This is a genomic window from Micromonospora sp. NPDC005163, assembly GCF_053599835.1.
Genome location: NZ_JBSFYP010000005.1, coordinates 54,555 through 168,526, shown reverse-complemented (window position 1 = coordinate 168,526; position 113,972 = coordinate 54,555). Strand labels below are relative to the sequence as shown.

The following is a 113,972-nucleotide window of genomic DNA, read 5'->3' as shown; positions in this document are numbered from 1 at the left end:
GGTACGTGCCGAGCCGGCGGCGGTGCACCGGCTGCTCGACACGCACCTGCGCCGACTGGCGGACGGGCTCGCCGACGCCCGCCGGGAGGTCGCCCGCCTCCGGGCCCTGGTCGACCCGGCGCCGCCGGCGATCACCACGCTGCTGCTCGCCCCCGCCGAACTTGCCGCCGCCGTCGACGCGGTGCGCTTCGCCGTCGGCCGCGACCCGGAGCTGCCGGTGCTCACCGGCGTGCTGGTCGACGTGGAGCTGGACGGCGTCCGGCTCGTCGCCACCGACCGGCACCGGCTCGCGCTGGCCCGGGCCGGGGCGGCCGTCGACGGACCACCGGTGCGGGTGCTCGTCCCGGTGGACCTCGTCGACCGGTTCCGGCCGCTGCTCGACCCCGCCGACACCCGGCCGGTGCGGCTGACCGTGGCCGGCGCGGAGGTGCGGGTCGCCGTGGCCGGCCGGACGCTGACCGGCGCCGCCCTGCCCTACGACTTCCCGGACTACCGGCGGCTGCTGCGTGAGGCCGTCGGTGAGCGACCGGCCGCGCGCCGGATCCCGGTGGACGTGCCGGCGCTGCGGGCCGCCCTGACCGACCCGGCGGCCCCGACGGTGGACCGCGAACACGACGGAACGCGGCTGGCGGTCACCGTGCTCGGCCTCGACGAGCGGGGCGGTCTGCGCCTGGTGCCCACCGCCGGGTCCGACCCGGTCGGCGGGCTGCGGGTCGGGGTGAACGGCGCGTACCTGCTGGACGCGCTGGACGCGGCCGGCGGGTCGCAGCTGGTCCTGGAGCTGGACGGGCCGATCGCCCCGCTGGCCGTACGCCGCCCGGACGACGCGGACACCTTCTCCGTGCTGATGCCGATCCGGCTCTGAACCCGCCGTCTGATTCCGCGCGGTGGGCTCGCGCTCCCCGACCCGAAGCGAACGGGGCGCGACGGTAGCATCTGTTGGTCCACCTGACCCCGGACGGAGGCGTACGGAGCAGCATGCTCGACATGGAGTTGATCCGGAAGGATCGCGAGGCGGTGGCGACCGCGCTGGCGAAGCGACTGGATCCCGCCGAGGTCAACCTGGCCCTGGACGAGATCCAGCGGCTCGACCAGGAACGCCGCGCCCTCATCACGGAGATCGACGCGGAGCGGCAGCGCCGCAAGGCGGAAGCCCGGGCGTACGCGCAGGCGAAGCGTGCCGGCACCGAGCCGCAGGTCACCGCACCGGAGGCGGAGCGCAAGCAGCTCGCCGAGCTGGAGTCCCAGTTGGACGAGGTGCAGGCCCGGCTGCGGGACGCGATGAGCGAACTGCCGAACCTGCCCAGCGAGGACGTCCTCCCCGGCGGCAAGGAGGCGAACCGGGTCGTCAAGACCTTCGGTGAGCCGCCGGCCATCGAGAAGGTCCGTGACCACGTGGAGCTGTCCCGGGCGCTGGGCCTGGTCGACTACGAGCGCGGCGTCAAGCTCGGCGGCTCCGGCTTCTGGCTCTACACGGGGGTCGGCGCGCGGCTGGAGTGGGCGCTGCTGAACTACTTCATCGACCAGCACATCAGGGCCGGGTACGAGTTCCTGCTCCCGCCGCACCTGCTGCTCGACTCGGCCGGTTTCGCCGCCGGGCAGTTCCCCAAGTTCTACGACGACGTCTACCACCTGGACCGGGAGTCCGCCCCGCGCGGGCAGTTCCTGCTGCCCACCTCGGAGACGGCGATCCTCGGCGCGTACCAGGACGAGATCCTGGACACCACGAAGCTGCCGTTGAAGGCGTTCGCGTACACCCCGTGCTACCGGCGCGAGTCGGCCGGCTCGCACTCGGACGAGCGCGGCACGGTGCGCGGGCACCAGTTCAACAAGGTGGAGATCTTCCAGTTCACCCTGCCGGAGCAGGCCGACGCGGCGCTGGAGGAGATGCTCGCCCACGCGGAGAGCCTGGTGGAGGGGCTGGGCCTGCACTACCAGCGCACCCTGCTCTCCGCCGGTGACGCCAGCGCGTCGATGAAGAAGACCCTCGACATCGAGGTGTGGATGCCGAGCACCGGCAAGTACAAGGAGGTGTCGTCGGTCTCCTGGGCCGGCGACTACCAGGCCCGCCGGGCGGCCATCCGCTACCGCGAGCCGGGCGGCAAGCAGACCCGCTTCGTGCACACCCTCAACGGCTCGGCGCTGGCCACCAGCCGGCTCTTCCCGGCCATCCTGGAGCAATACCAGCAGGCCGACGGCTCGGTGCTGATCCCCGAGGTCCTCCGCGACCGCATGGGCACCGACCGTCTGACCCCGCTGCGCTAGCCGATCCGTTCGACGGGGGCCGGGTCCACCCCGGCCCCCGTCGGCGTATCCGGCGGTGCCGTCGCACGCTCGGCCACCACGTTAGGAAGGGACCCTTCCTCTACCGCAGGCGTTAAGAAAGTGCCCTTCCTAACGCGCACGCCCACGCCCACCGCGGCGAGCAGGACGAGGGCGGCGAGCAGCGCCGCCGGGCCGAGTCTGTCGAGGGTGTCGGCGAGGGCGTGCTGCACCTGGGCGGCCACCCGGATCACCGGGTCCTGCAGGGCGTCGCGACGGCCGGCGGCCAGCCGCAGCTCGTACCAGCCGTACCAGGCGACGTACCCGCCGGTCAGCAGCAGCACCAGGCCGCTGAGCCGGGGCACCAACGCGCCGGCGACGCGCAGCCGGGCCACCAGCCCGTCGCGCAGCAGCGCCACGCCGAGCGCGGCGACCGCGACCACCAACCCCATCCCGAGGGCGTACGCGCCGAACAGCGCCAGCCCGCGGCCGGTCGAGCCGGCCTGGAGGCTGGTCACCACGATGGCCAGGAACGGTGCGATGGCGCAGCCGAGCGAGGCCAACGCGTACGCCGCGCCGAACAGCGCCATCGACGGCCAGGAACGGGTCAGCCGGGGCGCCCGGGCCGACCAGCCGGGGGCGGGCAGCCGCCGGCCGGCGAGCAGCCAGCACCCGGCCGCCACCAGCAGCAGCCCCAGCGCCACGGTCAGCCACGGCAACCGGGGCCGCAGCCAGCCGGCCAGCGGCGCGAGCGCGAGGCCGAAGGCGCCGAAGACCAGGACGTACCCCAGGGTCAGCCCGGCCGCCGCGGTGAGCGCGCGGCCGACCGCGCCGCGGGCGTCCGACGCCCCGGCGACCAGCAGCGAGAGGTACGCGGGCAGCAACGCGAAGCCGCACGGGTTGACCGCGCCGAGCATGCCGGCGGTCAGCGCGAGCAGCAGCGGGGCGGTCACGCCCCGGCCAGCGCGGTGACCCGGGCGGTGAGCGCCTCACCGTCCAGGAAGCCCTGGTGGACGACCTTGCCGTCCCGATCGATGATCAGGAAGGTGCTCTGCTCGGTCACCTTGAACCGACGCCACAGCGCGCCGGCGCGGTCGTCGATCTGCGGCGTCCCGGCAAGCTCGAACTCGGTGACGAAGTCCTTCATCGCCCGCTGTTCGCCGAGGCCCGCGACGCCGACGATCGGCACGGTGTCCCGGAAACGGGGCGCGATCTCGGCCACCGTCCAGGCCTGGCTGGCGCAGGTGGCGCACCACGGAGCCCAGAACCACAGCACCACCGGGCGGCCGGCCAGCTGCGCCGCGTCGAACGCGGCGCCGGTGAGGGTGGTTCCGGTGAAGCGCAGGGTGTCCGGGACCCGCGCCGGAGTCGGGGCGGCGGTCGGCGAGCCGGTCGCGGCAGCGGTGGTGGCGGCGGGCGCGGTGCCGGCGGCCGCCGGTGGCGGGGCGGCCGTACCGCTGCAGGAGACCGCGCCGAGCAGCGCCGCGACCAGCGCGGCGGCGGTGCCGGCCCGACGTGGTCCCCTCCGTGCGTGCCAGCTGCGCATCCGCGTCTCCCTCCACAGTCGTTAGGAAGGGCCCCTTCCTATGCACCAGGCGTTAAAAAGGTGCCCTTCCTTACTCGGCCTTCGCGAGTCGGAGGGCGAGCTCCGGGCAGAGCTTGACCGCCTTCAGCGCGCCCTCCCGCAGCCAGGTCGGCACCGGGGTGGGCGGGAAGGCGGGGTAACCGTTGGCGTCGAGCCGGATGAAGTCGGGCACCACGTGCGCGCAGAGCCCGTGCCCGTCACAGCGCGACCAGTCCAGGGTGAGCTTCTGCGGGTTCCCGTCGGGGGCGCCCGGCAGCCCCATCACGCCCTTGACCCGCCGGCCACAGCCGTCGCCGGTGCTGTGCAACCGCAGGTCGTCGGCGAAGACCTCGATCGCGGACAGGGCGAACCGGGCGGTGCCGTCCGGGTGGCTGCACGCACCGCGCCCCTTCACCTCACCGGCGGCGGCCCGCACCACGTCCGCCGGTTGGCTGCCGGCGACCGCCAGGTCCACCGCGCGGGCCAGGTCGGGCAGGCCCATCTTGCACGGTCCGCACTGGCCGGCGGACTCGCCGGCCAGGTAGCGCACCACCTGGGCGGCCTCACCGAGCGGGCAGGTGTCGACGCCGAGCGGGACGATGATGCCCGCGCCGAGGGTGCCGCCGACCGCGGCCAGGCCCTTGCGGGAGACCTCGGCCTTCTCCGCCGCCTCCGGAGTGATCCACTTGCCGTGGTAGCCGCCCATCAGGATGCCCTGGACGTCCGGGACCTCGCACAGGTCGAGGACGTCGCGCAGCGGCATGCCGGCGGTGCACTCCACCACGGCCGGCCGGGCCGCCGCGCCGGTCACGGTGAGCAGCACCGTGCCCGGCTCGTCGTCGGTGCCGAGCGCCGAGTACTCGTACGGGCCGAGTCGCGCACCGACGGCGAGCTGGGCGTACGTCTCGGCGTTGGACAGCAGGGTGGGCAGACCGCTGACCCCGGAGTCGCTGGAGCGCTTCTTGGTACCGGGCGGGATGTGCGGCAGCCCGTTGATGCCGTTGACCAGTGCGCCACCCTCGCCGGAGATGAACCGGTGCGGCACGGTGACGATAGTCGTCGGCACCGGCATCCGGCGCTCCTCCAGCGCCTCCATCAGCGAGTCCCGGCCGACCCCGTCATCCGCCACACCGATCACGATCTCGTCGGCGTCCAGCGCGTACGCGGCCAGCGCCGCGCCGTCGAGGATCAGGTGCGGTGCGCGGGTCAGCAGCACCTTGTCCTTCCAGCTGGCGGGCTCCCCCTCGGTGGCGTTGACGACCACCACTGCGGCGAGGTCCTGCCGTTCGCAGGACTCCAGCACCGCGCGCAGCTTGCGGGCGAACGGGAAACCCGCCCCGCCCTTGCCCTTGAGCTGCATGCCTTCGGCGAGCCTGAGCAGCTGGGCGGGCTCCATCGGGCCGATCAGCCCGTGCACCTCGTCGTGCGCGGCCAGGTCCAGCCGACCGAACTCGGCGAACCCGGCGGTGAGCCGGGGCTCACCGACGCAGGCCACCGGAGGCACGGTCGTACGCATCACTTCGCCTCACCCCGCAGCCCGGCCCAGTACGCCCCGTCCACGGCGTCGGCGCTGGCCTTGCGGCGCTTGGACCGGCTCTCGCCGGAGGCCCGCCGCGCCCGGCGAGACGCCAGGTCGACCAGGGTGGGGGTGTCGTCGACGGGCGGCGCGACGTCCTCCGGCAGGTACCGGGCCGGCGGGCGCCAGTAGTCCGGCTCCTCCGGCAGGTCGTCCTCAACGCTGTGCCGGCCGCTGCCGCTGCGCGGCGCCGCGGAGATCGGCCCAGCGGAGATCGGCTCCGCAGAGACCGGGCCAGCCGAGATCGGCTCCGCGGCCTGCCACCGCCGCGGGCTGTCCCACGGCTCCTCGGGCTCCTCCGCCGTCCGTCGGGGCGGGGCCGAGTACCGGCTGCCGTCGTCCTCGGCGCGGGACCGGCGGGTGGACCGCTCGGCGACCGGCTCCTCGACCGGCGCGCTGCCCCGCCGCCGCCGGGTCGGGGCCGCCTCGTCCCGGTCCCGGGTGCGCTCGCCGCGGCGCCGGGCCGCCGGCTCCAGTTCCTCCTCGTCGCGCCGGCGGGGCTCGTCCACGTCCCGCCGGGTCGACCGGCGGGCCGCCGGCTCCAGCTCGTCGCGCCGGCCGCGCGCGGCCCGTTCGGTGCCCCGGCGGGCCGCTGGCTCCTCGTCCCGCTGGCGCCGGCTGGGCCGGGCGGGCTCGGTGAGCGAGCCCGGTTCGGGCACCACCGGCACGGTGAACCGGTCGGGGTCGCGGGGCCGGGCGGTGGCCGGTGCGGCCCACGTGGCGGTGGTGGTCTCCGCCCAGGCGGGACGCTTCTCCGCGCCGGTGTCGCGGCGACGGCTCAGCCCGGTCCGCAGCGACCGGCCGCGGCCCTCCTCGCTGGTCCGGCCGGCCATCGCCGCGTTCCGCACCGCGGCCTGGTGCTGCTCGCGGCTGCGCCGGCCGATGGTGACCGAGAGCCGGACCAGCAGCGCCAGCACGACAAGCAGGACGCAGCCGAGATAGCTGAACACCACCCAGGACTTCGCGGCCCGGCCGGCGTTGAGGCCGTGGAACAGGGCGAACGGCCAGGCGACGTACGCCGTGGAGTGCAGCGCGCGCCACAGCCACTTCGGACCGACGTCGGCGAAGCGGGCGCGGATGATGCCGGTCCAGATCACGCTGACCATCAGCAGGGCGGCCACCGTGCCGAGCCCGACGTAGAGCCCTCCGCCGCCGACGAACGGCACCAGCGCGTCGGTCGCCGCCGCCCGGCCGGTGGCGATCTTGGTGAGCACGTGGAAGAGCAGTCCGGAGACGCCGAGCACACCGGTGGCCCGGTGCGCCGACTGCAACAGCACCCGGTGCGCGATGCGCAGCACGAGGCGGTCGGTGGCGAGCAGGCCGAGCATGACGGTGAGGCTCAGCGACACCAGGGCGATCACACCGGCGAAGAACTCGGTGAAGAAGAACCCGTAGGCGTACGCCTTCTGACCCGCGCCGGTCAGCATGGTCGCCGCCCAGAGCGCGGCGAGGGCCGACGCGATCAGCAGGGTGGTCGCCGACCGTGACCGGGTTCGCACCCCCCGACTGCTGGCGCTGGTCCGGACGGGGGGCGCCTTCTGGTTCAGCTTTGCCCGGGCCATCTGCTCCTCGATCGTCTCGCGGCGGCGCACCACCGGCCGACCCTGCTCCCTCATCCAGTACGGACCGAAGGGGCGCGCGGATCACCCTGGGATGGAAATTTCTGGGCCGGATCGAACCAACCGGCACCGGGACGCGTGTAGCGGGGACCGCCGGGGCGCGGAGCCGCCACGCGACAGGGCGGAAAGGGCAGTGATAGATGTCCATGCGTTGACAGTGCCTGCAACACGCTTGTAACCTTTCGGAAAATTTCAGTCGTGGTTGCAAGATTCCGGCAACCGGTCTGCTCCCCCCGCCGCACCACCACCCCCATCCCCCGTCAGGAGTCCCGATGCACCGACGTCGAAGCGGCTCAGCGATCCTCGCCCTCGGCCTGCTTGCCAGCCTGCTCCTTCCCACCACCGTGACGGCTCCCCCGGCCGTCGCCGCCCCGTCCGGCGGCAAGAAGGTCATCGTCCAGCTCTTCGAGTGGAACTGGCCGTCGGTGGCCAGCGAGTGCCAGAGCACACTCGGGCCGAAGGGCTACGGCTACGTCCAGGTCTCGCCCCCGCAGGAACACGTGCGGGGCAACCAGTGGTGGATGGCGTACCAGCCGGTCAGCTACCGGATCGAGTCCCGCAAGGGCACCCGGGCCCAGTTCCAGTCGATGGTGAACACCTGCCACGCGGCCGGGGTCAAGGTGATCGTCGACGCGGTCATCAACCACATGTCCGGTCAGGACAACGGCGGCACCGGCTGGGCCGGCTCGTCCTACTCGCACTACGACTACCCGGGCATCTACCAGACCCAGGACTTCCACCACTGCGGCCGCAACGGCGGCGACGACATCGCGAACTACAACGACCGGTACGAGGTGCAGAACTGCGAGCTGGTCAACCTCTCCGACCTGAAGACCGAGTCGGACTACGTCCGTACGAAGATCGCGTCGTACCTCAACGACCTGCTCTCCCTCGGCGTGGACGGGTTCCGGTTGGACGCCAGCAAGCACATGCCGGCGGCCGACATCGCCGCGATCAGGGGCGAGCTCTCCCGCTCCGCGTACATCGTGCAGGAGGTCATTTACGGCGCCGGCGAGCCGATCCAACCGACCGAGTACACCGGCAACGGTGACGTGCACGAGTTCCGCTACGGCAAGGACCTGGCCCGGGTGTTCCGCTCCGAACGGCTGGCGTACCTGCGCAACTTCGGCGAGGGCTGGGGGCACCTGCCCACCGGACCGTCCTCGGTGTTCGTGGACAACCACGACACCCAGCGCGACGCGGGCGGGGTGCTCACGTACCGGGACCGTGGGATCTACGCCCTCGCGAACGCCTTCATGCTGGCCTGGCCGTACGGCTCGCCGACCGTCATGTCCAGCTACACCTTCAGCAACCGGGACGCCGGCCCGCCCTCGGACGGCGCCAACAAGACGCTGAACACCACCTGCTACTCCGGTTGGGAGTGCGAGCACCGCTGGCCGGTGATCGCCAACATGGTCGGCTTCCGCAACGCCACCGAGGGCGCCGGCGTGGCCAACTGGTACGACAACGGCAACAACCACATCGCGTTCAGCCGCAGCGGCAAGGGTTTCATCACGGTCAACGACGAGGACTCCGCGGTGAACGGGCGCTCGTACTACACGGGGCTGCCCGCCGGCCGGTACTGCGACGTCATCCACGGCACGTACGCGGGCGGCACGTGCAGTGGCCCGGTGATCACGGTGGACGGTAACGGTTGGTTCGCCGCCAACGTGCCCGCGCACGACGCCGTGGCCATCCATGTCGGCGCGCGCGTCTGAGCACCGCAAGGAAGGTGCCCTTGTTATCGCCTTTTGTATAGCAAGGGCACCTTCCTAACAGGTCCGATACAGTGGTTTCGTGCCGTTTGACCGAATGACCCCGTCCCGTCGCCGGGGCGGCTGGGTGGCCGCCGCCGTCGCCGTGGCCGCGCTGCTGATCGCCGCGCTGCTGGTCGGCCAGGCCCTCACGCCGCGCTCGACGACCACCGACCGACCTGTCGCGGCGGCGCCCGATCCGACGCCGAGCAGCATCGAGCAGAGCCCCGAGGAACCGGTGCCGTCGGCGGCGCCCGCCCCGGACGGGCTACCGGTCGTCGACTACGACCCCGCCCCCAAGGGGTTTCCCGCCGATCCGGCCACCATGGACACCACGCCCCTGACCGAGGGTGTGCACCCGACCCGGCGGATCGCCGCGTACGACGCGCCCGGCGGACGTCCGCTGGCCTTCCTCGAACCGACGCTCGCCGGTGTCGAGCTGACCGTGCCGATCGCCGAAGAACGCCTCGGCTGGACGGCCGTCCTGCTCCCGTCGGCCAACCGGCGGCTCGCCTGGCTGCCGTCCGGCGGGTTCGACACCGTGGCCCTGCGCGACCAGATCGTGGTGGAGCGCAAGGTGCACCGGCTCACCTGGTACCGGGCCGGCAAGGCGGTGCGCTCCTGGCAGACCAGCCTCGGGCAGGAAGGACAGGAGACCCCGCTCGGGCGGACCTTCATCCTGGGCCGCACCCCGCCACCGCAGGACGTCTACGGCGGGGTGGACATCTACGCCCTCGGCTCGGTGCCCGACGACCCGAAGTCGGTGCCGACCGGGCTGCGTGGCGCGCACATCGGGCTGCACACCTGGTACCACGACGGCGAGCTGGGCGAGAGCACCACCAACGGCTGCATCCGGGTCACCCGCAGCGGCCAGCGGGAGCTGCTCGCGGAGGTCCGCCCCGGCAGCAGCCTGGTGGTCGTCGACCAGCTCCCCACCCCGCCGCCCACGGCCTGAGCGAACGCCGCTCACGGCCTGAGCGAACGCCGCTCACGGCTTGAGCGAACGCCGCTCACTCGCCGACCAGCCAGCCGTTCCGCTCGGCGATGCGGACCGCCTCGGCCCGGTTGCGGGCGCCGGTCTTGCCGATCGCCGCCGAGAGATGGTTGCGCACCGTCCCGTCGGACAGGTGCAGCTCCCCCGCCAGGTCGGAGACGGTGCCACCGGCGCGGGCCGCCCGAAGCACCTCGGTCTCCCGCTCGGTCAACGGGCTGGCACCGGTGGCCAGGGTCTCCGCCGCCAGCGTCGGGTCGACCACCCGCAGGCCGGCGTGCACCCGACGGACCGCCTCGGCGAGTTGCCGGGCCGGCGTGTCCTTGACCACGAAGCCGTTCGCGCCGGCCTCCATCGCCCGACGCAGGTAGCCGGGCCGACCGAAGGTGGTCACCACCAGCACCCGGCAGGCCGGCAACGCGGCGCGTAGCGCGGCGGCGGCGGCGATCCCGTCCAGGCCGGGCATCTCCACGTCCAGCAGAGCCACGTCGGGGGTGGTTCGGAGTGCCTCCGGCACCACCTCGTCGCCCCGGCCGACCTCGGCCACCACGGTCAGATCTGGCTCCAGCGAGAGCAGCGCGGCGAGCGCGCCACGGACCAGCGCCTGGTCGTCGGCGAGCAGCAACCGGATCGGCGCGCCCGGCGCGGGCGTACCACCGGTGGGGCCGCTCACCGGGCCCCCGCCGGCGCGTGTACCCGCAGCAGGAAGCCGGTTCCGTCCGGACGGCGACCCACGGACACCACGGCGTCCAGCCCTCGCGCCCGCTCCCGCAGACCGACCAGCCCGTGCCCGGAGACGTCGGAAGTGGACGGACCCCGGCCGTCGTCACTCACCTCGACCCGGTCCGGGTGCACCCGGATCGTGCAGCACCGCGCCTCGCTGTGCCGGACCACGTTGGTCACCCCTTCCCGAACCGTCCAACCGAACAACCGGTCCCACTCGTCCGGCAGCGCCGGCACCTCGCCCGGCAGCTCCGCGGCGATGCCCGCCGCGGCCAGCGCGGAGCGGGCGCCCGCCAGCTCCCTGGCGAGGGTCACCTCGCGGTACGCCCCGACCGTCTGCCGCACGTCCGCCAGCGCCGCCCGGGCCAGGCACTCCACCTCGGCGATCTCGGCGGCGGCCCGGTCCCGGTCCACCTCGATCAGCCGGCCGGCCAACTCGGCCTTGATCGCCACCACCGTCAGCGAGTGCCCGAGGATGTCGTGCAGGTCGCGGGCCGTGCGGACCCGCTCCTCGGCGACCGCGAGCCGGCGGATCTCCTGCTGGGCGGCCTGCAGCTGACTGTTGCGCTGGGCCAGCCGGGACACCCCGAACATGGCGAACGAGGCGAGCAGCACCGCGAAGACGATGGTGTTCTCGGCCTCCCACCCCGGCACCAGCCAGGACGCCAGCACCGGGGTCAGCGCGCAGAGCGCCACGGCCAGCGACGCCCCCCGGCCCGGCAGCAGGAACACCGCCGCGGCGGCCACGTAGACCAGGGTGACCAGCCAGTCCCCACCGGCGCCCGGGATGCTGGCCAGGCCCACCAGGAGCAGTAGCAGCAGCCCCGCCCGCGCCCGGCCCACCGGGATCGGAGTGAGCGACTCGCGCAGCTGGCGGGCCCACTGGAACAGCAGCACGTAGCCGACGCCGAAGGCGAGCAGCGCGGCCACGCCGACGACCCGCCGCCAGGGCTGTGGCTGGTGCAGCGTGGTGGCGAGCGGCACGTTGAGGAAGAACAGCCACACCGCCGCCAGCAGCCAACCGGTGAACCGCCAGTGGCGGCTCGCCGGCCGGGGGTGGCCTGTCGAGAGATCCATCGGGTCCACGCTAACGGTCGGAGCGGTCAGACCCGAGCGGTGTCCCGGCGGAACAGCCGGGCCGCGCCGACGCCGAAGACCAGGGCCCAGCAGGCGATGTTGGCCACCGCGGCCATGCTCACCCCTTCACCGGTCAGCGGGGCGCGGGACAGCTCGCCCACGCCGTACACCGGGGTGAACCGGGCGACGTGCTGGAGCACGTCCGGCAGCACCTCGAGCGGGACGAAGAGTCCGCCGAACATGGCCAGCACGGCCAGGATCGGGCCGATGAACTGCATGACGTTCTCGGCCGGCACCAGATAGCCCATGAAGAGGCCGAACGCGGCGAAGACCAGCGAGCCGACCCAGGCGGCGAGCCCGGCCAGCAGCCAGACGTGCATCGGGATGCGGACGCCGGCGGCGGCGCCCACCAGGAACTCGACGACGACCGCGAGCAGGCCGAGGGCCATCGCGGTGATCAGCTTGGTGGCCACGTACGCGGTCGGGCGCAGCGGGGTGAGCCGCAGCTGCCGGCTCCAGCCCAGCGCCCGCTCGGTGGCCACCGCGCCGCCGGCGCTGGTGGTCGCCACCATGGCCGCGTAGACGGCCAGGCTGATCATCACGTACGCGGTCACCGGGCGGCCGTTGTCCAGCGACTGCCCACCCTGCGGCAGGCCGAAGATGAGGAAGAAGACGCCCGGCATGATCAGTGTGAACGCGAGCGTGCGGCGGTTGCGCAGCACCCTGCGCAGCTCGATGCGCAGGACGGCCGGGGCGAACCCGCCCAGGGCGGGCAGCCGACGGTCCGGTTCGGTGGGCCGGTCGGCACGGGTGGCGGCGGGGGTGGCCGGCAGGGTGGTCATCTCAGGCTCCGGTGTGCTCGGTGGTCAGGGCGAGGAAGGCGTCCTCGAGGTTGCGGGAGGTGATCTCCACGTCCCGGGCCGCGGTCCGGGTGAGCAGGTGTCGGGCGATCGCGTCCGAGTCGCCAGTGCGCACCAGCACGCTGTCGCCGCGTACCTCGACGGCGTCCACACCGGGCAGCGCGGCGAGGGCGGCCTGGTCGGCACCGGGCAGGGTGGCCCGGACGGTGCGGCCGGCGGCCAGATTCTTGATCTCCGCGGTGGTGCCGTCGGCGACGACGCGCCCCTGCCGGACCAACACGATCCGGTCGGCGTACGCGTCCGCCTCATCCAGGTAGTGGGTGGCGAAGATGACGGTTCGTCCGGCGCGCGCGTCGCGGCGCAGGGCCTGCCAGAAGTCCCGTCGACCCTCGACGTCCATGCCGGTGGTCGGCTCGTCGAGCACCATCAGATCCGGGTCCGGCAGCAGTGCGAGCGCGAAGCGCAGCCGCTGCTGCTGGCCGCCGGAGCAGCGTCCGACCACCCGGTCGGCGATGTCGGCGATGCCGGCCCGCTCCAGCACCTCCGTCACCGGGCGGGTGTGCCGGTAGAAGTGCGAGGTCATCTGGACGGTCTCACCGACGGTGAGGTCCTTGAGCAGCCCGCCCGTCTGGAGCACGGCGGCGACCCGGCCCCGGGCCACCGCGTCGTCCGGGGTGCCGCCGAGGAGGCGGACCGTGCCCGCGTCCGGACGGGCCAGCCCGAGCAGCATGTCGATGGTGGTGGTCTTGCCCGCGCCGTTGGGGCCGAGGAACGCCACCACCTCGCCGGGCTGCACCCGCAGGCTCAGCCCGTCGACCGCGGTGACGGCGCCGAAGGTCTTGGTGAGGCCGTCGAGTTCGACGGCCGGGTGCGTACTGGTCATGTCAGCCATGCTCCGGCCGCGCGGGGTGCGGTACCCGGAGCGGTCGTCACGTTCCGGCCGTGACATTTGTCAGGGGCCGTCCGGGCGACACGGAGCGTGACGCCCGCAGGAGCGGGTAACCGCCGGGCCGGACGCCGCGACAGGGGGAACGCGATGGGTGCCACGCCGCAGGGCCGAACCGACACGATCGTGCTGATCCACGGGCTCTGGATGACCCCCCGCAGCTGGGAGGGTTGGGCCGAGCGGTACACCGCGCGCGGCATGCACGTCATCGTCCCCGCCTGGCCCGGGATGGACCGGTCCGTCGAGCAGTTGCGCGACGATCCCCGGCCGATCGCCGAGCAGAGCATCGCCACGATCGTCGCGCACTACGATCGGATCATCCGGGCGCTGCCCCGACCGCCGATCATCATGGGGCACTCGTTCGGCGGGCTGATCACCCAACTCCTGGTCGACCGGGGGCTCGGCTCGGCGGCGGTGGGAGTGCACCCCGCGCAGGTGAAGGGGGTGCTCAAGGTGCCCCTGAGTCAGCTGCGCTCCGGCTTCCCGATCCTGCGCAGCCCCGCCAACCGGCACAAGGCCGTCCCGTTCACCCAGGACGACTTCGCCTACACGTTCGGCAACGCGATGAGCCGCGAAGACTCCGACCGGGCCTGGCAGCGCTACGCCGTCCCCGGTGCGGGGCGGGTGTACTTCGAAGGCGCGTTCGCCAACCTCGACCCGCGCTCACCCGCCCGCGTCGACGCCGGGCGCGACGACCGCGCGCCGCTGCTGCTGATGGCCGGCGAGGTCGACCACGTGGTGCCGCCGTCGGTGGTCCGCGCCAACGCCACGCTCTACCAGAAGTCCCGGGCGCTCACCGCGTACCAGGAGTTCCCCGGCCGGTCACACTTCACCGTCGGACAGGACGGCTGGGAGCCGATCGCCGACTACGCGCTGGACTGGGCGCTACGGGCGGCTGCGCTGCCCCGGGAGGCGACCATCGCCAGCGAGAGCCCGCGCCGCTGACCTTGCACAGCGCCGGCGGGCTCTCGAGCGCATGGGCGGGCCGAGCGCGGGTAACGGGGAGAAATGAGGGCGAGCTTCCGGCTTGGCCGGATCGCGGGTGTACCGGTCGGCGTCAACTGGAGTGTCCTGGTCATCTTCGCGCTGATCGCCTGGGGGCTGGCGGCCAATCAGTTCCCCCGGTCCTACCCCGACCGCTCGCCCGTGGCGTACACCCTGGCGGGGTTGGCCGCGGCGGTGGTCTTCTTCGTCGGCCTGCTGGCCCACGAGGTGTCGCACGCGATCGTCGCCAAGCGCAACGGCCTGCAGGTCGGGGGCATCACCCTGTGGCTGTTCGGCGGGGTGGCCGAGCTGAAGGGCGAGCCCCGCGACCCGGGCGCGGAACTGCGGATCTCCGGGGTCGGCCCGCTGGTCAGCCTGCTGCTCGGAGCCTTCTTCGGCGTCATCGCCGCGCTGCTCGCGCTGGCCGGGCAGGGTGGCCTGCTGCTCGGGGTGATGGCGTGGCTGGCCGGTATCAACGTGCTGCTGGCGGTCTTCAACGTGCTGCCGGCCGCGCCCCTGGACGGCGGGCGGCTGCTGCGCGCGGCCGTGTGGAAGGCCACCGGTGACCGCACCCGGGCGTCGGTGGTCGCCGCTCGGGCCGGCTGGGTGCTCGGCGCGCTGCTGATCGGTCTCGGGCTGTGGCAGTTCCTGTCCGGGGTGGGCTTCGGCGGGCTCTGGCTGGCGCTGATCGGCTGGTTCCTGATCGGGGCCGCCGGGATGGAGGAGCGGCAGGCCCGCACCGGCAGCGCGCTGCGCGGGATCCGGGTCGGCGAGGTGATGACCCCGCAGCCGCAGACCGCCTCGGCGGAGATGACGGTCGCCGACTTCGTCGACCACTACCTGTTCGCGTACCGGCATTCGGCGCTGCCGCTCACCGACGACGGCCGGCCGACCGGCCTGGTGACCCTGGACCGGGTGCGGGGCGTACCGGCTGACCGGCGGGCGTCGACCACGCTGGCCGAGGTGGCCTGCCGGGCCGACCAGCTGGTCCTCGCCCAGCCCGGCGAGGAACTCAACGACCTGCTCCCCCGGCTCAGCGAGTGCGCCGACGGCCGCGCCCTGGTGGTCACCGACGGCCGGCTGGTCGGCATCGTCTCGCCCAGCGACATCAGCCGCGCCGTCCAACGCGGCACCCTCCGCACCAACCAACCCACGCCGGCCGCACCCCGCTGATCAGCGGGGGAAGTAGGTGTCCAGTTCGGTGGTGCGGAACTTGCCCGTCGGGTCGAGGTGGGCCAGTAGGGCGGTGAAGTCCGCGTACCGGGGATAGCGGGCGGTCAGCGCGGCCGGATCGATGGTGAAGACCTTGCCCCAGTGCGGACGCGGCGCGAACGGCGTCAGCCGTTCCTCCACCGCCCCCAACACGGGGGCCACCGCGACCGGGTCGCCGATCCAGGTGAAGTGCACGGCGATGCTGTCCCGGTGGTGGTTCGGGCTGAGCCACAGCTCGTCGGCCGCCACCGTACGCAGCTCGCACACCTGGAGCACCGGAGCGATCAGGTGCGCCACGTCGTCCAGGGCGGCGAGGGCCTCGGCCGCGGTTGCCCGTGGCAGGTGGTACTCGGACTGGAGCTCGTCCCCGCTACTGGGGGTGAACCCGAGCTTGAAGTGCGGCAGCCGCTCGTGCCACGGGCCCGGCGCACCGAGCTGCTCGGTGCAGTTCTCCGCCGGCATCCCGAGCACCGGATGGCGCGGCTCGTCGGCGGCGGTGGTGCCGAGCCAGTCCGCCGGGGGCGGCGGCTGGTCCGCCCGCTGCTTGCGCCACACCTCGCGCAGTCGCGGTCCGCGCCAGTCGGTGAACACGCTGACGCTGTACGCCGATCCGAGCGCCTCGTCCAGCGCCTCCCGGGGCAGGTCGAGCCGCACGTACTGGCGCAGCTCGAAGGCCGGCACCACGTCCAGGGTGACCCGGGTGACCAGGCCGAGCGCGCCGAGCCCGACCACCATGCCGGCAAACGTGTCCCCGTCGGTGTCCCGGTCGACGCGCAGCAGGTCGCCGTCGGCGGTGACCAGTTCCAGGGCGGCGACGGAGGTGGCCAGGTTGCCGTGGGTCTGACCGGAGCCGTGGGTGGCGGTGGCCACCGCCCCGGCCACCGAGATGTGTGGCAGCGAGGCGAGGTTGGCCAGCGCGTACCCCTGGGCGTGCAACTGCTGGGCGACGTCGCCGTAGCGCAGCGCGCCGGCGACGGTGACCCGTGCACGCTCGGCGTCCACCTCGATCGCCGGAGGCAGCCCGGCCAGGGTGACCAGGTCGCCGGTCGTGTCCCCGAACCGGTTGAAGGAGTGCCCGGTGCCCACCGCCCGGATCCGGGAGCTGGCGGCGACCAGCCGACGCAGCTCGTCGGTGGAGGTCGGCCGGTGGAACGCCCGCGCGGCGTAGCGCACGTTGCCGGCCCAGTTCCGACGCGGCGCGTCGACCGTGGCGGCCGAGGGGCCGCCCTGTCCCGGTGCGATCACGATGTGGTCTCCCGATCGGTGGACGGGTGGTCGGCCAACGCGGCGACGAGGGCGTCCAGCGCCGGGTCGGCCTGGAGTCGGGTGTAACCGCGCTGGGCGATCGGCAGGCCGACCGCGCGGGCTCGTTCGATCTCCACGCGGGCCGCCAGCCGGGTCTGGGCGTCCCCGGACACCAGGGCGTCCTGGCCGCGCCGGATCAACTGGTCGACCTGGTCCATCCGGTAGCCGCGCAGGCTCGCGGTGAGGTCCGGCTCGGTGAAGGCGGCGCGGCGCAGCGCGGGCAGGTCCACGAACCGGTCGCCGGCGTAGCGGGTGAGCGCGGCGGACACCTGCTCCGGCTGCTCCCGGACCTGGTCGAGGACGAGCAGCTCGATGGCTGGCCGGCCGTCGACGGGATGGCGGGCGGTCACCGGTGGCCCGAGCGTCACACCCGGCACGGGCACCAGGAGCAGCCGTGGCGGCACCGGGCGGCCGTCCCGCCGGGGTGGCTCGTCGAGGACCAGCGTGTCCACCTCGGCCCACCGGATCGACCGGCGCAGGCCCGGTCGCCGAATGGTCAGCCCGTCCGCGCCGATCCCGAACCGGAACGGCCGCAACGCGCTGAACAGGGCCACGACGCCGAGCGCGACGGCGCCCACCGCGATGATCGTCCGTAGCAGGGCGTCGTGACGGGGCATCGCCAGCAGAACCACCCCACCGAGTACGCAGACCAGGGCGAGCACCAGGGCCCCCCGACTCCGGCGCAGTTCCACGCTCGGACCCCCGTTCATGACCGTGGCGTCGGTCCCAGCATCGTCCGACAGACCGGGAGCCAAGGACACCGGACGATCGGGCACGGTTGTTCTCGCCATCGTCGGGGAACCCTACGCCCATGAGCAGTTACCGTGATCCAGCCCCGCGGGGCGACGTGTTCCCCTCGGAGGAGGAGCTGGACCCGACCGGCAGTGGTGTCGAGCCGGCCAGCGCCCCGCCGGGCGCCCGGTCGCAGAGCCATCCGGCACCCACGCCCGGGCCCCGCCCGACACCGGCACCCGCGCCAGCACCGACGCCGGTGCCGGCGCCCGGGCCTCCGCCACGCGCCCCCGGCGCCGAGCCGCGGTCGATCGTGACCCGGCATCTGGACGGTTCAGTGGAGGTGGCCACCGATCTCGACGGCGACGGCGTCGCCGACATCGTCCAGGTCGACCTGGACGGCGACGGAGTAGCCGACGTCACCTATGTGGACAGCGATCGGGACGGCCGGCTGGACACCGTGCTGCGCGACCCGGGCATGATCGGGACGGGCGGCGGGGCTCACCGAGGCTCGTGAGCGGGCTCAGAGCTTCGCCATCACCTCGCTGGCGACCAGCTCGAGGTGCTCCAGGTCGCTGAGGTCCAGCACCTGGAGGTAGATCCGCTGGCTGCCGATCTCCGCGTACCGGCCGATGGTGTCGAGGACCTCGGCGGGCGTGCCGGCCACGCCGTTGGCCCGCAGCTCGTCCGGGTCGCGGCCGATGGCGGCGGCCCGGCGGGCCACCTCGGCGTCGTCCCGGCCACAGCAGACCACCAGGGCGTTGGACCAGACCAACTCGGCCGGGTCCCGACCGATCTCGGCGCACGCCGCGCGGACCCGGTCGAACTGCGCCGCCGTGTCGGCCGTCGACGCGAACGGCAGGTTGAACTCGTCGGCGTAGCGGGCGGCCAGCCGGGGGGTCCGCTTCGGACCCATCCCGCCGAGCAGGATCGGCGGGCGGGGCTGCTGAACCGGCTTGGGCATGGCGGGCGAGTCACTGATCGGGTAGTACCGGCCGGCGTGGTCGAACCGCTCCCCCGGCGGCGTGGCCCAGAGCCCGGTGATGACCTCGAGCTGCTCCTCCAGCCGGTCGAACCGCTCGGCCAGGGCGGGGAACGGGATGCCGTACGCGGTGTGCTCGTCGGCGTACCAGCCGGTGCCGATGCCCAGCTCCACCCGGCCGCCGCTCATCTGGTCGACCTGCGCCACGGTGATCGCCAGCGGGCCGGGCAGCCGGAAGGTGGCAGCCGTCATCAGGGTGCCGAGCCGGATCCGGCTGGTGTCCCGGGCCAGGCCGGCGAGGGTGGTCCAGGCGTCGGTGGGGCCGGGATCACCGGTCACCTCGCCCATCATGAGGTAGTGGTCGGACCGGAAGAACGCACCGTAGCCGGCGTCCTCGGCGCAGCGTGCCACGGCGAGCAACTGGTCGTAGCTGGCGCCCTGCTGGGGTTCGGTGAAGATCCGCAATTCCATGCCCCGAGCATAGGAAGCCGGGCCCGGTGCCGCTCCGGTACGGCGGGCGCCGCTCATATGCTTTGACAGTCATATAACCACTGGGGCATATTGAGGTGGTGTCCGCCGACGTCTTCACCGTCCTCGCCGAGCCCACCCGGCGCCGGATCCTCGACCAGCTCCGCGACGCGGAGCGCAGCGTCGGCGAGCTGGTGGACAGCCTCGGGGTCAGCCAACCGGCCGTCTCGAAGCACCTGCGGGTGCTCCGCGAGGCCGGCTTCGTCTCCTGCCGGATCGCCGCTCGGCGACGCATCTACCGCCTCGACCCGGGCCCGCTGCGAGCGGTCGACGGATGGCTGGACCCGTACCGCCGGCTGTGGAACCGGCACCTGGACGCCCTGGAACGACACCTCGACAGTCAGGAGCAGTGAATGGACCGCAACGCCTTCCACCCGAGCCCACCTGGCGAGGTGCGCGCCGAGCCCGCAGACGGCGGCGCCACGCTGGTCTTCGTCCGCGACCTGCGGCACCCGCCGGCCACCGTCTGGGCGGCGCTGACCGACCCGGCACAGCTCGCCGAGTGGGCGCCCTTCCTCGCCGACCGGGACCTCGGCGTCCCCGGCGCCGCCGTGCTCACCATGGTCGACGGCGAAACCGCCATCCCGGCCTCGGCGACGGTCCGTCGGGCCGAGCCGCCGCACCTGCTCGAGTACACCTGGGGCGACGACCTGCTGCGCTGGGAGCTGAGCCCGCTGGGCACCGGCACCCGACTCACCCTGCGGCACACCGCCGCCGACCCGGGAATGCTGCCGATGGTCGCGGCCGGCTGGCACCTCTGCCTCGACGTGGCCGACCGGCTGCTCGACGGCGACCCGGTCGGCCCGATCCGGGGGGCCGAGGCCCTCGACTTCGGCTGGCCCGAGCTGCGCGACACGTACGCCGGCCGGCTCGACAAGGGCTGACCCGGCGACGCTGTCGCCTGCCACCGAGCCGGTACGAACTCCGGCCCGGTCAGACGTACGGGCGGGTGGCGTACGCGGTCCGGAGGGCGGCCAACCCGGCCGCTTTCGGCGACAGGGTGCCCCACCCGGAGTTGAAGTAGTTGGTCCGCACGATCCGGGGTCCACGCTCGGCGTTGAGCTTGGCGACGGCCGCCGGGACGGTGGCGATCCAGGCCGGTTGGTTCGGGATCTCGGCCGACCGCACTCCCCACTCCGCGATGATCACGGGCCGGGACAGCGCCACCGGCCCGAGGTCCGCCACCGCCCAGTCCTTCGTGCGACGGAACCGGGACAGCGCGGTGTCGTTGGCGTTGGTGGCGTAGACGTTCCACTGGAGGAAGTCCAGCCGGGACATCAGTGCCTCCGGGTGGGTGCGCTGGAAGCAGGCCCGGTCGAAGCCGCCGAGGCCGATTGAGAACGTCGTGCCGGCGGGCAGCGTCCGTGCCTTGAACCAGGTGAGGATGTAGTTCGTCGCCTGCACCGCGCGGGCGTCCGACTCGGCCCAGGTGTACGCCTTGCTGCCCTCGGTCGTGCCGAACTCGTGGTCCGTGTCCAGCTCCGAGGCGAGCTGGATGTTCACCGCGAACCCGAGCGTGCGGTACTGCGCCAGTGCGCGGTGGAGCAACCCGTCGCACTGGCCGTTGAGCACCTGGCCGTACCCGTACGCTTTCGGCCAGGTGGTGCCGGGGCGCTGCTGGATGATCATCGACGGCCCCGGCACGGTGTAGCTGGTGCCGTCCACGGTGAAGCTCTGCGGCCCGGCGTTCGGGGCGCCGTAGTGCTTCAACTCCAGAACCATGTTGATCTTTACCCCGGCCTTGCCCAGGTTGGTCAGCCAGGGCCGGTTGTAGCCGGGGAAGATGTAGCCGTCGGCGAAGCTGCGGTACTGGGTGAGCGAGCGGAAGTTGCCGCCGGCCATGTCGGCGGTGGGGTCGGCCCCGCCGGAGAGGTAGTAGCCACCGAGCACCGGCTGGTTCAGGGCGTAGTCGGCGGTGGCGGTCGCGGTGTGTCCGGCGGCGTCGCGGACCTGCACGGTGACCCGGGGCATCACGCCACCCCCCGGTACACGGCGACCGAGCCGTTGTCGGAGACCCGCGTCCAGGTACGTCCGGAGTCGTCGGTGACGGTCAGGGTGAGCGGGTCGATGACCGCGGTGACCTTGACGGGAGCGCTGCTGTTGCCCTGGGCGTCGGTGACCACGATGGTGACGGTCAGCGGTTTCGTGTCGGTGTCGGAGTAGGTGACGGTCAGCAGCATCTGGTCACCCGGCGAGTAGGCGGATGCGCTCAGGGCTGCGATCGCGGCGGGAGCGGCCATGTCGGGGCCCTCTCTCTGCTTCGGTCGCCGGGCCGTCGCCATGCTGCCGGGGTGTAGACGACCCTGTCCCGATGGGCGATGGCCGTACGCGTGGTCAGGCCGGCGGCTGTGCCGTGTCCGCCACGGCGGCGAGGCCGGGCTGGGTGAAGGCGGCGCCGGTGCGGACGGTGCTGTCCCCGCCGGGCCGGAGGACTGGGATGTGGCCCGCCATCCGCAGCCTCTCCACCTGCCCCAACAGTGCTCTACCAGGGGCTTTACCGTCTTGTCCGGTATGCGACAGCGCCCGGGACGCGCCTACCGACGGACCCTGGCCGTGACCAGGGCGGCTGTCCGGCGCTCCGGCGCGGCGTGCCGGGGTTCAGCGGACACATTCGCAAGCTTGGACGGCAACTCGGCTGGATTGTGCGGGTTTCCGCTGCGGATACCATGCGGTCGTCTCCGTCAGGCGCGACCGGAAAAGGTGCCGAGTGCTCAAGACGGCGAGAAGAGTCACCACGACGATGAGCATCTGGCGTCAGGGCCTGTGGCGGTACCGCCTGACCACCGCTGGCGTCGGCCTGGCGGCCCTGAGCGTGGCGACCGCCGTGCACAACCCACCGCTGGCGCTCAGCGTCGCGGCGGCCACCGCCGGCGCGCTCGTCTCGGCGATGGAGATCTGCGGCAACCGCCGACGGGCCCGGCAGTTCCGCTTCCACCCGCGCGACGGCGACGATTACCGGGACATCGCCGAGCAGGCCACCGACCCCAAGCGGGTGCTGGAGAACGCCCACAGCACCGGCGTCGTCCGGATCGCCGAGAGTGCCCGGCTGCGCAACCTACGGATCCGCTGCGAGGTGACGCCGACGAGCTACCTGCTCGGTCGGGACCTCCGACGCTGGTCGTTCGACTTCCTGGCCCGGCACGCCCGCACCGCGGCCATGCACAACGCCGCAGTGCTGGGCCTCGCCGCCGACCTGCCGACCGGCACCGACGACCGGGTGGTCACGCTACGGCCCGCGCGGTACTTCGACTTCTTCTGCAGCAACCTGCTCGCCGCCTACGACGTCTACGAGGCCGGCCGGGACACTTTGGCGCTGCGCGGGCGAGACCTCATCCTCGACCATCGCGGCCGGTTGCGGGGGTTCGCCGACAGCCGGCTGGCCAACGTCGTGGGGGTCTCCACCCTGGCGTTCACCATCGACGGGCAGCTGCTGCTCGTCGCGCAGACCCGGGACAACGTAGGCAGCCCGGGGCTCATCGCCCCCTCCGGCTCCGGTTCCCTGGAACCGCAGGACGCGTCGGCGACGCCCACCGCGCCGAGCCTGCAGGAGGTCGTCATCGGCGGCGCGCTGCGGGAGCTGCGCGAGGAGTGTCACCTCGAACCGAACGAGATCGCCGAGAGTGGCGTCCTCGGTTACGGCCGGTGGATGAGCCGCGGCGGCACTCCCGAGTTCTGCACGGTGACCCTGCTCAAGGTCACCGCCGAGCAGGTGCTGCGCCGGACCGTCCGGTGGGCCGAACGGCCGTACGTCGGTGAGGTGCTGGCCGTCCACGTGCCACCCACCTCCGAGTGGGACCCGGACGCACCACTGACCCTGTTACCGACCGAGAACCGGCACAGCGCCTCCTGGCCGCTGGCCTTCTGCCTCTCCTGCCTCACCGACTGCATGACCGACGAGACGTGGCCACAGCGCGCCGCCATCGCGGCGGTCGTCGACCAGTGACGATCCACCCCGACCGCGCTCCACACCACGGTCACCAGCTCCCCCGCTGAGGTCGTCGGCGCCGAACGGCGTGCTCCGGGTCATCCTGGCCGAACAGGACGTCGAGGGCGGTACCGCTGTACGCGACGACCAGGCCGTTCGGTCACGTTACGTCGCTGCTACCGATGCCGGCCGCCGGTGAGCCGACTAGCGTTCCAGCTGTCAACATCATCTTCAAGGAGCAGCATCTGACGTGCGCAAACTGACGTACTACATCGCCACCAGCCTGGACGGGTTCATCGCCGCGCCGGACGGCGGGTCCGACTTCTTCGCGTTCGAGGGGGATCTGGCCGCGGCCATCCTGGCCGACTATTCCGAGACCCTGCCAACCCACGCGCGGGAGCCGCTTGGGATCGCCGCGGCGGCGAACACCACGTTCGACACGGTCCTCATGGGCCGCGCAACCTACGAACCTGCCCTGGCCATCGGCGTCACGAGCCCGTACGCCCACCTGCGGCAGTACGTGTTCTCCCGGACCCTCGACCAGCGCGATCCGTCGGTGCAGATCGTTGCCGACGAGCCGGCGGAGTTCGTCCGCGCGCTCAAGCGCCAGGACGGGATGGGCATCTGGCTCTGCGGCGGGGCGACGCTCGCCGGCCAACTCGTGGACGAGATCGACGAACTGGTCATCAAGCGGTACCCGGTCGTCCTCGGCTCCGGCATTCCCCTGTTCCGGGCGCCCTTCGCCGTGGCGAGCTTCGCATTGCGTGACTCCCGGGTGTTCAACACCGGCACGACCATCTCCACCTATGTCAAGCACTGAAAGAGGACCGATGCTGTTCCGCGCCACCACCGAGGCCGACCTCGACCGGGTCACCGGCTTTCCCATCGACGACGGGGTCAGCACGATCGACGCTGACCGCTACCTCGACGAACTGGGTCAGGGCATGTACCGGCCGGAGTGGACCTGGATCGCCGAGGACGAGCAGCGGGTGGTCGGCCGCGCGCTGTGGTGGGGGCAGGCGTCCAGCGCCCACCCGGTCGCCCTGGACTGCCTGCACGTCGACGCGTCGGTCGCCGACCCTACGGGGGTCGCGGTCGGTCTGCTCACCGCGGGCCTGCGGGCGTTCGCGCGGGACGGCGCGCCGAAGCCTCCGCTGTACAACCTGACCCTGCCCAACGACTGGCGGGACGATGAGCCCGTCGCGGCGGCGGTGGCGTGGCGGCGGGACGCGGCGCTCGCGGTCGGGCTGACCGACGAGGTGGAGCGGCTGCGGCTGGAGTGGACGCCCGAGGTTGGTGTGCCCACCTCCAGCGGCAGGCTCGTCTTCTCCGAGGGCTCCGACGACGAGTTCCTCGACGTGTTCCGCCGGATCGCGGTGGGCAGCCTGGACAGGGAGACCCGCCGGAACCTGGCGGTCAAGAGCCCGGAGGTCACCGCCCGGGAGGAGATGGACTTCTACCTGGACTGCCCGGGCGAGCGGGCGTGGTGGCGGCTGGTCCACACGACCGATGGGACGCTCGCCGGGCTGGCGATTCCGTCCGCGACGCCGTACAACCGCAACGTCGGCTACCTGGGCGTCGTCCCCGAGCTGCGCGGGCGTCGCTACATCGACGACGTGCTCGCCGAGATCACCCGGTTCCACGCCGAGCAGGGGGCCGAGCTGATCACGGCCACCACCGACACGACGAACGTGCCGATGGCCGCTGCGTTCGCGCGCGCCGGTTACCGGGTCGCGCAGATCCGATTGCTCTACTCCGCGCCCGAGTCATGACGAGAGCATCGAGGCGAGGTCGGTGCGCGAGGTGACACCGAGCTTGGGAAACGCCCGGTAGAGGTGGTGCCCCACGGTGCGTGGGCTCAGGAACAGTTGCGTGGCGATCTCCCGGTTGGTCGCGCCCGTCGCGGCCAACCGGACCACCTCGCGTTCCTGGGGGCTCAGCCGGCTGAGCGGTCCGCCCAGGGAGGGCTCCGCCACCTCGCCGCTGGCCCGCAACTCGGCCCCGGCCCGCCGGGCCCACGGCTCGGCGCCGAGCGCCGCGAAGGTGTCGAGAGCGTCCCGCAGGTGGCCGCGCGCTTCGAGTTTCCGGCGCGCGCGGCGCAGCCACTCCCCGTAGAGCAGCCCGGTGCGGGCCTGATCGAAGGCGCTGCCGTCGCCGTGCAGCCGGACGGCCGAGGCGAAGTGCTGCTCCGCCTCGGCGTCCGGCGTGGTCAGGGCACGGCAGCGGTGGGCCAGCGCGGCGAGCGCCCGACGGCCGGTGGCCTCGGCCCACTCGTCGAGCAGACGCGCCGGTTCGGCGGCCCGCTCGGGTCGACCGGCGCGTACTGCCGCTTCGACGAGATCGGGCAGCAGGAACGCGCCGAACAACCGGTGACCCGAGGCCACTCGCGCCGCCTCGAACCGTTGCAGCGCCACGTCCGCGCGGCCGAGGCCCAGGTCGAGCAGGCCCAGCGCCCACAGGGCGTCCGCCGTTGCCCGGCCGACGCCGCGCGGCTGCGTGTACGCCATCGCGTCGCCCGCCAACCGCCCGGTCTGCTCCTCCTCGCCCCGTACGGCCGCCAGGACCGCCAGGACGGCACGCACGTGGGCGGCTCGGTGGCGCAGGTCGTACCCCTCTGCCAGCCGCATCCCCTCGGCGGCGTGCGCGGACGCGTCGTCGAGCCGCCCGAGGGTCAGCTCCACCCGGGCGAGCAGGTGCAGTGCGGTGGGCAGCCACCCGCCCATGCCGTTGTCCCGGCAGTGCTCGACCGCCTCGGCCGCGATCTCGTACGCGATCTCGTCATCGGCGGCCAGGTGGCAGTAGATCCCGGTCATCAGCCGGTCCATGAACCCGGTGTCGGTTCGGCCGCGCGCCGCCACGAGCGATCGGAGCGCGCGCAGGGCACCGGGCACGTCGTCGGCGAGCAGGCGGGCCGGCACGGCCAGCACCGGCTCGGAGGGGGCTTGTTCCGCGGCCGCCGCGATCAGCTCCGCGTTTCCCGAGGAGAAGGCGGCGTGCAGAGCGTCCACCAGCAGCGCGGGGAGTTTGTCAGGCCGCTGGGCGCCGATCTGGTCGGCGCAGTCGAGCAGCATCCGGCCGGCGACGTCGGGGCTGCCGTACCCCAGCTCCACCACCGCCCGGACCCGCGCCAGGTCCGCCGCCAGGCCCGGGTCCTGCGGCGCCGCCTCGACCATCGCCGCGAGCCGGCCGCCCCGCTCGTCCTGGCCAGCGTCGGCGGCGACCTGTGCGGCGGCGATGAACCGGCGGGCCTGGCCTTCCGGCTCGGCCGTGAGCTGGGCCGCCCGCTCGTACGCCGCGGACGCCGACGCGAGCGCCTGCCGGCCGCCGGCCCAGATCGCGACCCGCTCCAACTCGTCGGCGACCCGCTCGTCCGGCCCGGTGGCTGCGGCGGCCAGCTGCCAGGCGCGCCGATGCGCGTGCTCGGGCGCGACGAGCGCGGCCGCCAGCGCCCGGTGGGCGGCGACCCGGTCGGCGAACGGGCTGCCCTGGTACGCCGCGTACCGGATCAGCGGATGCCGGAAGCGCAGCGTGTCGCCGGTCAGCACGATGAGGCCGGTGCGCTCGGCCGGCGCCAGGTCATCGATCGTTGCAGTCGCGGCCCGCAGGATCAGGTCGAGTGTTCCGGTGTCGTCCGCGGCGGCCGTCAGCAGCAGGGCCCGGGTGGCCTCGGGGAGCCGGCGGATCTGATCCAGGAAGGCGTCCTGCACCCGGTTCGACGGTGCGGAAAGCGTCAACGGGCTGAGCTGACCGGCGCGCTGTGTCGGTGTCAACGCGGCGGAGAGTTCCCGCAGCGCGAGCGGGTTGCCCTGCGCCTCCTCCATGATCCGCTGGCGCACGTACGGCGACAGGTCCACGACCAACGCCGCGGCCGCCTCCGGGTCGAGTCCCGCGAGGTGCAGCGCGGGAATCCCGCCGACCCCGGCCACGCCGGCGGCCTCCCGGGCGGCGAAGATCAGCACGACGCCCTCGGCCTGCAACCGGCGGGCGGCGAACGCCAACGCGTCGACCGACGCCCGGTCGAGCCACTGCACGTCGTCGACCAGGCAGAGCAGCGTTCCCTCGCCGGCGACCTCGGACAGCATGCTGAGCACGGCCAGGCCGATGACGAACCGGTCGCGCACCGTGTCGTCGGTGAGCCCGAAGACGGCACGCAGGGCCCGGGCCTGCGGGCCGGGCAGCTGGTCGACGAGGTCCATGGCCGGCAGGAACAGCTGGTGCAGGCCGGCGAAGGCCAGCTCGGTCTCCGATTCCAGGCCGTCGACTCGCAGCACCCGCATGTCGGACGCGCGAGCGGCGGCGTAGTCCAGCAGGGCTGTCTTGCCGATGCCGGCGTCACCGTGGATCAGCAGAACACTGCTCGCGCCGGCCCGGGCGTCACCCAGCATCCGGTCGATCCGGTCGCGTTCCGCCGCCCGGCCCTGCACCACGTACCCCCGTCGTCACCGATCCCACCGGCCGTCGTGCCGGCAACGCGAAGCGGTGCAGCCGCAGGTCAGGTGCCTCTTCGAGGCACCTGAATCTAGCTCAGCAATGTGCCCGGCGGAGAACGGACCCCCGGCAGGGGCCGTCACTGCGGCGCGGTGCCCCGGACCGCCCAGGCGCGTGCCGTGAGCCGGATCGAGCCGTCGGGCTCCACCGGCAGCCGGGCGGCCAGCAGGTCCCGCAGGGCCGCGCGGGCCGGGTCGGCCAGCGTCGTCACGTACGTCGGAGCGGCGCCCTGCCCGCCGAGGAACGGCGTCCAGTAGTCGGCCAGGTCGGTGAAGGTGGTGGGCACCTCGACCGGCCGGACCGACACCTGCCCCAGACCGGCGTCCACCCACAGCTCCCGGAGGGCGTCGGGCTGGCACACCGTGAAGCGGTGCCCCTCGTCCAGCCCCGCCGCGACCGGGTCGAGCTGCGCGGCGGCCGCCCAGAAGTGGCGCATCATCGCCATGCCGTCGGCGTAGTCCCAGACGTAGGCCGCCACCGCACCCGCCGGTCGGACCACCCGGGCGAACTCGGCCACCGCCCGCGCCGGCTCCGGCACGAAGTTGAGCGCCAGACCGCTGACCACCACGTCCACGGCCGGGTCGGACAGCGGCAACGCGCGGGCGTCCCCGACCTGGAAGGTTGCCCGACCACCGGCGACCCGGGCATGCGCGCTGGCGACGAACCCGGCCGACCGGTCCACTCCGATCACCCGGACGGGGTCGGCGTCGGCGAGGATCGTCGAGGTCAACGCGCCCGTGCCGCAGCCCACGTCCAGCCAGTGCCTCCCGGGCGGTACGTCCAGCCCGCGCAGGAAATCGGCCGCGACCGGGCGGCTCCACCGGCCCACGTACGCCTCGTACGCGTCACCGTCCGCCCACACCGGCTGCGCCATGCCGGAACGATACGACAGCTGCGGTCGCCCAATGACCCGCCGATGCGTCGGCGATCCTGACCAGCGACGCGATCTCGTCGCGGCCGCCCCCTCCGAGCGGTCGCTGTTGTGAGCGATATACCTCTGAGGCATAAATATGCCCCTGAGGTATATCGCTCATCGAAGGACCATGCCGGGCGTCGCGTCAGCCCCTCTCGTGGATCTTGGCGAGTTTCGCGGCGAACTCGGCGTCGGTGAGCGCGCCCCGCTGGTGTTGCCGGGTGAGCGCATGGATGTCGCGCCGCTTGTCGGAGGTTTGCCGACCGGGGGACGCGCCTGTCCAGCGGGCTCCGGCGGATGTGGACGTCGGCCGGGCACCGGAGGCGGAGGAAGGCTGCGCTGGTCGCCCGGTGCCGGGCGCCTGCCCCCGGCGGCGCGCCTCACGAAGATGTGCCTGCAGTGTCGCCAGGATCTCGTCGTAGTGCTCCGGCCAGGTGGCCAACCGGCCCAGTTCGGGCCGGAACGTGAACGGGCGGAAGAGGTCGCCGCGCTGCAGCGGTGTCTGCACCGACCCCCGTCGGTCCGTTCGACGACGATCGCGGCACGGCCCATGTCCAGGCCCGCAATGGCCACGCGAACAAGGCAGCCGCGCGGGGCCACGGGCCGGACAGCCCGTGACCCCGCGCGGGGAACTACCTAGAGACGCGCCGCACCGGCCGCGGCGGCCTCCTGGTAAGCGGAGGTACGGCGGGCCTCCGCCCGCTGCGCTCCGGCGTCCTCCCGGTCCGCGACGGCCGCGGACCGGGCCGACCGGGAGGTGGTGGCAACCGCCTGGTCACCGGTCACGCCGCCGCGGATCCGGTTGTTCGCGGCCACCTGGGCAGCCGGGTTGTTGGACGTCACGGTCAACGTGCCGTCGATGATGTTGTCGTCGACGGTGACGCCGCCGGTGGTGTTGGTGATGCTGACGTCCCGGCCCCAGTAGCCGCCGGAGGCGCAGCTGTCGAGGGTGCCGTTGGGGCCCACCTGCACCCCACCCAGGTTCCCGGAGAAGGTGGCCCGGCCCCGGACCGCACTGCCACACACGACGCTGCCGGTGGCGCTGTTCAGCACCGACAGCGTGCCGTCGACGAACGAGTCGTGCACATCGGTGTAGTACGTGCCGGTGGTGGTGAGGTTGCGTTCCACCTGGGTGCCGCGGTCGAGCCGGACCTCACCGGCGCCGGCGTTGACGGTACCGACGATTGTGGACTGCTCCACGAACAGGAAGCTGTCGATGGTCGCGGCCCCCTTCGGCCGCACCGTCACGTTGCCGGTCCGGGCGTCCCTCAGGAAGGCGCCGTAACCGCCGGCGGCCAGCACCACCTGGCCGACGATCGTCGTGTCGGTGGCGTCCAGGTATCCGTCCGCGGCGACGCGTACCTCGCCGCTGACGTTGCCACCGGTGACGACCAGGTTGCCGCCGGCGGCGACGGTGACGTTTCCGGTGATCGTGGTGCCGGTGAGCGCGCAGGACTCGCCGGCCGGCACGTACAGGTCGTTGGGCACCGTCACCGCACCACCGGTGCCGATGCAGTGGGTGACCAGGTCGGCGTGCGCGCTGGGCGCCACCGCCAGCACCGAGGCGGTGATGACGGCGCTCACGGTGGCCAGCTTGGCGACGGTACGTCTGGGCATCGCTGTACTCCCTGTCGATGAGGTTCGGTGACTCATGCGCCGACGTCCGATCGGGCTGCGGCCCGGACGATGGCGCCCTGCTGCCGCAGGGTGAGGGTGCCGCCGGCCACCAGGGTCGCGGTGACCGCTTCGACGTGCCGGACGAAAGCGGCGTGCCCGTCGTAGGCGGCGCCTTCGTCGATCAGATCGTTGATGGTGCAGCCGTCGCCGGTGTCGACGTTGGCGACGCCGGTGTCGTCGCCGTCGATGATCACTCTGGCCCGGGTGTCCGAGTCGGGGCAGGCGTCGGTGCCGTCCGCGACCACCGTGAACGTCGCCGACCGCTCGGCGGAGGCGTTCCCGGCGACGTCCGTCGCCCGGTAGCGCAGGGTGTGCGCCCCGGTGGTACGGACGGAGACCGGTCCGGCGTACGGGGTCCAGGCGGCGGTGTCGACCGCGTACTCGATCGAGGCGACACCTGAGTCGTCGTCGGTCGCCGTGATGGTCACCGTCGCACGGCCGACGTACGCGCCGTCGTCGTCCTGCTCGCCGGTGACCGTGGCGGACACCGTGGGCGGGGTGCTGTCCTCGGCCTGCGGCTCGACGACGGTGAAGTGGGCCATCTGTTCGGCCGACGTGTTCCCGGCCACGTCGGTCGCGCGGTAGTGCAGCATGTGCATGCCGGCCTCGGCGACCACGATCGGTTGGGAGTACGCGGTGAAGGCGGCCCCGTCCAACGAGTACTCGATCGAGGCGACACCCGAATCCGCGTCGGTGGCGGCCAGCGTGGCGGTGGCCGTACCGATGTAGTTGCCGTCGTCGTCCCGATCGCCGGCCAGGTCGGCCGTCACCACCGGTGGGGTGGTGTCCTCATCGCTCGGCTCGACGATCCGGAACGACACCGAGCCGACCTCGCTCGTGTTGCCCGCCTGGTCGGTGGCGCGGAACTGCACCGAGTGGTCGCCAACGGCGGTGACCGGCACGGGCTGCGTGTACGGCAGGAAGCTCGTGTCATCGACCTGGTACTCGACGGTTTCCACGCCCGATGCGGCGTCGGTGGCCGTGACGGTCACCGTGGCCGTACCGATGTAGTTGCCGTCCTGGTCGCGGTCGCCGGCCACCGTGGCGGAGACTGCCGGCGGCGTGGTGTCGCCGCCTCCGCCGCCGTCGGTGACCACCAGTTCGCCGACCATCTGGCTGTGGCCGGGGATGGAGCAGAAGTAGCGGTACCTGCCCGGGGTCAGGGTCACCGTCGCCTGGTGCCGCCCGTCGTTCACGTCGAACGGGTTGGCCAGGATGTTGAGCGTGACGTCGTGGTTGTAGCCGTCGGTGGTGGTGTCGAAGGTCAGCGTGTGCGGCATCCCGGTGGTGTTGCCGGTGGCCGCGCTGTTCTCCCAGATGATCGTGGTCGCTCCGGCCACCGCCTGGGTGGGCGCGGACTTGTAGCGGGTGATGTCGTCGTCGGCGGTCCAGGTCAGCACCTGTTCCGCGACGCGCGGGGCGGCGGAGGCGGGCGCACCGGCCAACGGGGTCACCGTGAGCAGGAGCGCCGCCAGCGCGGCCGTCAGTCGTCGGATCATGGATCCTCCTAGAGCTCGCGCACGCGGATGTTGCGGAACTCGATCAGATCGTTGTCGCCGTGGTTCTGGAGCCCGATGAAGCCGCTGAGGAACTGCCGCAGATCGGTCGGCGGGTCACCCGCGCGGGAGGACTGCTTGCCCGGCGTGTTGTCGAACTCGTTGATCACCACACCGTTGCGGATCATCGTGTAGTGCTGCCCGACCACGCGGATCTCGTAGTCGTTCCACTGGTCCTTCGGGGTGACGCCGGCCTGGGCGAGCGGCACCGGATCGAAGTTGTAGACCGAGCCGGTCTTCTGCGGCTCGCCGGTCTCACCGTCGTAGATCTGGATCTCGTGGCCGCAGTAGATCGCCACCCACGCCTGCGAGGTTCGGGCCGATCCGACGGTGCCGCAGCTGCCCGGTGGGCGTTGCTCCAGCGGGATCCGCGGGTCCGGGAACCGGGTGAAGACGCCGGTGTTGGCCCGGCCGGTACCGGGCGCGATGTCGCGGAACTGCACCTTCAGCGAGAAGTCGGCGAGTTCCCTGGTGTGCCAGAGCATGCCCAGGCCACCACTGGACCGCAGCGAGCCGTCCGGCTGGATGCCGAACGATCCGGACGGCGCCTGCTGCCAGCCGAGCAGCGACTCGGCGGTGCCGTCGAAGAGCGGCTCGTACCCGGTGCGACCATCCCGGCCGATCTCGGACGCGGCAGCCAGGCGGGTCAGCGTGCCGGCTTCGCGGGCGGTGAGCAGGCCGTCGTCCTGGAGCGTGTCGGTCACCGCGGTCACGTGCCGGACGAAGCTGTTGTGGTCGGCCCAGGTGCTCTCGTCGTCGATCAGGTCGTTGCTGGTGCAGCCCTGCCCGACCGTGCGGCTAGGCACCTTGGTGTCCGTGTCCCCGAGCCACACCGTGGCCCGGTTGTCCGGCACTGCGCAGCCCACCGTGACCGTGGTCTGCACCGTCGCCGTCTCACCGTCGGCGTATTTGACGGTCAGCTTCGCCGTGTAGGTGCCGACCCGGGCGTACGTGTGCCGAGGGTTCGCCTCGGTCGACGTGGCGCCGTCGCCGAACTCCCACCGGTAGCTGACCCCGCCGGAGCGGGACCCGTTGAAGGCCATGGTCAGCGGCTTGTTCTGAACGGCGACCGAGCTGGCGGCCGGTGCCGGGGTGGGTGCGCCGCCGGTGTAGGTGATCCGGATGAGCTTCTGGTTGGGGTGCAGGCTGAAGAAGCCGCCTCCGTAGTCCAGCAGGTAGAGCGCGCCGTCCGGGCCGAACTTGGCGTCCATCCAGCTCTGCAGTCGAGCATCGCCGTTGCCGCCCGGGATGATGGCCCGCAGCGACTCGGCGAACACCGGCGGGGCCGCGGTGGGTACGCCAGCCGGGTCGACGGTGACCGCGACGCGGTTGTTCGGGTTCGACTGGTCACCGATGAGCCACTTGCCGTCCCAGTGCGCCGGCCACGCCACGCCGCTGGTCGTGTCGACCAGATCGCGGTGGTAGGTCGGACCGGACATGATGGCCTGACCGCCGCCGCGGAGGTACGGCTGGGTGTAGGTGGCGTCGGCGGCGACGTAGGTCGGGAGCCCGCTGCCGTCGGTCCGCTCCGGGAACACCGGACCGCCGCCGTCCGGGGAGTACCAGATCATGTTGTCCCGGGCCGGCGGGATGTCCACCAGGCCGGTGTTGCGCGGCGACTCGTTCTTCAGGTTGTCGCAGTCGTACCAGCCGGTCAGCACGGTCGCGTCGGTGCTGCTGCGGTCCCGGTACGGCTGCCGGTTGCCCATGCAGTACGGCCAGCCATGGTTGCCGGCCGAGGTGATGATGGTCGCGGTCTCGTACTTGGCCGGGCCCAACGTCGGGCTGGGCGACGAGGCGTCGGGCCCCACCCAGCCGGCGGTCAGCCACTGGTGCTTCGGGTCGACCTGGAGGCGGGCGATGTTCCGCACGCCCATCACGTAGATCTCCGGTCGGGTCTTCTCGGTGCCCGGTGGGAACAGGTTGCCCTCCGGGATGGTGTACGTGCCGTCCGCCTCCGGGTGGATCCGGATGATCTTGCCGGCGAGGTCGTTGGTGTTGCCCGAGGTGCGGCGGGCGTCCTGGAACGAGATCCCCTGGTACTCCTGGGTCCAGTTGTTGCCGGAGTAGCCCTGCGAGCCCTCGGAGGAGTTGTTGTCGCCGGACCCCACGTACAGGTTGCCCTTGGCGTCGAACGCCATGCCGCCACCGGCGTGGCAGCAGCTGTGGATCTGCACCGGGAACTGCAGCAGGTCCTTGCGGGTGGCCTGGTCGATGGTCTGGGTCTCGCGGTCGTAGGTGAACCGGGAGATGGTCCGCTGCCCGACCCGCTTGACCCGGTCGACCGACTCGTGCGGCATCCAGTAGACGTAGAGCCAACCGTTCTCGGCGAACGTGGGGTCGGGCACGATGCCGAGCAGACCCTCCTCGTTCTTCACCAGCTCGGAGCCGCTGCCCCGGTTACCCATCACCTCGAGGGTCGTGAGCAGTTTGGCCTGCTTGGTGCGCGGGTCCCACGAGTGGATGGTGCCGCAGCCCAGGCCGACGTTCGGGTTGTTCCAGTCCGCGACGGGGCCGCTCGGGCAGGCCGCCTTGCCGACGTAGAACACCGTGCCGTCCGGGGCGATGGTCAGCCCGTGCGGCTCGCCGATCTGGTCCAGTTGCCCGGTCTGGTTGGCCGCGGTGAGCCGCTCGACCTTGTAGTTCGCGGCGATCGTCGCCTGGCAGTCACCGCGCTCCAGGCCGGTGGTCCACTTGAGTGCCCCGGTCAGGTGCGTGCGGAACGCCGCCTCGCCGTAGCTGCCCTCGGTGTGGCCCATGCCGGTGTAGAACGACCGACCGCCGTCGTAGTCCCGGCACCAGGACACCGGGTGGAACGGCCCGTTGGCGCCCGGTCCGGCGTTGTAGTGGCGCTCCTCGACCTGGGCGACGGTGTGCACCGTGCCGATCGGGTTCGGGTCCCAGTTCTCCCACCGGTCCGACCGGGTGAGCGTCATCGGCAGCGACGCCGTCGCCGGGTGGTTGCGGTCCAGGATGTTGACGACCGCCCGGTTCACCGCCGGTGGCTCCGGTGGAGCTGTGCTGCCGGTGAACAGGCGCAGGTCGGCGAGCTGGGTCAGCGGTTCACCGCTGTTCGCGGTGATGTTCAGCCGGAAGTGCTTGAACTCCTGCGGGGTGGCGATGTCGAACCGCCGGGTCTGGAACCGCTCCGGGAAGGTCCGGCCAGTGCGTCGGTCCAGGTCGGACCAGCTCTGGCCGTCCGCCGAGCCCTGCAGGGTCCAGTCCTTCGGGTCGCGGCCGGAAGAGTCGTTCGCCGACGTCAGCGCGTACCCGGTGATCCGCTTGGCGGCGCTCAACTCGTACGCCACCCATGCCGTCGGGGTGCGGACGAGCCACTTCGTGCCGGAGTCGCCGTCGGTCAGCTTCTCCTTCGTCTCGTTCGGCGGGTTCTCGCCGCTGGCGGTCACCCGGGCCACCGGCTCGGCCACCGGGATGGCGCCCGCCGGGCGGGTGCCGATCAGACCGGTGAACCAGGCGGAGTCGACCTGCGCGCGGGCCGCGTCGGCGATGCCGACGAACCCGCCGCCGGCCTTCATGTAGCTCTGCAGCGCCGCTTCCTGGTCACGGTTGAGCGCGGCGCCGGTCGCGGAGAGAAAAACCACGCTGCGGTACGCGGACAGCCCGGCCGTGGTGAAGACGGCGGGGTCCGTGGTGGTCGTGACATCGATGTCATGACCGGCGCCAAGATCTCTGATCGCCTCCGCGGCGCGCGAAACCGGGTCCTGCTGCTCGGCCACCGGCCCGTGGAAGACGAGGACCGCTGTCTTGTTCTCCTGCGCCGCCTTGGACGCGGGTGCTTCCTTCGGTGCGGCTGCCGCTGCCGCCGTGCCCGGCAACAGCGTCGCGATGACCGCCGCCGCGGCCAGGGTTCGTCGTAGTTTTCGTGTCATCCCCATCCCCACTCTCGATTCACTCAGCTGCCGTGCGTGTGGGTGTGGCCCTGAAATCTGTGGATGGCCTCCTCGGCGCCCGGCGGCATGCTGCCGTCCGCGTTGCGCACCAGGAAGATCCCGGCCATGCCGCCGTCGGAGTGGGACTGCACGTGGCAGTGGTACATCCACGCGCCGGGCCCGACGCCCTCCCCGGCCAGCACCTGGAACCCGAACGAGCTGCCCGGGTTGAGGTCCTTGTTGTCGATCACGAGGCTGGGGTCGGCCGGGCCCTCGAGCATCCCGGTGCGGTTGTCCGCCCAGCGGTGCGCGTGCAGGTGGAAGGTATGGAAGGTCCCGCCGTGCCCGATTGCGAGCCACTCCACCCGCTGGCCCAGGTTCGCCTCGAACATCGGGGTGTCCGGCGCCATCCGGTTGTTGATCATCATGTCGTTGAACACGACCGTGAACTGCTTCTCCGGCAGGATGTCGCCGCGGCGCCGCACGACCAGCGCGCCGTACAGCCCCTTGGCCACCCCGGCGGTGCCGTGGTCGGTGCCCATGGCGTGATCGTGGTAGTGCCAGTAGCCGGCGCTGCCCGGCATGAACCGCCGGCCGGACGCGAGGAACATCTCCCGCGAACGCCACACGTACGTCCGGGTCTCGCCGGGATTGTTGAACGAGGCGTTGAGCGGGCTGCCATCCGAGTCGGTGCTGTAGTCCACCCCGTGCGGGTGGATGGACAGCCGCTGGCTGGTGGTGTTGACCAGGGTGATCTCCAGCGTGTCACCCTCGTAGATCTCCAGCACCGGCCCGGGCACGGTGGCCTGGCCGGGTGCCAGGCCGTAGCCGAACAGCCCGCCGGGCAACTGCTCGGCGTAGATGGTGACCTTCTTGGTGACGCCGGCGACGGCCTGGGCCGGACTACCGCTGAAGGGGACGCCGACCGTGGACGCGGTCACGCCGACCGCTCCGGCGGCCAGCACTCCGGTGGTCATCAGGGATCTGCGGGACAGGTGGCGGGGGAAGCCGACGGGATGGTCGTCCATGGGACTCCGTTCTCGACCGGGCACAGCCGCGACAGGGCAGGGTGCGGCGACCGTCGAGACAGGAGGGACGGCCCCGCGAGCTCATGAGTCGTCGCGACTTTGCTCGGAAGACTCAGAACTTTCGACTGATGACATCAATCTATGTACCGATCTGACGAAAGTAAAGATCCTTCGATGGAAAGGCGGCCGCCGACAACGGTTTCCGCTGCCTGAGCAGGGGTTTTGTCCTCGACGGGGCCGGCCCGGGGGATCGGCAGCCCGAGCAGGCCACGACTGTCAGTCGGAGAACAGGGCCGCCGCGAGCAGTTGGGCGCCGCCTGCGCGGTCGAGTCGGGCCAGTGCGCTGTCGGGCTTGCGGGCCGGCTGGCCGGCCACGATCGCGGTGATCGCGGCGGCGAAGCCGAGCCGTGGATGTTCCTCGATGATTCGCCGGGTGATGTCCGGGGGGATCAGGTCCAGGCGAAGTCCGAACACGTCGACTGCCGCGCCGATGCTCAGGAGTGCGACCTCGGGCCGTGGATCCGTCGCGGTCTGCGCGCGCACGTGCAGGCGGATCGCTCGGCCACCAGGTCGGCGCGCGTCGCGTCGACGCCCTGCGACAGCAGGAATTCGGCGGCGGCGTCCGCGCCGATCTCCTCGAACGGCGCCGGCCCGTCGTAGCGTTCGGTGAGCCCGAGGTCGTGCAGAGCGGCACCGATGAACAGCAACTCGAGGTCCGGGTCGAGGCCGTCGCGGTCGGCCATCGCGAGCCCGAAATGGTACGTACGCAAGCAGTGGTTCACCAGCGTGGCCGGAGATGACGCGATGAGCAGATCGGTCGCCGCGGCGCTGAGGCGCGTGTCGGGGACGCGCGAGAAGATCGGTGTGATCGTCATGGCCTGACTCTTCATGATCCAGCGACGCACCACGAGTGGCCGGATCGCCACCTACTACCTGCGTGGCCTGGTGGACACACAACTGTCGGCTGTGTGCGGTGGCACGTTCGTGCTCGCCGAGGCGGGCCTGCTCAATGGTCACGCCGCGACCACGTCCTGGCTGTTCGCGCCGGAACTCGCACGGCGTTACCCGCTCATCGACGTGCAGTCGACGGCGCTGATCGTGCGCGTGGTTACGCGCGCATCTCGCCGACCGGTACGACCTCCCGGCTCTCGCGGCCGCCTTCCACGTGAGCACTCGCACGCTGCTGCGCCGCTTCGCGTCCGCGACCGGCAGCTCGCCGTTGGCCTACCTGCAGGCCGCCCGCGTGAGCGCCGCGAAACGGCTGCTGGAGACGTCGGAGCGCAGCATCCACGAGATCACCGCCCAGGTCGGGTACGCCGACGCCGCGACGTTCCGAACGCTGTTCGTGTCCACCACAGGCGTCACACCGTCGGAGTACCGCCGGCAGTTCCGACGCAGACCGGCCGCGTGAAGGCGGGTCGAACGCCGGCAGGAGCATCTCACATCACTCCCCCGCCGCCCCTCGACCTTTGCGGACTGGATTCCGACTGCACACGGTGAGGAAGCGGACGGACATCTGTCTTGATAGCCCGCGTCCGGCTACCCAACGGATCTCAACGTGCCCACCCGTCGTGACCGAGTGGAAACTCTCCACGAAGCAGGCTGATGAAGGCGTGGCCGCATGCCAGCAGCGGGCCGGTAGGCAGGTCCGAGGTGAACGACTCCTGCTCACCCCCGGCGCCAAAGGAGTTCACGAGATCCTTCGGGATGGCCGGAGACCAGGCGTGCAGTCGCCGGAGGACGCGCTCAGACAGGTCGAGCACAAGCGCGGCGCGATCGGGCTGCGTTCCGAGATGATCGTCCAGGTAGGACGACACGCATCCCATGAAGCCGGCTGTGGCCTGCGTCTCCCAGTCGTCTTGGGCGTCAACGAGCCATACGGGAGCTGCGGGGATTTTCTTGGCCTCCTGCGCCAGGAGGTACAGCCACACTTCCGCCTGAAAGTCGCGGACCCAGAAACCAGATCCGCGGTAGTCCAGGTACGAGCTGCCCACGCCGGCCAGTAGATCACCTTCGCGCAGCAGGCGGGCTCAGGGACCTGTTGTGGCGATTTCTCCGGTGCGTAGGCAAGTGGTCTCACGTGACTGGTGGACATGATCACATCAGGGGTGGCGCCTTGACCCTAGGATCACCGCGCCGCCGACCAGCCAGCCAATTGATCGCCAAGAGGGGTGCGCCGATACAGCACATGCCGTCCGTCGCGTGCGCGAGTGACCAGACCGGTCGCGTGGAGGACTTGCAGGTGTTGCGACACGGCGCTGGGTGTCACGGCGAGCCGTCGAGCGATCTCCACCGTCGGTAGCGGCTCGGCAAGAAGGTGGAGCAGTCGTGCCCTGGATGCGCCGAGGAGCGAGGCGAGGGCAGTCGCGTCGGCGGTCGGTGCCGGCGCCCAGAGCGTTGCTACTCCTCGGCAGGGGTATGCCAGCATTGGCGGCTCGTCCGGACTGACCGGTGGGGAGGGTTTGTACGAGAAGATGCACGGCACCAGCAGCAGTCCACGACCCGATACCGCGACGCGGTGCCTGCCGATCATCTTGTCGATGTGCAGGACCCCGTCGTGCCAGCGCAGGTTCGGGTGCATGTCTGCGAAGAGCAGGCGCGCGCCTCCTACGGCCAGTTGTCTGGCGCGATAGGTCATGTCTGCTTCCAGGACGAGTCGCATCTGCGGCCAGGTCGGCTTGATCGCTGCCTCCCAGTAGCGGTGCAGGTGGTCGCAGATGGTGTCGCGAAGCGCGAGCACCGGCTCATCGTCGTTTGCGGTGATCTCCCGCAGAACGGACGGCAGCCGACCACGGAGGTACACGGCGAGCACATCGCGGCGTACGACGTCCGGAGGTGTCCGGCGCACTGCGGCCAACTCTTCTTCGAAGGTCGCGGCGAACTCGGTCGGCCGGGGCGTCAGGAAGTCGGGAAGGCCACGGTCTGGCCCAACCAAGGACGTCAGCAGGTTGGCGTCGGGCGCATCGAGCCTACCGAGTACCGATCTGCGCCAGGGTAGGTGCAGCGCGTACAGGCCGGGCTCGCGTAGCACCCGCAGGCTGAGCACGGCCTGATGGATCGGTGAGATTGTGAAGCGGGTGTCGACGAGGTCTTCGACGCCGAGCAGAAAGCTGATCATTAAGCTATACGCTACATCGGTTGGCAGCCGACGCCGGGTGCCGTGGACTTTCAGCCATGACACACCAGATCAACATCCCCGGCCAGCAGGCCGATCGGCAGCGTACGGCGATCGTCACGGGTGCGGCACGCGGCATCGGCGCCGGGGTGGCCAAGCGTCTGGCGCGCGACGGCCTCGCGGTCGCCGTGGTCGACCTGAGCCAGGAAGACTGCGCCGACACCGTGGACGCCATCACCCGCGAAGGCGGAACAGCCGCGGCGTTCGCCGCCGACGTCAACGACGAGGCGGCCGTGGCCGCCACTGTCGCCCGGATCGCCGCTGAGTTGGGATCACCGACGGTGCTGATCAACAACGCCGGCATCGGCGGCCCCAACGCCGGCGTCGAGGAGACGAGCACCCAGCAGTGGGACGCGGTCGTCGGGGTCAGCCTGCGCGGGGCGTTCTTCCTCACTCGGGCCGTGACCCCCTACATGATCGCCGCCGGCTGGGGACGGATCGTCAACATGTCGAGCATCTCCGCGCTCGGCGATTCCGGCCGGGTCGACTACGCCGCCGCGAAGGCCGGTCTGATCGGCTTCACCAAGTCGCTCGCGCTGCGGCTCGGGCAGCATGGCGTGACGGCGAACGCCATCGGGCCGGGCTTCGTCGTCAGTGACATGACCAGGGTCGCGGCCCAGCGGCGTGGCCGCAGCTTCGAGGAGCACCAGCGGATCGTGGCGCAGACCATCCCGGTGCGCCGGGTCGGCCAGCCCGAGGACATCGCGCACACCGCGTCGTACCTGGTCAGCCCCGAAGCCGGGTTCGTCTCCGGCCAGGTCATCTACGTCGCCGGCGGGCCGGTGGACTGACGTGATCGACGCTTTCGGACAGGCGGTTCGCAAATGAGTCGCAGGCTGCTGGTGCTCCTCGCCCTCACCTGCGGGGTCGCCGTCGGAAACATCTACTTCCCCCAGACGATCAGCCCGCTGGTCGCCGCCAGCCTGCACGTCAGCGCTGACTCGGCCGCGCTGGTGGTGACCGCGGTGCAGCTCGGCTATGCCGCCGGGATCTTCCTGCTGGTGCCGCTCGGCGACCGGCTCCCGCACCGCCCGCTGATCGTCACCCTGCTCGGCCTCAGCGGGCTGGGGCTGCTCGCCGCGTGCGCCGCGCCGGCGCTGCCGCCGCTCGTCGGCGCGAGCGCCCTCGTCGGGGTCACGACCGTGGTCGCGCCGATCATCGGCCCCATGGCAGCCGGCCTCGTTGCCGAAGAGCAGCGCGGCATGGTCAGTGGCACGCTGCTGAGCGGCTCGATCGGTGGCATGCTGCTGTCCCGCACCGTCGCGGGCACCATCGGCGACTGGTGGGGATGGCGGGCCCCCTACCTGACGGCGGCGGCATCCGTGCTGCTCATCGCGGTGGTCATGGCCCGCGTGCTGCCGACAACACAACCGCCGTCCGGGCACCGATATCCGGCGCTGCTGGCCGAGCCGCTGCGCCTGCTGCGCACCGAGGCCGACCTGCGCCGCTCCTGCTTCTACCAGGCGACGATCTTCGCCGGTTTCTCGGCGGTCTGGACCGCCGTCGCGCTGCTGCTGACCGGTCCGACGTACGGCCTGGGCGCACCGGCGGTCGGGATGCTCGCACTGGTCAATGCGGCGACAATGCTGTGCACCCCGGTCGCCGGACGGCAGGTGGACCGGCGGGGCAGCGACGCGGTGAACCTGGCCTGCCTGCTCGGGATCATCGCCTCGGCCGCCGTCCTCGCGTTCGCCAGTCTCGGCGGGGCGGGGGGCCTCGCGGCACTGGCGCTCGGCACGTTGCTGCTCGACGTCGGAATGCAGTCCGGCATGGTCGCCAACCAGGTACGCATCTACGCCCTGGGGCCCGAAGCCCGGAGCAGACTCAACACCGCCTACATGACCTGCGCCTACCTCGGCGGCAGCCTCGGCTCCTGGCTGGGGGCCCGCGCCTACGCCCACTTCGGGTGGCTGGGTGTATGCACGGTGTTGACGCTCCTCGCCGTGACAGCTCTTGCCCGCTACCTGACGTCGACCCCCGCCACCGGCCACACTCGAACCACGGTCGCTGCCCAGAACGCCTGACCAAGGATGGTTGACTTGCCAGCCTGTACCCACCGCCCACCCCTGTCGCCGGATGCACCTATGCACGATGACCAGCTCGCCGTTTCGCTCGAGATGGTGCGTGAGCTGGTGGACGCGCAGTTCCCCGAGTGGCGGAGCCTGCCTGTCGGGCGCGTCGCTTCGCAGGGAACGGTCAATGCCATCTTCCGTATCGGGGAACGGTTCACGGCCCGGTTCCCCCTTCAGCCTCGTGAGGTCGAGGCGGCGCGGCGCTGGCTGGAATGCGAAGCGGAAGCGGCCCGAGAACTGGTGGGTCGTACGCGATTTCCCACCCCCGAGCCGGTCGCCATCGGTGAACCCGGCGTCGGCTACCCGCTTCCATGGTCGGTACAGACGTGGGTACCCGGTGTCGTAGCCACCGACCAGGACCCAGGTGACTCGTTCGCGTTCGCGCTCGATCTGGCCGAGTTCGTCAGTGGCGTGCGAGCCATCGACGCACGGGGACGCACGTTCACAGGCCAGGGTCGCGGTGGCGAGCTAGCAGCGCACGACGGGTGGATGGAAACCTGCTTCGGGCACAGCGAGACGCTGCTGGACGTCCCGCTGCTCCGCCGGATCTGGGAGGTCATGCGGGAACTGCCGCGGGGCGAGGCCCCGGACAGGATGAACCATGGTGATCTCATTCCGGGAAACGTCCTCGTCTCCGACGGGCGGCTGGCCGGGGTTCTCGACGTGGGCGGACTGGGGCCGGCCGACCCTGCCCTTGACCTCGTAAGTGCCTGGCACCTGCTGGAAAGCGGGCCACGTCAGGCGCTTCGGCAGCAACTCGGCTGCGACGATCTCGAATGGGAGCGCGGCAAAGCGTGGGCCTTCCAGCAGGCGATGGGGGTGGTTTGGTACTACCACCAGACCAACGCCACCATGAGTCGGATGGGCCGACGCACTCTCGCGCGCATCATTGCCGACCCGCCATCAGCCTGAGCCGGCACGCCCGAACGCGTCGTCGCAGCCAGCAAATACCGCCGCGTCGGCCCGCGCCGGATAGCCGCAAGTAACACGCAGACAGAGCGCGGAACCTCGCCGGGCCCGTATCCACCGAGCGGCGGCCTACCGCAGCATGCGGCCGTCCCTGTGGTTCGCGCACCGCCGCCTACTGGACGCGCCCTCCGGTCACGCGAACCGCAGAAGCGCAAGTAGGCAGCGAGATCACGTCATGGAGTGGGGCGGGCGGGACTCGAACCCGCGACCGAGGGATTATGAGTCCCCTGCTCTAACCGGCTGAGCTACCGCCCCGACACCGTGCCGGATCTTATCCCGCCCAGTCGTCGACGGCCAGCATCGAGCCGGCCGGCGCCCACGCCCGCAGTAGCACGATGGGCTACAGGAATATAACAGCGCGCTGCCGACCGCCCGGGGAGGCCGGGCGGCGGCCGGTCAGGCTGCACGCAGCTCCGCCAGCACCGCCCCGGCGGTACGCCAGCCGCTGGTCAGCGCGCCCTGGATCGATGGGCTGTCGCGGTGGTCACCGGCCACGAACAGCCCTTCCCCCAGCGCGACCGGCTTGCGCAGCCGCCCCTGCGGTGGCGGCGCGGCGGGTAGCGCGTCGGGGACGGCGACGGTGGTGAGGTGGGTCCAGTCGGCGGTGGACCGGCCGTACAGCCGGGTCAACTCGGCCCGTACGGTCGGCTCGGGCGGGGCCGTGGGGCCGACGACCGAGGTGGCCACGAGGTGTCGTCCGGCTGGCGCGTACGTCGGGGCGGCGTTGCTGAGCACCACGGTGTTGGCGACGGTTTCCCGCCGGTCACCGTCGATGAGCAGGATCGGTTCGGTCAGCGGTGGCTCGGGCGCGCTGTGGTAGTAGGTGGTGTAGCTGTGCATCCGTACCGTCGCCAGGGCCGGCAGCAGCGCGGCCGCGGCGGGCGGGTCGACGGCGACCACGACGGCCCGGCAGCGGATGTCGCCGGCCTGGGTGCGGACCCGGCAGGGGGCGACCTCGGCGACCGGGGTGTCCAGCGTGATCAGGTCGGCCGGCAGTGGGTCGGCGATCGCCCGGGGCAGCGCGGCCATCCCCTCGGCGGGCAGCCCGATCCGGCCGCGGGCGAAGGAGCGCAGCACCATCGCCAGCACGTGGCTGGAGGTCGCCAGTTCCCGGTCGTTGAGCACGCCGGACAGGAACGGCCGCAGCAGTTCCTCGATGATCGCGTCGGACAGGCCGGCCCGCCGCAGCGCCACCTCGGCGCTGGTCTCCGGTGCGGTGAGCAGCAGGGACGCGGGCAGGGTGGCGCAGCCGGTGGCGAGCGCGGCGAAACGCAGCCGGTCGAGCAGGGAGCCGACCCCGGCCAGCGCGGTGCGCGGCCCGCCGGTCGGCTCGCGCAGCGGGTTGACCAGCCGCAGCAGGTCGTCGCCCTTGCGGACGAGCACCCCGGAGGTGAAGTACCCGAGGTCGAGCCGGTCGGTGTCCAGCAGCGTGCCGAGCCGGGGGTAGGCGGTGTTGAGCACCTGGAAGCCACGGTCGATCAGGTAGCCGTCCACGACGTCGGTGGCGATCCGTCCACCGAGCCGACTCCCGGCCTCCAGCAGCCGCCAGGGCACGCCGGCGCGGTGCAGCCGGCGGGCGGCGGCCAGGCCGGCCAGGCCGCCGCCGACGATGACGACGTCGGTCTCAGCGAGCATGGCGTGCCTCCCGCTCACCGTTCGCCCGGGACAACCGGCCCGGCCACCAGACCTTCGGCCCGATGTCGTACGCGAGCGCGGGCACCAGCAGCGACCGGACGATGATGGTGTCGATGAGCACCCCGACCGCGACCGCGGTGCCCAGCTCGACCAGCACCACCAGCGGCAGGACGGCCAGCGCGGAGAAGGTCGCGGCGAGCACGATGCCGGCGGAGGTGATCACCCCGCCGGTGACGGCGAGGCCGGCGAGCACCCCGACTCGGCTGCCGCGCTTGACGGACTCCTCCCGGACCCGGCTCATCAGGAAGATGTTGTAGTCGATGCCGAGCGCGACCAGGAAGACGAACGCGAACAGCGGGAACGACGCGTCCACCCCGGGGAAGTCGAAGGCGTGGCGGAACAAAAGCGCGCAGAGGCCGAGCGTGGCCGCGAAGCTGAGCAGCACGGTGGCGATCAGTAGCACCGGTGCGAGGAGTGCGCGCAGCAGCAGGGCCAGGATGACCGCGATGACGACAAGCACCACCGGGATGATGACGTTCTGGTCGCGCCGGGCGGCGTCGGAGGTGTCCACGTTGATCGCGGTGAAGCCTCCGACCACCGCGTCGGCGCCGGGCACCTGGTGTACGGCGACCCGCAGGTCGCGGATGGTCCGCTCGGCGCCGTCGCTGTCGGGCGGGTCGGCGAGGGTCGCCTCCAGTTGCACCCGCCCTTCGACGACCTTCGGTGCGGCGTTCTCCTGGGGCGGGCCGGTCTGCGGTCCGGCGGTGAGCGGACGGACGTCGGCGACGCCGGGCACGCGCTGCGCCACCTGGGCCACCTGCCGGGCGGTCTGCTCGGTGGCGAAGATGGTGGCCGGGCTGCCGGTGCCGGCCGGGTAGTGCCGGGCGATGATTTCCTGACCGTCGACCGAGTCGGTGCGCTGGGTGAACAGGTCGGACTGGCCGAGGGTGGTGGCGCCGAGCTGGGTGAGGCCGAGCGTGAGGATGGCCAGCACGACCGCGGTGCTCAGCCAGACCGGTCGGGCGTGCCGGGCCACGAAGCCGGCGATCCGGCTCCAGATGCCGTGCTCGGTCCGCGGGTCGGCCTGGTCGGCCCGGGGCCGTCGCGGCCAGAACGCCCACCGACCGCCGAGCAGCAGCAGCGCGGGCAGGAAGGTGAGCATCACCAGCAGGGTGGCGGCGATGCCGATGGCGGCGACCGGGCCGAGCGCCCGGTTGGAGTTGAGACTGGACAGCAGCAGGCAGAGCAGGCTGACGATGACCGTCCCGCCGGAGGCGATGATGGCGGGGGCGGCGCCCTTCCACGCCGTACGAATGGCGTCCCAGGGGCGGTCGTGCCGGTGCAGCTCCTCCCGGTAGCGGGCGATGAGCAGCAGCGCGTAGTCGGTGCCGGCGCCGAAGACCAGCACGGTGAGGATGCCCTGGGCCTGCCCGTTGAGTTTGAGCACGTCGGCGTCGGCGAGCAGGTAGACGAAGACCGAAGCCAGCGCGTACGACATCCCGGCGGCCAGTAGCGGGAAGACCCAGAGCACGGGGCTGCGGTAGACGATGAGCAGGATCACCAGCACCACGACCAGGGTGACCAGCAGCAGTGGCCCGTCGATGGCGGAGAAGACCTCGATCAGGTCGGCGAGCAGACCGGCCGGTCCGGCGACGTCGACGGTGAGCCCGTCCCGGTCGCCGCCGGCGATGTCGCGCAGGTGCTCGACGACCGAGCCGATCTCCTCCCCCTCCGCGTCGTCCACCGGCACGACGACCTGGAGCGCCTGGCCGTCCTCGCTGGGGATCGGCGGGGGCAGCGGGTTGACCACGCCGGGCACCTGCGCGAAGCGGGCCACGTCGGCGCTCGCCCGCTGCCGGTCCGCGTCGGTGATGCCCGAGGTCCGCTCGTAGACGACCAGCGCCGGGATGGTCTGCCGGTCGACGAACTCGCCGGCGAGGTCCTGGGCGCGGGTCGCCTCGGCGTCGGTGGGCAGGAAGGCGGCGTTGTCGTTGGTGGCGACCTCGCCAAGGCGCCCGGAGTACGGCCCGGCCACACCCCCGATCACCAGCCAGGCAAGCACGACCGCCACCGCGATCAGGGTGGCCCGGCCGTGGCCTCCTCGTCCGGACATCCGCACTCACCCCAAGAATCGACGCACCAATCGACGCAGCGGGAGTCCAAGTCGACAGCGACCATCCTGCCGGGCGAGCGGACCGAGGGAGGGCGAAACCGGACCGAGAGGGGTGTGTGAACACGAAGACGCCCGTCGGGCTTGCTGCCGACGGGCGTTGGGTGGAGAAGCTCCCCCGATTGGACTCGAACCAATAACCTGCCGGTTAACAGCCGGCTGCTCTGCCAATTGAGCTACAGGGGACCGTGCACCGCTCGACCCGGATCTCTCCGTCGCCGTGCGACGGGACAAGAGTACAGGACATCCGGGGGCGTCGGTCCAGCGGGTTGGGCCTCCCGCCTTCCATGATCCAGACGCCCAGGTCAGCAGCGCGGTCCATCGATAATCGGGGCAAATCGTCATCCGGGCACAAGCAGGTATGAGCGGGGAGCAGGATGGGTAGTTAGCTGCGGACAGAGGACGCAGGCGCGATTTGGTCGCTCCCGACGGGGCAGCTCGCCGGGGCGACGGCGCGTCAGGTACGGAAGGAGCCGCCATGCGCGGAAAGATCATGTTTCTTGGCGGGCTGGCTGCGGGATTCGTCCTGGGCGCCCGTGCCGGCCGGGAGAAGTACGAAGAGCTGGTCGTCCGGGGCCGCAAGGTGCTCGACCACCCGACCGTCCAGGAGGCGGCCGGGGTCGCGCAGGCCCAGGCCAACCGGCTCTACAGCGAGGGCAAGGACAAGCTCGGCCAGACCAAGCTGGGCGAGAAGCTGGGCACGGGCAACGGCAGCACCGGCAAGCAGGAGCTGACCGCCGCGGACGACGCGTTCGCCGGCACGCCCGCCACCGTTGGCGCCAAGGCGGGCTCCGGCTCGTCGGGCACCAGCAGCACGGTCGGCACGACCTCCGGGTCGCCGTCGGCCACCCCCCGCACCAAGCCGTCCGGCTCGGGCACCAACGCCAGCACCCTGTAGACGCACATCGAACGGGCCCGGCCGCCACAGTGGAGGCCGGGTCCGTTCGTGTCTCCGCACGTCAGGGCGGCGCATCATCACCACTGGGGCACTTTCTCCGATTTGAAGCAAAAGTTCGTCCGGTTCATCGAAAACTTCTGCTCCCAACCTCTTCTCTTTGTTCCCGAGCGCAAATATCGTCCTGCATAGAACCTGGCCAGGCTCTTGGTACTCCCCGGCGACCTCCTCAGCGACGTACCGGCGCTGAGGCGGACCCGCCCGACCAGAGCGAGGTTCGATGCGTAGACCAATCGGCCGAAGAGCCGCTAGCTATGTCAGCCTTCTCACCCTCGTCGGCGCGACGCTCGTCGCGACCGAGCCGCAACGGGCCACACCGGCATTCGCCGCGCCCGTGGCCGAGAGCAACGGTATCCAGTACAAGGTTCTCGTCTTCACCCGCTCGACCGGCGGCAGCCACGCGGCCACCGACGCCGGCGTCCAGGCGATCCGCGAACTCGCCAACGACCGGCGCTTCACGGTCCAGGTGACCGACGACGCCCGGAAGTTCGACGAGTCGCACCTGAAGCAGTTCCGTGCGGTGGTCTTCCTGAACACCTCCGGCGACGTACTGACCGACGGCCAGCAGGCCGCTTTCGAGCAGTACTACCGCGACGGCGGCGGCTTCGTCGGCGTGCACTCCGCGATCGAGGCCGAGCCGGGCTGGGCCTTCCTCGACAATGTGCTCGGCACCCGGGCTGTCGGCGCCGCCGCGCCGGTCAGCCCCGCCACGGTGACCGTCGCCGACCGGGTGCACCCGGCGTCCGCGCCGCTGCCCGAGCGGTGGACCACGACCGACCGGTGGTACAACTTCGCGGCCAACGTCCGGGGCGTCTCACACGTCCTAGCCACGGTGGACGAGAAGACGTACTCCGGCGGCGCCATGGGCTTCGACCACCCGATCACCTGGTGCAAGGACTACCAGGGCGGCCGGTCCTTCTACACCGGACTCGGCGCCACCCCGGAGAGCTACTCCGGTGCCGATCTGCGCGCCCACCTCGCCGGGGCGATCCAGTGGGCCGCCGGCACCACCGACGGCGACTGCGGCGCGACCGTGCTGGCCAACTACCAGATGGAGGTCATCGGCGCGCAGCCCAACGTCAACGAGCCGATCGGCTTCGACGTGCTGCCCGACGGCCGGGTGATCCAGACCGACCGCCGCGGCGGCGTACGGCTGCACGACCCGGAGAGCAACGAGACCACCGTGCTGGCCCAGATCCCGGTCTACACGCACAGCGAGGACGGGATGTACGGGCCGGCGGTCGACCGGGAGTTCGCCACCAACCGGTGGGTCTACCTCTACTACGCCCCGCCGCTGAATACTCCGACCGGCGGCGCGCCCACCACCAGCACCGACCCGGCCGCCTGGAACCAGTGGAAGGGCTACTTCCAACTGTCCCGCTTCAAGTTCGTCGACGGCGAGACCCCGTCGCTGGACGTGGCCTCGGAGCAGAAGATCCTCCAGGTGCCGGTGGACCGGGGCGCCTGCTGTCACGTGGCGGGTGACATCGCGTTCGACTCCAAGAACAACCTCTGGCTGGTCACCGGGGACGACACCCCGGCCGGCGGCGGCGGGTCCGGCGGCTTCTCCCCGCACAACGACTCGGTCAGCGCCACCGGCGTCTACCAGGCGCCGTTCGTGGACGCCCGGCGCAGCGCCGCCAACACCAACGACCTGCGCGGCAAGATTCTGCGCATCGCGGTGGGAGCGGACGGCAGTTACACCGCCCCCGAGGGGAACATGTTCCCCGAGGCGCAGGACCCGGGCGACAAGACCCGCCCGGAGATCTACGCGATGGGCTTCCGGAACCCCTTCCGGATCACCCTCGACAAGAACGACGTCGCCTACATCACCGACTACTCCCCCGACTCGTCGACAGCGGCGGTTGGCCGGGGACCGGCGGGGACCGGCCGGATGATGGTGGTGGACAAGCCGGCGAACTACGGCTGGCCGATGTGCGTGCAGCCGAACCTGCCATACATCGAGATGAACTGGACCACCAACCCGATCACGCCGGTCGCGCCGTTCGATTGCGCGGCGCCGCGCAACACCTCCCGGCACAACACCGGCCTGACCGACCTGCCGGCGGTGCAGAAGTCGGAGCTCTGGTACTCGTTCCAGGCCCCGACCCCGTGCCCGGAGTCCTACCTGTCCACCCCGACGCAGACCTGTCCGGTGCTCTTCCCGGAGTTGGGCACCGGCGGCGTCGGACCGCACGGCGCGGCGCGCTACGACTACGACCCGGAGCTGAGGTCGCAGACGAAGTTCCCCGCGTACTTCGACGGATCGATCTTCTTCGGCGAGTTCACCCGGGACACGCTCAAGGAGATCAAGCTCGACGGCCAGGGCGACATCCTGAAGATCAACAATGTGCTGAACTGCGGGCAGGCACCCACCACGCCGACCAAGCCGTTCCTCTGCGACAACCCGATGGACATGAAGTGGGGTCCGGACGGCAACTTCTACCTGCTGACGTACGGCGACGGGTTCTTCAACGTCAACCCGGACGCGGCGATGCTGAAGTTCAGCTACGTGAAGGGCCTGCGGGCGCCGACCGCCGTGGTTTCGGCGACCCCGACCAACGGGAGGGCGCCGCTGACCGTCGCCTTCTCCAGCGAGGGGTCGAAGGACCCCGACCCGGCGGACTCCATCTCGTTCGCCTGGGACTTCGACGGCAACGGCACGACCGACTCCGTCGACCCGAACCCGACGCACACCTACACCGCCAACGGCGTCTACACCGCGCGGCTGACGGTGACCGACTCCAGCGGCAAGAGTGCGTCCGCCAACACCACCATCACGGTCGGCAACACCGCCCCGACGGTGACCGTCACCACCCCGGTGGAGGGCGGCTTCTTCAGCTGGGGTGACGACATCCCGTGGTCGGTGACGGTCACCGACCCCGAGGACGGACCGGTCGACTGCGCCAAGGTCGAGGTGACCTTCGTCCTCGGCCACGACACCCACGGCCACGGTGAGGCCAACCAGTTCGGCTGCTCGGGCGTCCTGCCCACGGACGCCGACGACGCGTCGCACGGTGGCTACATCTACGGCGTGGTCAGCGCCGCCTACACGGACAAGGGGGCAAACGGGCAGCCGGCCCTGACCACCGTGGACCAGCAGATCATCCAGGCCAAGCGGCAGGAGGTGGAATTCGCCACCGACGAATCCGGCACCACCGTCGGCACGAGCGCCGACACCGGTGGCGGGCAGCAGCGCGGCAGCCTCGACCCGGGCGACTGGATCGCGGTGAACAACGGCGTGAACCTGCGGAACATGCAGTCGGTCACGCTGCGCACCTCCGGCGGCAGCGCAGCCACCGCCGGGCAGCCCCGGTTCGGCGTTCAGCTGCGGCTCGACTCGCCCACCGGCCCGGTGCTGACCACCGCCGTGGTCAACGCGACCAGCGGCAACAACGCCTTCACCAGCACCACCGTGCCGGTCGCCGACCCGGGCGGCACGCACCGGCTCTACCTCGTGTTCACCACCGTCCCGGGCGGCCCGACCAGCGGACTCGGCAACCTGAACTGGGTCGAGTTCACCGGTCAGGGCATCGGCGTCGCGCCGTAGCGACCGCCGTGGGCCGGGGTCGCCGCCAGCGGCCCGGCCCAGCGCTCCACCCGTCACCCACATCGACAACCCGTACCAAAGGAAGGCAGCAGTAGATGAACGACAGTCAGCACGGAATGAGCCGTCGCCGGATGCTCGGCGCCTTGGCCGGCGCCGCCGGCGCGGCCGCCGTCGGTGCCACCGGCCTGGCCTCCCCGGCCCTCGCCGGCAACGGCCTGCTGGTTCCCACCGGCAAGCGCGGCATCATCCTCTACAGCGTCCGGGACCGGATCAGCGCCGCCCCGGACGCCACCAGCGTGCCGTACGGCTTCGAGCGGGTGCTCGGCCGGCTCGCCGAGATCGGCTACAAGGAGGTGGAGTTCGCCGGCTACACCCAGAACACCTCCATCCTGGGCCGGCAGATCACCCCCGAGGAGATCCGCAAGGTTCTCGACGACAACGGGCTGCGCGCCAACGGCTCGCACGCCTCGGTGCCGGGCACCGTCAACCCGACCACCATCGCGCAGTTCGAGCAGCAGCTCGACATCGCCGAAACGCTGGGCATGACCCACATCGGCACCGGCAACGACCCGACCGGCAGCAACTACAAGGCCGACTGGGACGCCGCCGTCGACCGGTGGAACACGTTCGGCGAGATGGCCGCCGCCCGTGGGCTGAAGCTCTACACACACAACCACGACGCGGCGTACAACTTCCTGCTCGACAGCGGGCCGTTGGACGCCCAGGGCCGGCCGACCCGGTCCTCCGGCGTGCGGAAGCTGGAGTACTTCATCGGGCTGACCAACCCGGAGTGGGTCTGGTTCGAGATGGACATCTACTGGGCGCACGTGGCCCAGCACCGGTTCCGCAGCTACACCGACCCGGACGGGGTGACCCAGACCAGCATCTTCGACCCGCTGGCCGTGGTCGCGGCCCAGACGATCCGGTTCCCGCTGTTCCACGCCAAGGACGGCACGTACAACCCGGCCAGCGCGGCCGGGTACGAGATGGTGCCGCTCGGCGAGGGTGACATCGACTACGGGAACTTCTTCGCCAACATGGGCGCGAAGGGTTACCACAACCCGATGTGGGAGCAGGACAACGCACCGGGCGGCGCCTCCGACCCGGGCCGCTCGCTTCGGTTCGCGGAGATCAGCTACCAGCACATGTCGAGTCTGCGGGGCTGACCGACCCGACACGCACGCCCGGGGCCGCATCCGTCATCGGATGCGGCCCCTCGCGCCATGCGGCCGAAACACCGCCATGCGAGACTCCGGCCGGAGGTGGTGGCGATGGTGCTCGTCAGGCCCGAGAACAGGCACCAGTCCCGGCTGGTCCGGCTGCTGCGCGACGACGGTCCCCGGTCCCGGGTGGAGCTGGGCGACCTGCTGGGCCTGTCCCGGACGACGCTGACCGCGGAGCTGGACCGGCTCGTCGAGCGGGGCCTGGTGGAGACCGCCGGGCCGGCGGCGTCGCGCGGCGGACGCCGCTCCGCACTCCTGCGCCTCGCCGGCGGGGTGCGCTTCGCCGGCGTGGTCGTCGCCCCCGACCGGATCACCGTGGCGGTGACCGACGGCGAGCTGAACGTGCTCGCCGAGGTCGACGAGCCGGCGGACGTCCGCACCGGGCCGGAACCGGTGGTCGGGCGGGCCGTCGAACTGGTCGGGAAGCTCCGCGCCGAGCTGGGCGTGTCCCAGCTCACCGGGGTCGGTGTCGGCCTGCCCGGGCCGGTCGGCGTCGACGCGGGGACGGCCGTGCCGCCGGTCCTGCCGGGCTGGCAGCGCTTCGGAGTACGCGACGCGTTCGCCGCCGAGCTGGGCTGCCCCGTGCTGGTCGACAACGACGCCAACGTGATGGCCCTCGGCGAGCAGCACGCGGGGGTCGGCCGGACCTTCGACGACTTCCTCTACCTCAAGTTGGGCACCGCCATCGGCTGCGGCCTGATCCTCGGCGGGAGCCTCTACCGGGGTTCGACCAGCAGCGCGGGCGACATCGGGCACCTGGCGCTCGGCGAGGGTGGGCCGGCCTGCGCTTGTGGCGACAGCGGATGCCTGGAGGCGTACTGCGGCGACGCGGGGCTGGTCCAGGCGGCGCTCGCCACCGCTCGGACCGGCCGGTCCGACGCGCTGGCCGCCCGGCTCGCCGAGGCGGGCACCCTCACCGTGCGCGACGTCGCCGGGGCGGCGACAGCCGGCGACCCGGTCGCGCAGACGGTGGTGCGGGACGCCGCCCGCCGCCTCGGTCGGTTGCTGGTCGGCCTGGTGAGCTTCTTCAACCCCGGCATCGTCGTCATCGGGGGTGCGGCGGACGGGCTCGGGCACATCCTGCTCGCCGAGATCCGCGCCGTGGTCTACCGCCGGTCGGCGCCGCTCGCCACCGGCACCATGCCGATCGTCCTGTCCGACCTGGCCGGCCGGGCCGGGGTGGTGGGTGCGGCGCGGCTGGCCAGCGAGCACGTCTTCGCCACCGGCTGACCGGGGGCCGACCGGCGGTCGGCCCCCGGTACCGGCGGGTCAGTCCTTGCTGCTGAAGGCCGCGTCGAAGGCGGCCGACGGGGCGTCGAAGGCGAGCCGGCGGACGAACTGCAACGCCTCCGGGGCACCGACCAGCCGGTCCATCCCGGCGTCCTCCCACTCGATCGAGATCGGGCCGGTGTAGCCGATCGCGTTCAACGCCCGGAAGCAGTCCTCCCAGGGCACGTCCCCGTGCCCCGTGGAGACGAAGTCCCAGCCCCGGCGCAGGTCCGCCCAGGGCAGGTGCGAGGCGAGCCGGCCGCGCCGGCCGTCCCCGGTACGCACCTTGGCGTCCTTGCAGTCCACGTGGTAGATCCGGTCGGCGAAGTCGAAGATGAAGTTCACCGGGTCCAGCTCCTGCCAGACGAAGTGCGACGGGTCCCAGTTCAACCCGAACGCGGGCCGGTTGCCGATCGCCTCCAGCGTGCGCTTCGTCGTCCAGTAGTCGTACGCGATCTCGCTGGGGTGCACCTCGTGCGCGAACCGCACCCCCACCTCGTCGAACACGTCGAGGATCGGGTTCCACCGGTCGGCGAAGTCCTGGTAGCCGCGCTCGATCATCGCTGGCGGCACCGGTGGGAACATCGCCAGGGTGTGCCAGATCGACGAGCCGGTGAAGCCGACGACCGTCTTCACCCCGAGCTTCGCCGCCGCCCGCGCCGTGTCCTTGATCTCCTCGGCGGCCCGCTGGCGGACGCCCTCGGGCTCCCCGTCACCCCAGATCCGGCCGGGCAGGATGTCCTGGTGCCGCTCGTCGATCGGGTGGTCGCAGACCGCCTGACCGACGAGGTGGTTGGAGATCGCGAAGACCTCGAGGTTGTGCTTCGCGAGCGTCTCCCGCTTGCGATCGACGTACGAGTCGTCGGCGAGCGCCTTGTCGACCTCGAAGTGGTCGCCCCAGCAGGCGATCTCCAGACCGTTATAGCCCCACTCGGAGGCGAGCCGGCAGACCTCCTCGAACGGCAGGTCGGCCCACTGGCCGGTGAAGAGCGTGATGGGTCGCGCCATTGTCCTTCTCCCCTGTTGTGATGGGGATTCCGTGTGCGGACCGGGGCGAGGGTGACCGGTCAGACCGGTACGCGGCAGCGGGACGGGACACCGGTGGGTGCGGAGCGCACCTGAGCCCGGCGGGTTGCGCCTCCCACCGGGTCACCGGCCACCGTCACGGTCGCCGCTCCCACCCTATTTCCGCCGGGCCCCTTCGCGAAAGCCCCGCCGCCGGATCGTCACTCGGCCACCTCCTCGGGAGCTGGCAGGACAGCCCGGACGACGAAGCCGCCTCCGGCGCGCGGGCCGGCGGAGAAGGTGCCGCCGATCCGCTCGGCGCGCCGACGCAGTGTGATCAGACCGCGCCCGGCGCCCCCGCCCGTCGGCGCGGCACCAGCGCCTTCGTCGCGTACCTCGATGGTGATGCCCGTGGCGTCGTAGCGCAGCCGGACCGCGACCGGTGCGCCCGGTGCGTGCCGGCGCGCGTTGGTCAGCGACTCCTCGATGATCCGGTACGCCGCCGCGTCGACCGCGCCGGGCAGCGGCCGGGGCGGCCCGGCCAGGGTCCAGCGCACCGGCTGACCCGCGGCGAAGCCCTCCACCAGCGCGTCGAGGCGGTTCAGGCTGGGCGCCGGCCCGGTCGACGAATCGGGCTCCTCGGCCCGGTGCAGCAGCCGGTGCCCGTGCGCCCGCACCATCCGGCGCCACCGCGTGAAACGCCCCATGCTCGTCAAGGTACGGCAGTCAACTGCGAGTCGGTCCGTGGCCTCGCAGGCGGCGGGGCGCGAATGATTGGTGTGCATGCCTCCCAGGAGTCTCGCTGCCACTCCGGCCGGTAGCGCCGGCAAGCAGACAGACCATGCCCGGCCGGGCGGGGCACACTCGGCCGGGCATGGTCTGCGCTGGGGCGGGTGGCCCGGAGGGACCGTCAGCCGTGACCGGCGGCCCTCCAGGCTCAGCGGATCAGGGCAGCGTCCACTTCTGGTTAGCCGCGCCGTTGCAGGTCCAGAGGTGCACGACGGTGCTGTCCGCGGAGTTGTTCCCGGAGACGTCGAGGCACTTGCTCGACGACGTGTTGCGCAGGCTGCCGTCGGCCTGGGCCGCCCAGTTCTGCGCCCCGGTGCCGTTGCAGGTCCAGAGCTGGATCTTGGTGCCATCGGCGGTGCCGTTGCCGGACACGTCCAGGCACTTGCCGAGCGCCTTGACCGTCGAGTTCGGCGTCACGGTCCAGGTCTGCGCCGTACTGCCGTTGCAGGTGTAGATCTGGATCTGGGTGCCGTCGGCGGTGCCGCTGTTGCGCACGTCCAGGCACTTGCCGACCAGGCCCTTGATCGGGCCGACTCCCGGCGTGCCGCCACCGCCGCCCCTGACCAGGGTGAAGTCATCCACGTCGAAGAGCCCGGTGCCGCTACCGGTGAAGGTGAGGTAGAGGTTCTGGGCGCCGGACGGGACACCGGACAGCGCGGTGGTGACGTTGGCGAAGGTGGTCCAGCTGCCGGTGTTCGGCACCGCGACCGAGCCGAGCACCGGGCCGGTGGCCGAACCGGTACGCACCTGGATGGTGCCGCCCGCGCCGCCCGAGACGACCCGGGACGTGAACGAGGTGACCCCGGTCAGGTTCACACCGTTGTACGCGGCCCAGTCACCCGGGTCGATGTAGCCGATGGTCTGGCCACCGTTGGCGCCCGCCTTGGTGAACGGGGTGACCCCGTTGGCCGAGCTGAACGCCTCCGCCTGGACGGTGGTGTTCCCCGTCGGCGGCGGCGTGGTGCCCAGCTCCTTGATCCGGATGTTGCGGAACGAGGCGTCGTCGCCGGTGCCATGGTTCTGGATGCCGATGTGCCCGGCCAGCGAACGAACCGGGTTCGTGTTGGTGAAGTCGTTGATCTTCACGCCGTTGAGGAAGATCTGCAACCGCTCACCCTCGACCAGCAGCTCGTAGGTGTTCCACTCCCCCGGCGCGTTCAGCGCCGCGTCACGGGCGGCGATGTCGGCGGACTTGAAGGTGTAGACCGACCCGGTGGTGCGGTCCGCCGCATCGGTGGCGTCGATCTGGATCTCGTAGCCGTTGTCCACCGCCGACCAGGGGTCACTGGAGGGCGGGAAGCCGATGAACACGCCGGAGTTGTCGTCGCCGGCCAGCTTCCAGTCCAGCTTCAGCGAGTAGTTGGTGAACTGCTTGGCGTTGTACCAGAACAACCCCATCCCGCCCACCGAGGTGAGGGTGGCGTCGGAGTTGGTGAAGTTGCCCGGACCGGCCTGCGACCAGCCGCGGGTCGAGCCGTTGTAGAGCGGGGTGTAGCCGGTCTCGGGCCGGCAGTCCGCCTTGCTGCGACCGGCCGCGTACCGGATGCCGCCGAGCAGGTGCGCCCGGAACGCCGGCTCGGCGTACGACGCCTGGGTGTGCCCACCGCCGGTGTAGAACGACCGGCCGCCGCTGTAGCTCTTGCACCAGGAGTGCGGGTGGTCGGCGCCCATCCCGCCACCGGAGTACGACGACTCGTCCAGGGTGGCCAGCACGTGGGCCGTGGACCGGGCGTTGGTCCGGTAGTTGTACCACTCGTCGGTGCGGGTCCACGTCTGCGGCAGGTGCGCGGTCGCCGCGTGCCCCCGGTCCTCGACCTTGACGTTGGCCTGCTGGATGGCCGGGTGCGAGGCGAACCACGCCCCGACCAGGTTGCCGTAGAACGGCCAGTCGTACTCGGTGTCGGCGGCGGCGTGCACGCCCACGTACCCCCGGCCGGAGCCGATGTACGACTCGAAGGCCGTCTGCTGGCTGGCGTTGAGCACGTCGCCGGTGGTGTTGAGGAAGACGACCGCCTCGTACTGGTTGAGGTTGGCGGTGGTGAAGGCGGCGGCGTCCTCGGTGGCGGTGACGGTGAAGCTGTTCCCCGCGCCCAGGTCGCGGATGGTCTGGATGCCGACCGGGATCGCGTCGTGCCGGAAGCCGGCCGTCTTGGAGAAGACCAGCACGTCGTAGGGGGCGTCGGCGGCGCTGGCCGGGGTGGCCGGGGTCGTACAGGCGAGGACGGCGAGGACGGCGGTGGCCGCGCCGAGGATGGGTCGCAGGAGTCTGCGCATATCGCTCTCCTAAGAACGGTTAGGAGGGGCCCCTTGTACAACACTAGGCGTTAACAAGGGGCCCTTCCTTTCAACTCAGGGCAGGGTCCACTTCTGGTTCGCGGCGGCGGTGCAGGTCCAGAGGTGCACGGCGGTGCTGTCCGCCGAGTTGTTTCCCGAGACGTCGAGGCACTTGCCGGACTGGACGTTGCGGACCGTGCCGTCGGCCTGCGCGGCCCAGTTCTGCGCGCCGGTCCCGTTGCAGGTCCAGAGCTGGATCTTGGTGCCGTCGGCCGAACCCCCACCCGAGACGTCGAGGCACTTGCCCAACGCCCTGATCGTCGAGTTCGGCGTGACCGTCCAGGTCTGCGCCGCGCTGCCGTTGCAGGTGTAGATCTGGATCTGCGTGCCGTCGGCGGTGGCGGCGTTGCGCACGTCCAGGCACTTACCGGCCAGGCCCTTGATCGCGCCGCCTCCGCCGGAGGGGGTACCGGTGGTGAGGGTGAACGCGTCCACGTCGTAGAGCGCGCCGGTGCCCGACCCGGCGAAGGTCAGGTAGAGCGTCGTGGTGCCGGTCGGCGGGTTGGTGATCGCCCCCGTCACCGTCGTGAAGGTCTCCCAGCCTCCGGTGACCGGCACCGTGGCCCAACCGAGCACCGTGCCGGTGGCCGAGCCGGCCCGCACCTGGATTGTGCCGCCGGCACCGGCCGAGGAGACCCGGGCGCTGAACGACGTCACGTTGCCCAACCGGTACGGCTGGAACGCGATCCAGTCGCCGTTGTTGATGTCGCCGACGGTCTTGCCACCCTCGGCCGGGGTCTTGCTGAACACGTTGATCCCGGACGAGGTGCCGAAGAACTCGGCCTGCCGGTGCCGCGGGGGCAGCGTGTGCTGGGTGTGCGTGGTCAGCCCACCGGCGTCGGTGTACTCGGCGTCGAAGATGGCGAAGATGTTCGCCGCGTCGTCGTGCTCACCGTCGACCGGGATGGTGATCGATCCGGAGCAGCCGGTCTTCGAGGTGATCTGGTGACCGTGCTGGTCGTGCCCGAGGACGTAGGTCATCTTGACCTTCGTGCAGTCGATCGTGCCGTCCTCCGGGTCGGTCACGGTGATGCTGAACGGCACCGTGTCGCCGAAGCTGAACAGCTGCCCGTTGCCGGGGTTGTTGATGGTCACCGTGGGCGCGGTGTTGCCCACGTTGATCACCACGCTGGCGGTGCCGGTGGCGCCCTGCGGGTCCCGCACGGTCAGCGTCGCGGTGTAGGTGCCGTTGGCGGTATAGGTCTTGGACGGGTTGGCCGCCGTGGAGCTGGTGCCGTCACCGAAGTTCCACGAGTACGTCAGCGCGCCGCCCTCCGGGTCCGAGGAGCCGGCCGAGGAGAACGTCACCGCCAGCGGCGCCGCCCCGGAGGTCCGGTTGGCGCTGGCCGTGGCGTTGGGCGCCCGGTTGCCGCCGGCCACGTAGTCGAAGCGGTAGAGCGCGGAGTTGGCGTCACCGTTGAAGTAGCCGGTGCCGTAGTCGAGCACGTAGTACGCGCCGTCCGGGCCGAACGCCGAGTCCATCACCTGCTTGCCCACCCAGGGGAAACTGTCGATGGTGCCCCGGGAGCCGTCCGCGTTGACGTGGATCGGCTTGATCCAACCGCGGCCGAACTCGGTGGCGAAGAACTGCCCGTCGAACGACTGCGGGAACTTCGTCGTCGAGGTGGACGAGGCGTTGTAGCGGTAGACCGGGCCGCCCATCGGCGACTCGGAGCCGCCGCCGAACTCGGGCGGGGTGCCGGCGTCGCCCGCGTACCGGATCCAGGCCGGCTGGGCCGGCGGCAGGGTGGGCAGGCCGGTGTTGCGGAACGAGTTGTTGGTCGGCCCGCCGGTGCAGTTGTACTTCGCCCCGCCGGTGTTGGTGGCGAAGTCCCACTCGTTGTACGTCTCGGTGGAGGTGTTGGTGCCGGTGCAGTACGGCCAGCCGTAGTTGCCCGGCGCGGCGACCCGGTTGAACTCCACCTGGCCGGACGGGCCGCGGGTGGAGCTGGTGGAGCCGGCGTCCGGCCCGTAGTCACCGACGTAGACGACACCGGTGGCCTTGTCCACGCTGATCCGGAACGGGTTGCGGAACCCCATCGCGTAGATCTCCGGCCGGGTCCTGGCCGTGCCGGGCGCGAACAGGTTGCCCGACGGGATGGAGTACGTGCCGTTGGCGTTCACCTTGATCCGCAGGATCTTGCCGCGCAGGTCGTTGGTGTTGCCCGCGCTGCGCTGGGCGTCGTACGCCGGGTTGCGGTTGGTCCGCTCGTCCAGCGGCGCGTAGCCGGCGGACTCGAACGGGTTGGTGTCGTCGCCGGTGGACAGGTAGAGGTTGCCGGCGGCGTCGAAGTCGATGTCCCCACCGACGTGGCAGCACAGGCCGCGGTTGGCCGGGACGTCGAGCACGTCGACCTTGCTCGCCTGGTTGAGTGTGAAGTCGGAGTTGAGGGTGAACCGGGAGAGCCGGTTGACGCCGTTCCAGGCCGAGAAGTCGGTGCCGGTGGCCGGCGCGTCGCCGCCGGGGGTGGAGAGCGGCGGGGCGTAGTAGAGGAAGATCTGCCGGTTGCTGGCGAAGTTGGGGTCGACTCCGACGCCCTGCAGGCCCTCCTCGTCGTGGGTGTAGACCGGCAGGGTGCCGATCACCGAGGTGGTGCCGTTGGCGTCGGTGCGACGCAGCGTGCCGTTGCGGGCGGTGTGCAGGACCGAGCGGTCCGGCAGCACGGCCAGCGACATCGGTTCACCCATGTCGGCCACGCCGCGGGCCAGCTCGACCTGCTGAAAGTCCGTGGCGTTGATGGGGTGGGCCTGGGCGGGGGTCGGGCCACCGAGCGCGGCCGGGCCGACGCCGAGCGCCACCGTGCCGGCGGCGACCACCAGGAGCAGGGCCGATCCGGTGGAGAACCATCGTCGGGACCGGTGGATGGGTACGTCCTTGATGGACATGATGTGCTGTCCCTTCCTGACGAATGACTGCCAGGCCGGGCGCGCGCCGTCGCGCCGGATGCCGTAGCGGTGGTGGGGATGCCGATGGGTTACCGCGCCGCCGGTTCACCTCGACGAAACATTGTCGTGTTGGCCACGACACTAAATCGCGATGTGTCGATGTGTCTATACCTTCCGGTGGATCGGCGTGAACTTTCGTCGATACGATCGAAAGTCGGCAGGAAGCGCCATTCCCCAGACGCCGCGGGCGATGTCCGGGGAACGGTGTCCGGCGCGCGCCGGCGGGTCAGGCGCGGCGGTCGATCGCCTGCGCGGCCAGCGCGACCAGCGCGGAACGGGCCTCCTCGGCCACCGCCGCGCTCTCCAACGCGGCCAGCGCGGCCTCGGTCCGGACCCGGATCATCTGCTCGATGCGCTCTCGGGCGCCGGTCGCCTCGATGATCCCGCGCAGCTCCGCCGCGCCGTCGGCGTCCAACGCCGGATTGCCGAACAACTCCCGCAGCCGGGCGGTCTGCGGCCGATCAGCGGCGCTACGGGCCAGCGCCATCATCACCGTCGGCTTGCCCTCCCGCAGGTCGTCGAGGACCGACTTGCCGGTGACCGCCGGATCGCCGAAGACGCCCAGCACGTCGTCGCGGAGCTGGAACGCGTCGCCCAGCGGGTCACCGAACTCGCCGAGCGCGGCGAGCAGCTCCGGCCCCGCGCCGGCGAGCGCCGCGCCGATCTGCAGCGGCCGGGTCACCGTGTACCGGGCGGCCTTCATCCGGATCACGGTGAGCGCGCTGGCCACCGAGCCGTCGCCCACCCCGGACACCAGGTCCAGGTATTCCCCCGCGATCACCTCGGTCCGCATCAACGCGAACACCCCGTACCCCCGGTGCACCTGCTCGGTGCTCAGGCCGCACTCGTGGAACATTTGGTCCGACCAGGCCGCGCAGAGGTCCCCACAGAGCAGCGCCGTGTTGCGCCCGTACGCCTCGGGGTCACCGCGCCAGGACGAGCGGGCGTGCAGGTCGGCGAAGAGCCGGTGCACCGACGGCTCGCCCCGGCGACGGTCGCTGCCGTCCAGGATGTCGTCGTGGATCAACGCGAACGCGTGGAACAGCTCGAGTGCCGCGGCGGCCACCACGATCGGGGTGCCATCGGGCGCCCCGGCGCCGCGCCAACCCCAATAGCAGAAGAGCGGGCGTAGCCGCTTTCCGCCAGCCAGCACGAACCGGTGCAACGCGGTGAACACGCCGCGTGGCGCGCCGTCCGGCCAGTCCGGGCCCTGCCGGTCGAGGAACCCGGCCAGCTCCGCGTCGAAGCGCGCCCGCAGCCCGCTCGCGTCGGTGGGGGCGACCGTGACGGTCATGGCCCCTCCCCCGGCCCGTCCGCGTCGGCGCCACCGCCGCGGGTCAGCCCGGCCAGCTCCAGCAGCAGCTCCTTGACCTCGGTGGCGGCGATCCGCTCCCGGGCCGCGGCCGGGTCGGAGCAGAGCAGCACCGGCGCGTCCGCCGGGTCGGTCGGCAACCGGCCGTGCGAGCCGCGTACCGCCCGGGCTCCGGCGTCCAGGCCGACCGCGCTCATCAGGTAGCGCATGCCCAGCTTCTTGCGGGCCAGCGCGACGCCCGCCCGACGCTTCGCCGCCCCCGGCGCGGCCGGGTCGAAGAACAGCTCGGCCGGGTCGTACCCCGGCTTCCGATGAATCTCCACCAGCCGGGCGAAGTCCGGCGCGCGGGCGTCGTCCAGCCAGTAGTAATAGGTGAACCAGGCGTCTGGCTCGGCCACCAGCACCAGCTCACCGGCGCGTGGATGATCCAGCCCGTGCGCGGCCTTGCCCTCGGCGTCGAGCACCTCGGCGACCCCGGGCAGCCCGGCGCAGAGCTTCGCCACCGTAGGGACGTCGGCCGGGTCCCGTACGTAGACGTGCGCGACCTGGTGGTCGGCGACCGCGAACGCCCGGGACGTCCACGGGTCGAGGTACTCCATGCCCGCCTGGGTGTGCACCCGCAGCAGCCCCTCGGCGCGCAGCAGCCGGTTGACGTCCACCGGTCGGGACACGTCGGTGATGCCGTACTCGGAGAGCACCACGACGGTCGCGTCGCTGGCCCGGGCGGCGTCCAGGAGCGGCCCGAGCACCGTGTCCAGCTCCGCCGCCGCGGCCGCCGCCTGCGGGGAGGACGGGCCGTGCCGTTGCAGGTCGTAGTCCAGGTGCGGGACGTAGACCAGGGTCAGGTCGGGCGACACGTCGGCCAGGATCTGCTCGGCCGCCCGGCAGATCCACCGCGACGAGGGCAGCCCGGCTGTCGGCCCCCAGTAGGTGAACAGCGGGAAGGTGCCCAGCCGACCGGTGAGCGCGTCGTGCAGTTCCGGCGGGTCGGTGTAGCAGTCCGGTTCCTTGCGCCCGTCGGCGTAATACACGGGCCGCGGGGTGACCGTCCAGTCGACGTCGGCGCCCATCGCGTACCACCAGCAGACGTTGGCGACGGTGTAGCCGGGCTCGGCCCGCCGGGCCGCCTGCCAGAGCTTCTCCCCGCCGACCAGCGCGTTGTGCTGCCGCCACAGCAGCACCTCACCCAGCTCCCGGAAATACCACCCGTTGCCGACGATCCCGTGCCCGCTCGGCGGCTCGCCGGTGAGGAAGGTGGACTGCACCGAGCAGGTCACCGCGGGCAGCACGGTGCCCAGCTCGGCCCGGAAGCCGCCGTCGGCGATCCCCCGCAGCCGGGGCATGTGCGCGAGCAGTCGCGGGGTCAACCCGACCACGTCGAGCACCACCAGTCGCCGGCTCATCGCGGCACCCCCGCCCTGGCCCTGGTCAGCTCCGGGGTCAGGCCCAGGCCGACCAGCTCGTCGCGGGCGAAGGCCAGCTCGGCGGCGATGCCGGCGGCCAGCTCCGCGTCGGTGCCGGGCCGCCGCGCGGCCGGCAGCACCCCCCAGGTGTACGTCTCCACGTCGAGATGGTCACAGCCGGCCGCCGGGCCGGCGTAGAGCGCGGCGAGCGCGGCGCGCAACACCGGCAGGGTGGAGCCGAGCGGTTCCTCGGGTGGCGCGTGCAGGGGCACGTGGTAGTGCACCCGCCACGGGCCGGGCAGCGCCGCGTCGAGCGCCGCGTCCAGGTCGTCGGCCGCGTACGCCGGGTCGGCCGGGTCGGCTCCGCCCGCGCAGCCCGCCCCCCGGGTCTGGTGCAGGAAGCGCGGCTCCACCCAGCGGCGCAGCGCGTCGGCGCCGCCGGCCGGGTCGGCCGCCTCGACTGCGGCGGAGACCTGCACCTTGACCACCGGCAGGCCGGCCGTCCGCAGCCGGTCCAGTGCCGCGGCCGGCTCCTCCCAGGCGCAGGCGAGGTGGGCCAGGTCGAGGCAGACGCCCAACCGTTCGGTGTCCATCCCGGACAGCAGCGCGGCGGCCTGACCGGTGCTCTCCACCACGCAGCCCGGCTCGGGTTCGAAGCCGACCCGCACCTGGCGGCCGGTCTCGCTCTGCACTGCGGCCAGGCCGGCGGCGAGCTGGTCGAGGCGGCGCCGCGCGGCGTCGGCCCGCTCGTCGTCCCAGGGTTGCCGCCAGGCAAGCGGCAGGGTGGAGATCGAGCCCCGGGCGGCGTCGTCGGGCAGCAGGTCGGCGAGCACCCGGGCCAGGTCCAGGGTGTACGTCAGGCGCTGCTCGGTGGTCCAGTCCGGCCGGTAGACGTCGTGCTTGACCACCGGCGCCTGGAAGGCCGCGTACGGGAAGCCGTTGAGGGTGACCACCTCCAGCCCACGCGCGTCCAGCTCGGCGCGCAGCCGGCGGCGCAGCGCCGGATCGGCGGCCAGCTCGGCGGCGACCGGGGCGGCCAGCCACAGGCCGAGGCCGAGCAGGTCGCCGCCGAGCGCCGCGCGGACCGGCACGGCGTAGGTGTCCAGTTGGGCGAGGATGCCGGCGAGGTCCTCGGCGGGGTGCACGTTGGTGCAGTAGCCGAGGTGCACGGTGTCGCCGCCGGCGTGCCGCAGCCGCATCAGCTGCCGCCGCGCAGGATCGAGTTGCCGGTCCCCGGGTCCACGGCCGCGAGTTCCAGGTCGGTCAGGTCGAGCCGGCCGGACTGCCCGTAGAACTGCACCGGGTTGCGCCACAGCACCTGGTCGACGTCGTCGTCGGTGAACCCGGCCAGCAGCATCGCCTCGCCGGTGGCCCGGGTCAGCAGCGGGTCCGAGCGCCCCCAGTCGGCGGCCGAGTTGACCAGCATTCGTTCCGTGCCGTACTCCCGCAGCAGCTCCACCATCCGCGGCGGAGACATCTTGGTGTCCGGATAGATGGAGAAGCCCAGCCAGCAGCCGGTGTCCCGGACCAGTTTGACGGTCACCTCGTTCAGGTGGTCGATCACCACCCGGCCCGGCTCGATGCCGGACTCGGTGACCACGGCGAGGGTCCGCTCGACGCCGCGGGCCTTGTCCCGGTGCGGGGTGTGCACCAGCGCCGGCAGGTCGTACGCCACGGCCAGCGCGAGCTGCGCGGCGAACGCGTCGTCCTCCTCCGGGGTCATCGAGTCGTACCCGATCTCGCCGACCGCGACCACCGCGTCCTTGTCCAGGTAGCGCGGCAGCAGGTCGAGCACCGGCCGGCAGCGCGGGTCGTTCGCCTCCTTGGGGTTCAGCGCCACGGTGGCGTGGTGCCGCACCCCGAACTGCCCGGCGCGGAACGGCTCCCAGCCGATCAGGGAGTCGAAGTAGTCGGCGAACGAGGCGGCGCTGGTGCGGGGTTGGCCCAGCCAGAACGCCGGCTCCACCACGGCCCGGACGCCGGCGGCGGCCATCCGTTCGTAGTCGTCCGTGGTGCGTGAGGTCATGTGGATGTGCGGGTCGAAGATGCGCATCACGCCTCCGTGGGGGTGGGACTGTCGACGGTGCCGGTCCCTCCGCTGTGCGCGGTGAGCCGGTCGAGCAGGTCGGTGGCGTCGGCGGGCATCTCCCGGCCGGCGGCGTGCCGCTCGGCGGCCAGCGCGGCCAGCATCGCGGCCAGCTCACCGTCGGCGCGGGCGTCCAGGTCGGCCACGACGGCCAGCGGCACGCCGGTGAACACGCACTTGAGGACCGCCTGCCGCCAGGCCGCCGGGTCGAGGTGCCGCGCGTACGGGCCGAGCGCGGCGGCGACGAGCCGGGTGTCGTTGGTCCGGATGGCGTCGTGCAGCAGCGGCACCCCGGCGGCCCCGATCGGCAGCAGCGGCAGGGCGCGCAGCACCGCCCGCCGCTCGGCCGCGTCGCCGTTCCGGTAGAGCGTGTCGGCGAGCTGGGCGTGGTCAGCGGGCGCGGCGGTGAGCAACAGCACCCGGGCCGCGTCGTCGGCCGTCCAGCCGGGTGCGTCGGGCAGTGCGGCTCGGCCGCAGCGCCGGCCGGTGGCCGGGAAGAGCCGGCTGATCGCGCCGGGCTCGGCCGCGACCCGGCGCAGCGCCGTCTCCAGCCAGTCGGGATCGGGTACGCCCCGCAGTGCGGCCTGTAGTGAATCCGGTGTCATCCCGTCTCCTCCCTCGTGCTGCTCCGCAGGCACCCCAGGCGCGCCCCTTGCTCTGCTTCACTCCACGCGACGGCCACTGTCCGGATATCGGACGGCCGCTGGTGCGTCCGTTGAAGCAGAGCGAAGGGCGCCCGTGGGCACCTCGTCCTCGCTGCGCCGGCCGGTCGCCGTCACGATCGCGGTGGTGCTCCGGGCCGCCGCCGTCGTGGCGGCGGCGCGCAGGAACTCGATCGACCGGGCGGCCACGGCGGGCGCGGCGTGCGAGTCCCGGGGCAGCTCGACGGCGACCAACCCGCGGTAGCCGGCCTGCGCCAGGGCCGTCAGCACCGGCGGGAAGTCGATCTCGCCGCCGCCGAACTCCAGGTGCTCGTGCACGCCTCGGCGCATGTCGTCGATCTGCACGTTGACCAGGTGCGCGGCCACCTCGGCAACGCACTGCGGCACCGGCCACGGCTCCAGGCAGCGGCAGTGCCCGATGTCGAGGGTGATGCCGAAGCGGCCCGGCTCACCGAGTGCCGCGCGCAACCGACGCCAGCCGGCGATGTCCTCGACCAGCATCCCCGGCTCCGGTTCGAAGCCGAGGGTGACACCGGCGGCGTCGGCGGCGTCGACCACGGTGGCGCAGCCGGCCACCAGCCGGTCCCAGGCGGTCTGCGCCGGCACCGCGTCGGGCCGGACGCCGGCCCAGAAGGAGACCGCCTCCGCGCCCAGGTCGGCGCCGATCCGGACGGCCCGGCGCAGGAACTCGACCCGCCGGGTCGGGTCGTCGTGCAGCAGCGTCGGTGCGTGCTTGTGCCACGGGTCGAGCAGGTAGCGGGCTCCGGTCTCGATCACCACCGCGAGGCCCAGCGCGTTCAGCCGCCGGCCCACCGCCGCGACCCGGCGGGTGAGACCGGGCGCGAACGGGTCAAGGTGGTCGTGGTCGAGCGTCAGCGCCACCCCGACGTAGCCGAGGTCGGCGAGGACGGCCAGCGCGTCGTCGAGCCGGTGGTTGGCGAAGCCGTTGGTGCCGTACCCGAGGCGCAGCGTCCGAGCGTCGGCGGCCGGCGGCGCGGTGCGCGGCTGGGGGGCGGTCATGTCGGGGAGACCTTCCGGGCCAGCCGCCGGCCCAGCGGTGCCGCCGCGGCGACGGCCAGCCCGAGCAGGCTGGCACCGCCGCGCGCGGTGAGCGCTCCCTGCAGGGCGGGCAGTCCGGTGATCCCGGCGCCGACCGCGGCGCGTACCCGCCCGGCCGACGGGTCCCGGACCACCTGGGCCTGGGCCGCGCCGTAGCGGGCGGCGTACCAGCCGGACAGTATCGCGGGCAGCGCGGCGACGAGCCCGACCGACCGGGCCCGGCCGGCGGGTGCGGCGGCGCTGGCGGCGACCAGGGCGGTGCCGGCCAGCGTACGCAGTGGCAGCGCGGCGTCGGCCCCGGTGACCTCGCGGCGGGACAGCGCGGTGACCGTCCAGGTGTGCGCGGCGACGGTCGCCGCCGCCGGCAGCGCCCGGGTCAGCCGACCGCCGGACGCGCCGAGCAGCACGTCCAGCCCTCGACAGGCGGCCATCACGGCGGGCCCGGCGGCGGTGTTCTTGGCCAGCAGGTCGTACCCCCAGATGCTGGCCGCCAGCGGCACGGCGAGCGCGGCGGCGCGGCGACCGCCCACGGCGGCGGCCAGGCCCAGGCCGGCGGCGGTGAGGCCGGCCGCGAGACCGACCGCGGCGGCCGGGGCGACGCGACCGCTGGGGATGGGTCGCTCGGGCCGCTCGACGGCGTCCAACCGCCGATCGGCCCAGTCGTTGGCGGCCATGCCGGCCCAGTAGAGCAGCACCGAGGCGCCGGCCAGGGCGGGGGTACGTCGGTCCAGCGTGCCAGCCGCCGCCGCGCCGGCGACCACGTCGCCGGGGACCGAGAGCGCCGCCGGCGCCCGGACCAGCTCGGCGAGGTCAGCCAGCGTGGTCATGGGCACCGTCCCGGCCGGCGTGCAACTGGCGGGTGAAGTCGACCAGCCGGGTCCACTGCTCGGCCAGCGAGTGGGTCGGTGTGCCGAGCGGATCCTTGAAGAAGAAGCCCAGCTCGGCCAGCGGCCCGACGCGCCCGGCGGCGTGCGCGGCGGCGGTGAGCCGGGCCAGGTCGAGCACCAGCGGCGCGGCCAGCGCCGAGTCGCAGCCGTGCCAGGTGAACTCCATGCGCATCCCGGTGCCGAGGAAGCCGGCGAAGGTGATCAGATCCCAGGCGGTCTTGAAGTCGCCCAGGTCCTCGACGTACTCGATCCGCGTGCCGCCCTGGGGCAGGTAACCCAGCGTCTCGCCGAGCACCCGCTGCTTGCTCTGCACCTTGGCCGCGTTGGCGGCCGGGTCGGCGAGGGTGGCGCCGTCGCCGCCGCCGAGCAGGTTGACCCCGGACCAGGAGCGCACGGCCAGGTTCCGCATCGCGAACATCGGCGCGAGCACCGACTTGACCAGGGTCTCCCCGGTCTTGCCGTCGTGCCCCGCGTACGGCAGCCGGACCTGCTCGGCCAGCGCGGTCAGCGCCGGCAGCCGCAGCCCGGTGGACGGGGTGAAGTCGACGTACGGGCAGCCGGCCAGCAGCGCCGCGTACGCGTACAGGGAGCTGGACGGCAGCACCTCGTCGGGGCCGGTGAGGGCGACGCGCAGCGCCTCCGGATCGGCGTGCCCGGGATGCGGTGCGGGAGCCGGTTCGGTGGCCGAGACGTTGACGACCACCACCCGGTCCAGTGCGTGCCGCTCACGGAAGGCGGTGAGGTCGCGCACCACGGCGGCGGCCCGGTCGGCCTGGGTGGCGCCGACCGGCGCGGGGCGCAGCTCCCGCTCGACGGTGGCCAGCTCGTCCGGGAGCGCGGCGACCAGCCGTCCGGGGACGACACCGCTGTCGGCCAGCGCCTCGGCCCGCTTGCACAGTGGGGTGGTGGCGAGGTCGTGCCCGCCGAAGACCAGATCGGCGAAGGACGGCAGGGCGGGGCCGCGCAGCTCCGGCAGCTCGGTGACGCAGCCGGTCGGCCCGGCCAGGCCGGCTCGCAGCGCGAGCCCTCCGACGATGCTGGTGGTCGCGACGGAACCGCGCGCACCCACCAACCAGACACCCGTACGCATGGTGCTCCTTCCCGTTCAGGAGGAACCCTCGGTGTAGCTAAATATAGGAATATCAGAATATTTCTCGAAAAGATACGCCCTGGGTGAATGGGCCCCGCCCGCCCGCCCCGCACCGGGATGGCACCGGATCCCGACATCGGCGTCGGCGGCGACGACGCCGGGCCGGCTTCCGGCACGGGTGCGGGCAGACGGGGCTGGTAGGCAGGGTCGGTCGGCGTCTCGACCCTGCCTCCCCCGCATCCGGCCGACCGGGGCGTCGGCGTGCCCCGACCGGACGTCTCAGGCCGCCGTGCCCACCGGATCGTCGACCGGTGTACGGCCCGCCGGACGTCGGCGAGCGGAAGCGGTACGGGTGGGGGCAGCGGCGGGCGGTGCCATCAGGTCCTCCGGATCGCCGGGGGTGGTGGCGGTCCTCCGGTGCGGCCGGGGAATCCCGGTCCGGACGCACCGGACGACCGTCCTGCTCGTGCGCCACCGGGCCGTACGGCCCGGCTGCACGCCCTCCGGTGCCGACCTCGTCCCGGCCGCGGGGCGCAAACCGCGGCCGGTCCCTCGCCGGTCGACTCCGGAAAGCCGGTCGGGCGATGGCGGCGCGAACACCACCATCGCGGATGGTCAGAGGTCAGACGGCCACCGCGGCCAGCGCCGGTTGCACCTCGGTCCACGAGGAGCCGATCTCCGCCGAACGGGTCACCGCGTCCAGCACGAGCTGGACCTGCAACGCGTCGGCGAAGGAGGGAGCCGGGTCGACGCCGGTGGCGACCGCCTCGATGAAGTCGCGCATCTGGTGGGTGAAGGAGTGCTCGTAGCCGATGATGTGGCCGGGCGGCCACCACGCCGACATGTACGGGTGCTCCCCCTCGGTCACCAGGATGCGGCTGAAACCCTGTTCCACGCTGGGCCGGGTGGCGTCGTAGAACTCCAGCTCGTTGAGGCGTTCCAGGTCGAAGACCACGGTGCCCAGCGAGCCGTTGATCTCGACACGCAGGGCGTTCTTGCGGCCGGTGGCGAACCGGCTCGCCTCGTACGTGGCCAACGCGCCACCGTCGAGCCGGGCCACGAAGACCGCGGCGTCGTCGACGGTGACCGCACCGGTGGCCGAGGCGTTGCCGTCGGCCGACCCGCCGCCGTCCACCGAGGCCGCCAACCCGCTGGACCCGGCCGGCAACGGCCGCTCCTTGACGAAGGTCTCGGTGACCGCGCTGACACCGGTGATCCGTTGGCCGGTGACGAACTGGGTCAGATCAATGATGTGCGCGCCGATGTCGCCGAGCGCCCCGGAGCCCGCCCTGTCCTTCTGCAACCGCCACACCAGCGGGAACTGCGGGTCCACGATCCAGTCCTGCAGGTACGTCGCTCGGACGTGTCGAATCACCCCGAGTCGTCCGTCGGCGACGAGCTGGCGCATCATCGTGACCGCGGGAACCCGGCGGTAGTTGAACCCGCACATCGACCGCACCCCGGCTGCCCGGGCGGTGTCCGCCGCGGCGGCCATCGCCCGCGCCTCGGCCACCGTGTTGGCCAACGGCTTCTCGCACAGCACGTGCTTGCCGGCGGCCAACGCGGCGAGGGCGATCTCAGCGTGGCTGTCACCCGGGGTGCAGACGTCGACCACGTCGATGTCGTCCCGGCTGATCAGGTCACGCCAGTCCGTGGTGTACGCGTCCCAACCGAGCCGGTCGGCGGCGTCCGCCACCTTCCCGGTGTCCCGGCCGCAGATCAGCGCCATCCGGGCCCGCGCCGGCAGGTCGTACACGCGGTTCACGGTGCGCCACGCCTGCGAGTGCGCGGCGCCCATGAACGCGTAGCCGACCATGCCGACCCGCAGTTCTCTGTCTGTCGTGGACAAGGTGGGTCTCCCCCCGTGTGTCAGAACCCGAGCTTCTCGTAGCTGCTCGCGTTCTCCTTGGTGATCGTCTCCGAGGCGAGGGTCACTTCCTTGGGCACCTGCAGCTCGGTGAAGTCGCCCAGGCCCCGGCCCTGCGCGATGAGCCGGGCGAGCGAGATCGCCGACGAGGCCATCGACGGGTTGTAGGTGACCGTCGCCTTGAGCACGCTGTTGTCGGCCTTGATCGCGTCGATCGCAAGCTTCGAGCCCGCGCCGCCGACCATGAAGAACTCGGAGCGGTTGGCCTGCTTGATGGCGGCAAGGACACCGATGCCCTGGTCGTCGTCGTGGTTCCAGATCGCGTCGATCTTGGGCAGCGCCTGGAGCAGCTGAGCCGCCTCGCGCTGGCCGCTGTCCGAGGTGAACTCGGCCGAACGGCGGTTGTTCACCTTGAAGCCGTAGGTGGCCAGGGCCGCCGTGAAGCCCGCGCTGCGCTCGACGGTCAGCGGGATCTCCAGACCGGCGATCTCACCGATGACCGGGTTGGTGACGCCCTTGTCCTTGAGCTGCTTGCCGATGAAGTGCCCGGCGGACACGCCCATGCCGTAGTTGTCGCCCTTGATGACCAGCCGCGACGCCAGCGCGTCGGGGAAGACCCGGTCGAGGTTGACGATCGGGATGCCCGCCTGCATCGCCTGGAGAGCGACCGCGTTGACCTCCTTGCCGTCGTGCGGCAGCACGACGATGATGTCCGGCTTCTGTGCGATCAGCGTGCCGAGCGTGGAGCGCTGCGCCTCCGACGTCGTCCCGCCGTCGACCTCCTTGAGCTCGACGTCGGAGTACGCGGCGGCCTGCGCCTTGGCGTTGGCGTGGATCGCGCCCATCCAGCCGTGGTCGGCGGCCGGGGCGGAGAAGCCGATGACGACCTTCTTGCCCGGGGCGTTGTTGCCGGCGCCGTCACCGGCGGCCTTGGTCTGCGTGCTCGCCGCCGGGGTCTCGTTACTGGTGCAGGCGGTGAGCAGGGTGGCGGCGCCGACGGCGGCCCCACCGAAAAGCAACCGACGGCGCGACAGGTCGCGACTGTGCTGGGTCATGCCGACCTCCTGGGAACGGGAATGGAGTTGTTGAGGGTGTGCGAGGTCCGGCCACTGTCGAATATCTCGACGTCGCCAGGAACAACGTGCGGTGCGTCAGGTTGTGGTGGTGAGCCTGTTCCGCGCGAGGAGCCGAGTGAAGGACTTGAACTGGAACTGCTGGACCAGGACGGCGGCGACGATGATGCCGCCCTTGACCATGTTCTGCGCCTCGATGGAGAGGCCGTTGATGGCGAAGAGGTTGGTGATCGTGGCGAAGATGATCACGCCGAGCAGTGAGCCGACGATAGTGCCCCGGCCACCGCTGAGCAGCGTCCCGCCGATGATCGCGGCGGCGATCGCGTCCAGCTCGTAGAGGTTGGCCATCGCCGCCTGGGCCGAGGTGGCCTGGGAGGTGAGCATGATGGCCGCGATGCCGCAGCAGAGGCCGGAGAGCGCGTAGAGCAGCATGGTGTGCCGGCGGACGTTGATACCGGCCAACCGCGCGGCCTCCGGGTTACCGCCGACCGCGATGGTCCGCCGACCGAAGGTCGTCCGGTTGAGCAGGATCCACCCGGCCACCACCACCGCGCCGAGGATGTAGACCAGGATCGGAATCCCGATCACCTTGCGCGCCGCGATGTCGTTGATGAAGGTGCTGCTGGACACCTGGGTCTGCTTGTTGGAGATCGATGCCGCGAGCCCGCGAGCGGCCACCAGCATCGCGAGCGTCGCGATGAACGGCACCAGCCGCCCGTACGAGATGAGCACGCCGTTGACCAGACCCACGCAGATGCCGACCACGATGGCGGTGAAGATCATGCCGCCGGCGCCGTAGCTCTGGGTGGCCACCGTCGTGCACCAGACGCCGGCCAGCGCGACGATCGCTCCGACCGACAGGTCGATCCCGCCGCCGATGATCACGAAGGTCATGCCGACCGTGACCACGCCGACGACGGAGGCCAGCTGAAGGATGGCCAGGATGTTGTTCCAGACCCAGGTCGGGTCGTCGTAGAGGTCGGGCTTGGTGATCGCGCCGACCAGGATGAGCGCGGCCAGCACCCCGATCAGACCGAGGTTGCGCTTGACGCCGTCGCCGTTTTCACCCCGCCACCAGGAGAGCCGGCCCCTGGATGCCGTCGTGTCGCCGGCCGCCGCCGTCTCCGCCGGGTCCACCGGCGGAGACTGCGCAGGAAGCTGCGGGCGCTCCGGTGTCGCGGTGGGAGTGGGAGTCGCGTCGCTCATGCCGGTGCGCCTTCCATCAGGGACCCCGCCATCACGAGGTCGAGCACGGTGTTCTCGTCGAGTTCGCCGGCCGGGGCCTCGCGGACGACCCGACCCTCCCGCATCACCAGCACCCGGTCGGCGAGGCCGAGCACCTCGGGCACCTCGCTGGAGACCAGCAGCACCCCGACGCCCTGCGCGGCCAACGCCCGGATGACCTGGTAGAGCTCAGCCCGGGCGCCCACGTCCACGCCCCGGGTGGGCTCGTCGAGCAGCAGCAGCCTGGTGCCGCCGAGCAGCCAGCGCCCGACCACCACCTTCTGCTGGTTGCCGCCGGAGAGGGTGCGCACCGGCCGGCCGACGTCCCGGGGCCGCAGCTCCAGGCTCTCGGCGATCCGGTCGGCCTCGGCCCGCTCCTTGGCGGCGTCGGTGAAGCCGAGCCGCGCGTACCGGCCGAAGGTGGCCAGCGTGACGTTGCGGTAGATCGGTTCACCGAGCAGCAGCGCCTGGCTCTTTCGCTCCTCGGGGGCCATCCCCATGCCGGCCCGCACCGCCGCGCCGACACTGCCCGGACGCAGCACCCGCCCGGCCATCCGGACCGTGCCGGCCTCCGCGGCGCGGGCGCCGTAGATGGTCTCCAGCAGCTCGGAGCGGCCGGAGCCGACCAGGCCGGCGATGCCGACGATCTCCCCGGCGCGGACGTCGAGTGAGACGTCGGCGAACTCGCCGGGACGGGTCAGCCCCTCCACCTGGAGCAGCTCGGCGCCGACCGTGTCGTCGGTCGGCCGGTCCGGGAAGACGTACTCGATGGTCCGGCCGGTCATCCGGCTGACCAGGTCACGGGTCGGGGTGTCGCGTGCCGGCAGGTTCGCCGCCGTGGTCCGGCCGTCCTTGAGTACGGTGACCCGGTCGCCGATCTCGCGGATCTCCTCCAGGCGGTGGGAGATGTAGATGACCGCGATGCCCTGTGCGGTCAGCTCGCGGATGATCCGGAACAGGTTGCCGACCTCGTCGTGGGCCAGCACCGCGCTCGGCTCGTCCATGATGATCAGTCGGGCCTCGTGCGACAGCGCCCGCGCCATGCTGACGATCTGCTTGCCGGCGGCCGGCAGCGCCCGGACCATCCGCCCGGGCGGAATCTCGCCGTGGCCGAGCCGGCCGAGGATCTGCCGGGTGTGCCGGGCCATCCGGCCGCGCCGGACGAACCCGAAGCTGCGGTGCTCGTGGCCGAGGAAGGCGTTCTCCGCCACCGAGAGATCCTCGACCAGGTCGAGTTCCTGGTAGATGGTCGCGATGCCAGCGCGCATGGCGGCCTGCGGATTGGCGAAGGTGACCTGCTCGCCGCGCCACTCGACCTCGCCGGAGTCCGGCTGGTGCACGCCGGACAGCACCTTGATCAGGGTGGACTTGCCGGCGCCGTTCTGCCCGAGCAGGCAGTGCACCTCGCCCGCGCGTACCTCCAGCTGCACGCCGTCCAAGGCGCGTACGCCGGGGAAGGTCTTGACCACGTCGGTCAGGCGCAGGACGACCTCACCGGCGACGGTGTCGGCGGGGGCTTCGATCAACGGCGCGTCGGTGCCGGTGTCCGTCGGCTCGGTGGCGACGTTCTCCTCGGACTGGGCCACGGTCTCCTCCTCGCTCACGACGGTTCTCCGGCTTGCGACTGCGGGCTCATGTGGCCTCCGCGAACGCGACGTCGCTGGCGAGCACCGCCGCGCCGGCGACGCCGGCCCGACCGCCGAGCTCGGACAGCACGACCGGCAGGTTTCCGGTGGCCAGCGGCAGCGATCGGCGGTAGACGACGCTGCGGATCTCGGCGAGCAGGATGTGCCCGAGCTGGGCCAGCCCGCCGCCGATCACGATCATCGACGGGTTGGTGAAGCTGACCAGGCCGGCGAGCACCCCACCGACCCGCCGTCCGCCGTCACGAATCAGCTGGATGCAGGTCACGTCCCCCTCGACGGCGCCCTCGGCGACGTCGAGAGCGGTCACCACGCCGCGCATGGCCATCCGCTCGGCCAGCGCCGGCGACACCCCGCTGCGGGCGGCGGCGGTGGCGTCCTTGGCCAGCGCGGCGCCGCTGAACAACGCCTCCAGGCAGCCGACGTTGCCGCAGGAGCACATCGGGCCGTGCGCGTCGACCTGGATGTGGCCGATGTCCCCGGCGCAGCCGTCGGTGCCCCGGTAGACCTCGCCGGTGAGGTAGATCCCGCACCCTATTCCGGTGCCGATCTTCACGAAGAGGAAGTCGTCCACCGAGTGGGCCACCCCGCCGTGTCGCTCACCGATCGCCATGATGTTGACGTCGTTGTCGACCACCGCAGGGCAGCCGTGCTCCCGGCTGAGCAGCTCGCGCACCGGGAACCGGTCCCAGCCGGGCATGATCGGCGGCGAGACCGGGACGCCGTCGCGGAAGCTGACCGGGCCGGGCACACCGATGCCCACCGCGTCCAGCCGCTCGTACGCGCCGTCGACCTTGGCCTTCTGCAGCAGCTCGTTGACCCGTTGCAGGGTCACCTTCGGTCCGTTGCGGATGTCGGCGGCTTCGGCGTAGTGCGCCACCGGTTCGAGGCGGCCGTTGACCACCTCGACGTCCATCGAGCTGGCGCCCAGGTCGACGGCCGCGAACCGCAGCTTCGGGTTCAGCTCGACCAGCGTGGAGCGACGTCCGCCCCGGGAGGCGGCCAGCCCGGCCTCAGCGACGTAGCCCAACGCGACCAGTCGATCCAGCTCGGCCAACAGCCGCGGGCGGGGCATCTGGAGCCGGTCGGCCAGCTCGGCCCGGGACACGGCCCCCTCGTCGCGGAGCAACCGCAACAGGCGGACGTGCAGGGGGTCGACGGTCCGCACCCGGACTCACCTCTTCATTGGACTCGTTCACATCGGCGCAATGCCGATGTGTCGTGTCCGACACAGTAGGAGCGTTCCGTGCCGCCTGTCCAGAGCTTCAGCCGTTCTGATCCCAACTTTTGTCCATGCGAACAAAAGCTACTAGTCGATCAAGAAAAGGGTCGCTCCGCGCCCGGGTCCGCTCGCCCAATGTGCCGTCGCCGGACACGCCACCGCCCCGCCACCTGACACCCAGGTGGCGGGGCGGTCGGCGGGAGTGGTCAGCGACGGCCCGCGGCGTTCCGCTTCTTCCTCAGCTTGCGGTCGTCGCGCAGCTCGACGTACGGCTCCTCGTCGGCCGAGTGGCCCGCCGAGATGGCCCGGCTGCGCTCCAGCTCCGCGTCGAACTCGGCGCCCAGCAGGATCGCGATGTTGCTCAGCCAGAGCCACACCAGGAAGATGATCACCCCGGCCAGCGTCCCGTACGTCTTGTCGTACGAGCCGAAGTTGCTCACGTAGAAGGCGAACAGGCCGGAGATCACCAGCCAGATCACCACGGCAAGCACGCCACCCGGGCTGACCCAGCGGAAGCCGCCGTGCCGCGCGTTCGGCGAGGCCCAGTACAGGATCGCGAACATCAGGCTGACCAGGATCAGCAGCACCGGCCACTTGGCGACGTTCCACACCGTGACCGCCGTCGAACCCACCCCGATCGCGTTTCCGACCAGTTCGGCCAGGCGCCCGGTGAAGACCACGATCACCGCGCAGGCCAGCAGCAGCACGCCGATCACCGCGGTCACGCCGACCCGGATCGGCAGCGTCTTCCAGATCGGCCGTCCCTCCGGCACGTCGTAGATGGTGTTCGAGGCGCGCATGAACGCGGCAACGTACCCGGACGCGGACCAGAACGCGGCCAGCAGACCGATGATCGCGGCGATGCTCGCCAGCCCGCCGTTGTCACCCGCCTGGGTGATCGCGTCCGTGATGATCTGCTGAATGTTTCCCTCGGGCACCGCCTGCTTGACGGTGTCCTCGACACCCTGGGTGGCGGCCGGGCCGAGCAGGCCGAGGATGGAGATCAGCACCAGCAGCCCGGGGAAGATGGACAGCACCCCGTAGTAGGTCAGCGCGGCCGCCCAGTCCGTCAGACTGTCGTCCTGGAACTCAGTGACCGTGCGGCGCAGCGCCGCCTTCCAGCCGCTGCCGGGCAGGTCGGTGGGGCTGTCCGGCCCCTCGTCCGGGCCGACCGGCCCACGGGCCGGGTCACGGTCAGGCCCACTGCCAACGGAAGACTGGTCGGAGGCCATCGCCCCTCCTCATCGTCGTGGTGTCGCCTCCGACATGCCCCGAGGAGGGCGGCGCGTAACCCCTACCGGTAGAGCAACCTGCCCATCCGGCGGGAAGCGACCAACAGGCCGAGCGCCATCATCGCCAGCAGGTAGAGCACGTCGAGCAGCCAGAGCCAGCCGCCGGTGCCCAGCGCGACGCCGCGGATCAGGTGCACCGACCGGTAGAGCGGCGTGACCTCGATCAACCAGTGCAGCAGGGCCGGGTAGGCCTGGGCCGGCACGAACGTGCCGGAGAAGAGGAAGAGGGTGAACTGGGCGGAGCCCATCAGGTCGAAATCCTGCCAGCTGCGCATGAAGGTGGACAGCGCCATGCCGAGCGCACCGAAGGCGAACCCGACCAGCACGGCCGCCGGAAGCGCGGTCAGCGCCCGGGCGACGCTGGTCAGGCCCAGCGCGACCATCACACCGAGGAACGCCGCCGAGTAGGCGCTGCCCCGCAGCATCGCCCAGCCCAACTCGCCGAGGGCGATCTCGAACGGCCGTACCGGGGTGGCGATCACCCCGTCGTACAGCTTCATGTATTTCATCTTGCCGAAGAAGTTGAAAGTGGTCTCCGCGAGCGCCCCGGTCATCGCCGAGGAGGCGAGCATCGCCGGGGCCACGAACTCGGCGTACGAGACCAGCCGCCCGTCGGGCAGCGGCAGGTCGCCGACCAGCGTGCCGACGCCCACCCCGATCGAGAGCAGGTAGAGCAGCGGCTCCACGAAGCCGGAGAGCAGCAGCAGCCAGTAGACCGACTTCAGCGCCGCGACGTTGCGCTCGACCACCGACGCCGACCGCCGGGACGCGGCGGAGACGTCGACCAGCCGAGGCAGGGTCAGCGTGACCACGACAACTCCCTAGACGATGAGCTTGCGACGGAACGCGCGCAGCGCCAACAGCCAGCCGGCGAGTGACCAGGCCGCCAGGTAGAGCAGGTGCCCGGCGATCGACCACTGTGGGGCGACGCCGAGCGTGGCCGCACGGCAGAGGTCGACGGCGTGCCACAGCGGTGTCCCGTACGCCAGCCAGCGCAGCGCCTCGGGCAGCGACTCGACCGGGAAGAACACCCCGGCGAACAGCGTCATCGGGATGACCGCGAACCGGAACAGCATCGCCAGCCAACTGTCGCTGGTCACCGAGGCGGCGTACGCGAAGGTCGGTGCGGCCACGGCAAGCCCGAGCAGCGCCACCACCGGCAGGGTGGCCACCGCCCACGGTGAGCGCAACGCCCCGAACAGCCCGGTGACCAACAGGAACGCCGCGATCGTGGTGAGCACCCGGAACATCACGAAGGCCAGGTGCCCGGCCAGGACGTCGGCCACCCGCAGCGGCGCCGCGCTCTGGGCGAAGTACGTCTTGATCCACCGGAAGTTGCTGAACACCGGCCACGTCGAGTCGCCGACGGTCACCTGGAGGGCGGTCGAGGCGATCAGCCCGGGGACCAGCCAGTCGAGGTAGCGCACCCCGCCGACGCCCTGGTCGATGTAGGCGCCGACGCCCAGCCCGAAGCCGAGCACGGTCAGCACCGGCAGCAGGAACGAGGAGAACACCCCGGCCCGCCAGGTGCGCCGGTAACCCACCAGGAAGTAGTCGAACACGGCGAGCGCCGGCACCCGTGGCAGCGCGGGCCGAGCCCGCTCCCGCGCCGAACCCGCCACGCTCACCACGACCACCCCCGCCACACCGACCTTCCTACCCCGGGGGTACGACAGGCCGCCGGTCACCCTACGGCGACATCCGCCGACCTGTCCCCCGGGTTTCGGCCCGATGATCGACACGGCTTTCAGGATGTCGGGGCGTCAAAGCCGCCGCGACACCCCGACTTCCCGGAAGCCGAGTGGATCTAGGAGCGGATCGGAACGGCGTGGCCGCTATCTACCGGCGAACGACGTCGGACCCGACGAACGCGCGCCAGGCATCGGGCGTGAAGGCCAGCACCGGGCCGGTCGGATCCTTGGAGTCGCGCACGGCCACCAGCGCGGGAAGGTTGTCGGCGCCGCGTGGCCCTGCTTCCCAGCCCGTCTGTCGCTGCTCGGCGAATACCGCGAGGATCGGATCGGCCTGCTCATCTACCTCGCCACGCTGCTTTACGAGGCGGCCGGGGACCTCGCCGGCCAGGCCGGTCACGACCGACTCAGCGACCGATTCCTCACCTGGGCCAGAGCCCGTTGAGCCGTGATCGTTGGCGGCTCAACAGCTCGACACGCGGGAAAGGCTGCTGCTGAACCGTCAACGATCGGACCGTGTCGACCTCGGCGGCGAAGCGCGGGCCGGTCACACCGGGCGGTACGCGCGGGTCAGCGCCTGGACGGCGTAGCCGAGCAGCAGCAGCCCCGCGCCGGTGCCGACCACCAGACCGGCGGACACCGCCGAGGCGAGCGCGGTGACGAGGCCCGCCACCGCCACCACGCACAGCGCGACACCGAGCGGCCGGAGCAGCGGGTCCCGCAGCAGCGGGGCGAGCGGGAAGAAGTGCAGCCCGACCACGGCGCAGACCAGCACCGGGATGTACTCGGACCAGCCGGCGGCGGCGAGCACGGCGGCGCCCAGCCCGGCGGCGGCGAACTCCGCGACCACGATCAGCAGGTACCGACGGTCGGTCGCCCGGTCCCGAGGGCCGCCCGCGCCCCGGGTGCGGGCCGACAGCACGACGCCCACCACGGCGGTGAGCAGTGCCGCGATGCTGCCCACCACCAGCAGGGCACGCAACGGCTGCTCCGCGGCGGGCACGCTGAACCAGACCATCGCGAAGATGCCCAGGTAGAGGGCGGTCAGCCCGGCCTGATGCCGGCTGTTGGTCTGTACGTCGGACATGAAACCCCCGTGGTCAACTCCGGGTCGGGCGGACATGCCGACCCGGGCGCCGATGCTACGCAAGATCACTCCGGCAGCGCACCTCCGGTCATCCGCCATCTGACCCGTTCGTCGGGCGCCCAATCGGGTCAGTCGACCAGGGTGCGGCCGGTCAGGTGCAGGAAGACGTCCTCCAGGCCACTGCGCCGCACCAGCACATTGGCCGGGCTGAGCCCCAGCGCGGCGACCTCGGCGACCGCCGCGTCGCCGTCGGGCACATACAGCAGGACCCGGTCGGGCAGCACCTCGACCCGCTCCCCCAGCCCGTCGAGCTTGCCGGCGAACGGCTCCTGCGACTCGGCGGCGAAGCGAAGCTCCACCACCTCGCGGGTGGAGTGCTGCTCGATCAGCGCCCGGGGTGAGCCCTCGGCGACGATCCGCCCGCCGTCCATCACCACCAGCCGGTCGCAGAGCTGCTCGGCCTCGTCCATGTAGTGCGTGGTGAGCACTAGCGTGACGCCCTGCTGCTTGAGCCGGAACAACCGCTCCCAGACCAGGTGCCGGGCCTGCGGGTCGAGCCCCGTGGTCGGCTCGTCGAGCAGCACGATCTCCGGGTCGTTGACCAGCGCGCGGGCGATGGTCAGCCGGCGTTTCATCCCGCCGGACAGCGGCTCGACCTTGCTGTCGGCCCGCTCGCTGAGCTGGACGAAGTCCAGCAGCTCGGCGGCCCGCTCCCGGGCCACCCGCCGCGAGATGCCGAAGTAGCGCGCGTAGACGGTGAGGTTCTCCCGGACGGTCAGCTCGGGGTCGAGGTTGTCCAGTTGCGGGCAGACGCCGAGCCGGGCCCGGATCGCCGGCCCGTCGCGGACCGGGTCCATGTCGAGGATGCGCAGCTCGCCACCGCTCGGTGGGGAGATGCAGCCGACCATCCGCATGGTGGAGGACTTGCCGGCGCCGTTGGGCCTGAGGAAGCCGAACGCCTCGCCCGAGCGCACCTCGACGTCGATGCCGGCCACTGCGGTGAAGTCGCCGAACCGCTTCACCAGCCCGCGAGCCTGAATCAGTGGTCGCCCCGAAGTCACCGCCCGACCCTAGCCGCCGGGTCCGACAGCCCTCCAGGCAAATTCCGGCAGGGACGACAGGACGCTGCCACAACCCTCGACCGCACCCGGCGAAACGGATGTCGATGCCCCACCTGTCGCTTGATCGACGTGTATCGTCCCCTCGTGTCGCCCACCCGTTCGCCCGACGGTTCGCCGCCACCCGCACAGCCGGCCAACTCCTCCGCCGATGAGCCCACACCGGGCGACGGCGGCGCACCGCCCCGACCACGAGCGGCCGAGACCGACGCGCCCGCTGCGACCGACGGCGGCGACCAGGCCGGGCGGGTCGACGACGACGCCCGCGCCGACGCCGAACGGGCGACGCGGGACCTGGCCGCCCAGTTCGAGGACGAGAAGCCGGGGCGGGTGTTGTCCGGGCCGGCCGGTCTGCTCCTCACCGCGGCGGCGCTGGCGGTCGGCGCGCTCGCCCTCTGGCAGGTGTTCCGCCCCCTCGCGCAGGGCAGCAAATACTATTTGATCTTCTTTCTGGCGGGCGTACTGCCGCTGGTCTTTCTGGTCTACCCGGCCGACCTGCGGCTCGCGGCCCGGCTCCGGGCCCGGCTGCGCCGCACCGGCGGCGACGGACCGGTCGGGCCGGGCCTGCCACATTCGGCGCCGGCGCGACCCACCGCGGTGGACTGGGCCCTGGTCGCTCTGGCGGTGGCCGGCTGCCTCTACCCCGTGCTGCCCATCAGCATCGGTACGGGCGGCGGCGGCTACAACGCCTTCCTCGACCGGCAGGGCCTGCTCGTGCCGATGGACCTGGTGATGGGCACCGTCCTGCTGCTCCTGCTGCTGGAGGCGTGCCGGCGGGCCACCGGGTGGATCCTGCCCGCCGTCTGCCTGCTGTTCCTCGGCTACGGCTACTACGGCGGGCTGCTGCCGCAGGCCTGGCCGGTCGCGCACTCGGGGCTCGACTTCAGCCAGTTGATCGACGCGTTCTACAACTCGGACAGCGGCTTCTACGGCACACCACTGGACGTGGCCGCCTCGTACATCGTGCTGTTCACCATCTACGGCGCGGTGCTGGAGCTCTCCGGAGCGGGGCGGTTCTTCGTCGATCTGTCGGCGGCGGCGTTCCGCCGCTCACGCACCGCCGCCGGACGGACGGCGGTGGCCTCCGGCTTCCTGCTCGGCACCGTCTCCGGGTCCGGCGCCGCGACGACGGTGAGCATCGGCGCGGTCACCTGGCCGCTGCTGCGCCGCGCCGGCTACCCCCCGGAGCGGGCCGGCGGCATGCTCGCCGCCGCCGGGGTGGGCGCGATCCTCTCCCCGCCCACCCTGGGGGCGGCGGCGTTCATCATCGCCGAGTACCTCGGCGTCTCGTACCTCCAGGTGCTGGGCTGGGCCACCGTGCCGACGGTGCTGTACTACCTCGGCATCCTGCTCGCCGTGGAGATCGACGCCCGGCGCTCCGGCGTACGCCCGGTGGTGATCGACGTCAGCTCGCCGCGGCGCCTGCTGGCCCGGTTCGGCTACCACTTCGCCTCGCTGATCGCCATCGTCGTGCTTCTCGCCGTCGGCTTCTCCGCGACGAGGGCGGTCGTCCTCGCCACCCTCCTGGCGGTGGCGCTCTCCTTCCTGGACCGGGCGCACCAGCTCACCCCGGCCCGGCTGGTGACCGCCTTCGTCACCGGCGTACGCGGGGTGCTGGCGGTGACCGCCGTCTGCGCCGCCGCCGGCATCATCACCGCCACCACCACGAAGACCGGCCTCGGGCCGCAGGCGGCGGCGCTGCTGATCGGCGGGGCCAAGGCGGTCACCTCGGACCCGACCCTCGTGCTGGTGCTCACCGCGCTGCTCGCGGCCGTCGCACTGAGCCTGCTGGGCCTGGCCGTGCCGGTCACCGCCTCGTTCGTGATCGGTTGGGTGATCGTCGGCCCGGCGCTGCTCGACCTGGGCGTGACGGCGCCGGCCGCGGCGATGTTCGTCTTCTACTTCGCGGTCCTGTCCGAGGTGTCCCCGCCGACCGCGCTCGCCGCGGTGGCCGCCGCGGCGGTCACCGGCGGCCGGCTGGTGCCGACCATGTGGCAGACCCTGCGGTACGCGCTGCCGGCCTACCTGACCCCGATCGCCTTCGTGATCACGCCGGCCGGGCTGGGGCTGCTCGGCATCGGCGGCGCGGGGCGGATCGCCTTCGCCGGTGTGGTCGTCGCGCTCAGCGTGGCCGTGCTCGCCGTCGCCGCCGGCGGTTGGCTGCCCGGCGTCGGCCCCGCCGGCGCCCCGGAGCGCGTGCTCGGCGCACTCGCAGGGGTCACCCTGCTCTGGCTCGAACCCGTGCCGGTCACGGTCGGCGCCGCACTGGCCGCCGTCGCGGTGGCGGGGGTGCTCGTACGACGCGGAGCCGCCGGCCGGACCGGCGGGCCGCGAGCCGGATCACCAGCCAACCTCCGGGAGGAGAAACTGTGAGACGAATCGACGTACGGCTCGTGGCGGGCCTGAGTGTGGTGGCCCTCGTGGCGGTCGGCGCGGCGGGGTGCGGAGGCCAGCAGGGCGGCGCGGCCAAGGACGACGCGGCCAGCGAGGTCACCTGTGAGGTGGACCGGGAGACCCGGGTGGGCATCGCCACCGGAAACGCGACCGGCGTCTACTACGTGGTCGGCAACGCCCTGGCCGGGCAGCTGTCCGGGGCGACCGGCGGCAAGCTCACCGGCACCGCCGCGGAGACCGGCGCCTCGGTGCAGAACGTCGAGCAGTTGGTCGGCGGCCAGTACGACGTGGCGTTCTCCCTCTTCGACACGGCGGTCAACGCGGTTCAGGGCAAGGGGAGCTTCACCGCGCCGCAGCCGGTCGAGGCGCTCGCGCGCATCTACGACAACTACACCCAGGTCGTGGTCCGCAACGGCGCCCAGATCGGCTCCGTGGCCGACATGCGGGGCAAGAGGATCTCCACCGGGTCCCCGAAGTCTGGCACGGAGGTGATCGCCAACCGGCTGCTGGAGGCCGCGGGCCTCGATCCGGCCAAGGACATCCGTGCGCAGCGCCTGGACCTGGCCAAGACGGTCGAGGGCATGAAGGACGGCAGCGTCGACGGCTTCTTCTGGTCCGGTGGCCTGCCCACCGGCGGCCTGACCGACCTGTTCACCACCGCCGGCGACACGGTGAAGTTCATCGACATCGCGCCCCTGCTGCCGAAGATGAACGAGTTGAGCCCCGCCTACCAGGCCGGAACGATCGGCCGGGACGCGTACAAGACGGCGGCGGACACCCCGACGATCGTCGTGCCGAACGTGCTGCTGGTCCGCAAGGACCTGGACGCCAACGTCGCCTGCGCGATCACCCGGACGGTGTTCGACAAGCGGGACGCCCTCGCCCAGGCCAACCCGGCGGCCAAGGGCATCTCCCTGGAGAACGCCCGCAAGACCGAGCCGGTTCCGCTGCACCGCGGTGCCGCCAAGGCGCTGGAGGGTCTCGGCGCCAACTGACCGGGGGGCGGGGTCGGGCGGTCAGTGGCCGCCCGACCGCTAGCCGTCGACAGGTGCGGTGGCGGCGCGGGCGACGGTGATCAGGCGGTCGGTCGCGGCGAGCAGGTCGTCGTCGTCCGGCGCGGTGCCGGGGTCGACGCGGACGGTCCAGGTCAGACCGTCCACCCCGGCCACGCGCCGGGCCGCGACCCGGGCCGCGCCGCCGGGCACCGGGTGGTGTTCGGTGTACGCGACCGAGCGGGTCACCCGGGCCCGCACCTGGTGCGGCAGCTCGCCCGGGTCGAGCAGCAGGTAGGTCTCGGCCGGCCCGTCGGTGACCACCGTGTAGCCGTCGCGTTCGACGAGGGTCTCGGCGGGCGTGACGGTCAGCTCCCGGCCGGACCAGACCGCCTTGAGAATGGTGTGCCAGCCGAGCCGGTGCCCGCGGCCGGGCAGCCACAACCCGAGGTTGCTGGCCACCACCACCCCGTCGCCCTCGCCGTTGCCCGCCGCCGCCCAGGCCAGCACCCGCTCGTCGGCGGTCAGCGGCGGCCGGTCGGCCGGGGGAAGCTTCGGCTTGCGGCTGAACAGTCCCATCAGAGCCCTCCTGCGGCCTGCTCGCGCAGCGCCCGCGCGTGCTGCTCCAGAGACAGCAGTTCGCCGAAGGCGGCGAAGTACTCGTCCTTGTTGTTGACCGGGTTGATGCGCTGGATCCGGGACTTGAGCTCCCGGATCCGGGCCGTCACCGACCCGAACTGCACCCGGGCCATCGTGATCGACACGTAGCGCGGGTCCGGTTCACCGTCGATCCGCAGCGGCTCCACGGCCAGTTCGCCGACGAGCGCCGCGGACGCCAGGTCGTCGCAGGCGTCGCGGACCGACTCGATCCAGACCGCGCCGCCGGTCGCCGACGCGGCCCCGCCGGCCGCCGCGATGGCCGCGCGCACCGAGACGTGCACCGGGTGGCGGTATTCGGTGGCCTCGACCGCGTCGAACATGGGCCCGGCCAGCACCGGCTGCTGGAGAGCGAGCTTCAACGCCTCCCGCTCGACCATCGACTGCGGGCTGTCCAGCGCCGGCTCGGGGCGGGCCGGGGCGGGCCGGGCCGCGGGTGCGGCGTCCCGGGCGTTGGGCGGCGGGGTGTTGGCGGCGGCGAGCACCGCCCGCTGCACCGGCTCGATCTCCATGCCGAGGTCCATGGCGAGCTTGCGGACGTACTCCGGGCGCTTCTCCCGGTCCTTCAGTCGCGCGACCAGCGGCGCGGCGTGGCGCATCGCCTCGACCCGGCCGTCGACGGTGTCCAGGTCGAAGCGGCTGATCACGTGTCGCAGCGCGAAGTCGACCAGCGGCTCGCGGCGGGCGACCAGGTCACGCACCGCCAGGTCACCCTTGGCCAGCCGCAGATCGCACGGGTCCATGTTGTCCGGGCTGACCGCGATGAAGGTGCGCCCGACGAAGCGCTGATCGTCTTCGAAGGCGCGCAGTGCGGCCTTCTGGCCGGCAGCATCGCCGTCGAAGGTAAAGATAATCTCGCCGGCCACCTCGTCGCTGTCGAACAGGAGCCGACGCAGGACAGATATGTGGTCCGCTGCGAAAGCGGTGCCGCAGGTCGCCACTGCTGTGGTCACCCCGGCCAGGTGGCACGCCATCACGTCGGTGTAACCCTCGACGATCACCGCACGGCCCTGCTTGGCGATCTCCCGCTTGGCCTGGTCGATGCCGTAGAGCACGTGCGACTTCTTGTAGATCGGCGTCTCGGGGGTGTTCAGGTACTTCGGCCCGTCGTCGTCGTCGAAGAGCTTGCGGGCACCGAAGCCGATCACGTCACCGGCGAGGTCGCGGATCGGCCAGAGCAGCCGCCGGCGGAACCGGTCGATCAGCGTGCCGGAGCGGGACTCTCGGGACAGCCCGGCGGTGACCAGCTCCTGGTGGGTGAAGCCCTGCTGGCGAAGGTGCTTGGTGAGCAGGTCCCAACCTTCCGGCGCGAAGCCGCAGCCGTAGCGCTCGGCGGCGGCCCGGTCGAAGCCGCGCTGGGCCAGGAACTCCCGCGCCGGCCGGGCGCCGGCGGTGCTGAGTTGCGCCCGGTAGAACTCGACCGCGGCGGCGTGCGCGGCCACCAGGCGCTGGCGCTGGCCCTGCTGGGGACGGGGGCGCGGGGTGCCCTTGTCGTCCTCCACGTAGCGCAGTTGGATGCCGGCGCGGCCGGCCAACCGCTCGACGGACTCGACGAAGCTGAGGTGCTCGGCGTCCATCAGGAACTTGATCGCGTCGCCGCCGGCTCCGCAGCCGAAGCAGTACCAGACGTTGCGGGCCGGGGAGACGTTGAACGACGGGCTCTTCTCGTCGTGGAACGGGCACAGGCCCTTGAGGTTGCCGCCCCCAGCGGACTTCAGCGTGACGGTCTCGGAGATCACATCCCCGATCGAGGAGCGTTCCCGGACCAGTGCGATGTCCTCGTCCCGGATCCGCCCAGCCATGCGCCACCCCCTCGGCGTACATCCTGCCCTGCCGGACCGACGACGCGCCGGCCGGGGGACGCCGGTGTGGCGGCGGCCGCCACCGGCTCTTCGGTTCCGGCCCGGGAGCCGGGTCCGCGCGGGGACCATGACCAGATGCGCAGGGTACGGACCGTCAGCGCGCACCTGCCCGGATGGTTGACCGGTTGGCTGGGCGTACGCGGGCCTGAGCCGCTGACGGACGAGGCCGGGCACCGGCACGCCACCTGGCTGGAACTCTTCCTGGACGTCATCTTCGTGTACGCGCTGGCGGCGGTGGTGGCCCGGCTGGGCACCGACCCGACCCCGACGCCGAACGCCATGCTGGCCGTGATCGGGCTCTTCGTGGTGGTCTAGTGGGCCTGGATGGGGCAGGTCTACTACGACACCCGATTCGACCCGGACGACCTGCCGCACCGGATGTTGGTGCTGGTGGCCCTGGTTGGCGCCGGCGCGATGACGCTCGGCGTGGACGAGGTGCCGGAGAGCCCGCTGCTGCCGATCGGCTACCTGATCGTCCGGGGCGTACTGCTCCTGCTGTATCTGCGGGCCCGGCCGACCAACCCGGAGGCCCGCACGGTGACCACGGTCTACCTGTTCGGCTTCGGGCTGGGCTGGCTGATCTGGCTGGTCTCGCTGGTCGTGCCGATCGCGTCGCGCCCGGTGCTGTGGATCGTCGCGATGGCCATCGAGCTGGCCACGCCCTGGGTCGGCCGACGCCGGCTCGAGCAATGGCCGGTGGACAACCGGCACCTGCCGGAACGGATCGGGCAATTCACCATCATCGTGCTGGGCAGCGCGCTGGCCAACCTGCTCTTCGCGGTGCCGGACCACCCCCGGCCGCAGATGATCCTCACCGCCGGGTTGGCCTTCGTCGTGCCGGCCGCCGTCTGGTGGGTCTACACCACCTTCGTCACCACCCGCCAGGCGGCGACCCGCCTGCGTGGCGGGCAGGCGTACACCTATCTGCACATCCCGCTCAGCGGTGCGCTGCTGCTGCTCGGCTGGTCGCTCGGGCAGGCGGTCCGGCTGGTCGACCGTGGCGCGAGCCGATTGCCGCTGGAGCTGCGGCTGTTGCTGGCTGCCTCGGTGGTGGTCTGGGTGGTGTGTGGGCTGTGCCTGTACGCGCTCTCGGCCCGACCGAGCAGGGCCCGGGTGGCGATCGCCGGCTACGGGGTGGTCTCGGTCAGCCTGATCGGCGCGACGGTACGCGAGCCGCGGCTGCTGCTGTTCCTGATCGCCGCGGCGATCGTCGGGTACGCCGTGCTGCTCAACCGGCGACTCACCGCGGTCCGCGAGGAGTGGGATCGCCGGTCCGGCGGCTGACCGTGCTCAGGCGGCCGTGGTCTCCTCGGCAGCCACCTGCCGGTTCCAGTCGGCCTTGGTCGAGCGCCAGCCCTCGTCGTCCATGCCGCGCCGCCAGTAGCCGGAGATGGAGAGCTGATCGGCGGGCAGGCCGCGCTCGGTGCGCAGCAACCGGCGCAGCTCCCGGACGAAGGTCGCCTCGCCGTGCACGAAGGCGTGCACCTGACCGGGCGGAAACTCCAGCTCTCGGACCGCCGCCACCAGCGCGGCACCCACCGGGCGCTCACCGCGGTGCAGCCAGGTGAGCTGGACCGCACCCGGGCTGAGTAGTTTCTGCTCCTCCGCCGGGTCGGCGATCTCCACGAAGACATGGGCCGGGGCGCCCAGCGGCAGCCGTTCCAGGGCGGCGCCGATCGCCGGCAGCGCGCTCTCGTCGCCGACCAGCAGGTGCCAGTCCGCGTCCGGGCTCGGGGCGTACGCCCCGCCGGGGCCGACGAAGTGCACCGGATCGCCCGGGCGCAGCGCGGCCGCCCACGGCCCGGCCAGCCCCTCGTCGCCGTGGTGCACCACGTCGACGGTCAGCTCCTCGGCGAGCGGGTCCCAGCGCCGCACGGTGTACGCCCGCAGCCGGGGCCACTGCTCCCGGGGCAGGGTCCGGCGGATCGCGGCGAGGTCCAGCGGCTGCGGGTACGCGACGCCCGGCTGCGGGAAGACCACCTTGATGTAGTGGTCGGTGCACTCGCCCACCGGCAGGTCGGCCAGCTCGTCCCCGCCGAGGACGAGCCGGATGAGGTGCGGGGTGGGCCGCTCGGTGCGCAGCACCCGGACCGAGGTGACGTTCCTGGGGCGTTCCGTCATGTCACTTAGGCTAGCCTAATCTTCGCCGTCGCCCGCCGGCGGTGCGCCGCCGCCGACCAGACGGGTGTGCCAGGTCACGGCCGCCGGGTCGGTGAGCGAGGCGACCTGGTCGATCACCACCCGCAGCCGGGCGGCGTCGTCCGGCGCGGCCCGCCACAGCGGGGCGAAGACCGGATCGAGCCCGTCCGGCGCCCGCCGCACCAGCGCGGCCACCAGCTCGGCCAGCATCGTCCGCTGCCGTTCGTAGCGGCCCCGGAAGCCGGCGCGACGCATCACGTAGCGCAGCGCGATGCCCTTGAGCAGGGCGCAGTGGGCCCGGACCAGCCGCGGCACCACCAGATCGGCGGCGTAGCGGCGGTGCGGGCCGGGTCCGGACCGCTCCTCGGTGGCGGCCACCGCCGCGGAGACGAACCGACCGGTCAGTCCACTGGTGGTGGCCTTCAGCGCGGCCTGCGCGCGGTGGCTGCCGTCGTACCCCGCGAGCGGGGCGAGCAGCGGGTCGGCCAGCAGCTCGACCAGCACCTCACCCAGGTCCGCCGGGGACTCCCCCGAGTAGGTGGCGGCCACATCGGCGCAGAGAGCTGCCCGCTCGTCGGCGTCGGCGAGCAGCGGGCGCAGCGAGACGTACCCGCCGTGGATCCCGTCCTCCACGTCGTGCACCGAGTACGCGACGTCGTCGGCCCAGTCCATCACCTGCGCCTCCAGGCAGCGCCGGTCGCCGGGCGCGCCAACCCGGAGCCAGTCGAAGACCGGAACGTCGTCGGCGTACACCCCGAACTTCCGCTGGCCCGGCCGCCGCGCCCAGGGGTACTTGCCGATGGCGTCGAGCGAGGCTCGGGTCAGGTTCAGCCCGGCGGACGAGCCGTCCGGGGCGAGCACCTTCGCCTCCAGCCGGGTCAGCACCCGCAGCGTCTGCGCGTTGCCCTCGAAGCCGCCGCAGGGCGTGGCGAGCAGGTCCAGCGCCGCCTCGCCGTTGTGCCCGAACGGCGGGTGCCCGAGATCGTGGGCGAGCCCGGCGACGTCCACCACGTCAGGGTCGCAGCCCAGCCGGGCGCCCATCTCCCGGGCGATCTGGGCGACCTCCAACGAGTGGGTCAGCCGGGTACGCAGGAAGTCGTCCGTGCCGGCGGTGTGCACCTGCGTCTTCGTGGCCAGTCGACGGAACGCCGCGGAGTGCAGCACCCGGGCGCGGTCACGCTCGTACGGTGACCGACGGTGGCCGGTGTCCTTGGGGGCCTCCTCGACCAGCCGGGCGTCCGCCGCGCCGGACGGCGGTGCGGTCAACCGCGACTGCGGGGCTCGCAAACCCGGCTCACTCCTCGCGCTCACGAAGAACGCAGAACTCGTTGCCCTCCGGGTCGGCCAGCACCGTCCAGTCCACGTCGCCCTGGCCGATGTCGACGTGCCGGGCGCCCATGTCGACCAACCGCTCGACCTCGGCCTCCTGGTCAGCGGGGCGCAGGTCGAGGTGCAGCCGGTTCTTCCGCTCCTTGCCGTCGGCCACCCGCGCGAAGAACAGGGCGGGACGCCGGTCCGCGGACTGGCGGATCTCCACGCCGTCCGGCTCCTCGGCGACGACCTGGTAGCCGAGCGCCTCGGCCCACCAGCGGGCCAGTCGGGCCGGATCGCGGGCGTCGACGGTCAGGCTCTCCCAGACGCTGCTCATGCAGTCCCCTTCCCCCCTCGACGGCGTGCGCAATCGGCGGTGTACGAGCGAGCCAAGATTACGCCCGCCAGGGCCGACCGACCTGCCCGCGACGCCTCGCCGAAAGGTCCACAACCGCCGATTGGCCGGGAGTTGTCAGCCGATCGCCGACCGTTACGGGCTCGCGGACGGAAGTGGCCGCCGGTAGCGTTCCCGGCGCGGAACGTGACCAACTGATCGCACGCAGGGGCCCGACCGGTAGGGAGAAGACGCTCGTGGACGCAGACATGGTGGTCGGCACGGAGCTACGCGGGCTGCGTCGGCGCCGCCCCGAGGTCGCGGGGACCGTGCTGGCCGGCACCGACGGGCTGCTCATCTCCAGTGACCTGCCCAGCACCGACGCCACCCACCTCGCCGCGCTCGCCGCCGCGAGCTTCGGTCTGGGTCACCGGGTGGCCGACACGGTGCGGCGGGGCGACTTCCGGGAGTCGGTGGTGCGCACCACCGCCGGCTGCGTGGTCACCTACCCGGCTGGGCGCACCGCCCTGCTGACCCTGGTCACCGTCACGGCGGCGGACGACCTGGAGGGGCTGCACGAGGAAGCCCGGGCGGTGGCGCGCCGGGCCGGCTCGGTGCTGGACAACCGGGACGCGAGACCCCCCGTCTCGGCCGTACCGGACGCGCACGCGCCGCTGGTCATGCGTACCCCGATGGCCACCCTGCCGGCGCAGTTGCGCCGCTCGGCGCGGCCCACCTGGCGTCGCCCGCCGATCTGATGATCGGTGCCGGCGGCGGTCCGGAGGCCCGGGCCGCCGCCGGCACCGCGTCAGCGGCTGTCCGAGCCGTCGGTCTCCACCACCGCGCGGCCGGCCTCCAGCCGGGCCACCGGCACCCGGAACGGCGAGCAGGAGACGTAGTCCAGGCCGACCTCGTGGAAGAAGTGCACCGAGTCCGGGTCGCCGCCGTGCTCACCGCAGACGCCGAGCTTCAGTCCGGGCCGCGCGGCCCGACCCTCCTCGGCGGCGATCCGCACCAGCCGGCCGACGCCGTCGCGGTCGATCGACTCGAACGGCGAGATACCGAAGATGCCCAGCTCCAGGTAGCGCCAGAAGAACGCGCCCTCGACGTCGTCCCGGGAGAAGCCCCAGGCCATCTGGGTGAGGTCGTTGGTGCCGAAGGAGAAGAACTCGGCCGCCTCGGCGATCTGCCCGGCGGTCAGCGCCGCCCGCGGCACCTCGATCATGGTGCCGATCAGCACCTCGACGCCGCTGTCCCCGACCACCTCGGCGATGATCTTCTCGGCTTCGGCGCGCACCGTCTCCAGCTCCTGCACGGCGCCGACCAGCGGCACCATGATCTCCGGCTTGGCCACCCCGCCGCCGCGGGCGCAGGCGACGGCCGCCTCGGCGATGGCCCGGACCTGCATCGCGAACAATCCGGGGATGACCAGGCCGAGGCGGACGCCCCGGAGCCCGAGCATCGGGTTCTCCTCGTGCATCCGCCGGACGGCGGCGAGCAGCGCCTCCTCCTTGGCCACGTCCTCGCCGCGCTCCTGGGCGACCGCGACGTTGACCGCGAGCTGCTCCAGCGGCGGCAGGAACTCGTGCAGCGGCGGGTCGATCAGCCGGACGGTGACCGGCAGGCCGTCCATCTCGCGGAAGATCTCCTCGAAGTCGGCCCGCTGCAACGGCAGCAGCGCGGTCAGCGCCGCCTCCCGCTCATCGTCCGCGCGGGCCAGGATCAGCCGCTCGACCAGCTCGCGCCGGTCGCCGAGGAACATGTGCTCGGTGCGGCACAGGCCGATGCCCTCGGCGCCGAAGCGCCGGGCCCGGGCGGCGTCCGCGCCGGTGTCGGCGTTCGTGCGGACCGCGAGCCGCCGCCTGTCGTCGGCGTGCGTCATGATCCGGTGTACGGCACGGACCAGCGCGTTGTCGATGTGCTCCGGGTCGAGACTGCCCTCGAAGTACTGCACCACCTCCGACGGCATGACTGGCACCTCGCCCAGGTAGACCTTGCCGGTGGTGCCGTCGACGGAGACGACGTCGCCCTCGCTCACGGTCTGGCCGGCCACGGTGAACCGCTTCGCCGGCACGTTCACGTCGATCTCGTCGGCGCCGGAGACGCAGGTCTTGCCCATCCCCCGGGCCACCACGGCGGCGTGGCTGGTCTTGCCACCGCGCGAGGTGAGGATGCCCTTGGCGGCGATCATGCCGTTCAGGTCGTCCGGGTTGGTCTCCCGGCGGACCAGGATCACCGACTCGCCCTCGGCGGCCAGCTCGACGGCCCGGGCGGAGGTGAAGACCACCTTGCCGGACGCCGCGCCGGGCGAGGCGCCGATGCCCTTCGCGACCGGCTGGAACTCGTGGTCGAGCTGGAAGCGGGGAAACATCAGCTGGGCCAACTGCGCGCCGTTGACCCGGTGCAGCGCCTCGTCCAGGTCGATCAGGCCCTCGTCGACGAGCTGGCCGGCGATGACGAACGCGGCGGCGGCGGTGCGCTTGCCCACGCGGGTCTGCAACATCCACAGCTTGCCGCGCTCGATGGTGAACTCGATGTCGCAGAGGTCCCGGTAGTGCTCCTCCAGCCGGGCCATGAAGGAGAGCAGCTGGTCGTAGGACGTCTTGTCCAGCTGCTCCAGCTCCTGCAACGGCACCGTGTTGCGGATGCCGGCGACCACGTCCTCGCCCTGGGCGTTGGCCAGGTAGTCGCCGTAGATGCCCTGGGCGCCGCTGGCCGGATCGCGGGTGAACGCGACGCCGGTGCCGGAATCCGGGCCGAGGTTGCCGAAGACCATGGTCACCACGTTGACCGCGGTGCCGAGGTCGGCCGGGATCCGCTCCTGGCGGCGGTAGAGCACCGCGCGCTCGGCGTTCCACGACTCGAAGACCGCCCGGATGGCCAGGTCGAGCTGCTCGCGCGGCTGCTGCGGGAACTCCCGACCCGTGTGCTTCAGGAAGATCTTCTTGTACGCGTCGACCAGCCCGCGAAGGTCGTCCGCGTCCAGGTCCAGGTCGTTGTGGGTGTTCTTGGCGCGCTTGATGTCGTCGAGGGCGTGCTCGAACTCCTCGCCCGGCACCTCGCAGACGGTCTTGCCGAACATCTGAATGAGTCGCCGGTACGAGTCCCAGGCGAACCGGTCGTTCCTCCCGGCCTGCGCGGAGAGCCCGACCACGCTCTGGTCGTTGAGGCCGACGTTGAGGACGGTCTCCATCATGCCGGGCATGGAGAACTTGGCGCCCGAGCGGACGGAGACCAGCAACGGGTCCTGCGGGTCACCGAGGCGCTTGCCCATCGCGCGCTCCAGCGATTCCAGGTGCGCCTCGATCTGGTCGGCGAGCCCGTCCGGCTCCTGGCCGGTCGTGAGGTACGCCTGGCAGGCCTCGGTGGTGATGGTGAAGCCAGGCGGAACGGGCAGACCGAGGTTGGTCATCTCGGCGAGGTTGGCGCCCTTGCCGCCGAGCAGGTCCTTGAGGTCCTTGTTGCCCTCGGTGAAGTCGTAGACGTACTTGTGATCGACGGTCTCTTGCGCTGCCACCAGAGCCTCCCACGCGCGCCGGATTGACACTTAACGAAGGTTCAGTTTCCTCATACCCCGGGACGGACCACCGGTAATCCCGGGGTCGACGCCGATCGGTGGGCGAAGGTTAAGCGAACATCGAGTGGCCCGGGACCGTTCGGTGACAATCGGCACAGCTATCACGACTATCCGCGTTCGTACCGGTTTTTGGGAACGCTTCCATGCGCACGATCACGCATCCCGGCCTGTCGCCGTACCCTTGACGGCAACGCCAGCCGGTGAACCTCACTTTTGCCATAACCGACGCGAATACACCCCCCGGAGCCGCCGCCGTGTCGACCATCCCCTCGCCCGGACCCACCGCCACCCCCGGCGGACCCGGTCCCACCGGCTCCATGCCGCTGTCGGCGCACGAACCGGACGCCGCCACGCTCGCCCGGTCTGCCGAGCAGGCCGCCGGCGAACTGCTCGCCCCGCCGGCCCCGGTCCGGCTGGCCGACGTCGTGCCCGCGCCGCAGCAGGTCGAGCCGGACCCGGCCGGGGACTGGCTGCTACCACCCGACGCCGTCATCGTGGCCAGCGCCGACCCCGCCGCGCTGACGGTCGCCGCGCACCTCGCCGAGCTGCTGCGACCCGCCACCGGTTACCCGCTGCCGGTCACCGACACCACCCGACCGGCGGCGGGCGGCATCGCGCTCGTGCTCAACGACGACGACAGCCTGGGCGCGGAGGGATACCGGCTCGCCGTGACCCGCGCCGGCGTCACCATCACCGCGGCCACCGCCACCGGCCTCTTCCACGGCGTGCAGACCCTGCGCCAGTTGCTGCCACCGGCGATCGAGAGCCCGGCCCCGGTCACCGAACGGTGGATGCTGCCGGGCGGGACCATCACCGACGCACCCCGCTTTTCGTACCGGGGCGCGATGCTCGACGTGGCACGGCACTTCTTCGACGTCGAGGACGTCCTGCGCGTCGTCGACCACCTGGCCCGGTACAAGCTCAACCACCTGCACCTGCACCTCACCGACGACCAGGGCTGGCGGATCGCCGTCGACTCCTGGCCGAGGTTGACCACCGTCGGTGGGGCGACCGAGGTCGGCGGCGGCCCCGGCGGGCACTACACCAAGGCCGACTACCGGCGGATCGTCAGCTACGCCGCCGCCCGCCACGTCACCGTCATCCCGGAGATCGACCTCCCCGGGCACACCAACGCGGCGCTGGTCGCATACCCCGAGCTGGCGCCGGACAAGGTCGCGCCACCGCCGTACACCGGCACCGAGGTCGGCTTCAGCTACGTCGACCCGGCCGACGAACGGACGTACGACTTCATCGCCGACGTACTGGGTGAGATCGCCGCGCTCACCCCCGGACCGTGGCTGCACATCGGCGGTGACGAGGCGTTCAAGGTCAAGGGTGCAGTCTACACCGGTTTCGTCGAGCGGACGCAGCGGATCGTCGCCGACACCGGCAAGACCGTCGTCGGCTGGCACCAGCTCGCGCCGGCCGCGCACGTCGACGGGCGGGTACTCCAGTGGTGGGGCACGAACGGCGAAGACCCGGCCACCCTCGAGGCGGTACGCCGGGGCGCCCGGCTGATCCTCTCCCCCGGCAACCACGCCTACCTGGACATGAAGTACGACCCGGACACCCCGCTCGGGCAGGACTGGGCCGGCCTGATCGACGTGCGCCGGGCGTACGACTGGGATCCCGGGTCACACGTGACGGGAGTGCCTGACGCGGCGGTACTCGGTGTCGAGGCACCGCTCTGGACCGAATCGGTCACCTCGCTGGCCGAGATCGAGTTCATGCTGCTGCCCCGGCTGCCCGCCATCGCCGAGCTGGGCTGGTCGCCCCGGGCGACGCACGACTGGGCCGCGTTCCGCGACCGCCTGGCCGGGCACGGCCCGCGCTGGGCCGCCGCCGGCATCGCCTTCCACCCCGCCCCGGACGTCCCCTGGCCCGCCGCGCCGCCGCTTCCTGCGCCCCGCGCCGCCACCGAGTCGACACCGCGGCGGCGCTAGGCAGACAGCCGGTTCGACAGCTCGCGTCCCAGTCGGGCCGGGTCCACCGCGCCGGCCAGCAGGGCATGAGCGGCGCATCCCGGCTCGGCGAGCATCGCCAGCACCAGATGGCTCGTGCCCAGGTCACGTCGGTCCGGCAGGCCACGAGCGTGCTCCACCACGTCCGCCGCGTCCCGCCCGAACGGTGGGTCTCCGGTCATGTCCCGCCGGTGGTACGTCCGGCCCGGCGCGGTCACCGCTGACGGCAGGGGCACGGCCCGCGACGCCAGCGTGGGCAGATCGAGCCCGTGCCCCACGAGATTCTCCCGGGCGGCATTCAAGGCGGCCCAGGGCACCGCGATGGTGCGACGCGTGAACCGCAACTGCTCGTCGAGGGAGAGGATCGCGGCCAGCAGCGCGACACTGTCGACGTCGGCCCTGCCCAGCCGCACAGTCTGACGAATCGCCTCCTGCTCGAGCCACACGAGGACGACACCGGCGTGCGGTCGCAGCACCAGGCGACTCAGCCGGTGGCGCACTCGCCGGGACAGCGCACCGCCCGACTCCCGTACCAGTCCCGCCGCAGCTAGGAAGCCGGCGGTGAAGGCGATCGGCGAGCCCTCCTCGGCCACTACCTTGCCCACCGGCACGGCCCGCAGGATGTCGTCCTGCGTGAAACCCAGGCGCGTCAACGCGCCGGTGGCACGGCACGCGGGGTCGTCGAGCAGCGCCGAGAGGAATTGCATCCCGTGTGCGTGCTGGACACCCCTGGCTGCGGCGGTGTCGAGGGCCCCGGTGACGGCGGCGCGACTGGCCGCGCTCCAGGCGGGCGCCGCCTCGCCGCGGTCGTGCCGCAGCTCCCGGCGGGCCTCCCAGGTCGCCTCTCGCAGGACAGCCTCGGCCTCCCGGACGGCTGGTGCGCGCGTCGCCGGCGCGTCGGGCGACGCAAGCTCCGCCGGAAGGCCACGAACCGCCTCGGGGAGATCGTGCGCACGCGGGCCGAGCAGACGGTCGAGTGACGCGATCGAGGTCGCCAGTTCGACGAGGATGTCCGTCGTCTCGACGACGTCGCGCCCATGTCGCCAGCAGGCCGCCGCCGCGGCGGCCAGATTCGAGACGACCTCCCGCCCCCCGCGCGGCCCTTCCGTCACCACTTACCGCCCCATCCCCGCCACAGGGGAGCAACCAGCCGAAGATTTGCCCGATCATCTTCCCGATCTGCGCACCAGTTCTGCGGCACACAGTACATAGAGGTACTGACCCGATTACCACGAGGAGATGAGCGAAGATTGCCCTTGTCCGGTTCCGGCGGCATTTGGGGGGGACATGCCAAAGCCCGGTAATATGACAGGAACGACTGATGTCCGGTTTATGGGGCCCGCACTCCCGCATTGTCGATAACCGACGGGACATCCTGTTTCGGGTTGACCGCCGCCTCTGCATCGGCGGAATGGCTCGCCGGCCCAGACGGTTACATCCCCAGGACACCGGAGCAGGCCACACGGCCGCCCGGCAGATCACTCCGGACCTTCCCGATCCCGTGTGACGCAGGACTGTGTCGCGCGTACCCCGAGCAGAGGAGCACGCCATCATGCGTACCGATCTGATTCGTAAGGCCGCTCTGACCGCTGCCGGCCTCGCCTGCACCGGTGGCGCCATCGTCGGACCCGTCACCGCTGCATACGCCGCGTCGGACGCCAAGCCCGCCACCACCCAGACGCAGGGCGACCGCAAGAGCCCCAGCGAACGCGAGCTGAACGTCCGCTACGCGGCGCAGCCCAACTTCTTCGACTGCGGGCCCGCCGCAACCCGTAACGCCCTGTCCGTACTGGGCAAGGAGATCAGCGTCGACGACATGGCCAAGAAGATGGGCACCACCGAGGCCGGCACCGGCTCCATCTTCGACATCACCCCGGTGCTCAACCAGGAGACCGGCAAGAACGCGTACCACAGCGTCGAGATGCGCGACGACCAGGCGAGCGACGCCCAGGTCAAGACGCTGCGCGCCGACGTCGTCCGCACCGTGGACGCGGGCCGGGCCGTGGTCGCCAACATCTACGGCACCACCACGGACACCGACGGCAACACCCATTCGTACGACAACGGCCACTACATCAGCGTCGTGGGCTACCGCGACAACGGCGACACGGCCACCATCGCCGACTCGGCCAACCCCAACGACCCCGCCTACGACGTGAGCATCGCCAACCTGGCGAACTGGATCGCCAGCCGCGGCTACGCCACCTCCTGATCCCCTGCGCGTGAGCGAGAGGCCGGCCCCCATCGGGGGCCGGCCTCTCGTCGTCGTCGGAGGCGGTCAGCCGCCGGAGTCGTCCAGCTCCGCGTCCTCGGGGACGACGTCGTCGTCCCGGCTCGCGAGCCAACCGTCGGGCAGGAAGACCTTGCCCGGGGAGTTCGTCCGGCCGCGCGGCTGGCCGAGGGCGGCCACCGGGAACGGCTCCGCCGGGTCGAGCTTGCCGAGCAGGTCGTCGAGCTGGGCCAGGCTCTCGATCATCGCCAGCGAGCGGCGCAGCTCGCCGCCGACCGGAAAGCCCTTGAGGTACCAGGCGACGTGCTTGCGGAAGTCGGTGCACCCGTCCCGCTCACCGCGGGCCGGGTTGCGCGCCCCCGCGACGAACTGGTCGACCAGCAGCTCGGCGTGCCGGCGCATGGTCACCGCCACCTCGCCGAGGGTGGGCAGCCGCCGCTCCGGCCGACCGTGGAAGGCGGCCTCCAGGTCGGCGAAGAGCCACGGTCGGCCCAGGCAGCCGCGCCCGATCACCACGCCGTCGACGCCGGTGTGCGCGACCATCCGCAGCGCGTCGTCGGCCTCCCAGATGTCGCCGTTGCCGAGCACCGGCACGTCCAGGGCCTGCTTGAGCGTGGCGATCGCGTCCCAGTCGGCCGTGCCCGAGTAACGCTGCCCGGCCGTGCGTCCGTGCAGGGCCACCGCGGCGACACCGGCCTCCTGGGCCGCGAGCCCGGCTTCGACGTACGTCAGATGGTCGTCGTCGATGCCCTTGCGCATCTTGACCGTGACCGGCACCCCGGCCGGCGACGCGGCGTCCACCGCGGCCTTCACCAGCCGGGCGAAGAGCCGGCGTCGCCACGGCAACGCCGCGCCGCCACCCCGGCGGGTCACCTTGGGCACCGGGCAGCCGAAGTTCAGGTCGATGTGATCGGCCAGGTTGCGCTCCACGACGATCCGCACCGCGGCGGCGGTGATCTCCGGATCGGTGCCGTAGAGCTGGAGGCTGCGCGGCTGCTCGTCGTCACCGAACGCGATCATGCGCAGCGTCTTCGGATTCCGCTCGACCAGTGCCCGCGTGGTGATCATCTCGCAGACGTAGATGCCGCCGCCCTGCTCCCGGCACAGCCGCCGGAACCCGACGTTGGTGATCCCGGCCATCGGCGCGAGCACAACCGGCGGCCACACCTGATACCGCCCGAGCGTCAACGGGCGCAGCACAGGCACGGTCGAAACATTCACCGGACAAGTGTAAGGAAGGGCCCCTGCTTAACGCCTGGTGCATAGGAAGGGCCCCCTATTAACACGACGCATATCACACCAAGCAATGATCAACGGGGTTGTCCACAGCAGGCGGGTTGTCCACAGCTCGTACGGCTGGGACGGGAACAGCCCGGCTCCGGCAGCCAGGCTGCGGTCATGCGTGAACATCCACCCGAGCTGGCGGCGGTGGTCGAGCGGCAGCAGCAGATCGCCACCCGAGCTCAGTTGCTCGCCGCCGGCTACGACGACATGTACCTGTACCGTCAGGCCCGGCGCGGGCAGTGGCAACGCGTCCTGCCGGCGACGTACGCCCTGGTGACGGGCGTACTGACCGATGAACAACGGCGGATCTCCGCAGCGCTCTACGCCGGGCCGCGGGCGCAGCTCACCAGCTTCGCGGCGCTCGCCTGGTACGGGTTCCGCCAGATTCCGCGCAACACCGACGTACACCTGGTGGTGCCGCACCACACGCGGCGCCGGTCGGCGGGTTACGCCCTTGTTCGGCGAGCCCTGGCACTCGATGATCGGCCCCGGTCGACCGCGCTCTACCCGGTTTGCTCGCCGGCGCGGGCGGTGGTGGACGCGGCCCGTGACCTACGGCAGCTTCGCCCAGTGCGGGCCATCGTCGCCGAGTCCGTCCAGCGCGGCTTCACCGATCTCGGCAGGCTGGACGAGGAGATCCGCCGGGCGCGGCGCAGTCGCACAGCGCTGATCAGGATGGCGTACGCGGAGGTCGTGGCCGGCACCCGGTCGGCTCCAGAGGCGGAGATGCGTGAGTGCCTGGCAGGCAGCGCAGTTCTGCCAGAAATACGATGGAATCCACGCCTTCGTACGCTCGACGGGGCGGCGCTGCCGACGCCGGACGGGTACCTGACCGACTCGGCGGTGGCGCTGGAGGTCGATTCGCAGGAGTACCACTTCAGTCCAAGCGACTGGGCGCGGACGTTGGAACGGCACAACGAGCTGAGTCGGCACGGTGTCCTGGTACTGCACGTTACGCCAGCACAACTCCGGCGCCATCCGGACCACATCCGACGAACTGTCGAGGACGCGTACGAGTCCCGGCAGGGCGTCGGCGCCACGCTCCGGGTCCGGGTCGACTCAGCCGGCCCGGAGCACGCAGGCACCTGATCGGGTACGCGCACACTCCACTCCCGGAGTGTGCGCGGTTAAGAAGGGGCCCCTCCTATACCTGAGGCGTTAAGAAGGGGCCCTTCCTTGCACCTCAGCAGCCGGGGAGACGCTCGATCAGGTAGCGCTCGACCTGGTCCAGGGAGACCCGCTCCTGGGCCATCGTGTCCCGGTTACGAACCGTCACGGCGTTGTCGTCCAGGGTGTCGAAGTCCACCGTCACGCAGAACGGGGTGCCGATCTCGTCCTGCCGGCGGTAACGGCGGCCGATCGCCTGCGAGTCGTCGAACTCCACCACCCAGCGCTTGCGCAGCAGCGCCGCGAGGTCCTTCGCCTTCGGCGACAGCGCCTCGTTGCGGGACAGCGGCAGCACCGCCACCTTGACCGGGGCCAGCCGCGGGTCGAACCGCATCACGGTGCGCTTGTCCACGCCGCCCTTGGTGTTCGGCGCCTCGTCCTCGTCGTACGCCTCCAGCAGGAAGGCGAGCACGGCGCGGGTCAGACCGGCGGCGGGCTCGATGACGTACGGCATCCAGCGCTCGCCCTTGGTCTGGTCGAAGTAGGACAGGTCGACGCCGGAGTGCTTGCTGTGCGTGGAGAGGTCGAAGTCGGTGCGGTTGGCGATGCCCTCCAGCTCGGCGAACTCGGTGCCGCCGAACTGGAAGCGGTATTCGATGTCCACGGTCCGCTTCGAGTAGTGCGAGAGCTTCTCCTTGGGGTGCTCGAAGAGCCGCAGGTTGTCCGCCGACAGGCCGAGGTCGAGATACCAGTTCCAGCGCTCCTGGAGCCAGTACTCGTGCCACTGCTCGTCGGTGCCCGGCTCGACGAAGAACTCCATCTCCATCTGCTCGAACTCGCGGGTCCGGAAGATGAAGTTGCCCGGGGTGATCTCGTTGCGGAACGACTTGCCGGTCTGCGCGATGCCGAACGGCGGCTTCTTGCGGGCGACCGTCTCGACGTTCTTGTAGTTGACGAAGATGCCCTGCGCGGTCTCCGGGCGCAGGTAGTGCAGCCCTTCGTCGCTCTCCACCGGGCCCAAGTAGGTCTTCATCAGGCCGTTGAACATCTTCGGCTCGGTGAAGGTGCCCTTGTTGCCGCAGTTGGGGCAGTTGAGCTCGGCGAGCGAGGTCAGCGGCTTGCCGTGCTTCTCGGCGTACGCCTCCTCGAGGTGGTCGGCCCGGAACCGCTTGTGGCAGAACTGGCACTCGGTGAGCGGGTCGACGAACTCGGCGATGTGACCGGACGCCTCCCACACCCTGCGGGCCAGGATCACCGCGGAGTCGAGGCCGACCACGTCGTCGCGCTGCTGGACCATGGTCTTCCACCACTGCCGGCGGACATTCTCCTTGAGCTCCACGCCGAGCGGGCCGTAGTCCCACGCCGATCGGGTGCCTCCATAGATCTCGCTGGAGGGGAAGACGAAGCCTCGGCGCTTGGCGAGACTGACGACGGCGTCGATACGGTCGGCTGGCATGTTTCCTCCTACGCCGGCTGGCGGTCGGCGGGGGCGAGATGTGGATGGAGCGGGTCAGTTCGGGACAACGGTACGACCACTGTCGCCCCGAGCCCAGCAGAATACCGGGGGCGGCTCAGCTCACCCCGCAGACCTCCATGCCACCGGTCTGGCCGTCCTGACCCAGGCTGACCTGTTGCTGCTCCCGGTCGCCGCCGTCGAGCGTCACGTCGACGGGCACGGTCAGGCTGGTGGTGTCCACCTCACCCACCCGGAACGCGGCGACCTGTGGCTCGGCGGCCGCGCGCCGCTCGAACTCGGGGCGGGACTCGCGCCGCTGCGCGTCGTCGCAGAGCTGGTCGTAGGCCCGTCCGTAGTTCCGCTCGACCAGTGCCTGGTAGTAGTCGCCGGTCACCGTGCGGCCCTGTTCCCGGATCGCCTGCACGCCGGTGACGGCCAGGCCGACCACGGCTGCTCCGCCTCCGCCACAGCAGAGCAGCACGGCGAGCGCGCCGACGCCGAGGCCGATCCAGAGCCGGGTCCGGCGGCCCTCGGTGGGGGGCGCGGCGAACGGCGGCGCCACCCCGGGACCGGGCGGCGGGGCGGGTGCGGTCATAGGAGCAGGGTAGTGCCCGACGGCTCAGCGGTAAGGACCAGCAGCCCGATCACTCTCGGCGACCACCACGGCCCCGCCGGGCGCCGCGGTGGCCAGCGCCTCGTACGCGGACGGCTCGTCGACCGACTCGGCGAGCAGCGGCACCGCGCTCACCTTGACCTCGAAGGCGCCCAGCGCCCGCCGGTACGTGCCGACCGACTCCCACTCGGTGACCAAGGACCAGTGGCGGGGGTCGTCCAGCGCCCGGACCAGTTGACCGCGCAGGTAGCCGGGGCGGGCGGCCAGCGCGGTGAGGGCGGCGTGCGCCCGTTCGGTGAAGTCGTCGGCGACATCGACGTCGACCACGAACCGGTTGGTCACCAGCACCGGGTTCCTCCTCGTAGAGTCTGTGGGATGCAGCGTACGCAGCGCCCCCTGCTGGCTCGGTTGGCCGGGGCGAACCCGACGTCGGTGTTCCTGCTCACCCTGGTGGTGGTGCTGGTCGCGTTCTTCACGCCCGGGGTGATCGGCGGGCTGCTGACGCTGGCGCTGGCCGCGGGCCTGATCGCCCTGTTGGCCACCACCTGGCCGGTTCAGGCCCCGCAGACCCGGCTGATCCGGCTGCTGATGCTGACCCTGCTGGTGACGGTGGGCCTGGTGAAGCTGCTCTGACATGCACTCATGCGTTTTTGACAATCATTATCGTTACGACGGACAGTTGGTGACATGACCAACCGCACCTCGTCTCGTGTCCTGGCCGCCGCGACCGCCCTGCTCGCCCTGGGCGCCGGCGCCGGCTGCTCCGTCGGCGGCGCCGCCGGCGCCGACCCCCAGCGGGTCGACGTGGTCGCCGCGTTCTACCCACTCCAGTTCCTCGCGGAGCGGATCGGCGGCGACGCGGTCCGGGTGACCAACCTCGCCAAGCCGGGCGCAGAGCCGCACGACTTGGAGCTCACACCGAGCCAGGTCGGCCAGGTCAGCGAGGCCGAGCTGATCGTCTACCTGAAGGGCTTCCAGCCGGCGGTGGACGACGCCGTCGCGCAGAACGGTGACGACCGGACGTTCGACGTCACCAGCGTGCAGCCGCTGCTGGACGCGAGCGCCGGCGGGCACAACCACGCTGGCGAGGGCGCGGATGAGCACGCCGAGGAGGAGCACGGCGGCAAGGACCCGCACGTCTGGCTCGACCCGACCCGACTGGCCGCCATCGGCGACCAGTTCGCCCAGCGGCTCGGCAAGGCCGACCCGGATCACGCCGCCGACTACACCGCCCGCTCCGCGGCGCTGCGCTCCGACCTGACGACTCTGGACGGCGAGTTCACCGAGGGCCTGCGGACCTGCCAGCGGCGGGAGATCGTGACCAGCCACGCCGCGTTCGGTTACCTGGCCGACCGGTACCGGCTCCAGCAGGTCGGCATCACCGGGCTGAGCCCGGACGTCGAGCCCTCGCCGCAGCGGCTCGCGCAGGTGATCGAGGAGGCGAAGGAGCACCAGGCCACCACGATCTTCTTCGAGACACTGGTCAGCCCGAAGGTCGCCGAGACCATCGCCGGTCAGGTCGGCGCGCGGACCGCGGTGCTGGACCCGATCGAGGGGCTCGCCGCCGGCAGCGGCGCGGACTACCTTTCGGTCATGCGTACCAACCTGCAGACCCTGCGGACGGCGTTGAGCTGCTCGTGAACGCACCCGTCATCACCGTCGAGCACGGGGCGGTCGGCTACGACGGCCGCCCGGTGCTCCGGGACGTCTCGCTCACCGTGACCGCCGGGGAGGTGGTCGCGGTGCTCGGCGCCAACGGCTCCGGCAAGTCCACGCTGATCCGGGCCGTGCTCGGGCTGGTGCCGCTCGGCGGCGGCTCGATCACCCTCTTCGACCGGCCGTTGCGCCAGTTCCGCCAGTGGCAGCGCATCGGGTACGTCCCGCAGCGCCTGGGCGCCGGCGGCGGCGTGCCGGCCACCGTCCGTGAGGTGGTGGCCTCCGGCCGGCTGGCCCGCCGGGGGGTTCTCCGCCCACCGGGCAGGGCCGACCGGGCCGCCGTCGACGCCGCACTGCGCGCGGTCGGGCTCGCCGACCGTGCCGCGGACCCGGTGTCCACCCTCTCCGGCGGCCAGCAGCAGCGCACGCTGATCGCCCGCGCGCTGGCCGGCCAACCGGAGCTGCTGATCCTCGACGAGCCCACCGCCGGCGTGGACGCGGCCAGCCAGGAGGCGTTCGCCGGGGCGCTGCGCGACTTCGTCGCCGGCGGCGGGACGGTGCTGCTGGTGGCCCACGAGCTGGGCCCGCTGCGACCGGTGATCAGCCGGGCGGTCGTCGTTCACCAGGGCGGCATCTGTCACGACGGTGCGGTGCCGGACCCGGCCGGCCATCACGCGGAGCCCGACCACGACCATGTGCACCCGCACGGTCCCGACGAGCCCGCCGGGCTGTGGAGCAACTGAGCATGGAACTCTTCCAGTACCCCTACATGCAGCGCGCCCTGATCGGCGCGCTGGTGATCGGCCTGGCCGCGCCGGCGCTCGGCATCTACCTGGTGCAGCGCCGGTTGGCGTTGATCGGCGACGGCGTCGGGCACGTGGCGTTGACCGGCGTTGGCGCCGGCCTGCTGCTCAACCGCTCGCCGGTGCTGGTGGCGGTGATCGTGGCCACCATCGGGGCGATCGCCATCGAGCTGGTCCGCGCCCGCGGGCGTACCTCCGGCGACCTGGCCCTGGCGCTGCTCTTCTACGGCGGCATCGCCGGTGGCGTACTGCTGGTCGGGCTCTCCGACGCGACCAGCACCAACCTCAACGCCTACCTGTTCGGGTCGCTGACCACCATCCAGGCCAGTGACCTGATCACCATCGCGGTTCTCGGCGCGGCGATCCTCGTCACCATGATCGCGCTGCGGCCGGCGCTCTTCGCGGTCTGCCACGACGAGGAGTACGCCCGGGTGTCCGGCCTGCCGGTGCGTACGCTCAACCTGCTCATCGCGGTGACCACCGCGATCACCGTGACCATCGCGATGCGGGCCGTCGGGGTGCTGCTGATCAGCGCGCTGATGGTGGTGCCGGTGGCCACCGCCCAACAGGTCACCCGGGGGTTCCGCAGCACGATGACCGCCGCGATGGCGCTCGGCTTCTTCGCCGCCGGCTCCGGCGTGTGGGTGGCGGCCACGGCGGACACGCCGCCGGGCGCCTCGGTGGTGCTGCTGGCGATCGCCTCGTTCCTGGTGGTGGCCGTGGCGGGTGGGGTCTGGCGGGCGTTGCGCCGCCGGGCCGCGCCGGCCGCCGCGCCGGCGCCGGAACCGCACGAGGTTGTGCTGGGGTGAACCTGATCAGCGGGATGTCGCCGATATTGGTTACCGTTGCAGGGTGACCAGCGCGACGGGCTACGAGGGGTTCGATGGGGCCAGCGAGTTGCTTCGCGCCCTGTCGGCGCCCATCCGGCTGGCCATCGTCAGTGAGCTCGCCGACGGCGAGCGGTGCGTGCACGAGCTGGTGGAGAAGCTCGGGGCCGCGCAACCGCTGGTCTCCCAGCACCTGCGGGTGCTGCGCGGCGCGGGCGTGGTGCGGGGTTCCCGCCGTGGGCGGGAGATCGCCTACAGCCTGGTCGACGAGCACGTCGCGCACATCGTGGCGGACGCGGTCAGCCACGCCGGGGAGGGATGATGAGCGAGAGTGGCGCCGCGGTGCGCAACACCCGGCAGCGCTCGGCGGTGAGCGCGCTGCTCGCCGAGATGGAAGGCTTTCACAGCGCCCAGGACCTGCACGCGATGCTGCGGCAGCGCGGCGAGCGGGTCGGCCTGACCACGGTCTACCGCACACTGCAGGGGCTGGCCGACGCGGGCGAGATCGACGTGATGCGCCCGCCGGGCGGCGAGCACCTCTACCGCCGGTGCAGCGAGGGGCACCACCACCACCTGGTGTGCCGAGCCTGCGGGAACACGGTCGAGGTGGCCGGCCCGGCAGTGGAGAGCTGGGCTGACCGGGTCGCCGCCCAGCACGGCTACGCCGACGTCAGCCACACCCTGGAGATCTTCGGCACCTGCCCGGCCTGCGCCCACTGACCAACGCCCCGGCCACCCTCCGCACGCCCTCCCGGGCCCGGCCACCCTCCGCACGCCCTCCCGGCCCGGGGCACCCTCCGCGCGCCCTTTGCTCTGCTTCTACCCACGCAACAGCGGCCGGCCGAAAGTGTTGCGCCAGTTGAAGCAGAGCAAAGGCGCTGGGTAATGCCGCCCGCGCCGGCGGCGGACGACGCTTCGACGGGTGAACCAGCCGCATCCACGGATCACCAGCACCGGCTTCGAGGTGGGGTCCGTGGACGTGGTGGGCGGGACGACGAGTGTCGTGCCGGGCTGTTCGTGGCACGCTGTCCGGCGTGAAGATCTACGCCGATCGCTTTCCCACCGCCGCCCGCCAGTTGCTCACCGATCTGCTCGTCGTCGCCTGGGTGTACGTCGCGATCCGCGGCGCGCTCTGGCTGCACGACCTGGTGCAGAAGCTCGCCGTACCCGGGCAGAAGCTGGAGGGCGCCGGCACCGGGCTCGCCGACAACCTGGGCGACGCCGGCAGCAAGGTCGGCCGGGTGCCGCTGGTCGGCGACGAGCTGACCGCGCCCTTCCAGCGGGCCGCCGATGCCGCCCGGTCGCTCGCCGACGCCGGCCGTGACCAGCAGCACCTGGTCGACCAGCTCGCCCTCGCCCTCGCCATCGCAGTGCTGATCTTCCCGCTCGGGCTGGTGCTGTTCGGGTGGCTGCCCCTGCGGGTCCGCTGGATGCGCCGGGCCTCCTCGGCCACGAAGCTGGCCGCGGGGCCGGCCGGCCGGGACCTGCTCGCCCTGCGCGCGCTGGCCACCCAGCCACTGGGCCGGCTGACCCGGATCGCGCCCGACGTGGCCGAGGCGTGGCGGCGCGGTGACGACGACACCGTCGACGCCCTGGCCGCGCTGGAGTTGCGGCAGCTCGGCCTGCGCGCCAGGAGCCGAGCGGCCCGCTAAGGTCGTCGGCGTGTTCTACTTCCTGGTCGTCATCGCCGTCCTGCTGCTCGGCTACGCCGCGGTCCTGGTCTCCTTCGTCCGACGGGGCAGGAAGATCCCGCCCGCGGCGTACCTGGGTCTGGCGGTGCTCAACGGCCTGATCCTGGCGGCGGTGCTGGCCTGGGCGGTCGCCCGCTGACCGCCCGGCACGGCGACGCGCCGGGCGGCACCGGTCACGGCTTCGGCGGGATACGGCGGCGGACGTCGTCGGCGGCGGACGGACCGGGTGCCCAGCGGGCCACCCAGGGCAGCTCGTCGGACGGGGTGATGACGCCCTCCTCCAAGGCCGCGTAGCGGCCGTCGAGGATGCGCTTCGCGGCGGCGGTGTCGACCGAGTCGGTGTTGTCCCACAGGGCGGCGAACAGCGCGTCCACCCGGACCCGGGCCTGCCGGCAGAACAGGTCGGCCAGCTCGACGTTCTCCGGCCGGCTGTCCCTCTCGGCGGACGCCCGGACGCAGACCGCGGACATCGCGAACAGCTCCGCGCCGATGTCCACCACCCGGCCGAGGAACGCCTGCTTGCGCTCCATCTTTCCCTGCCAGCGGGACATCGCGTAGAACGTCGACCGGGCCAGCTTGCGCGACGAGCGCTCCACCTGACGCAGGTGCGCGGCCAGCGGCCCGAACTCGGCGTACGCCGACGGGCTCTGCCCGCGGCCGACGGCCAGGGTGGGCAGCCACCTCGCGTAGAAGGCCCCGGCCCGGGCCCCGGCACGGGCCTTGCGGCCCCACCCCGCGTCCGGGTCGATGATGTCGCCGGCCACCGACAGGTGTGCGTCGACCGCCTCCCGGGCGATCAGCAGATGCATGATCTCAGTGGAGCCCTCGAAGATCCGGTTGATCCGCAGGTCGCGCAGCATCTGCTCGACCGCGGCCGGTCGTTCGCCGCGGGCGGCCAGCGAGTCGGCCGTCTCGTACCCCCGGCCGCCCCGGATCTGGATCAGCTCGTCGGCGATCTTCCAGGCCATCTCGCTGGCGTACAGCTTGACGAGCGCGGCCTCGATCCGGATGTCGTTGCGGTCGTCGTCGGCGAGCAGGCAGCAGAGGTCGAGCATGGTCTCCATGGCGTACGTGGTGGCGGCGATGAAGGCGAGCTTCTGGGCGACCGCCTCGTGCTCGCCGACCGGTCGGCCCCACTGGACCCGGTCGGCGGACCACTCCCGGGCCACGTTCAGCGCCCACTTGCCTGCGCCCACGCACATCGCCGGCAGTGACAGCCGGCCGGTGTTCAGCGTGGTCAGGGCGATCTTCAACCCCTTGCCCTCGCCGCCGATCACGTTCTCGGCGGGCACGAACACGTCGTGGAACCGGGTGAGGCTGTTTTCCAGGCCGCGCAGGCCGATGAACTCGTTGCGCCGCTCCACGGTGATGCCCGCGCTGTCGCCGTCCACCACGAACGCGGTGATCCCGCCGCGCCGCCCCTCGGTGGCCGGCACCCGGGCCATCACCACCAGCAGGGTGGCGACGATGCCGTTGGTGGCCCAGAGCTTCACGCCGTTGAGCCGGTAGCCGGTGCCGTCCTCGGTCGGCTCGGCGGTGGTGGCCAGGCGGGCCGGGTCGGAGCCGACGTCCGGTTCGGTGAGCAGGAACGCGGACACCTCGCCGGCGGCGAGCCGGGGCAGGAAGCGCTGCTTCTGCTCGGCGGTGCCGAACATCTTCAGCGGCTGCGGCACCCCGATCGACTGGTGCGCCGAGAGCAGCGCGCCGATCGCCGGGCCGACCGAGCCGGCCAGCATCAGCGCTCGGCAGTAGTGCAGGTTGCTCAGCCCGAGACCGCCGTACCCGCGGTCGATCTTCATGCCGAACGCGCCGAGGTCGGCCAGCCCGTGGAACACCGCGTCCGGAATGGACGCGTCGCGCTCGATGGCCGCGCCGTCCACTTCAGAGGCAAGGAAGGCGCGGAACCGGCCGAGGAACTCGTCGGCGCGGGCCACGTCGTCCGGGTCGGACCGCGGCCACGGGTCGATCAGGTCGAGCCGGAACCGGCCGAGGAACAGCTCCTTACCGAAGCTGGGCCGGTCCCACGCGGACTCGCGAGCCGCCTCGGCGACCTGCCGGGCCTCCTTCTCGGAGACCTGCCCCGCCTCCTTCGGCAACGGCGCTGCGGCGCCGGCGGTGTTCGGAGCGGTGCCGGGATCGGGGCCGTCCGCTGCCGGTCGGCCGTTCTGCGTCGTGGTCACGGCTGCCCCCTCGAACCTCGGTGCGGCTGCGTCGACGTGCGCGACTACCGTCACGCTACCCCCGGGTGTTACTCAGGGGTAGCGGTCCGTGAAGATCGAGTTCGATACCTGGCCCCGGCCTCAGCTGGCGAGGGTGCGCGGGTCGTCATCGTCGTCGTCGATGTCGTCGTCCCCCCAGCTGCGCCGGGAGAACGGCAGGGCCACCCAGAACGTGAGGAACCAGAGCGCGGTCAGCGCGCTGAGCACGAACGCGATCGGCCGGTCCAGCACGAAGTCGGTGATCAGCAGCACCGCGCTGACCATGGAGATCAGCATGAAGGCGAGGCCGCCGCTGGCCATCCGGTGCGCGAACCGGACCAGCTCCGGCTTACGCCCCTGCCGGAACAGCGCCCGGTGGAACGCCACCGGCGAGATGATCAGCGCCGTGGCGGCGGCCGCGGCGAGCAGCGCGACGATGTAGACGTCCCGCTGGAACTCGGTCGTGCGACCGAACCCGTTGCTGAACGGCAGGGTGAGCAGGAAGGCGAAGAGGATCTGCACGCCGGTCTGGGCGACCCGCAACTCCTGCAACAGGTCGGCGAAATTGCGCTGCCAACGCTGCTTCTCGGTCTCCTTGGACACGCGCTACCTCCGGTGCGACGGTACTGCCGGCGGTACGGGCCGCCGCCAGCAAGGCAAGTGCCCCACCCGGTCGAGCGCGAAACAGGTTCACGACACCCCGACCGCCGCCGGGGCACCGGCCCCTCCCGGACGAGCCTCAGGAGCCGCGCCGGATGCGGCCCGCGTACCGCGCCTCCAGCGCCGTGTTGTGGGCGTCGCCGTCCGGGATGTTCGCCGACAGGTAGACCGGGGGCCGCTCCCCCGCCGCCAGCAACCTGGCCACCACCTCCACGGTGACCTGCTGGGCCAGCAGCGCCGCCGTGATCGAGGAGACCGCGCCCACCGCGCCACCGCCGGGCAGCGGCAGCGTCGCGTCGCCGTACGGCGCGCCGTTGTCGAGCACCACGTCGGCGAGGTCCGCCAGCTTGCGCCCGGACGGGTGGCGGGAGGTCATCCGGCCGGAGTGCTGTGCGGAGGTGATCGCCACCAGTCCGTGGCCATGCTGCTTGACCAGCGTGGCGAACTCCACCATCGCGCCGTTGACCCCGGAGTTCGACGCGAGCACGAAGACGTCGGTGGGTCGCACCGGGGCCAGCTCGTAGAGCCGGTGCGCCACCGCCGGGTCCCGCTCCAGCAACGGGCCGAGCCGGTCGGCCGGTTCGCCGCCGAGCAGCACCAGGTCGCGCAGCGCGATCCGGTTGGTCGGCACCAGACCGCCCGCCCGGCCGGCGATCTCCATCGCCAACGCCTCGGAGTGCCCGGTGCCGAAGGCGTGCACCACCCCGTCAGCGCGCACCGCGTCGGCGATCAGGTCGGCGGCCCGCCCCACCGCCGCCCGCTGACTCGCGGCCACCCGGCCGATCGTCTCGGTCACCACGGCCAGGTAGTCCTCGGCACTCACCGTCATGCGTCCTCCGTCGTCCGGTTGCTGGCGAGCCATTGCACTGCGAAGTCGACCGCCGCCCGCTGGCGCATCAACCTCCCGGTCCCGGTGCCGACCCGTCCGGTACGGACCGCCCCGGTCGCCTCCAGGTCCCGGCCCAACGCGTCGAAGTCGGTCTCGTCGAGCCGTACGTCCTGCCACCACACCCATTCGCGGCCACCGTCGGCGGTGCGTACCGCCGCGCCCAACTGCTCGTGGGGTGGGGCCGGACGGCGGTACTCGGCCAGGTGCAGCGAGGTGTTCACCGCGTGGTCCACACCGAGCAGCAGCACGTGGGCGTCGAGGTCGTAGAGCCGGGCCAGTGGGGAGCCCTCACCGAGCATGTCGGCCCGGGTGTGCCCGGCGACCACCTGTTCGGCGGCCGGGCCGAGGGCGGCGAACGACACGTGGGGATGGGAGCTGCGCAGCGCTCCGGGCCAGCCGCGGACCGTCTCGGCGAACACGCCCATGAATCGGCTCGGGGTGACCGCCGGATCGAATCCGGGCATCTCGGCGCGGATCAGCGGCCACCAGTCCACCGGCACCGGCGGGTCGCGCCACTGCGCGGGGTCGCTGTTGTCCGGGGTGTGGGTGGGCACCACGATCGTGCCGTCCGGGCCGAGCGCGTCGCGCAGGGCGAGCACCAGCGCCTGCGGACCACCGCAGACGAAACCCAGCTGACGCAGCCCGGCGTGCACCAGCAGCGTCCCGCCGGGGCGTACGCCCAGCATGCGCAGTTGCGCGGCGATCGAGCGCCGGGTCCCCGGCCCGCCGGCGTCCATCGTCACGGTGTGCCTCCCGACCGCCATGGCTCAGGCCGTTCCGCTGGTTCGGGCCAGGATCGCCTCGGCCAGCGGGCCCGGCGCGGCGTCCGGGATCCAGTGGCTCACGCCGGGCAGCTCGACGAAGCGGTAGTCCCCGGTGACGTTGGCGGCGCACGCCTCGGCGGCGGTCCGGCCGATGGCGATGTCCCGGTCGCTCCACACGTACGTGGTGGGCACCGCGACCGGGCCGACGCCGGCCAGGTCGGCGCGGGACATCGCCCGGTACCAGTTCAGCGCCGCGGTGAGCGCGCCCGGCTCGCGCATCGGGTCGGCGTAGTGGTCCACCCGGGACGCGTCGCCCACCCCGGTGAGCAACTTGCGCAGTGCGGTGGCGTTCCACGCCAGCAGCACCTTCTCCGCCTTGCCCGGCTTACGGAACAACGCGATGTACGACGAGCGCGCCTTCTGCTGGCCGTCGGTGGCGAGCGCGTGCGCCATGGCTGCCGGATGTGGCACGGACACCGCGGTCAACGTACGGACCCGCTCGGGGTGCCGGGCGGCCAGCGCCCAGGCCACGATCGCACCCCAGTCGTGGCCGACCAGGTGGACGGCGTCCAGCCCGAGCGCGTCCAGCACCGCCACCGCGTCGGCGACCAGTTCGGGGATCCGGTAGTCCGGGACCGCCGCCGGCCGGGCGCCCGGCGAGTAGCCCCGCTGGTCCAGCGCGTACGTGCGCAGCCCGGCTGTGTGCAGCGCCGTCGCGGCCTCGTCCCACTCGCCGGAGTGCTGGGGGAAGCCGTGCAAAAGCAGGACGGGCGCGCCGTCCGGCGGACCACCGGCGCGTACGTCGAACCTGAGACCCCGTGCGTCAACCCGCATGATCGTCAGCCTACCCAGCCGAAGTCTCCTGAACCGGACCCTGCGGCGGGACGCCCTGCTGGGCCGGTACCCCTGGTCGGTGCTAGCGTCAGCGAGACAACTTCACATCCGACAGGGGAGCGCACAGCGCTGAGAGTGCGGGCACGCCCGCAGACCCTCGAACCTGATCTGGGTAATGCCAGCGCAGGGAGTTCGGTCGACCTCCAGCCGCGCCGCCGTCCGGTGCCACCGGGCGCGCGGCGTGCGTCTTCTCCTGGTTCGCAGTCAGAACTGGGAGCATTCACATGAACCACAGCGACACCAACCGCTGGCGCACCATCGACATCGTGGTCG

The 113,972-nt window shown here is 72.0% G+C and carries 101 protein-coding genes, 2 tRNA genes, 2 pseudogenes and 1 riboswitch (2 of these 106 cut by a window edge); of the genes and pseudogenes, 37 read left to right on the top strand and 68 right to left on the bottom strand.

The window, feature by feature from the left end; genetic code table 11:
• Positions 1-865, top strand: partial view of a DNA polymerase III subunit beta family protein gene (locus ACWD6N_RS06750; RefSeq protein ID WP_354965481.1) — the 3' portion only. The gene continues 224 nt to the left of window position 1, outside the view; 865 of the gene's 1,089 nt are visible here — the last part of the coding sequence; its start codon lies off the left edge, out of view; it ends in the stop codon at positions 863-865.
• 113 nt (positions 866-978) lie between these two features.
• On the top strand, positions 979-2,265 hold the full coding sequence (gene serS / locus ACWD6N_RS06745) for a serine--tRNA ligase (RefSeq protein ID WP_354965482.1): 1,287 nt from the start codon (positions 979-981) through the stop codon (positions 2,263-2,265).
• Here the strand turns inward: serS and ACWD6N_RS06740 are convergent.
• The 4 genes from ACWD6N_RS06740 to ACWD6N_RS06725 all read right to left on the bottom strand — a co-directional run bounded on the left by ACWD6N_RS06740 (position 2,262) and on the right by ACWD6N_RS06725 (position 7,018).
• Positions 2,262-3,179: a cytochrome c biogenesis CcdA family protein gene (locus tag ACWD6N_RS06740; protein ID WP_387323979.1), complete on the bottom strand. Its 918-nt coding sequence runs from the start codon at positions 3,177-3,179 to the stop codon at positions 2,262-2,264. The two genes, serS and ACWD6N_RS06740, sit on opposite strands and share 4 nt — an antisense overlap.
• A gap of 32 nt (positions 3,180-3,211) precedes the next feature.
• Entirely contained in the window at positions 3,212-3,808 is a 597-nt protein-coding gene (locus ACWD6N_RS06735) for a redoxin domain-containing protein (RefSeq protein WP_354965484.1), read from the bottom strand.
• Between the two features lie 70 nt (positions 3,809-3,878).
• Entirely contained in the window at positions 3,879-5,345 is a 1,467-nt protein-coding gene (locus ACWD6N_RS06730; protein ID WP_387323738.1) for an NADH-ubiquinone oxidoreductase-F iron-sulfur binding region domain-containing protein, read from the bottom strand.
• Positions 5,342-7,018 (bottom strand): hypothetical protein, encoded by a 1,677-nt coding sequence (locus ACWD6N_RS06725; RefSeq protein ID WP_354965486.1) that lies wholly within the window; start codon positions 7,016-7,018, stop codon positions 5,342-5,344. Before ACWD6N_RS06725 ends, ACWD6N_RS06730 begins: the two co-directional genes overlap by 4 nt.
• A 275-nt stretch (positions 7,019-7,293) precedes the next feature.
• Between ACWD6N_RS06725 and ACWD6N_RS06720 the strand changes: the two genes are divergently transcribed.
• Complete coding sequence (locus tag ACWD6N_RS06720; RefSeq protein ID WP_354965487.1) at positions 7,294-8,739, top strand: alpha-amylase; 1,446 nt, start codon at positions 7,294-7,296, stop codon at positions 8,737-8,739.
• A gap of 79 nt (positions 8,740-8,818) precedes the next feature.
• On the top strand, positions 8,819-9,730 hold the full coding sequence (locus ACWD6N_RS06715; RefSeq protein ID WP_354965488.1) for a L,D-transpeptidase: 912 nt from the start codon (positions 8,819-8,821) through the stop codon (positions 9,728-9,730).
• A gap of 55 nt (positions 9,731-9,785) precedes the next feature.
• Here ACWD6N_RS06715 and ACWD6N_RS06710 read toward each other — a convergent pair whose 3' ends face one another.
• The 4 genes from ACWD6N_RS06710 to ACWD6N_RS06695 are packed head-to-tail and all read right to left on the bottom strand — an operon-like array spanning position 9,786 to position 13,309.
• Complete coding sequence (locus tag ACWD6N_RS06710) at positions 9,786-10,439, bottom strand: response regulator transcription factor (protein ID WP_450004531.1); 654 nt, start codon at positions 10,437-10,439, stop codon at positions 9,786-9,788.
• Complete coding sequence (locus ACWD6N_RS06705; protein WP_354965490.1) at positions 10,436-11,566, bottom strand: sensor histidine kinase; 1,131 nt, start codon at positions 11,564-11,566, stop codon at positions 10,436-10,438. The genes ACWD6N_RS06710 and ACWD6N_RS06705 overlap by 4 nt, the downstream gene beginning before the upstream one ends.
• 26 nt (positions 11,567-11,592) lie before the next feature.
• Positions 11,593-12,408, bottom strand: coding sequence for an ABC transporter permease (locus ACWD6N_RS06700; RefSeq protein WP_354965491.1), 816 nt, complete (start codon positions 12,406-12,408; stop codon positions 11,593-11,595).
• 1 nt (position 12,409) lies between these two features.
• On the bottom strand, positions 12,410-13,309 hold the full coding sequence (locus ACWD6N_RS06695) for an ABC transporter ATP-binding protein (RefSeq protein WP_354965492.1): 900 nt from the start codon (positions 13,307-13,309) through the stop codon (positions 12,410-12,412).
• A gap of 153 nt (positions 13,310-13,462) precedes the next feature.
• On the opposite strand from ACWD6N_RS06695, the gene ACWD6N_RS06690 reads away from it, so the two are divergent.
• Positions 13,463-14,317, top strand: a complete 855-nt coding sequence (locus ACWD6N_RS06690) for an alpha/beta hydrolase (RefSeq protein ID WP_354965493.1) — start codon at positions 13,463-13,465, stop codon at positions 14,315-14,317.
• A gap of 63 nt (positions 14,318-14,380) precedes the next feature.
• A complete protein-coding gene (locus ACWD6N_RS06685) occupies positions 14,381-15,529 on the top strand; it encodes a site-2 protease family protein (RefSeq protein WP_354965494.1) in 1,149 nt (382 codons plus the stop codon).
• On the opposite strand, the gene ACWD6N_RS06680 is transcribed toward ACWD6N_RS06685, so the two are convergent.
• Positions 15,530-16,813, bottom strand: a complete 1,284-nt coding sequence (locus ACWD6N_RS06680; protein WP_354965495.1) for an FAD-binding protein — start codon at positions 16,811-16,813, stop codon at positions 15,530-15,532.
• Positions 16,810-17,583: a hypothetical protein gene (locus tag ACWD6N_RS06675; RefSeq protein ID WP_354965496.1), complete on the bottom strand. Its 774-nt coding sequence runs from the start codon at positions 17,581-17,583 to the stop codon at positions 16,810-16,812. The genes ACWD6N_RS06680 and ACWD6N_RS06675 overlap by 4 nt, the downstream gene beginning before the upstream one ends.
• Positions 17,584-17,684: 101 nt before the next feature.
• Between ACWD6N_RS06675 and ACWD6N_RS06670 the strand changes: the two genes are divergently transcribed.
• A complete protein-coding gene (locus ACWD6N_RS06670) occupies positions 17,685-18,122 on the top strand; it encodes a hypothetical protein (protein ID WP_354965497.1) in 438 nt (145 codons plus the stop codon).
• Positions 18,123-18,128: 6 nt separating this feature from the next.
• Here ACWD6N_RS06670 and ACWD6N_RS06665 read toward each other — a convergent pair whose 3' ends face one another.
• Entirely contained in the window at positions 18,129-19,058 is a 930-nt protein-coding gene (locus ACWD6N_RS06665) for an LLM class F420-dependent oxidoreductase (protein ID WP_354965498.1), read from the bottom strand.
• A gap of 98 nt (positions 19,059-19,156) precedes the next feature.
• Between ACWD6N_RS06665 and ACWD6N_RS06660 the strand changes: the two genes are divergently transcribed.
• On the top strand, positions 19,157-19,468 hold the full coding sequence (locus ACWD6N_RS06660) for an ArsR/SmtB family transcription factor (RefSeq protein ID WP_354965499.1): 312 nt from the start codon (positions 19,157-19,159) through the stop codon (positions 19,466-19,468).
• The gene (locus ACWD6N_RS06655; protein ID WP_354965500.1) at positions 19,469-19,999 is read left to right on the top strand and encodes an SRPBCC family protein; all 531 of its coding nucleotides are present in this window, start codon (positions 19,469-19,471) and stop codon (positions 19,997-19,999) included.
• Positions 20,000-20,048: 49 nt separating this feature from the next.
• On the opposite strand, the gene ACWD6N_RS06650 is transcribed toward ACWD6N_RS06655, so the two are convergent.
• The 3 genes from ACWD6N_RS06650 to ACWD6N_RS06640 all read right to left on the bottom strand — a co-directional run bounded on the left by ACWD6N_RS06650 (position 20,049) and on the right by ACWD6N_RS06640 (position 21,581).
• On the bottom strand, positions 20,049-21,086 hold the full coding sequence (locus ACWD6N_RS06650; protein ID WP_354965501.1) for a hypothetical protein: 1,038 nt from the start codon (positions 21,084-21,086) through the stop codon (positions 20,049-20,051).
• Positions 21,086-21,355, bottom strand: a complete 270-nt coding sequence (locus ACWD6N_RS06645; RefSeq protein ID WP_354965502.1) for a hypothetical protein — start codon at positions 21,353-21,355, stop codon at positions 21,086-21,088. Before ACWD6N_RS06645 ends, ACWD6N_RS06650 begins: the two co-directional genes overlap by 1 nt.
• Positions 21,356-21,449: 94 nt before the next feature.
• Complete coding sequence (locus ACWD6N_RS06640) at positions 21,450-21,581, bottom strand: hypothetical protein (protein WP_354965503.1); 132 nt, start codon at positions 21,579-21,581, stop codon at positions 21,450-21,452.
• A gap of 274 nt (positions 21,582-21,855) precedes the next feature.
• Between ACWD6N_RS06640 and ACWD6N_RS06635 the strand changes: the two genes are divergently transcribed.
• The 3 genes from ACWD6N_RS06635 to ACWD6N_RS06625 all read left to right on the top strand — a co-directional run bounded on the left by ACWD6N_RS06635 (position 21,856) and on the right by ACWD6N_RS06625 (position 24,812).
• The gene (locus tag ACWD6N_RS06635) at positions 21,856-23,058 is read left to right on the top strand and encodes a hypothetical protein (RefSeq protein WP_354965504.1); all 1,203 of its coding nucleotides are present in this window, start codon (positions 21,856-21,858) and stop codon (positions 23,056-23,058) included.
• A 232-nt stretch (positions 23,059-23,290) separates the two neighbouring features.
• Complete coding sequence (locus ACWD6N_RS06630) at positions 23,291-23,860, top strand: dihydrofolate reductase family protein (RefSeq protein WP_354965505.1); 570 nt, start codon at positions 23,291-23,293, stop codon at positions 23,858-23,860.
• A 10-nt stretch (positions 23,861-23,870) separates the two neighbouring features.
• On the top strand, positions 23,871-24,812 hold the full coding sequence (locus ACWD6N_RS06625) for a GNAT family N-acetyltransferase (RefSeq protein ID WP_354965506.1): 942 nt from the start codon (positions 23,871-23,873) through the stop codon (positions 24,810-24,812).
• Here ACWD6N_RS06625 and ACWD6N_RS06620 read toward each other — a convergent pair.
• The 9 genes from ACWD6N_RS06620 to ACWD6N_RS06580 form a co-directional block, all read right to left on the bottom strand.
• On the bottom strand, positions 24,807-27,464 hold the full coding sequence (locus ACWD6N_RS06620; RefSeq protein ID WP_354965507.1) for a LuxR C-terminal-related transcriptional regulator: 2,658 nt from the start codon (positions 27,462-27,464) through the stop codon (positions 24,807-24,809). The two genes, ACWD6N_RS06625 and ACWD6N_RS06620, sit on opposite strands and share 6 nt — an antisense overlap.
• A gap of 143 nt (positions 27,465-27,607) precedes the next feature.
• The gene (locus ACWD6N_RS06615) at positions 27,608-28,402 is read right to left on the bottom strand and encodes a class I SAM-dependent methyltransferase (RefSeq protein WP_354965508.1); all 795 of its coding nucleotides are present in this window, start codon (positions 28,400-28,402) and stop codon (positions 27,608-27,610) included.
• A 184-nt stretch (positions 28,403-28,586) separates the two neighbouring features.
• On the bottom strand, positions 28,587-28,949 hold the full coding sequence (locus ACWD6N_RS06610) for a hypothetical protein (RefSeq protein WP_354965509.1): 363 nt from the start codon (positions 28,947-28,949) through the stop codon (positions 28,587-28,589).
• A 128-nt stretch (positions 28,950-29,077) separates the two neighbouring features.
• Complete coding sequence (locus tag ACWD6N_RS06605) at positions 29,078-30,058, bottom strand: hypothetical protein (protein ID WP_354965510.1); 981 nt, start codon at positions 30,056-30,058, stop codon at positions 29,078-29,080.
• A gap of 32 nt (positions 30,059-30,090) precedes the next feature.
• Entirely contained in the window at positions 30,091-31,617 is a 1,527-nt protein-coding gene (locus tag ACWD6N_RS06600) for an OmpL47-type beta-barrel domain-containing protein (RefSeq protein ID WP_354965511.1), read from the bottom strand.
• Between the two features lie 8 nt (positions 31,618-31,625).
• Complete coding sequence (locus ACWD6N_RS06595) at positions 31,626-35,564, bottom strand: ThuA domain-containing protein (RefSeq protein ID WP_354965512.1); 3,939 nt, start codon at positions 35,562-35,564, stop codon at positions 31,626-31,628.
• 23 nt (positions 35,565-35,587) lie between these two features.
• Positions 35,588-36,592 (bottom strand): multicopper oxidase domain-containing protein, encoded by a 1,005-nt coding sequence (locus ACWD6N_RS06590; protein ID WP_354965513.1) that lies wholly within the window; start codon positions 36,590-36,592, stop codon positions 35,588-35,590.
• A gap of 276 nt (positions 36,593-36,868) precedes the next feature.
• Positions 36,869-37,066, bottom strand: a complete 198-nt coding sequence (locus ACWD6N_RS06585; RefSeq protein WP_354965514.1) for a hypothetical protein — start codon at positions 37,064-37,066, stop codon at positions 36,869-36,871.
• Between the two features lie 20 nt (positions 37,067-37,086).
• Positions 37,087-37,467, bottom strand: a complete 381-nt coding sequence (locus ACWD6N_RS06580; protein WP_354965515.1) for an HD domain-containing protein — start codon at positions 37,465-37,467, stop codon at positions 37,087-37,089.
• A gap of 284 nt (positions 37,468-37,751) precedes the next feature.
• Here ACWD6N_RS06580 and ACWD6N_RS06575 point away from each other — a divergent pair.
• Positions 37,752-38,003: pseudogene (locus ACWD6N_RS06575) on the top strand (helix-turn-helix domain-containing protein); the annotation flags it as partial.
• Positions 38,004-38,145: 142 nt separating this feature from the next.
• On the opposite strand, the gene ACWD6N_RS06570 reads toward ACWD6N_RS06575, so the two are convergent.
• Positions 38,146-38,586 carry a hypothetical protein gene (locus ACWD6N_RS06570; RefSeq protein ID WP_354965516.1) on the bottom strand — a complete coding sequence of 147 codons (441 nt, stop codon included), beginning with the start codon at positions 38,584-38,586 and terminating at the stop codon, positions 38,146-38,148.
• Between the two features lie 134 nt (positions 38,587-38,720).
• The gene (locus ACWD6N_RS06565; protein ID WP_354965517.1) at positions 38,721-39,710 is read right to left on the bottom strand and encodes an ArsR/SmtB family transcription factor; all 990 of its coding nucleotides are present in this window, start codon (positions 39,708-39,710) and stop codon (positions 38,721-38,723) included.
• A 56-nt stretch (positions 39,711-39,766) separates the two neighbouring features.
• On the opposite strand from ACWD6N_RS06565, the gene ACWD6N_RS06560 reads away from it, so the two are divergent.
• From ACWD6N_RS06560 to ACWD6N_RS06550, 3 genes are read left to right on the top strand one after another with little or no spacing between them, the layout of a single operon-like run.
• Positions 39,767-40,558 carry an SDR family NAD(P)-dependent oxidoreductase gene (locus tag ACWD6N_RS06560; RefSeq protein WP_354965518.1) on the top strand — a complete coding sequence of 264 codons (792 nt, stop codon included), beginning with the start codon at positions 39,767-39,769 and terminating at the stop codon, positions 40,556-40,558.
• A gap of 33 nt (positions 40,559-40,591) precedes the next feature.
• On the top strand, positions 40,592-41,791 hold the full coding sequence (locus ACWD6N_RS06555; protein WP_354965519.1) for an MFS transporter: 1,200 nt from the start codon (positions 40,592-40,594) through the stop codon (positions 41,789-41,791).
• Between the two features lie 60 nt (positions 41,792-41,851).
• Entirely contained in the window at positions 41,852-42,751 is a 900-nt protein-coding gene (locus ACWD6N_RS06550; RefSeq protein ID WP_354965520.1) for an aminoglycoside phosphotransferase family protein, read from the top strand.
• Between the two features lie 238 nt (positions 42,752-42,989).
• Here the strand turns inward: ACWD6N_RS06550 and ACWD6N_RS06545 are convergent.
• From ACWD6N_RS06545 to ACWD6N_RS06530, 4 genes are all read right to left on the bottom strand, one after another.
• A tRNA-Ile gene (locus ACWD6N_RS06545) sits at positions 42,990-43,063 on the bottom strand.
• Positions 43,064-43,204: 141 nt separating this feature from the next.
• Positions 43,205-44,443, bottom strand: coding sequence for an FAD-dependent oxidoreductase (locus tag ACWD6N_RS06540; RefSeq protein ID WP_450004530.1), 1,239 nt, complete (start codon positions 44,441-44,443; stop codon positions 43,205-43,207).
• On the bottom strand, positions 44,433-46,556 hold the full coding sequence (locus ACWD6N_RS06535; RefSeq protein WP_354965522.1) for an MMPL family transporter: 2,124 nt from the start codon (positions 46,554-46,556) through the stop codon (positions 44,433-44,435). The genes ACWD6N_RS06540 and ACWD6N_RS06535 overlap by 11 nt, the downstream gene beginning before the upstream one ends.
• Before the next feature lie 170 nt (positions 46,557-46,726).
• Positions 46,727-46,799: transfer RNA gene (locus tag ACWD6N_RS06530), tRNA-Asn, on the bottom strand.
• 292 nt (positions 46,800-47,091) lie between these two features.
• On the opposite strand from ACWD6N_RS06530, the gene ACWD6N_RS06525 reads away from it, so the two are divergent.
• The 4 genes from ACWD6N_RS06525 to ACWD6N_RS06510 all read left to right on the top strand — a co-directional run bounded on the left by ACWD6N_RS06525 (position 47,092) and on the right by ACWD6N_RS06510 (position 53,571).
• Positions 47,092-47,511 carry a hypothetical protein gene (locus tag ACWD6N_RS06525; RefSeq protein ID WP_354965523.1) on the top strand — a complete coding sequence of 140 codons (420 nt, stop codon included), beginning with the start codon at positions 47,092-47,094 and terminating at the stop codon, positions 47,509-47,511.
• A 277-nt stretch (positions 47,512-47,788) separates the two neighbouring features.
• Positions 47,789-51,118: a ThuA domain-containing protein gene (locus ACWD6N_RS06520; protein ID WP_387323713.1), complete on the top strand. Its 3,330-nt coding sequence runs from the start codon at positions 47,789-47,791 to the stop codon at positions 51,116-51,118.
• A gap of 95 nt (positions 51,119-51,213) precedes the next feature.
• Positions 51,214-52,284, top strand: coding sequence for a sugar phosphate isomerase/epimerase family protein (locus ACWD6N_RS06515; RefSeq protein ID WP_354965525.1), 1,071 nt, complete (start codon positions 51,214-51,216; stop codon positions 52,282-52,284).
• A gap of 105 nt (positions 52,285-52,389) precedes the next feature.
• Positions 52,390-53,571 carry an ROK family transcriptional regulator gene (locus tag ACWD6N_RS06510; protein ID WP_354965526.1) on the top strand — a complete coding sequence of 394 codons (1,182 nt, stop codon included), beginning with the start codon at positions 52,390-52,392 and terminating at the stop codon, positions 53,569-53,571.
• 39 nt (positions 53,572-53,610) lie between these two features.
• On the opposite strand, the gene ACWD6N_RS06505 is transcribed toward ACWD6N_RS06510, so the two are convergent.
• From ACWD6N_RS06505 to ACWD6N_RS06395, 23 genes are all read right to left on the bottom strand, one after another.
• A complete protein-coding gene (locus ACWD6N_RS06505; protein ID WP_354965527.1) occupies positions 53,611-54,618 on the bottom strand; it encodes a sugar phosphate isomerase/epimerase family protein in 1,008 nt (335 codons plus the stop codon).
• Between the two features lie 218 nt (positions 54,619-54,836).
• Positions 54,837-55,322 (bottom strand): sensor histidine kinase, encoded by a 486-nt coding sequence (locus tag ACWD6N_RS06500; protein WP_354965528.1) that lies wholly within the window; start codon positions 55,320-55,322, stop codon positions 54,837-54,839.
• A gap of 238 nt (positions 55,323-55,560) precedes the next feature.
• Complete coding sequence (locus tag ACWD6N_RS06495; protein ID WP_354965529.1) at positions 55,561-57,678, bottom strand: ThuA domain-containing protein; 2,118 nt, start codon at positions 57,676-57,678, stop codon at positions 55,561-55,563.
• A 75-nt stretch (positions 57,679-57,753) separates the two neighbouring features.
• Positions 57,754-60,624, bottom strand: a complete 2,871-nt coding sequence (locus tag ACWD6N_RS06490; RefSeq protein WP_354965530.1) for a PQQ-dependent sugar dehydrogenase — start codon at positions 60,622-60,624, stop codon at positions 57,754-57,756.
• A 286-nt stretch (positions 60,625-60,910) separates the two neighbouring features.
• On the bottom strand, positions 60,911-61,978 hold the full coding sequence (locus tag ACWD6N_RS06485; RefSeq protein ID WP_354965531.1) for a polyprenyl synthetase family protein: 1,068 nt from the start codon (positions 61,976-61,978) through the stop codon (positions 60,911-60,913).
• Complete coding sequence (locus ACWD6N_RS06480; RefSeq protein WP_354965532.1) at positions 61,975-63,399, bottom strand: alkaline phosphatase family protein; 1,425 nt, start codon at positions 63,397-63,399, stop codon at positions 61,975-61,977. The genes ACWD6N_RS06485 and ACWD6N_RS06480 overlap by 4 nt, the downstream gene beginning before the upstream one ends.
• Positions 63,396-64,598, bottom strand: a complete 1,203-nt coding sequence (gene eboE, locus ACWD6N_RS06475; RefSeq protein WP_354965533.1) for a metabolite traffic protein EboE — start codon at positions 64,596-64,598, stop codon at positions 63,396-63,398. The genes ACWD6N_RS06480 and eboE overlap by 4 nt, the downstream gene beginning before the upstream one ends.
• Complete coding sequence (locus tag ACWD6N_RS06470) at positions 64,598-65,452, bottom strand: TatD family hydrolase (RefSeq protein ID WP_354965534.1); 855 nt, start codon at positions 65,450-65,452, stop codon at positions 64,598-64,600. Before ACWD6N_RS06470 ends, eboE begins: the two co-directional genes overlap by 1 nt.
• Positions 65,452-66,090 (bottom strand): EboA domain-containing protein, encoded by a 639-nt coding sequence (locus ACWD6N_RS06465; RefSeq protein WP_354965535.1) that lies wholly within the window; start codon positions 66,088-66,090, stop codon positions 65,452-65,454. The genes ACWD6N_RS06470 and ACWD6N_RS06465 overlap by 1 nt, the downstream gene beginning before the upstream one ends.
• 57 nt (positions 66,091-66,147) lie before the next feature.
• Positions 66,148-67,167, bottom strand: coding sequence for a sugar phosphate isomerase/epimerase family protein (locus ACWD6N_RS06460; protein WP_354965536.1), 1,020 nt, complete (start codon positions 67,165-67,167; stop codon positions 66,148-66,150).
• A complete protein-coding gene (locus tag ACWD6N_RS06455; RefSeq protein WP_354965537.1) occupies positions 67,164-68,033 on the bottom strand; it encodes an SCO3242 family prenyltransferase in 870 nt (289 codons plus the stop codon). Before ACWD6N_RS06455 ends, ACWD6N_RS06460 begins: the two co-directional genes overlap by 4 nt.
• Complete coding sequence (locus ACWD6N_RS06450) at positions 68,017-69,183, bottom strand: inositol-3-phosphate synthase (protein WP_354965538.1); 1,167 nt, start codon at positions 69,181-69,183, stop codon at positions 68,017-68,019. The genes ACWD6N_RS06455 and ACWD6N_RS06450 overlap by 17 nt, the downstream gene beginning before the upstream one ends.
• 622 nt (positions 69,184-69,805) lie before the next feature.
• Positions 69,806-70,999, bottom strand: a complete 1,194-nt coding sequence (locus ACWD6N_RS06445) for a Gfo/Idh/MocA family protein (protein WP_387323973.1) — start codon at positions 70,997-70,999, stop codon at positions 69,806-69,808.
• A gap of 53 nt (positions 71,000-71,052) precedes the next feature.
• Positions 71,053-72,105 (bottom strand): substrate-binding domain-containing protein, encoded by a 1,053-nt coding sequence (locus tag ACWD6N_RS06440; protein WP_354965540.1) that lies wholly within the window; start codon positions 72,103-72,105, stop codon positions 71,053-71,055.
• Positions 72,106-72,201: 96 nt separating this feature from the next.
• Positions 72,202-73,329, bottom strand: a complete 1,128-nt coding sequence (locus ACWD6N_RS06435) for an ABC transporter permease (protein WP_354965541.1) — start codon at positions 73,327-73,329, stop codon at positions 72,202-72,204.
• Complete coding sequence (locus ACWD6N_RS06430; protein WP_354965650.1) at positions 73,326-74,873, bottom strand: sugar ABC transporter ATP-binding protein; 1,548 nt, start codon at positions 74,871-74,873, stop codon at positions 73,326-73,328. Before ACWD6N_RS06430 ends, ACWD6N_RS06435 begins: the two co-directional genes overlap by 4 nt.
• 106 nt (positions 74,874-74,979) lie before the next feature.
• The gene (locus tag ACWD6N_RS06425) at positions 74,980-76,158 is read right to left on the bottom strand and encodes an ROK family transcriptional regulator (RefSeq protein WP_354965542.1); all 1,179 of its coding nucleotides are present in this window, start codon (positions 76,156-76,158) and stop codon (positions 74,980-74,982) included.
• A 260-nt stretch (positions 76,159-76,418) separates the two neighbouring features.
• Complete coding sequence (locus ACWD6N_RS06420; protein WP_354965543.1) at positions 76,419-77,444, bottom strand: YihY/virulence factor BrkB family protein; 1,026 nt, start codon at positions 77,442-77,444, stop codon at positions 76,419-76,421.
• A 62-nt stretch (positions 77,445-77,506) separates the two neighbouring features.
• Entirely contained in the window at positions 77,507-78,316 is an 810-nt protein-coding gene (locus tag ACWD6N_RS06415; RefSeq protein WP_354965544.1) for an ABC transporter permease, read from the bottom strand.
• A 9-nt stretch (positions 78,317-78,325) separates the two neighbouring features.
• The gene (locus tag ACWD6N_RS06410; protein ID WP_354965651.1) at positions 78,326-79,126 is read right to left on the bottom strand and encodes an ABC transporter permease; all 801 of its coding nucleotides are present in this window, start codon (positions 79,124-79,126) and stop codon (positions 78,326-78,328) included.
• Between the two features lie 217 nt (positions 79,127-79,343).
• Positions 79,344-79,520, bottom strand: coding sequence for a DUF397 domain-containing protein (locus tag ACWD6N_RS06405; RefSeq protein WP_354965652.1), 177 nt, complete (start codon positions 79,518-79,520; stop codon positions 79,344-79,346).
• Positions 79,521-79,742: 222 nt separating this feature from the next.
• Entirely contained in the window at positions 79,743-80,282 is a 540-nt protein-coding gene (locus tag ACWD6N_RS06400) for a hypothetical protein (protein WP_354965545.1), read from the bottom strand.
• Between the two features lie 128 nt (positions 80,283-80,410).
• Positions 80,411-81,343, bottom strand: a complete 933-nt coding sequence (locus ACWD6N_RS06395) for an ABC transporter ATP-binding protein (RefSeq protein ID WP_450004529.1) — start codon at positions 81,341-81,343, stop codon at positions 80,411-80,413.
• A 144-nt stretch (positions 81,344-81,487) separates the two neighbouring features.
• Here ACWD6N_RS06395 and ACWD6N_RS06390 point away from each other — a divergent pair, with 144 nt between their 5' ends.
• Together ACWD6N_RS06390 and ACWD6N_RS06385 are read left to right on the top strand one after the other, a co-directional pair.
• On the top strand, positions 81,488-83,773 hold the full coding sequence (locus tag ACWD6N_RS06390; RefSeq protein ID WP_450004528.1) for a TRAP transporter permease: 2,286 nt from the start codon (positions 81,488-81,490) through the stop codon (positions 83,771-83,773).
• Positions 83,770-84,789 (top strand): TAXI family TRAP transporter solute-binding subunit, encoded by a 1,020-nt coding sequence (locus ACWD6N_RS06385; protein WP_354965548.1) that lies wholly within the window; start codon positions 83,770-83,772, stop codon positions 84,787-84,789. Before ACWD6N_RS06390 ends, ACWD6N_RS06385 begins: the two co-directional genes overlap by 4 nt.
• Positions 84,790-84,828: 39 nt before the next feature.
• Here the strand turns inward: ACWD6N_RS06385 and ACWD6N_RS06380 are convergent, their stop codons facing one another.
• Together ACWD6N_RS06380 and dnaG are read right to left on the bottom strand one after the other, a co-directional pair.
• Positions 84,829-85,365: a hypothetical protein gene (locus ACWD6N_RS06380; protein ID WP_354965549.1), complete on the bottom strand. Its 537-nt coding sequence runs from the start codon at positions 85,363-85,365 to the stop codon at positions 84,829-84,831.
• Positions 85,365-87,267 (bottom strand): annotated as a pseudogene (gene dnaG, locus ACWD6N_RS06375) (DNA primase). The gene ACWD6N_RS06380 and the pseudogene dnaG overlap by 1 nt, the downstream one beginning before the upstream one ends.
• A 113-nt stretch (positions 87,268-87,380) precedes the next feature.
• Here dnaG and ACWD6N_RS06370 point away from each other — a divergent pair.
• Both ACWD6N_RS06370 and ACWD6N_RS06365 read left to right on the top strand, forming a co-directional pair.
• Positions 87,381-87,620 carry a hypothetical protein gene (locus ACWD6N_RS06370; RefSeq protein WP_354965550.1) on the top strand — a complete coding sequence of 80 codons (240 nt, stop codon included), beginning with the start codon at positions 87,381-87,383 and terminating at the stop codon, positions 87,618-87,620.
• Positions 87,621-87,629: 9 nt separating this feature from the next.
• On the top strand, positions 87,630-88,589 hold the full coding sequence (locus ACWD6N_RS06365; protein ID WP_354965551.1) for a low temperature requirement protein A: 960 nt from the start codon (positions 87,630-87,632) through the stop codon (positions 88,587-88,589).
• A 6-nt stretch (positions 88,590-88,595) separates the two neighbouring features.
• On the opposite strand, the gene ACWD6N_RS06360 is transcribed toward ACWD6N_RS06365, so the two are convergent.
• The 3 genes from ACWD6N_RS06360 to ACWD6N_RS06350 are packed head-to-tail and all read right to left on the bottom strand — an operon-like array spanning position 88,596 to position 91,092.
• Positions 88,596-89,426, bottom strand: a complete 831-nt coding sequence (locus tag ACWD6N_RS06360; protein WP_354965552.1) for a siderophore-interacting protein — start codon at positions 89,424-89,426, stop codon at positions 88,596-88,598.
• Between the two features lie 15 nt (positions 89,427-89,441).
• On the bottom strand, positions 89,442-90,731 hold the full coding sequence (locus ACWD6N_RS06355) for a deoxyguanosinetriphosphate triphosphohydrolase (RefSeq protein WP_387323695.1): 1,290 nt from the start codon (positions 90,729-90,731) through the stop codon (positions 89,442-89,444).
• 7 nt (positions 90,732-90,738) lie between these two features.
• Entirely contained in the window at positions 90,739-91,092 is a 354-nt protein-coding gene (locus ACWD6N_RS06350) for a VOC family protein (protein WP_354965553.1), read from the bottom strand.
• A 254-nt stretch (positions 91,093-91,346) separates the two neighbouring features.
• Here ACWD6N_RS06350 and ACWD6N_RS06345 point away from each other — a divergent pair, with 254 nt between their 5' ends.
• A complete protein-coding gene (locus tag ACWD6N_RS06345) occupies positions 91,347-91,847 on the top strand; it encodes a roadblock/LC7 domain-containing protein (protein ID WP_354965554.1) in 501 nt (166 codons plus the stop codon).
• Between the two features lie 50 nt (positions 91,848-91,897).
• On the opposite strand, the gene ppdK is transcribed toward ACWD6N_RS06345, so the two are convergent.
• The gene (gene ppdK / locus ACWD6N_RS06340; protein ID WP_354965555.1) at positions 91,898-94,606 is read right to left on the bottom strand and encodes a pyruvate, phosphate dikinase; all 2,709 of its coding nucleotides are present in this window, start codon (positions 94,604-94,606) and stop codon (positions 91,898-91,900) included.
• 260 nt (positions 94,607-94,866) lie between these two features.
• Here ppdK and ACWD6N_RS06335 point away from each other — a divergent pair, with 260 nt between their 5' ends.
• Positions 94,867-96,609, top strand: coding sequence for a beta-N-acetylhexosaminidase (locus ACWD6N_RS06335; protein WP_387323691.1), 1,743 nt, complete (start codon positions 94,867-94,869; stop codon positions 96,607-96,609).
• Here the strand turns inward: ACWD6N_RS06335 and ACWD6N_RS06330 are convergent.
• On the bottom strand, positions 96,606-97,739 hold the full coding sequence (locus tag ACWD6N_RS06330; protein ID WP_450004527.1) for a hypothetical protein: 1,134 nt from the start codon (positions 97,737-97,739) through the stop codon (positions 96,606-96,608). The two genes, ACWD6N_RS06335 and ACWD6N_RS06330, sit on opposite strands and share 4 nt — an antisense overlap.
• A 440-nt stretch (positions 97,740-98,179) precedes the next feature.
• On the opposite strand from ACWD6N_RS06330, the gene ACWD6N_RS06325 reads away from it, so the two are divergent.
• Positions 98,180-98,839, top strand: coding sequence for a C39 family peptidase (locus tag ACWD6N_RS06325; protein WP_354965557.1), 660 nt, complete (start codon positions 98,180-98,182; stop codon positions 98,837-98,839).
• A 66-nt stretch (positions 98,840-98,905) separates the two neighbouring features.
• On the opposite strand, the gene dusB is transcribed toward ACWD6N_RS06325, so the two are convergent.
• Positions 98,906-100,078, bottom strand: coding sequence for a tRNA dihydrouridine synthase DusB (dusB, locus tag ACWD6N_RS06320; protein WP_354965558.1), 1,173 nt, complete (start codon positions 100,076-100,078; stop codon positions 98,906-98,908).
• A 177-nt stretch (positions 100,079-100,255) separates the two neighbouring features.
• Between dusB and ACWD6N_RS06315 the strand changes: the two genes are divergently transcribed.
• The gene (locus ACWD6N_RS06315; protein ID WP_354965559.1) at positions 100,256-101,230 is read left to right on the top strand and encodes a type IV toxin-antitoxin system AbiEi family antitoxin domain-containing protein; all 975 of its coding nucleotides are present in this window, start codon (positions 100,256-100,258) and stop codon (positions 101,228-101,230) included.
• A 94-nt stretch (positions 101,231-101,324) separates the two neighbouring features.
• Here the strand turns inward: ACWD6N_RS06315 and ACWD6N_RS06310 are convergent, their stop codons facing one another.
• The 3 genes from ACWD6N_RS06310 to ACWD6N_RS06300 all read right to left on the bottom strand — a co-directional run bounded on the left by ACWD6N_RS06310 (position 101,325) and on the right by ACWD6N_RS06300 (position 103,665).
• Positions 101,325-102,704: a glycine--tRNA ligase gene (locus tag ACWD6N_RS06310; RefSeq protein ID WP_354965560.1), complete on the bottom strand. Its 1,380-nt coding sequence runs from the start codon at positions 102,702-102,704 to the stop codon at positions 101,325-101,327.
• 115 nt (positions 102,705-102,819) lie between these two features.
• Positions 102,820-103,299: a hypothetical protein gene (locus ACWD6N_RS06305; protein WP_354965561.1), complete on the bottom strand. Its 480-nt coding sequence runs from the start codon at positions 103,297-103,299 to the stop codon at positions 102,820-102,822.
• A 24-nt stretch (positions 103,300-103,323) separates the two neighbouring features.
• Positions 103,324-103,665, bottom strand: coding sequence for an antibiotic biosynthesis monooxygenase family protein (locus tag ACWD6N_RS06300; RefSeq protein ID WP_074313566.1), 342 nt, complete (start codon positions 103,663-103,665; stop codon positions 103,324-103,326).
• Between the two features lie 27 nt (positions 103,666-103,692).
• Here ACWD6N_RS06300 and ACWD6N_RS06295 point away from each other — a divergent pair, with 27 nt between their 5' ends.
• From ACWD6N_RS06295 to ACWD6N_RS06260, 8 genes are all read left to right on the top strand, one after another.
• Positions 103,693-103,950 (top strand): hypothetical protein, encoded by a 258-nt coding sequence (locus tag ACWD6N_RS06295; protein ID WP_354965562.1) that lies wholly within the window; start codon positions 103,693-103,695, stop codon positions 103,948-103,950.
• Between the two features lie 54 nt (positions 103,951-104,004).
• Complete coding sequence (locus tag ACWD6N_RS06290) at positions 104,005-104,958, top strand: metal ABC transporter substrate-binding protein (RefSeq protein WP_354965563.1); 954 nt, start codon at positions 104,005-104,007, stop codon at positions 104,956-104,958.
• Positions 104,955-105,716, top strand: a complete 762-nt coding sequence (locus tag ACWD6N_RS06285; RefSeq protein WP_354965564.1) for a metal ABC transporter ATP-binding protein — start codon at positions 104,955-104,957, stop codon at positions 105,714-105,716. Before ACWD6N_RS06290 ends, ACWD6N_RS06285 begins: the two co-directional genes overlap by 4 nt.
• Positions 105,717-105,718: 2 nt before the next feature.
• Positions 105,719-106,585, top strand: coding sequence for a metal ABC transporter permease (locus ACWD6N_RS06280; RefSeq protein WP_354965565.1), 867 nt, complete (start codon positions 105,719-105,721; stop codon positions 106,583-106,585).
• Between the two features lie 43 nt (positions 106,586-106,628).
• Positions 106,629-106,925: an ArsR/SmtB family transcription factor gene (locus ACWD6N_RS06275; RefSeq protein WP_089019464.1), complete on the top strand. Its 297-nt coding sequence runs from the start codon at positions 106,629-106,631 to the stop codon at positions 106,923-106,925.
• Entirely contained in the window at positions 106,925-107,323 is a 399-nt protein-coding gene (locus ACWD6N_RS06270) for a Fur family transcriptional regulator (RefSeq protein WP_354965566.1), read from the top strand. The genes ACWD6N_RS06275 and ACWD6N_RS06270 overlap by 1 nt, the downstream gene beginning before the upstream one ends.
• A gap of 314 nt (positions 107,324-107,637) precedes the next feature.
• Positions 107,638-108,255: a hypothetical protein gene (locus ACWD6N_RS06265; protein ID WP_354965567.1), complete on the top strand. Its 618-nt coding sequence runs from the start codon at positions 107,638-107,640 to the stop codon at positions 108,253-108,255.
• Between the two features lie 10 nt (positions 108,256-108,265).
• Positions 108,266-108,433 carry a hypothetical protein gene (locus tag ACWD6N_RS06260; RefSeq protein ID WP_167517539.1) on the top strand — a complete coding sequence of 56 codons (168 nt, stop codon included), beginning with the start codon at positions 108,266-108,268 and terminating at the stop codon, positions 108,431-108,433.
• Positions 108,434-108,467: 34 nt separating this feature from the next.
• On the opposite strand, the gene ACWD6N_RS06255 is transcribed toward ACWD6N_RS06260, so the two are convergent.
• The 5 genes from ACWD6N_RS06255 to ACWD6N_RS06235 all read right to left on the bottom strand — a co-directional run bounded on the left by ACWD6N_RS06255 (position 108,468) and on the right by ACWD6N_RS06235 (position 113,639).
• The gene (locus ACWD6N_RS06255; RefSeq protein WP_387323680.1) at positions 108,468-110,474 is read right to left on the bottom strand and encodes an acyl-CoA dehydrogenase family protein; all 2,007 of its coding nucleotides are present in this window, start codon (positions 110,472-110,474) and stop codon (positions 108,468-108,470) included.
• A 120-nt stretch (positions 110,475-110,594) separates the two neighbouring features.
• A complete protein-coding gene (locus tag ACWD6N_RS06250; protein WP_354965568.1) occupies positions 110,595-111,095 on the bottom strand; it encodes a DUF6328 family protein in 501 nt (166 codons plus the stop codon).
• A gap of 136 nt (positions 111,096-111,231) precedes the next feature.
• Positions 111,232-111,981 carry an SIS domain-containing protein gene (locus ACWD6N_RS06245; RefSeq protein WP_354965569.1) on the bottom strand — a complete coding sequence of 250 codons (750 nt, stop codon included), beginning with the start codon at positions 111,979-111,981 and terminating at the stop codon, positions 111,232-111,234.
• A complete protein-coding gene (locus ACWD6N_RS06240; RefSeq protein WP_354965656.1) occupies positions 111,978-112,778 on the bottom strand; it encodes an aminoglycoside N(3)-acetyltransferase in 801 nt (266 codons plus the stop codon). Before ACWD6N_RS06240 ends, ACWD6N_RS06245 begins: the two co-directional genes overlap by 4 nt.
• Positions 112,779-112,808: 30 nt before the next feature.
• Positions 112,809-113,639: an alpha/beta fold hydrolase gene (locus ACWD6N_RS06235; protein ID WP_354965570.1), complete on the bottom strand. Its 831-nt coding sequence runs from the start codon at positions 113,637-113,639 to the stop codon at positions 112,809-112,811.
• Between the two features lie 103 nt (positions 113,640-113,742).
• A riboswitch (TPP riboswitch) is annotated at positions 113,743-113,847 on the top strand.
• A gap of 76 nt (positions 113,848-113,923) precedes the next feature.
• Here ACWD6N_RS06235 and ACWD6N_RS06230 point away from each other — a divergent pair.
• Positions 113,924-113,972 carry the 5' portion of an ECF transporter S component gene (locus ACWD6N_RS06230; RefSeq protein ID WP_354965571.1) on the top strand. It continues 542 nt past the right edge of the window, so 49 of the gene's 591 nt are visible here — the first part of the coding sequence; it begins with the start codon at positions 113,924-113,926; its stop codon lies off the right edge, out of view.

Coding starts and splice junctions, on each gene's coding strand:
- serS (WP_354965482.1), top strand. CDS start 979: ATGCTCGACATGGAGTTGATCCGGAAGGATCGCGAGGCGGTGGCGACC.
- ACWD6N_RS06740 (WP_387323979.1), bottom strand. CDS start 3,179: ATGCTCGGCGCGGTCAACCCGTGCGGCTTCGCGTTGCTGCCCGCGTAC.
- ACWD6N_RS06735 (WP_354965484.1), bottom strand. CDS start 3,808: ATGCGCAGCTGGCACGCACGGAGGGGACCACGTCGGGCCGGCACCGCC.
- ACWD6N_RS06725 (WP_354965486.1), bottom strand. CDS start 7,018: ATGAGGGAGCAGGGTCGGCCGGTGGTGCGCCGCCGCGAGACGATCGAG.
- ACWD6N_RS06720 (WP_354965487.1), top strand. CDS start 7,294: ATGCACCGACGTCGAAGCGGCTCAGCGATCCTCGCCCTCGGCCTGCTT.
- ACWD6N_RS06705 (WP_354965490.1), bottom strand. CDS start 11,566: ATGGATCTCTCGACAGGCCACCCCCGGCCGGCGAGCCGCCACTGGCGG.
- ACWD6N_RS06700 (WP_354965491.1), bottom strand. CDS start 12,408: ATGACCACCCTGCCGGCCACCCCCGCCGCCACCCGTGCCGACCGGCCC.
- ACWD6N_RS06695 (WP_354965492.1), bottom strand. CDS start 13,309: ATGACCAGTACGCACCCGGCCGTCGAACTCGACGGCCTCACCAAGACC.
- ACWD6N_RS06690 (WP_354965493.1), top strand. CDS start 13,463: ATGGGTGCCACGCCGCAGGGCCGAACCGACACGATCGTGCTGATCCAC.
- ACWD6N_RS06685 (WP_354965494.1), top strand. CDS start 14,381: ATGAGGGCGAGCTTCCGGCTTGGCCGGATCGCGGGTGTACCGGTCGGC.
- ACWD6N_RS06675 (WP_354965496.1), bottom strand. CDS start 17,583: ATGAACGGGGGTCCGAGCGTGGAACTGCGCCGGAGTCGGGGGGCCCTG.
- ACWD6N_RS06670 (WP_354965497.1), top strand. CDS start 17,685: ATGAGCAGTTACCGTGATCCAGCCCCGCGGGGCGACGTGTTCCCCTCG.
- ACWD6N_RS06665 (WP_354965498.1), bottom strand. CDS start 19,058: ATGGAATTGCGGATCTTCACCGAACCCCAGCAGGGCGCCAGCTACGAC.
- ACWD6N_RS06655 (WP_354965500.1), top strand. CDS start 19,469: ATGGACCGCAACGCCTTCCACCCGAGCCCACCTGGCGAGGTGCGCGCC.
- ACWD6N_RS06650 (WP_354965501.1), bottom strand. CDS start 21,086: ATGCCCCGGGTCACCGTGCAGGTCCGCGACGCCGCCGGACACACCGCG.
- ACWD6N_RS06645 (WP_354965502.1), bottom strand. CDS start 21,355: ATGGCCGCTCCCGCCGCGATCGCAGCCCTGAGCGCATCCGCCTACTCG.
- ACWD6N_RS06635 (WP_354965504.1), top strand. CDS start 21,856: ATGAGCATCTGGCGTCAGGGCCTGTGGCGGTACCGCCTGACCACCGCT.
- ACWD6N_RS06625 (WP_354965506.1), top strand. CDS start 23,871: ATGCTGTTCCGCGCCACCACCGAGGCCGACCTCGACCGGGTCACCGGC.
- ACWD6N_RS06615 (WP_354965508.1), bottom strand. CDS start 28,402: ATGGCGCAGCCGGTGTGGGCGGACGGTGACGCGTACGAGGCGTACGTG.
- ACWD6N_RS06605 (WP_354965510.1), bottom strand. CDS start 30,058: ATGCCCAGACGTACCGTCGCCAAGCTGGCCACCGTGAGCGCCGTCATC.
- ACWD6N_RS06600 (WP_354965511.1), bottom strand. CDS start 31,617: ATGATCCGACGACTGACGGCCGCGCTGGCGGCGCTCCTGCTCACGGTG.
- ACWD6N_RS06595 (WP_354965512.1), bottom strand. CDS start 35,564: ATGACACGAAAACTACGACGAACCCTGGCCGCGGCGGCGGTCATCGCG.
- ACWD6N_RS06590 (WP_354965513.1), bottom strand. CDS start 36,592: ATGGACGACCATCCCGTCGGCTTCCCCCGCCACCTGTCCCGCAGATCC.
- ACWD6N_RS06580 (WP_354965515.1), bottom strand. CDS start 37,467: ATGACGATCACACCGATCTTCTCGCGCGTCCCCGACACGCGCCTCAGC.
- ACWD6N_RS06565 (WP_354965517.1), bottom strand. CDS start 39,710: ATGATCAGCTTTCTGCTCGGCGTCGAAGACCTCGTCGACACCCGCTTC.
- ACWD6N_RS06560 (WP_354965518.1), top strand. CDS start 39,767: ATGACACACCAGATCAACATCCCCGGCCAGCAGGCCGATCGGCAGCGT.
- ACWD6N_RS06555 (WP_354965519.1), top strand. CDS start 40,592: ATGAGTCGCAGGCTGCTGGTGCTCCTCGCCCTCACCTGCGGGGTCGCC.
- ACWD6N_RS06550 (WP_354965520.1), top strand. CDS start 41,852: ATGCACGATGACCAGCTCGCCGTTTCGCTCGAGATGGTGCGTGAGCTG.
- ACWD6N_RS06540 (WP_450004530.1), bottom strand. CDS start 44,443: ATGCTCGCTGAGACCGACGTCGTCATCGTCGGCGGCGGCCTGGCCGGC.
- ACWD6N_RS06535 (WP_354965522.1), bottom strand. CDS start 46,556: ATGTCCGGACGAGGAGGCCACGGCCGGGCCACCCTGATCGCGGTGGCG.
- ACWD6N_RS06525 (WP_354965523.1), top strand. CDS start 47,092: ATGCGCGGAAAGATCATGTTTCTTGGCGGGCTGGCTGCGGGATTCGTC.
- ACWD6N_RS06520 (WP_387323713.1), top strand. CDS start 47,789: ATGCGTAGACCAATCGGCCGAAGAGCCGCTAGCTATGTCAGCCTTCTC.
- ACWD6N_RS06515 (WP_354965525.1), top strand. CDS start 51,214: ATGAACGACAGTCAGCACGGAATGAGCCGTCGCCGGATGCTCGGCGCC.
- ACWD6N_RS06510 (WP_354965526.1), top strand. CDS start 52,390: ATGGTGCTCGTCAGGCCCGAGAACAGGCACCAGTCCCGGCTGGTCCGG.
- ACWD6N_RS06505 (WP_354965527.1), bottom strand. CDS start 54,618: ATGGCGCGACCCATCACGCTCTTCACCGGCCAGTGGGCCGACCTGCCG.
- ACWD6N_RS06500 (WP_354965528.1), bottom strand. CDS start 55,322: ATGGGGCGTTTCACGCGGTGGCGCCGGATGGTGCGGGCGCACGGGCAC.
- ACWD6N_RS06495 (WP_354965529.1), bottom strand. CDS start 57,678: ATGCGCAGACTCCTGCGACCCATCCTCGGCGCGGCCACCGCCGTCCTC.
- ACWD6N_RS06490 (WP_354965530.1), bottom strand. CDS start 60,624: ATGTCCATCAAGGACGTACCCATCCACCGGTCCCGACGATGGTTCTCC.
- ACWD6N_RS06485 (WP_354965531.1), bottom strand. CDS start 61,978: ATGACCGTCACGGTCGCCCCCACCGACGCGAGCGGGCTGCGGGCGCGC.
- ACWD6N_RS06480 (WP_354965532.1), bottom strand. CDS start 63,399: ATGAGCCGGCGACTGGTGGTGCTCGACGTGGTCGGGTTGACCCCGCGA.
- eboE (WP_354965533.1), bottom strand. CDS start 64,598: ATGCGGCTGCGGCACGCCGGCGGCGACACCGTGCACCTCGGCTACTGC.
- ACWD6N_RS06470 (WP_354965534.1), bottom strand. CDS start 65,452: ATGCGCATCTTCGACCCGCACATCCACATGACCTCACGCACCACGGAC.
- ACWD6N_RS06465 (WP_354965535.1), bottom strand. CDS start 66,090: ATGACACCGGATTCACTACAGGCCGCACTGCGGGGCGTACCCGATCCC.
- ACWD6N_RS06460 (WP_354965536.1), bottom strand. CDS start 67,167: ATGACCGCCCCCCAGCCGCGCACCGCGCCGCCGGCCGCCGACGCTCGG.
- ACWD6N_RS06455 (WP_354965537.1), bottom strand. CDS start 68,033: ATGACCACGCTGGCTGACCTCGCCGAGCTGGTCCGGGCGCCGGCGGCG.
- ACWD6N_RS06450 (WP_354965538.1), bottom strand. CDS start 69,183: ATGCGTACGGGTGTCTGGTTGGTGGGTGCGCGCGGTTCCGTCGCGACC.
- ACWD6N_RS06445 (WP_387323973.1), bottom strand. CDS start 70,999: ATGGTCGGCTACGCGTTCATGGGCGCCGCGCACTCGCAGGCGTGGCGC.
- ACWD6N_RS06440 (WP_354965540.1), bottom strand. CDS start 72,105: ATGACCCAGCACAGTCGCGACCTGTCGCGCCGTCGGTTGCTTTTCGGT.
- ACWD6N_RS06435 (WP_354965541.1), bottom strand. CDS start 73,329: ATGAGCGACGCGACTCCCACTCCCACCGCGACACCGGAGCGCCCGCAG.
- ACWD6N_RS06420 (WP_354965543.1), bottom strand. CDS start 77,444: ATGGCCTCCGACCAGTCTTCCGTTGGCAGTGGGCCTGACCGTGACCCG.
- ACWD6N_RS06400 (WP_354965545.1), bottom strand. CDS start 80,282: ATGTCCGACGTACAGACCAACAGCCGGCATCAGGCCGGGCTGACCGCC.
- ACWD6N_RS06380 (WP_354965549.1), bottom strand. CDS start 85,365: ATGGGACTGTTCAGCCGCAAGCCGAAGCTTCCCCCGGCCGACCGGCCG.
- ACWD6N_RS06370 (WP_354965550.1), top strand. CDS start 87,381: ATGCGCAGGGTACGGACCGTCAGCGCGCACCTGCCCGGATGGTTGACC.
- ACWD6N_RS06365 (WP_354965551.1), top strand. CDS start 87,630: ATGGGGCAGGTCTACTACGACACCCGATTCGACCCGGACGACCTGCCG.
- ACWD6N_RS06360 (WP_354965552.1), bottom strand. CDS start 89,426: ATGACGGAACGCCCCAGGAACGTCACCTCGGTCCGGGTGCTGCGCACC.
- ACWD6N_RS06350 (WP_354965553.1), bottom strand. CDS start 91,092: ATGAGCAGCGTCTGGGAGAGCCTGACCGTCGACGCCCGCGATCCGGCC.
- ACWD6N_RS06325 (WP_354965557.1), top strand. CDS start 98,180: ATGCGTACCGATCTGATTCGTAAGGCCGCTCTGACCGCTGCCGGCCTC.
- ACWD6N_RS06315 (WP_354965559.1), top strand. CDS start 100,256: ATGCGTGAACATCCACCCGAGCTGGCGGCGGTGGTCGAGCGGCAGCAG.
- ACWD6N_RS06310 (WP_354965560.1), bottom strand. CDS start 102,704: ATGCCAGCCGACCGTATCGACGCCGTCGTCAGTCTCGCCAAGCGCCGA.
- ACWD6N_RS06305 (WP_354965561.1), bottom strand. CDS start 103,299: ATGACCGCACCCGCCCCGCCGCCCGGTCCCGGGGTGGCGCCGCCGTTC.
- ACWD6N_RS06295 (WP_354965562.1), top strand. CDS start 103,693: ATGCAGCGTACGCAGCGCCCCCTGCTGGCTCGGTTGGCCGGGGCGAAC.
- ACWD6N_RS06290 (WP_354965563.1), top strand. CDS start 104,005: ATGACCAACCGCACCTCGTCTCGTGTCCTGGCCGCCGCGACCGCCCTG.
- ACWD6N_RS06280 (WP_354965565.1), top strand. CDS start 105,719: ATGGAACTCTTCCAGTACCCCTACATGCAGCGCGCCCTGATCGGCGCG.
- ACWD6N_RS06270 (WP_354965566.1), top strand. CDS start 106,925: ATGAGCGAGAGTGGCGCCGCGGTGCGCAACACCCGGCAGCGCTCGGCG.
- ACWD6N_RS06245 (WP_354965569.1), bottom strand. CDS start 111,981: ATGACGGTGAGTGCCGAGGACTACCTGGCCGTGGTGACCGAGACGATC.
- ACWD6N_RS06240 (WP_354965656.1), bottom strand. CDS start 112,778: ATGGACGCCGGCGGGCCGGGGACCCGGCGCTCGATCGCCGCGCAACTG.
- ACWD6N_RS06235 (WP_354965570.1), bottom strand. CDS start 113,639: ATGCGGGTTGACGCACGGGGTCTCAGGTTCGACGTACGCGCCGGTGGT.